Raw genomic sequence first — 115,343 nt, 5'->3', positions numbered from 1 at the left:
AAATTGCAGCTCAAAAAGAACGTGTTGAGCAAGGTACTAACCCGCGCGATATTAAAATAGAACTAGCTAAAGAGTTAATTGCTCGTTTTCATAGTGAAGCTGATGCACAAGGTGCACATGATGATTTTATTCAGCGTTTTCAGAAAAAAGCGTTACCAGATGAAATCCCTGAGCTGACAATCACTATCGCAGAAGATACTATTTTAATTGCTAACTTGCTTAAAGAAGCAAATTTAGTAGTAAGTACATCAGAAGCAATGCGTATGATTAAGCAAGGTGCAGTTAAACTTAACGGTGAAGATAAAATCACTGACACCAAACTTGAAATAGCAAAAGGCACAACAGCTATTTACCAAGTAGGTAAACGTAAGTTTGCAAACATCACTGTAGCTTAAATACCGTTTGAAAACTAAAAAACCAGCCTAGGCTGGTTTTTTTGTGCTCGTATTTTGGGATCTGTAAATAGTCACTAAATCACTTTTAATATTTCGATACTTACAATTACTAACAACCAAAATACACGCGCCTGATTTAATCTATTAATTATTACAGGTACATCCTCGGGTGTAGGTAGTCTATCAGTACCTATACGCATTTTATTAAAGCGAGTACCCAAATAAACTGCAGGCCCGCCCAGCTGCACGCCAAGTGATGCAGAGCATGTGCTTAGTAGCCAACCTGTATTTGTTTGATAAAAATGTCTACCATAATGCTTTATGTAGTGCATGCTTTGTTTGCTCGCTCTACTTGCTGCAATAGTTAAAGCGAGTAAGCGCATTGGAATATACTCAATAATAAACAAGAGAGTTTTAAGCGGTTTTAAAAAGTAGCTATTTGGGGATATGTCACTACGCCAGGCTTGTTGTATTAAAGTAAGTAATCGATAGGCGAGGGCCGCAATAGGGCCAAAGGCTAAAAATATAAATATAACTACGAAATAGTATCGAGCAGTGCGCAGTATTAAGCTTTCAATTAATGCTTTGATAATACCAGGAGATGAAAGCCTATTAACTTCACGGGCAAGCAGTGGTTTTAGTAATTCGCGTGCTGTCGATTTTTGATTTTGTTTAGTTAGCTTTGCAATGCGAAGTGCTTTTTTATCAATACTCTTACTTTCTAAGCATAAGTATAAAATAAGGCCAGCGAGTAATTCAGGGTAAAAAGCAAACTCGAGTAGTAGCACTACAATAATGAGAATGACACTTAAAATGAGCGTGCTTGCGAGTATAGCTGCCAAATATTGATAGCTTTTAGGTTCTTTGCTTTTGTATATGCGCTTGCCAATAGCACTAAAAACAGCATTTAACGCTGTATTAGGATGATACCAGCTAATAAGGGGAATAAAGCGCTCAGCAAGGAGCGCTAGTATGAAGGCAATAAAGTCCAAGTGGTTTTGAACAATATTGCTAAGCATTTACAGAGACACTGCAGTTAGCTTTTCTAAAAGTGCGACAACCATTTTAGATGAGTTGATTGATGCAGTTTCTAGGTATTCTTCAAATGATTGTGGTGACTCTTTACCTGCAATATCAGACATTGAGCGAATTACAACAAATGGTGTGTTAAGCGTAAAACACGTTTGTGCAATTGAAGCGCCTTCCATTTCAACGGCAAGCATTGTAGGAAAATCACTGCGTGCTTTATCGATACGCACAGGGTCACACATAAATGTGTCACCAGTACAAATTAAGCCAACAAGTGTTTTAACATCACTGATTTGTTCGATTGTTTGTTGTGCTGCTTCAACTAATTTAGGGTGAGCTGTAAAGCCTGCTGGCATTTGTGGTACTTGGCCAATTTCGTAGCCAAAAGCAGTAACATCTACATCGTGATGACGTACTTCTGACGAAATTACTACGTCGCCAACACTTAGAGAAGGATCGAATCCACCGGCAGAGCCTGTGTTAATTACGCAATCAGGTTTGAAGTTGTCAATTAGTAAGGTAGTTGCAATTGTTGATGCTACTTTACCAATACCAGATTGAACAAGTGTTACTGTGTTACCAGCCAATTCACCAGTATAAAAAGTGAAACCTGCTTTAGTTAAAATTTGTGGGTTTTGCATCGCTTCACGTAAAATTTTAACTTCTGGCTCCATTGCGCCAATAATACCAACATTCATAATGTTTAATTCCTGAGTTTGAATCACTTGATTATACGTGAAGTTAGCAATAAAAAACAAAAAAGCGAGCTTGTTTATGAGCTCGCTTTAAATACTTTTTAGGAGAGTATTTAATTTGGTTTTTAAATTTCAGCTAAAGCAGTTGTTTGTGCTTTGGCTTGAGAAGGTGAAAGTACCGCTGGCTTATGTGAGCGATTACGAACAGGGCGCTGCGTTTGTGTTGCTGCAGGCTTACCAAGTTTAAACATAATTGCATCGCGTACTTCAGAAGGACGGTAGCCTGATTTAACTTTCATACGAATATGTGGAATGCCCGCAGACTCTAGTGCACCGTTTACAAACCAGTCGCGTTGAGCTTTGTGACCATCTTTATTAGCATTGTTAACTAGGTCAACGGCCGCAACAATAGTTAGTTTTTCTTTATCGATTAATACAAAGTCGAGTTGCTTATTTTTAGCTTTAGCTAAAGCAGCACGTTTAGATTTAATAGAAAGACCTTGCTTACAGTCAATAACGTCAATTAGCTTAACGCGACTAACAATTTTATATTGATCGCCTACAGCACGCTCGAGAAGATTTAAAAAAGCGCCTTCAACCTGCGTAAAAACAGTTTGCTTGCGGGTAAAAGGATACGGGTTTCCGCCATCGTCATTAAATTTTGACGCAACAACAGAAGCCCCGACAACTAATACTAGAATTAATAATAAAGCGAATTCCATACGGTAACTCCATAACAACAAATTGACACTGCTCAAATAAAGCAATTTACGTGCCTAAAAAGTATGAGTTATAAAATAATTACCAACTGTTTATAAAAGCTAAAACTATGTAGCTATTAAGCTTTGTATCCACCTTCAATACCTTTAACCGCAATAGCTACAGCATCGTGTGCATGGAGTGATTCATAATGGTTTATTTGCAGCCAGTAATCGCTGTAATTATCTGTTTCCAACAACGCTTTAATTTTACGCGCTGCATCTTCACAAAACATAAGGTTTTGACCATTTAAACGGGCAAATTCTTGCTCGTCTTCGCGTTTTACTGCCGCTTGTACCGGTGTTTTAAGTTCAGCTTCGAGGGTGTTTATTAGAGTCACTACGTCAAATTCTTGAATATTGCTATCAAGCTTTACTTTTACGTTGGCAATAGAGCGCTGCGAGTGAGGTGTAGCAACTATGCCTTGTGTAGTGCCTAGCCATTCGTGCACATCTTTTTGGCTTAAGGTTTCTTGGTTAAACTTTTCGTTAAACGCGTTTTGTATAAGCTGGCGTGCAAGTGCTGCAGAGCAAGGGCATGTTGAAGAATAGGTAACATCTACGGTTAGCTCGTAGCTAATAATGTTATTTTCAATTGTACTGGTAAGTACAACTGGGTAGCTTTTCCAGCCCGCTTTACCACTTAATAGTGATTTACGGCGTAGCGGTAATTCAAATTTAAATTCAATTTGTGCTTTATCGCTCAGCCCTTCGTGGCTAGTTATAAAAGTATCGAGTGCTTGCGCTATTGTTTGCGGATTGACTTGCTGCTCAGTTGAAAGCAGGTCAAGTGCTAAAAATAGACGTGACATATGAATGCCTTTGGCATCTTCTTTATGCAAATTTACAAATGCACGAGCTTTGGCATTTACTGTAACTGGAGATAAGTCTCGTGACTCAAAAATAAATGGCAGTTCGATTTCGCCCATGCCAACCCAGTCTAATTTACCTGTTTGTAAAGCGGGTGCAGTGTCTGCTATATCTGGCATATTGGTTTGCATGTGCGCTACTCGTATTTTGGAGATAATAAAGCGGGGCATTTTACACTAAATAATTTATTGCTGAAATGATGAGTTTAAGAGATGAGCAAAATCAAACATGAAAAATTCTGTTTTTATCGCACAACATGGGTAGTGGTAGGAGAAAAATGCTAAAATCTGGGAAAATGGTATGTTTATACATGCGCATTGCCTTCTTTATATTTAAGCACACAGCTAAGAGATAAAATTACGTATGACCGATTATTCTTTGAGCCCTTGGGCTCGGGTACTTTCCAGCTCAATAACGCGATTTGGTGAATTTAAAACCGCAGCTATTTGTTACACTTTATTTTTAACTGTATCTCTTATTTTATCGAGCATGTTTTATTATGTTGCGATAGGCGAATTACACCTTGTTGATATTTTGGCTGTGGTATTTTTTACGGCTGTAGTTTCTCCTTTAATTATAAGTGTATTACTTAATTCAATTCGTCAATTAGATGCCTCGTATGCTTATTTAGATAGCGCAACCAAGCAGGAGAAGCTCTTAAACCAAACCCTAAAAGACAACATTAGTCGTTTAAATATTGAAATTGATGAGCGTAAAATGGCATTTCATGCCAAGCATCGCGCTATTGAAGAGCTGCGCCGAGAAATTGCTGAGCGTAAAAAAACACAACAAGAACTTGCCCAACAAAGTATGTTGCAACGCTCAATCGTTGATTCATCTCCCGATCTATTTTATTACCGCGATAACAACGGTGTATTTGCCGGCTGTAATAAAATGTTTGAAGAGGTAATGGGAAAATCAAGTAGTGAGTTAATAGGAAAAACGGTTGAGCAGATATTCCCGAGTCATTTTTTAGCTGAAGTTTTGGCAACCGATAAAGAAGTAGAGCAAAGCCATAAAGCACTAACTATAGATGTAGGCTATGAAGTAAATGGTGAAACACGTTGGTTTGAGCTGCGTAAATTACCTTTTATAAATGATGACGGTGACTACATTGGTTTACTGGGTTTTGGACGTGATATCACTAGCCGTAAAGAAGCAGCACAAGCACTCGAAACTGCCTATAAAGACAAAGGTAAGTTTATTGCTACGCTGAGCCATGAACTACGTACTCCTTTAAATGGCATTGTTGGTTTAACGCGTATGTTATTAGACACAGAGCTTAATAAGCAGCAGCGTAGTTGGGGCAATACTATTTTTTCGAGTGCTGAAACACTCGGCAATATTTTTAACGATATTATAGATTTAGATAAAATAGATAGAGATCAGCTCGATATAGCAACCAATTCTATTAATGTGTCAGACTTTATAAACGATGTAGTTAATTTTGCAGGCTTAATAGCTGAGCAAAAAGAGCTTGAGTTTGATATTAAGCGCAATGGCATACTTGATGTTTACGCGCAGCTCGATCCGACTCGATTACGCCAAGTTGTTTGGAACTTAATTAACAACGCCGTTAAGTTTACTCAGCAAGGCAAAGTAACACTCGAATGCAGCAGAGAAAATCGTGTAGAAGGCCCATGGTTAGTTATTAAGGTACTAGATACCGGTCAAGGTATTCCACCAGAGCAGCTTGCCCATATATTTGATATGTATTACAAAGCGCCGGATTTAAAAGGCACTAACGCAATAGGCTCAGGTATTGGTTTAGCTGTAACCAAGGCACTTGTAAGTGCAATGAAAGGGATAATTACGGTAAATAGTACTGAAGGCGAAGGAAGTTGTTTTACAGTGCAAATACCGCTTAGTTTATGTGTTGCACCAACAGAGCAAAGTTATGTTGGCCGTGGTTTGTATATTCTACTAGTAGAAGATGTGCCTCTTAATGCCGAAATTGCTACAAACCTATTAGAGCAACGCGGCCATGAAGTGTTATGGGCTGAAACCGGTGAAGATGCACTCTCGTTTGTCGAAACCGAAGATGACTTAGATTTAGTACTACTTGATATGCAATTGCCAGATATAAACGGTGATGTGGTTGCTAAACAAATACGCTCAGATAGCCACTTCGATAAATTACCTATTGTTGCTCTAACTGCCAATGTACGCAGTGCTGAAAAAGAGCTTGAAGGTATATCAATACAAGGTGCGTTGGCTAAACCAATTAACACAGTCAAGCTTGATAAAATGCTGGCTGACTTATTTGGCATTAAGCAAAGTGAGTGCACAGAGCCACAGCTAAAAGTAAGTGAAGAGGCGCTAGAGGGCATTGATGCACACTTATTAGATATTGAAACAATAGAAGACTTTGTAAATTCGATGGGCTTGGTTGTATTTAGACGCAGTAGTCAGTTATTCGAAAAGCTAAGTCCACAATATCAGCAAGAATTACTTACCTCATTAAATACCGGCGATAGAGAAGAGTATGAATCAGTAGCGCATAAACTTAAAGGTGCGGCTGGATCGGTAGGTTTAAATAATGTGCAGCTTCATGCCAAAATAATGGAGCATGGTGCGATTGATGAACCTGATGAAATGTTAAAACAGTGGTTAGATGTTTTAGCAGATAAAATAAATGAAGGACAAAAAGCCCTTCATTTATTTTTACAGCAATTAGAGTAAAACTAATTAGCTCTAATTAAGCGTCAATTTTACCAATGAAACGGTAACCTTCACCATGGATGGTGCTGATTAACTCTGACGTTGAGTTATCACTCTCAAAATGCTTACGAATGCGACGAATAGTAACATCAACAGTACGGTCATTTGCACGAAGCTCACGGCCTGTCATGTGCTTGATTAATTGCTCACGACTAAAAATACGACCTGGAGAATCAAGCATTAAACGAAGTGCTCTGTACTCACCTTTTGGTAAACGTTTAGCGTCGCCATTTGGAGAAGTAAGACAACGGCTATTTTCATCAAGTTCCCAACCGTTAAACGTAATAACACCATTTGTTTCTAGTGCTGACTCTTCACCGCCTAAAGCAGTACGAGTAATAAGGTTGCGAGCTCTAATAGTTAATTCACGCGGGTTGAATGGCTTAGTAACGTAGTCATCTGCGCCAATTTCAAGACCTAAAATACGGTCAACATCGTTGTCACGACCCGTTAGGAATATAAGACCTACTTTACGCTTTTGGCGTAATTCACGGGCTAAAATAAGACCGTTTTTACCAGGAAGGTTGATATCCATAACTACAAGATTAACGTCATCGTTATTTGTAAGCTTGTCATGCATATCATCGCCATCAATGGCTTCAATAACTTTGTACCCTTCAGCTTCAAATAAACTAACTAGGTTCAGTCGAGTTACGTCTTCATCTTCTACGATTAGAATGACTGGCGTTTGCATTATTAATTAACCTTTTGGAATATTTTATTTATAAAAAAACCGGTGACGAATTTATAACCGATTACTAGAGATTATAGGATTATACCCATTTGTTAACAAGGAAAAAACAAATTGGATAAAAATAAAACAGTAGGGTGTCCAAAGTCTACTAAAAAGGGCAGTGCAAAAACTACTGTTTAATTGATATATACGTGGATGTAGCTATTTGAATCATAAAGTCGAAGCCATTTTCCTTTAATAATTGATACATCATTCAATCAAACAAGGTACTTAAAATAATCAGACTAATTCAAAGCAAAACTATATCACTTTCTAACCTTTCATCAATGTATGTGATACAGCAAAGATAAAAAAGTTCATAAATCGCTTGGTAATAATTATTTAATGCAATTAAATAATGTTACGCGCTTATCACATGCCTCATTAATGAGGTCATTAAATGCTAATTCAAGGATAAATTTTAAATATATGCACTTTTTAGTGATCTTTATTTAAGGAATAGTAATTATAAAGCGAGCACCGTGTTTTTCTTCAAGATCAAACATAACTCTTCCGCCAAGTGCTTGTGTTACTAGGTTGTAGACCAAGTGCATGCCTAAGCCGCTTGCGCCTTGTCCGCGCTTTGAAGTTACAAACGGGTCAAAAATTCTATTTTTAATGTTTTTATCAACGCCTTGACCATTGTCAGAATAAACTATTGTTAATTTTTTCCCTACCAGTTCTACGTCAAAGCGAATTTCATTATTTTCTTTACCTATAAATCCATGGATCACAGAGTTCATAAGCAACTGCTGAAACACTTGTTGCAGAGGTTCAGACTTACTATGAATAGCCAAGTCGGTCGGACAGTTAATAATAACGACAGGCTTTTTAGGCAGTAGTTCAGATTGAATCGATGTTAAAACATCACTTATTAATTTATGTACATTAATATAGGTATTAACACCGTCGTCTTGAATAACGGCCACTTTTTTAAAGTTAGATATCAGGTCTGCGGCACGATTTAGATTACGATAAATTAAGTCTAAGTTTTCAATACCTTCATCTATAAAGCGTTTTAGATGGCTTGAGGTAAGTTTTTTATCGTCAAAGCTTTGCTGTATATCTGCCAGTTTATCTCGAAGTAATGTAGAGCCTGTAATACCTAGCCCTATTGGTGTATTCACTTCATGGGCAACCCCAGCAACCATTTGCCCAAGCGATGCCATTTTTTCGTTTTCAACAATTTGCGTTTGGTACTGATGCATTCGCTCAAGGGTTGATAAAAGCTCTTGATTTGCTTCTCTGAGAGCGATTGTTCGCTGGTTTACTTTTTCTTCAAGGCTCTGGTTTAGTTGTTTTATTTCTTGTTTATCTTTTTCGTGGCGCTCAAGTTGCTTTTTGGTACGTGTAAGCATGATATTTAAACTATTTGAAAGAGCGGTTATTTCTTTTACATCGGTTATTGGCGCGCGTGCATCATAGTTATGATTTTTAGATACATCCTGCAATAGCATGCTTAACTGCTCTATTGGCTTGGCTATACGTCGTTGAACTTTTATAGCAATAAAGTAAACAACGATTAAAATTAATAGAGTTAATAGCACGTCTATTAATATTTTTCTCTCAATATAAGTCTCTAAACTTTCGAGGCTCCCTCGCATATATACATAACCTACCAACTTTTCGTTATCGTAAATAGGGCGGGTTAGTTCAATATGATCGCTCGTAATTCGTGGCGTTTTTAGCTCATCAACACTGTCTATTCTTAGTGGTACTGGAGGTGTTTTTTTTGCATTAAAGCTAATAAAAAAAACAGGTTTTTGAGATGCTTTTTCTATTGAATAAATATGTATGTTTTTTACAAGGGGGATATTTTCAAATGACTTGAGGCGTTTTTCTTCTGTTTTTCTATCATCTTCAACTACTGATTTACCAGCATCAAAAGCTACAATTTCAGAAAGTATGACGAGTTTATTAATGATTAATTGCTTTTGCTCTTTTACGCTTAAATAAGTAGATATCGAAATAGATAGCGACAAGCAAATAGCTGTAATAAGCATAATTAAATTTATGAGTGCTTTGCGAATGCTACTTTGATGAACTTTTTTAGGCATTATTTCGTTATCGCCTGAATTAATTTTGATTATTTAGAATTTTAGTTTAGCAAAGACGGGAGAAAATGAAGGAAAAAAGCTAAATTAATTCTTATATTTATGCGAAGGTTAGCTTGAGCGCGTTTGCACTCAAGCATTTTTAAAAATAATACTAGCTGCTATATACGGCAAACTTGTTATTTTTAAATACCGTTTGGTAGCTTTCAAATTGCGTTTCTAAAATAGGCGGGTATTTTAAAAAGCTGTTAGCAACAATATTCAGCTTTCCTACTTTAGTTAAATGCTGTTTTGCATTTGCTAAAAATGTTTCTGCTACTGTGTAGTCGGTTGCAATACCTGTATGAAAAGGTGGATTGCTAATAATTAAATCAAACTTACCGGTAATGCTTTTAAGGCCGTCACTTAATATCGCTTCGCCTTTGATGCTGTTAAGCTTTAGGGTCTGCTGTGTTGCGTAAGTTGCCAGTGCACTTACATCACTACACACAAACTCAAGTGCTGGATTATGCAGCCCTAAAAAGGTTGCTATTAAACCTGCACCACAACCAAAGTCGAGAACCCTACCTTGCTTAATTGTCGGTGCGTTTTCGAGTAGAACTTTCGTTCCCATATCTAAACTACCGTGATTAAACACCCCTGGGACACTAATAGCTGTAAACTCGGTGTCGGCAACATTAACAACAAACTTTTTATGGTAGGTCGTAATATCAAAGTCAGGATGCTGGGTAATCTCAGCAAATGAGTAAAGAACGCAGTGCTTAGCTGAATCAATTTTGTTACTAAACTCAGCTTTACCAGCTAATTGCTTTTCAATTGATTTAACACCACTTTTGTTTTCACCTACCACCAATAGTTCGGCATCGTCAGTAATAGCAGATCGAATATTATCAAGCGCCATTAATAACTCAGGTTTTGATTTAGGATAGTAAAGAATAACTAAATCGTAGCCGTTACCAGGTATTGTGTGATTTACACAAATCTCAACGTCTTTGGTGTTTTTAGCAAACTCACCGTTAGCATGGTTGTAGCTAAATGCAGTTACCTTGCTTTGCGGGTTAAGTTTTTTAAGCTCTGTTAAAAAGCCATCTTGAACAAAGTTGACCACCAAGATAGATTTGCCCGTTAGTGCCTCGCTATTACGAAGTAACAGTAAACTTGGGTTGGTTAGTACGCTCATAAATGGCTTTGCCTTACAGTATGTTTAGTTTTATCAAAAATAAAAGTGAGTGCTTAAAGTTACAAATTACTCAGTACGTTCAAACATTAAATCCCACACGCCATGACCTAGGCGATGTCCGCGCTGCTCAAACTTAGTAAGCGGGCGCAAATCTGGACGTGGAACATAATCGTTTGTTTCTGATTGGTTTTTAAAACCAGGAGCTACATTCATTACTTCGAGCATATGCTCTGCATAGTTTTCCCAATCTGTTGCCATATGAAAAACGCCACCCATTTTCAGTTGGGCTCTTAGTTTTTCAACAAACTCAGTTTGTACGATACGGCGTTTATGGTGACGCTTTTTATGCCAAGGATCAGGGAAAAACAACTGTAGTGTTGTTAAGCTTTCATTAGGTATACAGTCTGCAAGTACTTCAACTGCATCGTGTTCAAAAATACGTAAGTTAGTAATGCCTGCTTCATCGGCATCCATTAAACAAGCACCAACGCCTGGGCGGTGTACTTCAATACCAATAAAGTTTAGGTGAGGGGCATTTGTTGCCATTTCGACAAGCGATTTACCCATACCAAAACCAATTTCTACTACTACATCGTTGTTGTTGCCAAAAACTTCGCTTAAATCAAGCATACCGTTTTTATGCTCTAGGCCCATTGTTGGCCAGCATTTTTCGATTGCAGCGGCTTGGCCTTTGGTTAATCGACCTTCGCGTTTTACAAAACTGCGAATGGTGCGGATGTATTTACCTTCTTGCTTAGCTTGCTCAAGGTTAGTGTTGCTTGATTCACTCATATTATTGGCCTGACAAAAACAATGTGTTTAAAAATGGTTGCATATTATCCCTGACCGAGCCCGCAATCACAAGTATTAGCTGGTTTTACACGCCCTATAGCTTGATCTTTTTATTAACTACAATAGACTGAGCCGCCATTGAGCATCAGTAAAAGTACAATATGTTGGATTTAAATAAAGAACAGTCTAATTCGTTTTCTAATCAAGTCGTTGATTGGTATCACCTTCATGGGCGTAAAACACTTCCATGGCAGTTGGGTAAAACACCTTATAAAGTGTGGGTGTCTGAGGTGATGCTCCAGCAAACTCAAGTTATTACTGTTATCCCATATTTTGAAAAATTTATGCAAAGCTTTCCAGATATTATTGCTTTAGCCGATGCTGATGAAGATTTAGTACTGCATCACTGGACCGGTTTAGGGTATTACGCTCGTGCGCGTAACTTACATAAAACAGCTAAAATAGTGCGTGACAAATACCAAGGCGAATTTCCACAAACGCTTGATGAGGTAATGGATTTACCCGGAATAGGGCGCTCTACAGCGGGTGCTGTTTTGTCATTGTCGCTTGGACAGCATCATCCAATTTTAGATGGAAATGTTAAGCGAGTCTTAGCGCGCTACTTTATGATAGAAGGTTGGTACGGTGTTAAAAAAGTCGAAAACCAGCTTTGGCATTTATCAGAGCAATTAACACCTAAAAATAATGTCACCGAATTTAATCAAGCTATGATGGATTTAGGTGCGAGTGTTTGCTCACGCAGTCGTTTTGATTGTGAGGCTTGCCCATTAAATTCAGGTTGTGGTGCTTTTAATGCAGGTAAAGTAAAAGAGTTTCCACATTCTAAACCTAAAAAAGCAGTGCCGAAGAAGAGTTGTCATCAGTTAATTATTCAGTGCGGCGATAAAGTGCTTATGGAAAAACGCCCTAACAGCGGTATTTGGGGAGGACTATTTGGCTTTTTTGAATTTAATGAGTACGAGGAGCTTCAAATATTTTTAGCTCAGCAAGGATTAGAAGCCAACTTAGTAGAGCTTGAAGCGTTTATTCATGTGTTTTCACATTTTGAGCTGAAGATTAATCCGCATGTGCTCAATGTTAAGAACATTCCTGATGTAGTAAATGACAAACAATTAGTGTGGTATCCGCTTGATCAATCAATAGAGGTTGGCCTAGCAGCGCCAACTAAAAAGTTGGTTAAACAAATTACAGCAATAGTATAGAATAGCCCCATATTTAGCGTTAGAGAGAATCAATCATGGCACGTACAGTATTTTGTCAAAAGTTACAAAAAGAAGCCGAAGGGCTTGGCTTTCAGTTATACCCTGGTGAAGTTGGTGAAAAGATTTTTAATAACATCTCTAAAGAAGCGTGGGGTCAGTGGCAGCATAAGCAAACAATGCTTATCAACGAAAAGCATTTAAATATGATGGACCCAGAGCACCGCACATTTTTAGAAGAGCAAATGGTTGGCTTTTTGTTTGAAAACAAAGATGTGGAAATTGAAGGTTATCGACCGCCTGAAAAATAATATTTTGAACATAAAAAAAGGGCTAAATAGCCCTTTTTTTGTGTGCGATTATTTAATCACTTAACTCATCTTCTTGCTCAGAGATTTTAATTTGTTCTTTTAAAAATTGAGCTGCTTTAGAGTATTCAATTTCTAACTTATCTCTTAAGTCTATTAATTCATCGGTAGTGAGTTCACCTTTTTTACATTTATCTTCAAATGCACTTGAAAGTTCAGCCACCGTCTGGGCACCAATTGTTTTAGAGATCGATTTTAATTGATGACACCCTTCAATAATCTCATCTAAATCGTTAACCATAACGCCTGAATTAATTCCCTTAATTAGCCCTTGGCTTTGTTCTAAATACATTTTGAAAAAGCGTAACTGTTTAGCTTCGTCACCATTTACATATTTAGCAACTGCTTCCATATCAATAGGTAGCGCCATGGTTTGATGAATAACTACATTTGGGTTTTGGCTTTGCTTATCGCTCCAGCGTTTTAAAGTGTCCTCTAACGCGTTTAGCTCTATAGGTTTGGTAATGAAGTCGTTTATACCTACGGCTAAGCAACGCTCTTTTTCGCCTTTAAGTGCGTTTGCTGTTACAGCAATAATGTAAGGCTGTGCATCAATTGATTCTAATAGCTCTGCTTCGTTACGGATTTTTTCGACCATATCGTAACCCGACATTTTAGGCATGTGTAAGTCGGTTAAAATAAGTGAGTAATCACCTTTTCTCCACATATCTAAGCCTTCTTCACCGTTGTTTGCTATCTCAACGCCAAAACCTAGTATGTGTAATTGATCGGTCAGCACTTGTTGGTTTAGAAGGTTATCTTCAACAAGTAAAACCAATTTGTTTGATTTACGAGCTTGCTCAACATTTAAATAGTTATTAAGTGTTTTGGTTTTTTTAATTTGTTTAGGTGTATGCAAACCTGCAGCGACTAAAATAGACAGCATAAAGTTAGACTTACATAAAGGAGAGGCATTAATATAAAAAATATTATTATGATTTATAGCCGCTTCATCCAGCTTACTTAGTACAACAACTTGTTGGTTATAATCCTCTAATGAATAAAATAAGCGTCTTAGCAGCGCGTTTGTTTTATCCATATTGTCTATGCCATCAGCCACCCAAATAATATCTTGCGAATGTTGATGCTCTTCAATTTCTTCTTCTGTGTGTGCATAAACTATTTTAGCGCCCATAAACGATAAATAACGGTACATTGTTTTTTCACGTTCTAGGTGATTACTAACTACAACAATTTGCTTACCATTTAATGCACCTTTGTGTGCGTACTTAATTCTACCCGATGTGCTAAACGGCAGTTCAACAGTAAACTCACTGCCAATTCCTGTATGGCTAGTTACATGAATAGTACCTAGCATAAGCTCAGTTAAGCTTTTACAAATAGAAAGACCTAAACCTGTCCCTCCATATTCTCGGGTAATCGAATTTTCGGCTTGAATAAACGGATTAAATATTTCGCGTAGTTGTGCCTGCGACATGCCTTTACCGTTATCAGTTACGCAAAAGCGTAAGGTAAAGTGATCAGTCGTATTATGTACCACCTCTACTGATATTTTTACATGCCCTTGGGTTTTTTCATCAGTGCTCGTAAATTTAATTGCGTTGCTACATAGGTTATAAAGAACCTGACGTACACGTACGCTATCACCGGTAAGATTTATAGGAATATCTGGTGCTATTGCTAGCTCTAAATCAAGCTCACGTTTTTTAGCAACAGATGAGAGCACACGAGCAACTTCTTCAATAGTATCGGTTACCGAAAATGGGATCGGGTCAATATTTAGCTTTCCAGCCTCAATTTTAGAGAAATCTAAAATATCATCCAAAATGCTCAATAACGAAAATGCTGATTCACGAATAATCGTACTTAAACGATGCTGAGCGCCATCAAGTTCGGTCTGGCGCAGTAAATCAATAGTACCTATAACACCATTCATCGGTGTTCTTATTTCGTGACTCATCGTTGCTAAGAATGTTGTTTTAGTTTCGCTTGCTCGCTCTGCTTTTAATGTGGCTTGCTCAAGCGCTAAGGTACGATTTTGCACTTCGGCTTCTAGGCCATTTTGTAATTTATAAAGCTCTTTTTGTGCAGAGTCATTCTCGCTCATTGCAGTTTGTACTTTTTGTAGCAATAAGTTGATGTTTTTTGCTACTACACCTAAGCCAATATCAAGTTGCTCATCAACATTACTATTGTAATTAGCATCTTCAGTGATTGCCTGTAACTCTTGAGTAAGAGTGTCAGTACTTTTACGTAAGCGCGTATTAATGTACATATTAAACATTAAAGTAAGTATAAATAATGCAGCAACACTCGCTATCGCGATGATGTAAGCGATAACTTGAGAATCTTGAGCGCTTAAAGGCGTGGCTGGTATGTTTTGCTTAATAATAAGCTCGCCAATGGGTTGATCGTTTAACAATAGTAGGTGATGCAGAATACCTTCTTCTTTTAAGTGCTTTTCAGTTTTAACAGAAGCGATGGCTGGTTTACTGCTGCTATATACCAACTGAGTATCTGATGTAGCATTGAAGCGATATAGAGTATATTCAAAATCACCGTCTAATAAGGAGGTTAAATCAAGTAACTGTTTTACTTTACCTTGACCATACATAGTTAATGCATCAACCATAGGTAAGTCTAATCTATCGGCAAGCGTTACAATATTAATAGATGATACTGGTTGGGCTGTCTTAACTTCAGTTTGTGTATAAAATGAGTGGGCAACAATAGCGAGCGCTGTTACAGCAATATTAATGATTAAAAAAAGTGGCAGTAAGCCTTTAACTGGCGATGAGAATTTACTCTGCATTGATTGTTTCCAATTGATGTGTTTTTACTACGATAAGTCCCTATCGTACGTATCTAAGCTAATCGTAACATTTACAAAAAATAATTCACTACGGTTTTAGTCTGATTTAGTTATATTTATTTATAGTTATAGCCCGATTTGTGGTAAAAATGAACGTTATTAATAAAAAATGTACTGAGTTGTCTGAAAACCGTTCAAACAGTTATAAAGAAGAAAAAAAAAGTTGACTTGTAAGGGCAAAACTCGTTTAATACGCCGCACGCCCAGATAGCTCAGTCGCTAGAGATGAGTGGGAATTGCATTAAAAATCCTTTAAGATTTTTAATTAGCACTGTTTAAGTGCCTCGATAGCTCAGTTGGTAGAGCAGAGGATTGAAAATCCTCGTGTCCCTGGTTCGATTCCGGGTCGAGGCACCATTTATTAAAGTGGTGGTGTTTAATCAACAGTTTAAACATTATTACGCGTGCCTTAGCACACAGTTTTGTGTGCCGACTTAGCTCAGCTGGTAGAGCAACTGACTTGTAATCAGTAGGTCAACCGTTCGACTCGGTTAGTCGGCACCATTTATTTAAAGTAGTTTGAAAAGAAAGCTGTAATCAGTAGTCTGTTCAAATTACCCGTCGACTCGGTTAGTCGGCACCATTTATAAAGCTAAAAGTTAAATAATTATTTTACTTTTAGTTAGCACAGTTTATGTGCCTCGATAGCTCAGTCGGTAGAGCAGAGGATTGAAAATCCTCGTGTCCGTGGTTCGATTCCGCGTCGAGGCACCATTTACTTTAAGTTCTCAATCTTTAAAATTGAACGTGCCTTAGCACACAGTTTTGTGTGCCGACTTAGCTCANCGTGCCTTAGCACACAGTTTTGTGTGCCGACTTAGCTCAGCTGGTAGAGCAACTGACTTGTAATCAGTAGGTCAACCGTTCGACTCGGTTAGTCGGCACCATTTATTTAAAGTTAATTGTAAAGTATAACAATTAATTAGCACATTTTATGTGCCTCGATAGCTCAGTCGGTAGAGCAGAGGATTGAAAATCCTCGTGTCCGTGGTTCGATTCCGCGTCGAGGCACCATTTATTGAGAAGTCTTGCTTATGCAAGGTTTTTTTATTTTAAGTGCTTTATAAAAGTTCTCAATCTTTAAAATTGAACGTGCCTTAGCACACAGTTTTGTGTGCCGACTTAGCTCAGCTGGTAGAGCAACTGACTTGTAATCAGTAGGTCAACCGTTCGACTCGGTTAGTCGGCACCATTTATTCAAAAGCCTCGCTTATAGCGAGGCTTTTTTGTTTTCAACTTGAGAATTAAAAATACCTATAGTTAAGAGCAAAGCAACTGACTTGTAATCAGTAGTCTGTATAAGTTATCCGTTCGACTCGGTTAGTCGGCACCATTTATTTAAAAGCCTCGCTTATAGCGGGGCTTTTCTGTTTCTATATGTCTAATACCAATCCGCAATAATACTTAATTAATTTGAGTAATTAAATCTGCCGTTAACTGCGTTAAAAATTTCTGATATAAGACAAAAATAACGAAATTTTTGCCTTGTTATCGACACGATTTTCTTACCTCAAAATAGATCACTTAATTAAGCGAATTGGTATAATCTCTTAGACACACTACAAAAAGTTAATTTTTTATTATTAAAAATTGCTGATCATTTGCTCATTTTTACCGTATAACTGGCTATTATGTTAGTTCATCGCTAGCTATGTAATGTTATGTAAAGTAGGTTGAGCAAAAATTGCCAAAGTGCTTGAATTACGTTCATAAATAGCAGTAATTTAGGTTTAATTATGATTTGGCAATGCAAGCCAACCCTATTGGCAATTAGTGTGATGCTGCTTAGCGGCTGTGCGAGTGATTTTAACTCGTCGCAGCGCATGCAAGCGCCTAATAATATGCCACAGCAATGGCAGCAAGAAGCATCAAGCTCGGTATTAAAAGTACAAGAGCAATGGCTTACACAACTACAAAACCCTACGCTTAACAAATTTGTACAACAAGCACTTAAAAACAACCAACAGCTTTTACAAACTAGTTACGATGTAGAAATTCAAAAACAACAGCTTATAGTATCGGGTGCTGCGCTTTGGCCTAGCCTCGATTTATCAACGCGTACTAGCCGTAGTAAAGACAACCGCCCAGTGAGCTACGACAACGCAAGTTCAGTTAGTTTAAACTTAACTTACGAGGTTGATTTATGGGGTAAGCTTTCGGATTCAAAGCGCGAAGCTAATCTTAACTATTTAGCGCAACAGGCCCGGTTTGAGCAAGCTAAACAGCAACTCGTTGCTGATGTAGTAACTGGCTGGTTTGATGTTGTTACATCGCAACAATTACTCGATTTATTTAAACGTCGCGAAGCCAACGCACAGCAAAACCTAGATATTATCGAGTCTGGCTATCTCCAAGGTATAAACGAAGCACTCGATGTATATTTAGCCCGTAATGAGCTCAATACTGAACGCGCTCGCATTGCCACTCAAACGGCAAACCTATCGGCTTCAGCACGTGTACTTGAGCGTTTACTTGGTGAATACCCAAAAGGTGCCATTACTGCTAGTAGCGACTTACCCGTTATTAATACCGATATTCCACTAGGCTTACCTTCTGAACTTATAACACGTAAACCTACGCTGCGAGCAAGTTGGTATGATCTTTTAGCCACCGACGCTTCATTGGCGTATGCGCACAAACAACGCTTTCCAAGTTTAGATTTAACAGCTTCACTAAGTGATAGTACCGACAGAGTAAGCGACTTGTTTTCTCCATCAAGCCTTGCATGGTCGTTATTAGGTAGTATTTCAGCACCACTTTTTGAGGGCGGACGCTTAAAAGCGAATGAAGAAATAGCGCGCCTTAATACTCAAAAGCAAGAGCAACTTTATTTGCAAACGCTTTACGATGCATTTGGTGATGTAGAAAATGCGATTTCACAGCAGCAGTCTCTTAAATCACAATATAGCAGCACCCTTGAGGCGCAAGAAAACGCACTTGCAGCAGAGCAGTTGTCGTTTGAGCAATATCAAAGTGGCTTGGTAACTTACACTACGGTGCTTGACGCACAAGATAGGTCTTTCGATGCACAAAGCTCCTTAATCGACATTAAAAACCAATTAATAGCTAACAGAATTAACTTACACGTTGCCCTTGGTGGTGATTTTGCAAAGCCCTCAAGTGAACTAAAGAGCAATAATGATGAAAACTAAAACAGCAAAAATTATTATTCCAGCGGTGGTTATTATTGCCACTATTTTAATTGTTATGTTTATTAAAGGTAATCCGCCAGAGGCTAAACGCTTTGGCTCACCTCCTAAAGCATCAATAAGTGTGGCTGCGCTTGAGCTTAAACCACAAAATTACCAAGTGATGATTGATAGCTACGGTACGGTAAAACCACGTACACAAAGTTTATTAGTTGCTCAGGCATCTGGGCAAATAATTGAAGTAAGTGATGACTTTAGAGAAGGCGGCTTTTTTGAAAAGGGCGACGTACTTTTAAAGCTAGACGATAGAGATCATCAAGCTGAAGTTAAATCTGCTCAAGCCAATTTATTAACGGCAGAGCAAGGCTTATTAGAAGAAAAAGCGCGTGGACAACAAGCTATTACTGATTGGAAACGCCTTGGCGGCTCAAATCAGGCAAGCAGCTTGGTACTGCGTGAACCACAACTTGCAGCAGCCGAAGCAGAAGTTTTATCGGCGCAAGCAGTACTTGAAAAAGCCATGCTTGATTTAGAGCGCACTAAAGTAACCGCGCCATACGCCGGGCGTATACTCAGCCGTAGTGTTGATTTGGGGCAAGTTGTTACTAACAATACCCAGCTTGCCACTATTTACGCAATCGATAGCGTAGAGATTCGTTTACCGATTAAAAATAAAGATCTTCCGTTCGTAAATTTACCAGAGCAATATCGTGATGGCGCCAAAAATCAAGCAGGTTCAATTGTTAAATTTACCTCTGACTTAGTGGGTGAGCAAACGTGGCAAGGGCAGCTAGCGCGTACCGAAGGTGCTATAGATGAAGGTGCACAACAGCTTTACGTAGTTGCTAAAATTAACGACCCATATAAAGCAACGGCTAATAACCAGTACCCAATAAAAATAGGGCAATACATAAAGGCGCAAATTACCGGTAAAACAGTTCCTAACGCACTTATAATCCCTAACAGTACTATTTATCAAGGGACGTATGTTTATGTTGTTGAAGAGGGTGTACTCAAGCGTAAAGACATTACACTTGCTTGGCAAAATGCGACACAAGCGATGATAAAAACGGGATTAAATCCAAATGATAAACTGGTTATTACTCCACTAGGGCAAGTGAGTTCTGGAACTCAGGTAAGTATTTTAGGCGAACAAAGCACAGAGCAACCTAAAAGCCGAGGAGCTAATGGGCAAGGTAAAGGAAAGCGCCCGACGCCAGAGCAGCTTGAGCAAAAAGCAAAAGAGCAGGGTATTAGTGTTGAAGAGCTAAAAAAACGCCGCGCAGCAAAGCAAGGAGATAAGCCATGATCGCTTGGTTTGCCAAAAACCATGTTGCTGCTAACTTATTGCTAGTAACGCTGTTACTGTCGGGACTTTTTAGCTTATCAAGCAAAATACCGCTTGAGGTATTTCCTTCATTCGAAACTGACATGATAAGCGTAAATGTAAGTTTGCGTGGTTCAACACCAGAGGATGTAGAGCAAGGTGTAACTATACGAATAGAAGAAGCAGTACAAGATTTAGAGGGCATAAAGCAAATATTTAGTCGCTCTTCTGAAGGTTCTGGCTCTGTGACAATAGAAGTGGAAAGCGGTTACGACCCTCGTGAGCTTTTAGCTGATATAAAAAGTCGTGTAGACGCAATTAACACTTTTCCAGCCGATGCTGAAAAGCCGATAGTAGCGCTTGCTGAGCGAATTCGTGAAGTTATCGCGGTTACCGTATCGAGTGACTATGGCGAAAAAGAAACCCGCGAATACGCAGAAACAGTACGCGATCAAATCCTACGTTTACCTAATGTAACGCAGGTAGAGCTAAGTGGCGTTCGTGATTACGAAATAGCCATTGAAGTAAGTCAAGATATTCTTCGTCAGTACGATTTAAGCTTGGCACAAATATCGAGTGCTATTTCAAACTCAAGCTCAGATATTTCTGCTGGTAACTTAAAAACAGAAGGCGGGGACGTACTTATAAGCTCTAAAGGGCAAGCATATCGTAAAGATGAATTTGCCAGCATTGTTGTTAAAAACCAAGCCGATGGCACTATTATTCGCTTAGGTGATATAGCGACTATAAAAGACGATTTTGAAGAAACACCAGTACGTACTCGCTTTAATGGTAAGCAAGCTGCATTTATCGACGTATATCGAATTGGTCCACAAAGTGCGATTACAGTTGCTGACGATGTTAAAAACTACATAAAAGAGCAACAAAGTTCTCTCCCACAAGGGTTTGAATTAAGTTACTGGGATGATGATTCGGAGCTGGTTAAAAGTCGTATTTCGACCCTTACTACCAATGCTTTACAAGGCGGTATTTTAGTACTCGCTTTACTTACTTTGTTTTTACGCCCTGCAATTGCATTTTGGGTATTTATTGGTATTCCGGTTTCGTTTATGGGCGCGTTTATAGCTATGCCTATTTTTGGCGTAACCCTTAATATTATGAGCTTATTTGGCTTTATATTGGTACTGGGGATTGTTGTTGATGACGCCATAGTTACCGGCGAAAACGTTTACACCCACCTAAAAACGGCTAAGTCGGGCGAGCAAGCCGCAATTTTAGGTACTCAAGAAGTAGCAACACCAGTAACATTTGGTGTGTTAACTACCGTTGCTGCCTTTTTACCTTTGGCCTTTATTGAAGGGGCGCGTGGTGCCTTGTTTGCACAAATACCGGTAGTGGTTATTCCGGTATTATTGTTTTCATTGATTGAATCTAAATTTGTACTACCAGCACATTTAAAATATATAAAACTACGCCACGAAAAAGGCGAACCTTCAAAGTTTGATGTTATTCAACAGCGTTTTGCAGATGGATTTGAAAACGCGATTTTAAAATACTATCAACCCACTTTAAATTTAGCACTGCGCCATAAATTGGCTTCGGTAAGCTTGTTTATTGGTGTATTTGTTATAATTTTAACCATGATCACCAGCGGTTGGACTAAGTTTGTATTTTTCCCGCGCATACCAAGCGAAACAGTTCGCGTTAACTTAACACTACCAACAGGTACACCGTTTGAAGTAACTAATAAATACGTAATTGACATGTCGCAAAAGGCGCAGCAATTACAAGAAAAATACCGCGACCCAGATACTGGCGAAAGCGTTATTTTAAATATATTAGCCACAACAGGCGGGCGTGGTGGTGTATCTAATTCAGGCTCTGTACGCTTTGAAATAACACCGGCTGAAAAGCGTGAATCAGACATAGGATCACGAGAACTTGCCAGCGAATGGCGCGATTTAATTGGTGTCATACCAGGCGCCGAAAGTTTAACGTTTAGAGCCGAAATTGGCCGAAGTTCAGACCCCATTGATGTTCAGCTTAGTGGCACTTCGTTGACTATTTTACAAGACGTGGCTGATCACATTAAAACCCGTTTATCAACCTATCCAACGGTATTTGATATTGCCGATAGTATGTCCGACGGTAAAGAAGAGTTACAAATAGAGCTTACGCAACAAGGTTTAGCGCTGGGCTTAAATAGAGTCAATGTAGCTGGGCAAGTACGTAACTCGTTTTTTGGCTCGCAAGCACAACGTATTCAGCGAGGCAGAGACGATGTACGTGTAATGGTACGCTTACCTATAGATGAGCGCCGCTCTGTAGCTGACCTACAAAACATACTTATAAATACGCCTGATGGAGGCTCAGTGCCATTGTCGCATGTGGCAACACTTACTGCTGGGCAAAGTCCATCAACTATTAATCGAATAGACCGTTACCGCACATTAAACGTAACAGCCGATATCGAAAAAAATAATACCAACATGACCATACTGCAGGCTGACCTAACGGAGTATTTAGATGGGTTAATGCAGCAATATCCTGGAGTAGATTACAAACTAGAAGGTGAGGCTAAAGAGCAAAGAGAGTCGTTTGGTTCGTTGGCTTGGGCACTTGTGTTTGTATTTTTCATAATCTATGCGCTATTAGCAATACCGCTTAAATCTTACTTACAACCAATCATAGTAATGAGTGTAATCCCATTTGGCATGATAGGTGCTGTAGTAGGGCATTGGATTATGGGAATGGACTTAACTATTATGAGTTTACTCGGTATGCTTGCGCTAACCGGGGTGGTGGTAAATGATTCGCTTGTACTCGTTGATTTTATTAATAAAAAGCGCAGTGAAGGTGGTAAAGTTCTCGATGCTATAAAAATTGCAGGTGCATCGCGTTTTCGCCCTGTAATGCTAACTAGTTTAACGACCTTTATTGGCTTAATGCCATTACTATTTGAAAAAGCGACTCAGGCACAGTTTTTAATACCAATGGCGGTGAGCTTAGGGTTTGGGATTATTTTTGCTACCTTTATTACTTTATTGTTAGTACCAATAAACTACATGCTAATGGAGCGTTTTCAAGGTTGGTTTAAATAACTTCACTCTTAAATACGTGATTATTAAAGCTGTAGGTAAGTAATTACCTGCGGCTTTTTTTATAAGCTAAAAAGTAATATTAGACAATTGAAGATAAGTGAATAAAAAATTTAGATAAATATAAGAGTAAACAGGAAGGTTAATTTTTTGATAAAGCCTTTTAAAGGCGAGGGTTTGCTAAAAAGGTGTTCCCCAAGATACGGTACTCGGTTTCAGTCCTGAAACCAGAAGGTTTCAGGGCGGGAATCTGCGGTTTACCGTAGGCTTCTCGGTACATGCCGAGCCTGCACAATAGTAGACGAACAGAAACCCTGGTATAAAATTTATCGGCTCAGGGACTTAACTAAGCTCCGGTACCCCAGGGAACAATTTAAGTATATAAGACATAATCCAATCCTTAAACCCCAAACGTAAAAAATTAAACCGTTCGCTTAGTTTTTCCGCACCTTTAACTCATCATTTACTTTATCGCATGGTTTTTGAGCTTGATCATACAATTAATTGGAGTTGCTTTTTATCGAGTGGTAGCATTACCTTAACTTGCAAAGCGAAGATTCGATTATGAACGATTTACCCGATTACGAAAAAGCTCAACTGCTTTTAGAAAAAAACGAAATATTTGTATCACCTGCCGAAGCGCATGGTGTGATTAGTGGTTTACTTGCGTGTGGTTTAACCATTGACGACAAAGAATACTTAGGCCTTTTGAGCGATGTGTTTAACGATGGTGAATCGTTTAGTAACGATTTAAAGCAGTTTTTTGGCACTATTTATAAGCAAGTAGTCGCGAGCTTTAATGATGATGAATTTCAGTTTGATTTATTTTTACCAAGCGACGACGAAACACTCATCGATCAGGCTAATGGCCTCGTATCATGGGTAGCGGGTTTTATGCTTGGTTTTGGTTTAAAGCAAAAAGACTACGGTAAACTATCGAGTGATGTTAAAGAGGTTATTACTGACTTTAGCGAAATCACTCGCCTAGATACTACTTTTGAAGAAACCGAAGAAGACAGCCAAGCGCTGCACGAAGTGATTGAATATGTGCGTGTATCAGCACTACTTTGTTTTGCAGAGCTTGGTAAAGAGCAAAGTACGCAAAGTACTAAAAAAACACTTCATTAACTTTTAAAAAGTAAAACGGGTTGGTTAATAATGGTTGAAGTACAAAAGTCAGAATTTAAAGCACGTCGCGAGCGCTTACTTGCTCAAATGGATGAAAATAGCGTTGCTATTATTCCCGCTGCGAGCGAAGTGACGCGCAGCCGCGATACCGAATATGCATTTAGACAAGATAGTGACTTTTTTTACTTAACTGGCTTTAACGAACCCGACGCCGTACTTGTACTCTGTAATAACAGCGATGCACCCAGTACTTTATTTTGCCTAGATAAAGACAAGCTTGCAGAAATTTGGCATGGCCGCAGAGTTGGCTTTGATAAAGCTAAAAGTGACTACCTGTTTGATGAAGCTTACCCGCTAAGTGAATTAAACGATAAAACACTCGATATGCTAAATGCAAAAAATGCGCTCTATTTTGCACAAGGTGCTTACCCCTCATTTGATACCAAAGTGTTTTCGTTACTAGGTACGCTTCGAAGTGGCTCTCGAAAAGGCCTCAAAGCACCGAGTAATTTAAAAGAAATACGCGGCCTTATTCACGAAATGCGTTTGTTTAAATCGCCAAGCGAGATAGATGTTATGCGAGAAGGCTGTGAAATTAGTGCGCGAGGGCACATGCGCGCTATGCGTTATTCGCATGCGGGAGCTACTGAATTTCAGCTAGAGGCAGAGCTACATCATCATTATGCAATGAACGGTGCGCCTCATCCTGCGTACGGCACAATTGTTGGTAGTGGCGACAACGCCAATATTTTACATTACACGCAAAATAGCGACGTATTAAAAAATGGTGATCTGGTACTTATAGACTCTGGGTGCGAGTTGCAAGGTTACGCCGCCGATATTACTCGTACATTTCCGGTAAATGGTCAATTTAGCGAAGAGCAAGCCGCGCTTTATAATATTGTACTTAAAGCGCAAGAAGTTGCCTTTGATGAAGTAAAACCCGGCGGGTTTATGTCGCATGCTAATAAACTAGCAATGGAAGTAATGACCCAAGGTTTACTTGATTTAGGTATTTTAACCGGCGACTTTGACGAGCTAATGGCAAAAGGTGCGTGTAAAGAATATTACATGCACGGGCTTGGGCATTGGCTTGGTTTAGATGTACATGATGTTGGCGATTACAAAGTAAATAACGCTGAGCGGGCATTTGAGCCGGGTATGGTACTCACTATAGAGCCAGGGCTTTATATAAGCGAAGACTCAAGCGCACCGCAAAAATACAAAGGCATTGGCATTCGTATCGAAGATAACTTGCTAGTTACCGAAACCGGCCATGAAAACTTGACCCTAAGCGTACCTAAAAAAATTAGCGATATAGAAGCACTTATGCAAAGTGCTAAAAACGTATAAAGCTCGGAGAGTATAGTGGCTAAGCAGTTAGATGTAGTTATTATTGGCGGTGGTTTAGCGGGAGCAAGCTGCGCATTAAGTGTGGCTAAAACTAATCCCGCGTTAAATATTGCCGTTGTAGAAGCGAATCAAGTAACCGGCGACTACCACCCAAGCTTTGACGACAGAAGCATTGCACTTGCTCAGCAATCGGTAGAGTATTTACAAAGCCTCAATTTATTTGAGCAAAATGCCCCTTACACCGCAGCAATCAAAAAAGTGAGCGTGTCTGATAGAGGCCACTTTGGCAAAGCGCACATTAATTGCGACGAATTTGCTAAGCCCTCACTTGGTTACGTAGTAGAAGTAAATCCATTTGGCCGAGCGCTCCACCTGCGTTTAACGCAGTCAAATATTATGCTTTTGTGCCCCGATAGCGTAATTGCCATTGAGCAAACTTTGCATAGCAATACACTCACCTTACAAAGCGGCGAGCAATTAAACGCCAAGCTATTGGTTATTGCTGATGGCGCACAATCACCAACACGTAGTTTACTTGGGCTTGGTTTTAATACCCAGCCTTATGAACAAGGCGCTATTATTGCTAATGTAGAAGTGGCTGGTGGGCATAATAATCATGCCTTTGAGCGTTTTACACAAAACGGGCCTATGGCGTTGTTACCCATGAGCAATAACCGTTATTCGTTAGTGTGGTGTATGCGCCAAGATCAGGTTGAACAGCACATGGCACTCAGTGAACAAGGCTTTTTAAGTGCCCTGCAAAGCGCGTTTGGTTATCGCGGTGGTCAATTTACTAAAGTGGGCATGCGCACGAGTTACCCGCTCGTTTACGGGCAAGTTGAGTCTTTAACTGCGCACCGTACAGTGGTTATTGGTAATGCTGCACATGCTATTCATCCTATTGCAGGGCAGGGTTTTAATTTAGCTCTTCGCGACGTACAAGTACTTAGTAATTTAATAGCAAATAGCCAACACGATTTAGGAAGCTATGCGTTTACTCGTGAATATTTAAAAAAACGCAGTGATGATATAAAAACCGTAATGAGTTTAACAGATGCACTTGTTAGGCTTTTTTCGAATTCATCGCGAGTGCTCGCATTGGGGCGCAGTATTGGGTTGTTTTCGATGGATTTATTTCCCGCATTAAAAGCGCCATTAGCTAAACAGTTAATGGGGCAAGTTAAACAAGGTAGGCGTTTATGAAGCAAGCACAGGTTTGTATTGTAGGTGGCGGCTGTGTAGGGCTAACACTAGCACTTGGATTGGCAAAAGCCGATATAAGCGTCGTTGTACTAGATAGCGCACCGACACAAGCGTTACCAACTGACGAATATGGTTTGCGCGTAAGTGCGTTAAGCATTGCAAGTCAAACCTTGCTTGAACAATTAAACGTATGGCCCGAAATTATCACACAGCGAGCGTGCGCTTATACACATATGGATGTACGTGATGCCGACAGCTTTGGCAAAATAGCGTTTAATAACGAGCAACTTGAGCTTGAACATTTAGGCCATATTGTTGAAAACGACATTATCCGCTACGCGCTTATAAAAGAGCTAGAGCAACAAAGCAGTGCAACACTAATGTTTGATACACAGTATCAGCAAATACATCAAAGCGAATCTGATGTATTTATAACACTTAAAAGCGGCGAGCCAATTATTGCAAAACTGCTGGTGGCGGCTGATGGTGCAAATTCAGCTATACGTAAACAATTTAATATGGCGCTTAGCTTTAAAGATTACGATCACCATGCGCTAGTCGCGACAGTTAAAACTAAAGAGCAACATGCAAACACCGCACGCCAAGTCTTTTTACCAACAGGGCCACTCGCGTTTTTACCATTGAGCGATGAGCATACTCATTCAATTGTGTGGTCTACCAGTCCCAATCATTGTGATGAATTATTAGCAATGGACGATACCGCCTTTAATAAAGCCGTAATGGCTGCAATAGATGGTCAATGTGGCCTGTGTGAAGTGCAAAGTAAGCGCACTGCTTTCCCACTTAAAATGCGCTACGCCCAGCAATGGGTTTCAGGCAAAGTGGTACTCATTGGCGACGCTGCACATACAATCCATCCACTTGCAGGGCTTGGTATGAACCTAGGCCTAAAAGATGCGGCTTATTTAATTGAGCTTTTAACAAGCGATAGTAAGGAGTTTGCAAGCACTCGTACACTGCGCGATTACGAGCGCACCCGTAAGCTCGATGCACAAAAGCACATAGCTATGATGCAAGGGCTAAAAGAGTTATTTGAAGGTGCAAACCCAGTTAAAAAACTTATTCGTGGAGTAGGGCTATCATTAGTTGATAATCTTGGGCCAATCAAGCACCTGTTCGCCAAAGAAGCGATAGGCAAATAAGTAGGTTGGGTTGAGCGAAGCGAAACCCAACAGATAAAGTAAAGTGATGAGCTTGATTAAAAAAACCGATGTTTAATTTAAACATCGGTTTTTTTTTATGAAGGTTTTAAATATATTAAAAGCTGCGCTTTTCACGCGAGCAAGCTCGGCGTCTACATGCAAAGTTTAACACTGAGCTTAATTTTACCTGTAGGCGTTTAGCTTGCTGACGCGACGAGCGTAGCTCGTAATTACTATCGTTAGTTAAAAAGCGCTTTGCGTTAAATCAGTTACAAATTCTTTTGTGCTTCATTCACCATATCTTTGAGCGCATCAATTAACAGCGGGTCTTTTTTGTTTTCTTTTGCAAGCTCGAGTGCGTGTTTCATGCTGGTAACGGCTTCTTTAAACTGTTTGTCTGCAGTGTACCCTTGCGATAAACGCATGTGAGAATAAGTTGCATTTGGGTAATGGGTAGTAAAGTGTTTAAGCGTGGTAATAGCTTTAGCTGTATTACCAAACTTTTGCTGGCTATGAGCAAACTCTACGTATACATCTTGTGGAATTTTAAGCTCAAACCCGTACTTATCACTAAGTGCTTGGTAATAACCTGTAATGAGCGATACATCAGCAAACTTTCCGTGCTCGTCAGTAACCTTAAATATTAGGTCGCTAAATAAGTGAATTAGGCTATCGCTAAGCGCTGGTAGTATGGTGCCCATATGAGTAAAAGCGGGGTAATGCTTATATTCCCATTTAAGCTGCGAGGGCGTTTGTTGTTCTAAATTTACCAAAGTATTTAATACGCCTGTATAAAAGCGCGCTCCTTCGCTTGCTACACTAATAAATAACGCCTGATCACCTTTAGGGTTTTTAGTGTATTTTATAATATTATTTTTTAATTCCTCATCACTCCACCAACTATTTGGGCTTATAGCTATATAGTTATTAAATAACTCAGGCTGATTAACTAAAGTATAAAGCGCCAAAGTACCTGCATTAGAGTGGCCAATTAAGGTGTTGTAGCCGTTAGTTGAGTAATTACTGTTTATATAAGGCATGAGTTCATCAGACACAAACTTTAAAAACTTGTCGGTTTGCCCTGCGTCAGGCCATTTGTTTTTAACAAAAGTTTGAAACTCTGTTTTAGGCTCGCCTTCTACTTTGGGTAAATAATCGCGAACACGGTTAGTTGTATCAATACCAACGAGCATTGCGTTAGGTATCTGCTCGTAATCAACAAGGGATTTAATAACACCAGACGCCGTATGAAAGTGCTCAACACCATCAAGTAAATAAATAACATAAAGCGGCTGATCGTCTTTTACAGTGTCAGGTATGAAAATTTTAATGGGTCTGTCTTCGTTAAGTATTTTTGACTGCAGAATGACTTTTTTACCAACGGTTATGTCAGTTGTATTGGTTTTTGCGTGGCTTAAAAATGGTGTACTAAAAGTAAGTATTAATACAAGCGATAGTAAGAGCTTCATAAATATCCTTATTTAATAATGTATTGCTTAATAATTGCACGGCTTTAAGCTTGAGTAAATGTTTATATTTTCGGGGTAAACATAAAGCTTAAGCAATTAAAAGCTATCGCTTTTCACGCGAGTAAGCTCGGCTTCTACAAGAGACATTGCACTCTGTGCTTAACTTTTTCGGTAGGCGAGCAGCTTGCTGACGCGATGAGCGAAGCTCGTAATAATTACCTTTTAACTCTTATCTATAAAAGCTTAAAAAACCTGCTTGCTTAATTATCCGTCTAAGCGTAAAATGCGCGCTCATTTCGGCTTTTAAACTATTAATTCCTTGCCTTAAACCGACCGGCCGAAACGGTAGAAGGCTCTATTAACCGTAAGGAATATCCATGCGTCATTACGAAATCGTATTCATGGTTCACCCAGATCAGAGTGAGCAAGTTGCTGGTATGATCGAACGTTATACTGGTTCTATCACTGAAGCTGGTGGTGTTATCCACCGTCTTGAAGATTGGGGCCGTCGTCAATTGGCTTACCCAATTAACAAGCTTCATAAAGCTCACTATGTTCTTATGAACGTTGAAGCACCAACTGAAGTAATCAGCGAGCTAGAAACTACTTTCCGCTACAACGATGCAGTGCTTCGTAACTTAGTTATCCGCACTAAAACTGCTGAAACTGAAGCGTCTCCTCTTGCAAGAGAAGAGAAGAAAGAAGCACCAGCTGCTTAATTGTTTTGAGTCCTAGCATGGCATGTAATCAGCAGTTACTATAATGGTTAGCCCATATATGAATCAGTTGGTTATATCTGGGGTAGTTTGTAAAACTCCCAAGTTTAGCCAAAGCCCTGCTGGCATCCCGCATTGCATTTTTGTTGTAGAACATAAATCGATGCAAACCGAAGCAGACCTTAACCGTAATAGTTACGTGAGGCTTCAGGTAGTTGCCAGTGGAAAGCAAATGCAACAACAGACTCAACATTTGCACGTTGGGCAGGCATTGCAAGTGAGTGGTTTTTTAAATCGCCACGAAGGTCGTAACGGCCTTAGCCAATTGGTTTTGCATGCTCAGCATATAGAAAGAATTATTTGAGGAATTAATCTCATGGCACGTTATTTCAGACGTCGTAAGTTCTGCCGCTTTAAAGCGGAAGGCGTAAAACAAATCGATTACAAAGATCTAGCTACTCTTAGAAACTATGTTACAGAAAGTGGCAAAATCGTACCTAGCCGTATCACAGGTACTAGCGCTAAATTTCAGCGCCAGCTAGCAACTGCTATTAAGCGTGCTCGCTACTTAGCCCTTCTTCCATACACTGACTTACATAAGTAAGCAGCGGATTAACAGTTTTTAAAAGGTGTAGAAACATGCAAGTTATTCTACTAGATAAGATCGCTAACCTAGGTAGCCTAGGTGAACAGGTTGTAGTTAAATCTGGTTTCGCACGTAACTTCCTTTTCCCTCAAGGTAAGGCAGTTCCTGCGACTAAAGCTAACATTGAAACGTTTGACGCTCGTCGTGCAGAACTTGAAGCGAAAATCGCTGAACAGTTAGTTGCTGCACAAGCACGCGCTGAAAAACTAGAAGCATTAGCAGAAGTTACATTAGTATCTAAAGCTGGTGACGAAGGTAAGTTATTCGGTTCAATCGGTACTCGTGACATCGCTGACGCTATCTCAGCTGTTGGTGTTGAAGTTGCTAAGTCAGAAGTTCGTTTGCCTCTAGGTACTATCCGTGAGACAGGTGAATTTGACGTATCAATTTCAGTTCACTCAGACGTAACGGCTACTATTAAAGTAATCGTAATCGCTGAAGCTTAATTTTTAATTAAGCGACAAAAGCCGTGCTATTAGCACGGCTTTTTTGTGTCTGTAATTTGGCTAATTTTAATTAGTTAAGGGCACTGTTAAATACAACCTCGTATAAGCCCCTTTTTTATTCAATTATTTTTTCATTCCCTTTAAACCTTTTCGAACTGTTATTACGTCTAACTTATCAATACACTAACTCAATAATAATAATTAAAAGGCGACATCACGGATGTTACACGTTAAACCCGAACAAACGCCTTTATGCGAAGCTAAGCTCATTGAGCGTGTTAAATCAGGTGATCAAAGCGCATACACAACGCTTTATGAGTTACATATAAAACGAGTCTACGGTTTATGTTTACGCTTATTAGCGGACCAAGCGCATGCTGAAGATGCAGCCCAAGAAGTGTTTGTACAGGTATGGCGTAAAATAGCGCAATTTGACGGTCGCTCGCAGTTTTCTACTTGGCTTTACAGCGTTACCAGTAATGTTGCGATTAACTACTTACGCAAGCAAAAAAATTGGCTGCAAAAAGTAGTGAGCATTGAACACTGCGGTATGGATGAGCAATCAGCTAATGACTGCAAAGGCTTAAATGGTCTCGATAAATTAATAGTAAGGCTTCCTGAGCGCGCACGTATGGTGTTTGTGTTATTTGCAATCGAAGGTTACAGGCACGAGGAAATAGCCGAGCAATTAGGTATGGCTGTTGGTTCAAGTAAATCGCAATATCATCGTGCTAGGCAGCTACTACAAGAGTGGTATGAAAATGAATAAACCAAATTTTGACGACTATTTAAATGAGTCATTAAACACGCTTGATAAAGACATTACGCCACAAAAAGACCTGTGGGCGGGAATTGAGCGAGCAATGGTTAGTAATAAGCAGGACCTAAAAGGCACTGCTATTTGGCCAAAACTAACAGCAATAGCTGCCTGCACATTAGCTGCTTTAATTGCTGTAAATCTATTTGTTATAGCGCCCGAGCCACAACCCGTAGTGGCTATAAGTGATTACTTTTCGGCGCAAAAAAACAGTTTGTTGGTTGAATATGAAAATAAAGAAGCATTGACCACTAACTGGCAAACGCAGCTACAAGAGCTTGAAAACGCAGAGCAAGCAATAAAGCAAGTTCTTGAAAATGAGCCACAAAACCAAGCGCTACTAACAATGTTAGCGCAAGTATATCAACAACAACTTGATTTAATTAACAAGGTGCACGCGCCACGTTGGCAGCACATTTAGGAGTACGACATGAAAGCGATTTTATTAGGACTGAGCTTATTTCCGTTGGCGGTATTAGCGGGTGAAAAAATAGATAAGCAAATAGACGTACCAAGTGGCGGCACTATTTTTATTGAAAACCAACGCGGTGATATACATATTACAGGCTGGGATAAAAACGAATTTAAAGTATCTGGCGAGCTTGATGACAAAGCCGAGGGTTATGAGCTTAAAATAAATGGCGATAAAACTCAGTTTATTGTAAAAATGCCACGTAAATCAAATTGGAGTAATAATGGCGATGGCTCAAGCCTAACCATATTTATGCCTAAAAGCAGTAGTTTAGAGTTTGCTGGAGTTAATGTATCGGTGACTGCGAAAGAGCTAAAAAATGGCGCTGAAGTTGACGTGGTTAATGGCGAAATTACGGTAGATGATATTACTGGCAACATTAAGCTCACCACCGTAAATGGTGATGTAAATGCAGAAAACCTAAGTGGTAATATTCAATTTGAAACCGTAAATGGCGAAATTAACGATAGAGAATCAAGTGGTGAACTACGTTTTAGCGCTGTTAATGGCGATATTAAATCAACCTCAAGCGCCAATGATGTGCGCCTTGAAAATGTAAATGGCGATATAGATTTTACGCTATCGTCAATTAAAAACTTACGTATTAACACGGTGAATGGCGAAGCCGAAGTACATATTAAAGAGCTTTTAAAAGGCGGTGATATACGTTTTGAATCGGTAAGTGGCGATGGTGATTTTTACTTTCCTGACAGCATATCTGCAAATTTTGAAATTAAAGCGCACGCTAATGGAAAAATCATTAATAAAGTTACTAGCGATAAAGTCAGTAAAGCTAAATACGGCCCAGCCAGTGATTTAGAATTTAGCATTAATGGCGGTAATGCTAATGTTGAAATGGATACAATTAGTGGACGCATAGAGCTTCGTATTAAATAACGCTCATTCACCTTCACGATTACAAAAAGCAGGAAAAGATTTCCTGCTTTTCTATTTGCACAGCCCCTTCAAGTCGATAGAATAGAGCCATTCAATTTTACTACTGTGAAGTTATGGCCAAACCAGATAAGCAAGTCGATACACTTAAAGTTCCTCCCCATTCAATAGAAGCTGAACAATCTGTTTTAGGTGGCTTAATGCTTGATAACCAAGCTTTTGACCGCGTAGCGGAGCTTGTTGTATCACAGGATTTTTATACCCGCACGCACAAGTTAATTTTTGAGGCGATGACGGCACTTGCTGAGATTGGCGATCCGATAGATTTAATCACTATTTCTGAAAGTTTAGAAAAAAATAATAAACTGGCAGGAATTGGTGGCTTTGCATATTTAGCAGAAATAGCTAAAAACACGCCAAGTGCTGCTAACATTGACGCTTACGCAAGTATTGTACGCGAACGTGCTGTTGTACGTGAAATGATTGGCGTAGCGAACGAAATTGCAGAAGCGGGTTTTAACACCGAAGGGCGTACCAGTCACGACTTACTCGATTTTGCCGAAAGCAAAGTGTTTAAAATAGCTGAGCAACGAACAAAAAATAATGAAGGCCCGCAAAGCATTCATAGCATCCTTGAAAAAACCGTTGATAAAATAGAAGAGCTTTATCAATCACCACAAGATGGTGTTACGGGTGTAAGTACAGGTTATGCCGATCTTGATAAAATGACGACGGGCTTACAGCCTTCTGACTTAATTATTGTTGCAGCGCGTCCATCAATGGGTAAAACCACTTTTGCGATGAACCTTGCAGAACATGCTGCAATGACTCAAGACAAACCAGTATTAATTTACTCTCTAGAGATGCCTTCAGAACAAATTATGATGAGGATGTTAGCGTCTCTTGGCCGTATTAACCAAACTAAGGTACGTACTGGTCAATTAGATGATGACGATTGGGCACGACTTTCATCAACAATGGGCTTGTTGATGGAAAAAGGTAAAATGTACGTTGATGATGCATCGGGCTTAACACCTACCGATGTGCGTTCACGTGCAAGGCGTATAGCCCGCGACCACGGTGGCATTAGTATGATCATGGTCGATTACTTGCAGTTAATGCGTGTACCAAGCCTTGCTGATAACCGAACGCTCGAAATTGCTGAAATTTCACGTTCACTTAAAGCACTAGCAAAAGAGCTAAAATGTCCGGTTGTTGCGCTTTCGCAGCTTAACCGTACGCTAGAGCAACGTGCCGATAAACGTCCTATTAACTCAGATTTACGTGAGTCGGGGTCGATAGAGCAGGATGCCGATTTAATCATGTTTATTTACCGTGATGAAGTTTATAACGAAGACAGTACTGACAAAGGTATTGCCGAAATTATCATAGGTAAACAACGTAACGGCCCAATTGGTAAAGTGCGTTTAACATTCCAAGGTCAATTTTCTCGCTTTGATAATTACGCGGGACCAGCGGTAGATGACGATTACTAATGCGCTTAGCCACTGCTGAAATTAATTTAGCTGCACTTGCGCATAATTTAGCGCAAGTTAAATGCTTTGCACCTAACAGCAAAGTAATGGCGGTGCTAAAAGCAAATGCTTACGGGCATGGTTTAGTAACGATTGCGCAGCATTTAAATAATGCTGACGCATTTGCTGTGGCGCGTATAGATGAAGGGCTTGCCCTTCGAGCTGGGGGCTTAACAAAGCCAATAGTTTTACTAGAAGGCTTTTTTAACAAAGCCGACTTACCTATTTTACTCGCTAATAACTTTCAAACTATTATTCATGATGAATACCAATTAGCCGCGCTTGAAAAAGCAAAGCTTGATGCGCCAATAACATGCTGGTTAAAAGTAAATACAGGTATGCATCGACTAGGTATTGCACCAGAGCAGTTTGAAGAGTTTTATAACCGCTTACAAAAAACACCTAACGCCAAAAATACCGTTAATTTAATGACCCACTTTTCGTGTGCTGATGATGTTGATAATGCCAAAACGGTTCAACAAATCACGTTATTTGATAACTTAGTGAATGGCATTGACCAAGCACATTGTTTATCAAATTCTGCTGGTATTATCGCGTGGCCGAGCGGCCATGGTGATTGGGTGCGCCCTGGGCTTATGCTATATGGCGTATCGCCAATGGCAAATAGTATTGGGCAACAACATAAATTAAAACCAGTTATGCGCTTAACTACGCGCGTAATTGCGGTGCGTAATGTACCAGCCAATGAGGCGGTAGGGTATGGCGGACGTTGGAAAAGCGATAAACCAACCAAATTAGCCGTTGTGGCTATGGGTTATGGCGATGGTTATCCTCGGCATGCTAAAGAGGGCACACCAGTAATAATTGGTAAGCAGCGTTATGGTATTGTTGGCAGTGTTGCTATGGATATGATTAGCGTAGATATAGGCGCTAATGAGCACAATATTAAAGTGGGCGACAGAGTCACTATGTGGGGCCCTGAGCTACCAGTTGAAGAAATAGCATTATGCGCTGATACTATCCCTTACGAGCTATTATGTAATATTACACCGCGCGTAAGTTATGAGTATCAGCGTTAATACAGCTATAAAGCGGTATTTACTCTTTTATAAAGTAAACGTCGCTAAAGCCCATACGGGCAAATTCTTGGTCGCGAAAGTTACGAACAGAAGCAGACCCTTTTGAGGTCATTTCTATTTGCTGTACCATGCTTAAGTAATTTGTTAAATCAATACCTTCGGCGGCAGCAATTGCTTGATACATGTCGTGGTATTTATCTTTAGCGAAATTAATCTCGCGCGGTTCGTTTTTATATTTGTAGGTTATTCTACGTGCCATATTAAGCTCATTTCAATTGAGTGTTGCAGCGATTTTACACTGTATTTAATAACGGCTCTAGCATTGAATGACTTGTTGTAATCGGTAATTAAAATAAAGAGTCAAAAATGAAATTATCAGTAGAGATCAGTAAATACCCACTTCACCAAGATTATATCCCGTTTATTCAGGGCTTTATTGACAGATTAAACGAATACGATGATTTAAAAGTGATTACTAACACGTTATCAACGCAAATTTTTGGTGATTACGATTTAGTAATGCAGGTGTTAAATACCGAAATTAAACGTTCATATGAAGAATTTGGTAAAGCTATTTTTGTATGTAAGTTTCTCTCTGGCGACTTATCGCCTGAATAATCTATAATACCAACCTGCATAAATCTTTGATCAATTTAACGAATTAAATTGCACTATAACGTCGTTAAAAATTTTTTATTTAGAACAACTAGATACAAAAATTTTTGCCTAGTTCTAGCGTAATTTTCTTAACGTTAAATAGACCCCGTACATAAGCAGACTGGTATAACAATCGGCACAACTAAACGGTAACTGCATAATATGGACTTTTTAACACAAACCTTAAGTGGTTTTACAGCAATGTCGCATTGGGAATATATTGCGGTAGGGTTGTCGATGGCTTATTTATTATTAGCAATAAAAGAAAGCTTATGGTGTTGGCCAGCGGCATTTTTTAGCACGCTCATTTATACAATAATGTACTGGAATGGCGCATTACTTATGGAGTCGTTACTTAATTTTTATTATATGTACATGGCTGTATTTGGCTGGGTTGTATGGCGTAAAGGCAAAGCTGCAAATTTAAATATTACATCGTGGTCGATAAACCGTCATGCTGTTTTAATTAGTTTAACAACCGTAGCTGCAATAGTTATTGGTTACGTTATGCAAAACTATACTCATGCCGATTTTGCTTATCTTGATAGTTTTACAACGTGTTTTGCCGTAGTAACTACTTACTTAGTGGCTAAAAAAGTCCTCGAAAACTGGCTGTACTGGATTGTAATAGATGCCGCTTCTATGTATTTATATTATGAAAAAGGCTATTACCCAACGCTAGCACTCTTTATATTTTATACCATAATGGCAGCGTGGGGCTTTAAAACTTGGTACGAAGAGTACGAACAAAGCCAAGCTAAGCCTCTAGCACAGCTTTAATCAATGATTGAGCATACTAAGTTAGTAAAAATGTGTAGTGCGCTTATAGAGCCTACAAGCATTGTTTCAAGCGAGCGATTACTTAATGGCTTTAGTAACGATAACTTTTTAATACGTACCGAGCAAAAAGGGTATTTGTTAAAGTGTTATAAAAGCCATTGGCCAAGTGACGGCCTTGAAGCGCAGCGCTTTTTAAGTGACTTTAATATATGTCCTGTGCCTATTTGGCTTGATAAAGAAAATGGTCGTGCGGTATTTAATTATATTGAAGGCAAGAGCGCGCAATCGGATATAACGCTTAGCTTTATTAATAAACTTGCTCAAGTGCACAATTACAAAGTGTCTACCGCGCCAATGGATATAGCTAAAGAGCTTCATTTTTATCAAAGCACCGACGTATATACGCAATATAAACCTCAAATAGAGAAGGCACTCAAAGCCGTTGCAGCTATGTCATTTAATGCAGGCTTTTGTCATAACGACTTAGTAAAAGACAACATTATTGTAAATGCTTCAGGCATGTATTTAATTGACTTTGAATATGCACAAACTAATGATGTGTATTTTGATTTGGCAGCCCTTGCAGTGAGCTTTAATCTTAATGAGAGCAGTGAAAGTGCATTGTTAAATAACTATAAAAATAGTATCGATAAAACAAAAACGTTTAATCCTTCAATGGATAAGCTGAATTACTATAAGCTGTTTTTTTTAGTGTTATGTATTGGCTGGTATGAAGAGCGCAGCATAACTAGTAAATCTGTAATGTTACGCGCGCAGCTAACTAAACTCGTTAATAATACTTTTTTATAGATGTTAAAGACCACCAAAGCGCTCGGCGAGCTCTTTGTATTTTGTTACTTCGGCTGTATCAAATTGTGGTTCACCATTTTCATCTTCTGATTTAGCAATTAATAAACTTTCTCTAGAGAGACGTTTTACACGCTCTACTTTTACACCTAAAAACTCAGCAACTTGCTCAGTAGACATTAAACTCATCATTATTTCCTCGTATTAAATCCATCCGCACAGCGACAATCATAGTTTCAATGTTACTAAACCGTTACTGTTTCCTATTCAATAAGAATAAATAGCGTGTTTTTAAGCCATTGTGAAGTGTTTTATTTAAAAGAGTTTAATTAATAAGCATATAAGCTGATGTTACTGGTATTTATTTAAAGATCTCTTTATCATTGCTGATGCTAAAGCACTGATATCGCGAGTTGGTGTGGCGGCAACAAATGTGCTCTCGTGGTGAAATGGATATCACGTGGCCCTCCGGAGGCTGAGTTGTAGGTTCGATCCCTACCGAGAGCGCCATTTGCTTTTACATCTACTAATATTCCCCTCTATATTATCTAGCTTCTCACTAATTACTTTTGTATTTAAAAATGTATTACTGCATAAATTTTGAAATTTTATTGTAAGAACAGCTTTCTAGTTATTTATACAATGCAAAATTGCATTATTCAAAATGTTATCTAACGTTATGTATGCATATACGACGAAATTATAAATGAGGAAAACCGATTCAATGTTAAATAGTCAGTTAGAAATACTCGCTCAAGGACATGCTTATCTTGAAAGTGTAACTAAAGAGGATTATTCGCAAATCGTTGCTCCTAATTTCATTAGTTCAGCTGGGTCACATATGCGCCACATTATCGATCATTACCAATCTTTAATGACGGGCTTTGGTATAAATAATATTGATTACGATAGTCGCCTACGCGGCAGTAATATTGAAAGTAACCCCTGCGAAGCTATAAAAAAAATTGCCGAGATAGCATCGTGGATTGAACAGCTAAGTACAGATGATTTTAATAAACCGCTGTTACTTTCAAGCGAAGTATCAATTAAAAGTAAAAATGTACAAACTGTAACAACCTCATTAGCACGAGAGCTTATATTTGTAGGAAGCCATGCAGTACATCACTATGCGATGATTTCACAAATTACCTTTGCACAAAAAGCATCATTCGACCAGAACTTTGGGTTAGCACCAAGTACAGCCACTTTTTTGAGAGAAAAAAGCCAACAAAGCCAATTAAAATCACTGCAAAGTTAATATGTGCACTTTAAGTTACTTCCTAACTGATGATGGCTACGAGTTGTTTTTTAATCGTGATGAACAAAAAACGCGAGAAATGGCAATCGCCCCGAGTAAGCACACAGATAACGCAATTTACCCTATCGATCCGCAAGGCGGTGGTACTTGGCTTGGTGTATCGCATTGGGGGCAAACATTAGCTTTATTAAACGATTATCAAAGTGCATTTGATATAACTGCCGTAAAGCACAGCAGAGGCCTCTTAATCCCGCATTTACTAAGCAATAATACCCCTGCATTGTCTCAATTAAAAAATATGGATTTATCGGGTTACGCGCCTTTTAAATTGTGTATTTTTCCGGATAAATTATCGCTAAATAATGGTCACATCGCTTTTGTTCGATGGGACTCAAAACAATTAATCGATTGCCAAGTTGAATCGCTTGCAACGTCATCTGGCGTTGAGCTAGAAACGGTGACACAAAAGCGTAAACAACAATTTAAACAATTTATTGACTTAAGATATCCTGCAAGTGAGCAGTTTTTAGCATTTCATTATAGCAAAGCCGAGCAGGGCCAATATGGTGTAAATATGCAAAGAGAAGATGCAATGACAGTCAGTATTAGCCATATTAAGGTAGGCAATACTATTCGCTTTAATTATTTTGATAAGCAGTCTCAGCTCATTAGCAGCATTAGTTGTTTAAAAGTGGCTGCAGCTTAACTAAATATTTTTATAGCCATAACTATTACATAATTAAAAACAAAAAAGTCGATGTAATTAATTGCATCGACTTTTTTGTTAACTGTATTTTACCTGCTGTATTAATACAGCGATAAAAATTATGAGTGATTTATATAATCATCTTTTTTATCACCAAGGTAGAGCTTAAGTAGCTTTTCAGGCGCACTTGGTAGGTGCACACTTAAAAGTAATCCAGGGGTGTGATTAAAGTTACTGTCAATTCCCATACAATGAAATTGAGCGCCTAGCTTATGATATTGCTTTAATAAAATCGGTATGTCTTTTTTATCTTCTTCTATTCCCATAACCAATGTTGATACATGATCTATGTTTAACGTGTGATCACTAATGAAGTCTTCAAACTCTGGATGAATTTTATTATTAAAAGGCGTATTGGCGCTAACACCTTGTTTATTATTAACCATAGCATGGTCAATAATTGCGACAGAACGAGGGTCGTAAAGCTTACTTAATGAAACCGTGCCATATAAAGTCCTATAACGTGGGTTTTGCGCCATAAACGCACCGATCCCTTTAAATAGCAGTAATAAGCCATGGTAACTGCCTTGATGTTTTTGAACTATAAACGAGCGACCCATTTCCAAGCACGGCTGTTGTTGATTAATAAAAGAGGGTTCAAAATTAAACATTTGCGATAAATAAAGGGCGCTCACGTCGCTATTTTTTTGTAATAAATCAGTTTGTCCAATTCGATAAGCTCCAATAATCTCTTCATTTTTATGATCAAAAATAAATAAATGCATGTAGCTTGCGTCAAACTTATCGGTATCACATGGCTCGCCGCTTCCTTCGTTTAATGTACGAAAGGTTATTTCTCTAAGGCGTGTTATTTCAGCAACACAATTAGGTATTTGATCTTGATAACCGTAATAAACGGAGTAACTTTTAAAGTCTAATAAGTGCTGCTCGCTTGGTAAGCTAGCAAGTTCACTCGTCATTTTTGTTTTATCAACATCCTGCATAATCGCTTTTAGTTGCATTGACTGGGCATCTTCTTGCCAAGGTGTTACAAAGCGTTCATCGTTTGAATAGCAAAGCAGGCGCGCAATATCGTTAATGTCGTCAGTTTTCTCAAATTTATTTAATAACTTGGGTGTAAGTAAATTACCAGCACCTAAATTAATGGACCTTTTTTGAATTTTAAGTAATTCACGTATTAGCATTAATAATCTAAATCGGTAGTAAATACGTCCCAAATTGTAAAACATAGGGCTATTTTGACCACTAATAAACACAGGTAATAAAGGGGCTTGTGTTTTTAAGGCTAGTTGAGCCGCTAAGCGATTCCATTGACCGTCGGTTACACGTTGTTTTTTTGATTGAAAAAACGAAACCCTGCCAGCAGGAAAAACCACAAGTAAACCATCGTTATTTACATGTTTAAAACACTGTTTAATTGCACTGGTATTAATGGCTGCTTTTGGTTTTAGCGGATTGGCAAAAATAAAATAATCTTTAATTTCTGTAAATATTTTTAAACCAACGTTAGCCATTACTTTAGTATCGCTACGATAATGGGTGAGTAATTTGGCAATTATTACGCCCTCAATCATGCCATAAGGATGGTTACATACTACTATGCAAGGGCCTTGCTTAGGTATTTTGTTAATAACACTTTGTGCGCCAAGTACATTAATACCCAATACATTTAAAAGCTTTTCACTAAACTCCTGCTTATCTAAACCCGATAAATTATTAGAGAGGTATATATCACGCAGTTTATTTATACCTAATAAGCTATCGAGTAGTGGAGCGGCTACTTTTAATATATGACCCAAAGGCGAGGCTGTGTTTATTGCAGCCACACTTAGGTTTGATACGGGGTGGTTTAGTTTTGTCATATATTAGTACTCTTAAGAATTTAAAGCAGTTGTTATTAAGTGCTGTGTATATTGAGACCGAGGCAAAACAATATTATGTTCAAGAAAGGTTAATAAAGTTCGCTTTTTTATAATGATTAGATAAATTTTATAGTTAAATCACCTGCTTTTTAGTGATAAGCAATTTAGTGTAGTTGAGATGAAAGTGTTTAATTATTAAAAAGTAAAATAATCAGAATTACAATGCAGCTCAAATAGGGCTGTAAATAATGCTTTTAGTTATATATAACTACTTACAACTCAAAAACTAGACTTTTAGGCTTAATTAATGATATTTAAGGTACATATTCCTTAATAGAAAAATCCCGCCTTTATGCTAATTACTTTGCCCGTATCTGAGCTTACTCCTGGTATGTATGTTGATAGCGTTACTAAGCAACATGAAGGGATCAATAGCATAAAAATTAAGACCAGTGGCTTAGTGCGCGATAGATCTATTATTAAGCGTTTAGTCTCTGAAGGGGTGCTTGAGCTGCTTATAGATTTTGCTAAAGGTGATGCCCCAGTTCCTGCCAAATATAAGCCTCAAAGCAAACCTAAAACATCTAATAGCCAGCAAAAAGCCGAAAAAACACCTATAGCAATCTCAATTGAACAAGAATTTGCTAAAGCGAGTGTCAATTACGATCAGCATGGCCGAAAGCTACAGTCGTTATACGGTGACTTAACATCTGGCCTGAGTGTTAATATAAAAGTGCTTGATGAAATAGCCAGCGAAATAGTCAGCTCAGTTTTTCGTAACGCCAACGCCATGACTATTCTTACTCGTATAAAAGATAAACACAGCTATAACTGGCGGCATATGATCAACTGCGCCATTTTTACCGCTGTATTTGCTAAATACTTAGGGTACAAAATGGCTGTTGTGCAAGAGCTTGCCATGGGCGCGTTACTTCATGATTTAGGCCAAGCTAAATTACCGCAGGGTATATTTTCAAAGCCAACTAAGGTTACTAATAATGAGCTCTTAGCGATTAAAAAGCATGTAGCGCAAGGTTTGGGTTTAGTTAAAGGCGAGAAGGGTATAACACCCCTTATGCTTGATATGATAGTGAATCATCATGAGCGCTTAGATGGCTCTGGTTATCCGCGAGGCCTACAGGCAGAGAAGTTAAGTCGTCCAGCGCGTATAATGGCAATTGTAGATGTGTACGATGCAATGACTGCCGATAGAATGCATCAAGATGGTGATGAACCAATCAACGCATTGCGGTACTTATTAGCCAATAAGCAATTGTTTGATGGTGAGTTAGTACAGCGTTTTATAAAGTGTTTAGGGGTTCATCCGGTAGGAACTATTGTAAAATTAACGAATGAACGTTTAGCCTTAGTGCTTGAAGGGAACGTATTAAATCCTATTAAACCTAAAATTAAGCTATTTTATAATGCTAAGCACAATCATCATGTTACACCGAAAGACATCGATTTAAGTGAGCACACTCAAGAGCTTAAAATACTATCAAGTGTTAAGCCCTTAGATTATCAGATTAATTTGTCTCGCCTGCTAAAAGAGCATTTGTTGAATTAGCCTTACTGCATTGCCTTTTTTTAGTTTGTTTTGCAGAAATAAACGCACCCAAAAAGCAATTTCCCATCAGCGTTAACCATAACAAAGTGCCTAGCTCTACGTGCAATGCAAAACAACACAGCGCTAAAGAAATCAACGCATTTAACATTGCCCCTAGCCAATAATGGTTTACGGGGTTATCGCATTGTCCTGCTTGAGTACATGCACAGTAGTTTGCTTTGTAAAAGCAAAACACACTCGCCCCACAAAATATTAGCCCTGTAATAATAAATAAAATGATCACAGTTTTACTTCCATTGCGATTTTATAATGAGTGTAAGTTGCTACTAATTTCAAGTCAATCTAAATGATAACTAATTACATTTAGAGTGTTTACTCTAATACCACACTTCTCATCCGATGAGTTTTAAATAGTTGTTAAAATGTCGTTAAAAAACATGTTTTTTACTGTCTTTTGACGTATTCATAGAGTTTTTTACAAAAAATTAAGGTAGTGTAATCACGTTTTAAATCCTAATAACAACACACATAGTACCCAGACAGTCAGTTTGGTTAAGGACTCAACAATGAAATTTTCTAAAACTCTTATTGCAGCTTCGCTTGCATTTGTTTCAGCTGATAGCTTTGCAGCTGCGTTTCAATTATCAGAGCAAAATGCATCGGGTTTAGGCCGTGCATACGCTGGTGAAGCTTCTATCGCAGACGACGCGTCTGTAGTTGCACGTAACCCTGCACTAATGACTTTATTTAAAGAAAAGCAACTAAGTGTTGCTGCTATTGGCGTAATCCCAGATGTAAGCTTAGAAGGTGAAGGCGCGCCAACTGGTATTGATCAATCTTCATTAGATGACGATAGCATTGCACCAAGTGCAGTGGTACCAGCAGCTTACTTTACTATGCCTTACAACGATAAAGTATCGCTTGGTTTTGGTGCATTTTCTAACTTTGGTTTATCAACAGACTTTGACGATGACTACTCAGCAGGACAGATTGCTGGTAAAACAGAAATCTTCACCGTTAACTTAAATGCAAGCGTTGCTTATAAAGTTACTGAAAAGTTTAGCTATGGTATTGGCTTAAATGTAATTTACGCTGATGCAACTATTGTGCGTCACCTAGGAACAACTCCGCTGCCTATTCCAGATCAAACTGAAGTTGTAAATCTTGAAGGTGATGATACAGGCTATGCTTTGAACATTGGTTTAATGTATCAATTAGATGAAAACAGTCGTTTTGGTTTTAATTATCGTACAGAAACAGATATTACATTTGAAGGTACTTACTCTAACCAGTTACCTATGACAGACTTTACGCCACAAGGTTTGTCTGGAACTGAGCTTCCAGGATCTGTTGATATTACACTTCCTGCAATAGCTGAATTTTCAGGTTCTCATCAGTTAGATGAAAAACTTGGTCTTCATTACAGTATTTTATGGACAGGTTGGAGTAGCTTTGATTCATTAGAAGCACAAGTTACAGCTCCAACTGGCGATAAGTTTAGCGCATTTAATAAAGATGAAAGCTTCTCTGATTCATACCGTTTCGCTGTTGGTTCAGATTACCAATATAACGAAGATTTATTACTTCGTGCTGGTGTAGCATTTGATCAGTCTCCAGTATCACAAGATCACCTGTCGATCTCTATCCCAGATACAGATCGTTTTTGGTTCTCATTCGGTGGTAACTACACAATTGATCAAAGCTCTAACGTTGATCTTGGTGTAAGTATTATCCGTGGTAAAACTCAGAACTTTGAAGAAGATGGATTTGAGTTTGAGTCACAAGGTAATGCAGTACTTATTGGCGCTCAGTACAACTACAAGTTTTAATGTAGAAGTGTCTTGTGGTTAATCACAGGGCACAAAAAAGCCGCTCACTTTAATTAAAGTGAGCGGCTTTTTTAATGCCTATTAAATAGTGTTAATAGGCATTTTATGAAAGCTTATAAGCTTTCTATTTTAGTTTTTTGCTCAAGTAGCTTAGTTTTAGCATCGCTAAACTCAGCCAGTTTTGCATTTTCTTTAGCAAGTACAGCTTCAGGTGCGTTGTTTACAAACTTTTCGTTAGCGAGTTTGTTTTGCACTTGTGCTAGGCCTTTTTCTGCTTTTTCGAGTTGCTTATTAATACGCGAAAGCTCGGCTTCTACATCAATTAAGCCCGCCATTGGGATCATGATCTCAAGGTTGCCAACATAAGACGTTGCACATGCTGGTGCGTCGTCTTTGTTTTCAAGCATTGTAAACTCTTCAATTTTTGCAAGTGATGCCAAAAATGATTTGTTTTCTTCAATGCGGCGCACGTCGTCGCTCGATGCATTAGCAAGTAATACGCTAAGTGGTTTACTTGGACTAATATCCATTTCACCACGAATATTACGAATAGCTAAAATGAATTGTTTAACCCACTCCAAGTCATCCATCGCTTTAGCATCAACGCTTGCTTCATTATATACAGGGAACGGCTGAACCATAATGCTGGTGTTTGCTGTTTCAAGGCCTGCAAGTGGTGCAACACGCTGCCAAATAGTTTCAGTGATGTATGGCATCATTGGGTGCATTAAACGCAGTAAGCTTTCAAGTACGGTAATAAGTGTATTACGTGTACCACGTTGCTGAGCTTCATTACCTTTAAATAATACCGGCTTAGTTAGCTCTAAGTACCAATCACAGAACTGGTTCCAAGTGAATTCGTAAAGCGTGTTAGCAGCTAAGTCAAAACGGTAGTTATCTAAATGCTCTGTATAGGTTTTAACGGTTGCTTCATATTGACCTAAAATCCAGCGGTCAGCTAATGAAAGCTCCGTTTGAGCACCGTTTGCAAAACCACAGTCTTGCTCTTCTGTATTCATTAATACGTAACGGCTCGCGTTCCATAATTTGTTACAGAAGTTACGGTAACCTTCAAGGCGGTTCATATCCCAGTTAATATCGCGACCGGTAGATGCCATTGCAGCAAGGGTAAAACGAAGGGCGTCGGTACCGTGTGCTTCAATACCGCCTGCAAATACTTTACGCGTATCTTTTTCGATTTTAGCGGCAAGTTTTGGCTGCATCATGTTACCAGTACGTTTTTGTACTAGGTCTTCAAGTTCAATGCCGTCAATCATGTCTAGTGGGTCAAGTACGTTACCTTTTGACTTAGACATTTTATCGCCATTGTCGTCACGTATTAAGCCAGTTACATATACGGTTTTAAACGGAACTTGTGGTTTGCCATTTTCGTCTTTTACAAAGTGCAGCGTCATCATAATCATGCGTGCAACCCAGAAGAAAATAATATCAAAACCAGTTACCAACACGTCAGACGGGTGGAAGGTTTTTAAATCATCGGTATTTTCTGGCCAACCTTGTGTAGAGAAAGTCCAAAGCGCTGATGAGAACCACGTATCAAGTACGTCTTCGTCTTGGCTTAGCGTTACGTTATCTGCAATGTTGTTTTCACTGCGTACTTCAGCTTCGTCGCGACCAACAAATACGTTACCTTCATTGTCGTACCAAGCTGGGATACGGTGACCCCACCAAAGCTGGCGTGAAATACACCAATCTTGTACGTCGTTCATCCACGAGAAGTACATGTTTTCGTATTGCTTAGGTACAAATTGAATATCGCCATTTTTAACAGCGTCTTTTGCAGGCTCAGCAAGTGGTGCAACACGTACATACCATTGGTCGGTAAGTAGTGGCTCAATTACAACACCAGAGCGATCGCCGTAAGGAACCGTTAAACCATGGTCTTCAATTTTTTCAAGTAGGCCAAGTTCTTCAAATTCAGCCACAATTGCTTTACGCGCTGCAAAACGATCAAGGCCGCGCAAGCGCTCAGGAATTGGCGCATCAAACTCAAGCTCTTTACCGTCAAAGGTGTATGTTTCACCTTGGGTAAGAATAGCGGCGTCTTTATCGAAAATGTTGATCATCGGCATTTGATGACGCTTGCCCACTTCGTTATCGTTAAAGTCGTGCGCTGGGGTTATTTTTACACAGCCCGTGCCTTTATCTTTATCGGCATGTTCGTCAGCAACAATTTTAATACGACGATTAACGATGGGTAATAAAATCTCTTTACCGATTAAATCTATGTAGCGTTCGTCATCAGGGTTTACTGCAACACCTGAGTCGCCAAGCATGGTTTCTGGACGGGTTGTAGCTACTACAATGTAGTCTTTTCCATCTTGCGTTGTAACGCCATCAGCTAGTGGGTAACGTAAGTTCCACATGTGGCCTTTTTTGTCTTTGTTTTCAACTTCAAGATCAGAAATAGCTGTGTGTAATTTAGGATCCCAGTTTACTAGGCGTTTACCACGGTAAATTAGGTTTTCTTTGTGAAGGCGTACAAACACTTCTTTAACGGCTTCAGATAGGCCATCGTCCATTGTAAAGCGTTCACGATCCCAATCAACCGATGCGCCAAGGCGACGAAGTTGTTTGGTAATAGTGCCGCCCGATTCTTTTTTCCATTCCCAGATTTTATTAATAAAATCTTCGCGGCCTAAATCGTGGCGTGTTTTGCCTTCTTCGGCATGCAGTTTACGCTCAACTAACATTTGCGTTGCAATACCTGCGTGGTCAGTACCTACTTGCCATAATGTGTTGTTACCTTGCATACGTTTAAAACGCGTTAGGGTATCCATTATTGTATCTTGGAAGGCGTGGCCCATGTGTAAGCTACCAGTGACATTTGGCGGCGGGATCATAATTGAATATGGTACGCCTTTGCCAGATGGCTTAAAGTAGCCTTTTTGTTCCCAGTCTTGATATAGAGACTGTTCAATATCTTGCGGATTGTAGGTTTTATCCATTACACAGAACCTTAAATAAGTACTTAAATTAGTTGGTTAGTTTGCCTGATTGGCTAGCTATTAATATCTTGCGTGGTGAGATTGGCACCGAGTTGGCGTAGCTTTTTAAAACGCTCGCGGGCTGCTTGTTTAGCCGCTGCTTCTACGGGTACAAAATCAAAAACTTGGTTAAACCGACGAATGTAATCCGGTAACTGAGTAGCCAAGTTAATTAAAACTTTACGATTGCCAACAGGTGGCGTAATACCAATTTCTACAGGTGCGCCGCCTTTAGGGCCTTCACCTTGTAAATTATGTGGCACAAAACTATCTGGATCGAATGCCCAAATTATTTCATCAATGGCACAGGCTGCTTCGTTATCGTTAACACAAATAAACACACGCTGCCCATTTCGATACTGATCGGCCGCAATTTGAGCAGCCAAAGCAAAATGATCGTCAGCCTTCGCTTTAGACTCATCTTGTTGCTTTAGAACGAAAAATTTAGCGTTCATGTTCATTGTATCGGGGTTTCCCATGACATTGAATGCATACCAAATTGATATACATAAATTAAGAGGCAGATTTTGCCATATAACGGGGTTTGCTTCAATTAATACACAAATAAATAAGGCGCCAAACGGCGCCTTATAAGTAGCTAAACAGTGTGTTTAATCTTGAGCAGCTTCGCTTACGCCAGCTCTATTTAATAAATACTGAGTAAGCATTGGTACAGGACGACCCGTTGCGCCTTTTTTAGCGCCACTGCGCCACGCTGTACCGGCAACATCTAAATGCGCCCAATGATACTTTTTAGTAAATTTAGACAAGAAACATGCCGCAGTAATAGTACCCGCAGAGCGTCCACCTAAGTTTGTAAAGTCAGCAAATGGGCTTTCTAGCTGATCTTGATAGTCATCCCATAACGGTAACTGCCATGCACGGTCGCCACTTTGCTCAGACGCTTTTAATAAATCGTGTGCAAGTGGGTTATGGTTTGATAGTAAACCAGTCGCATGCGCGCCAAGGGCTACAATACAAGCGCCAGTAAGTGTTGCTACGTCAATAACAGTATCCGGGTTAAAACGTTCAACGTACGTTAGTGCGTCGCACAACACTAAACGACCTTCAGCGTCGGTGTTTAACACTTCAACTGTTTGCCCCGACATTGTTGTTAAAATATCACCCGGGCGATACGCGTTTGAGCCAGGCATGTTTTCACAACCAGCTAAAACACCAATAACGTTAATTGGCAATTGCATTTGTGCAAGTGCACGCATTGCACCAATAACACCTGCAGCGCCGCCCATGTCGTATTTCATTTCGTCCATGCCTTCGCCTGGTTTTAATGAAATACCGCCTGAGTCAAACGTTAAGCCTTTACCAACAAGTACAATAGGGGCTTGGTCGTCAGCGGCACCTTTGTAGTTAATAATCGACATAATTGATTCGTTATCACTACCTCGGCCAACAGCTAGGTAAGAATTCATGCCTAGTTCTGCCATTTGCTTTTCGCCAATAATATCAACAGTGATGTTGTCAAAATTAGTTGCCAACTCTTGTGCTTGCTCGCCTAAATACACTGGGTTACAAATATTTGGTGGCATATTAGCCACGTCTTTACACAGCTTACTACCTGCAGCAATGGCTAAACCATGCTCAATGGCACTTTCGCCAATAGTTAGTTCGCGTCGTGTTGGTACGTTAAACACCATTTTACGAAGTGGACGACGAGGGTCTACTTTTTTACTTTTTAATTGGTTAAACGTATATAAGCAATCTTGCGTTGTTTCTACTGCTTGACGAACTTTCCAGTAAGTGTCGCGACCTTTAACGTGTTGCTCTGTTAAAAAGCAGACTGCTTCCATAGAGCCTGTTTCGTTTAAGGTATTAATAGTTTTAGAAATAATTTGTTTATATTGCTTATCATCAAGCTCGCGCTCTTTACCACAACCAACAAGCAATATGCGCTCGCTTAATACATTGGGTACATGATGCAATAATAAAACTTGGCCTGGCTTACCTTCTAAGTCGCCACGGCGAAGTAAATTAGAGATATAGCCATCACTAATTTTATCGAGTTGTTCACCAATGGGGGATAACCTACGTGGCTCGTAAACGCCAACCACAATACATGCGCTGCGCTGTTTTTCTGGGCTACCACTTTTTACGTTAAATTCCATTGTCACTCCTGATTTTGAGTCATTTAAGTTAGTAAGTTGGGGCTAAAAAAGTATTTTCTAGTCTTATCTACGTAACTTATGTGCGGATAATTTTAATTTTAGCTGATTTTGCTAGACTCTTACTGTGTAATTGAACTTTATATGCTTAAGGGCTACTAATGCAACATTATATCGTGCACTTAGGTAGGATAATTAAATTTGATGGCTTATAATAATAGCCTATTTGCCGGTATTAATTGGGTAAAATAGCTATTTAACTATTCAATTCTCACTATCGTAGTGAAATTCCATGTTTAACAGGGGCGAGCATTGCTAATTTTCCGTTATTTGACCGCTGAGGTTTTAAAATCGCAGGTCGCCGTATTTTTAACTTTAATGACAATATTTTTGTCACAAAAGTTAGTTGGTATTTTAGGTGATGCCTCTGAGGGCAGCATTCCTGCTAAATTAGTGCTATCGATGATTGCACTAAAGCTTCCACAACTAGCCTCGCTAATACTTCCGCTGAGTATATTTTTAGGCATTATTTTGGCTTACAGCCGTATTTACGCCGATAGCGAAATGACCGTCCTTAAAGCCTGTGGCGTAAGTGAATGGTATGTTGTGCGCGTAACGCTTATATCAAGCGTTGGGCTTGCCATATTAGCCGCTGCATTGACTATGTATATAGCGCCGTGGGCAAGCGAGCAAGAGTATCAATTGAAAGAACAAGCCAAAGCCGATGCGGGATTATCTGCACTCAGAGCAGGGCGGTTCCAAGAAACCGGTAACGAAAAAGCCGTGGTGTTTATTCATAATATTGAAAAAGGCGGCAAAGAGCTTAATAAGGTATTTGTTGCACAGTTACCTGATAGTGAAAAAGGCAATCTAGCGCGCTTAGTATATGCACAGCAAGGTGTTGTGGTTGAAGCCGTAAATGGTGAGCAACAGCTAGTACTAACAGACGGTAAACGTTACGAAACAGACGGCACAACGCCTGCACTTAATTTAACAGAATTTGATGGTTACAGCGTACAAATACGAGAACAAGAAATAGAGCATCAACGCCGTAAATTAGAGGCTGTGCCAACTAACCAATTATTGGCTATAAACACTCCTGAATCTATTGCTCAATGGCAATGGCGACTCGCTATTCCGTTATCAATCCCGCTACTTACCTTACTGGCAGTACCACTAAGTGTGGTTAATCCTCGCCAAGGTAAATTTGCAAAACTAGTGCCTGCTATTAGCTTGTACTTAGGTTACTTTATTTTACTAAATGCCGCTAAATTTGCAGTTGAAGATGGCAAAATCCCGCCTTCAATCGGCTTGTGGTGGATTCACCTAAGTGCCTTGTTTATAGGTGGGTTATTAATTATAAAAGGGCGACCACTGGGCGCTTGGCTTAAAGCCGTTGTAACTAAGCGGGAGTTAGGCTCATGATGAAAACGCTTGATTGGTATTTAGGCCGCAGTATTTTACAAACTACTGGCTTTGCATTGTTGGTACTTGTTGGTATTAGCACCTTAATTAAATTTATCGACCAGTTGAAGTCGGTAGGGCGCGGCAGTTACGACTTAATGACTGCAATGCTTTACACGCTTTACACAATACCTGGCGATTTAGTGGTGTTTTTTCCGATGGCCGCGCTAATTGGTGGCTTAACGGGTTTGGGGGCACTTGCCTCAAACAGTGAGCTGGTAGTGATGCAAGCCGCTGGTATGTCGCGCTTACAAATAATTGGTTCAGTGATGAAAACGGCCATATTTATGGCTGTATGCATGATGGCACTTGGCGAATGGGGTGCACCTGAAGCGCAATTACACGCTAAAGAAATGCGAAACCAAGCAATACATGGCGGCGATGTGTTTAATACACAAAAAGGTGTATGGGCTAAAGACGGCAATAATTTTATTAATATTGAAGATGTTGATGAAAACGGCAGGCTCAACGGGGTACACATGTACCACTTTGATAAATCGTTAGAGCTTACCCAAATTACTAAAGCAAGAGATGCACTGAGCCGAAAAGAAGGCTGGCTACTTCGTGACGTAAATAAGGTTATTATTACGAGCGAAAAAACCACAACAGAGCAATTACCAGAAGAGTTTTACCCTTCGCAACTCACAGCTGAAAAGTTAGGGGTTGTTTCGGTAAAACCGGAGTCACTTTCATTTACTGGGCTTTGGTCGTATTTAAGTTACTTAGAGCAAAACGAACAAGACACAAGTACCTACGAGCTTGCTCTATGGCGTAAGTTGATGCAGCCAGTATCTGTTGCGGTAATGCTGCTGGTGGCGCTCTCGTTTATATTTGGCCCGCTGCGTACCGTTACTATGGGCGCACGTATTATTATGGGTGTTGTAACGGGGATTGTGTTTCACTTAACTAATGAAATATTTGGCCCTGTCGTTATGGTTTACCAAATACCAGCCATTATAGGTGCGGTATTGCCCAGTATTATATTTATAGGCTTTGCGACGTATTTGATGAATAAACGGGTATAGAGTGCCTATTCAAAGCATTAAAAAGGGTGACCACTGGTCACCCTTTTTGCTTTTTAATTACCGCTTAACTACCGCTTAACTCACGATTTGAAAAGTTGGTATTAATCAAGCTCACTATAAATACGTCTGTTTTCTTCTTTAGTAAGCGCAATAACTTCTGTTTTAGAGATGTAATCTTGCAGTGCTTTTTTGTTTTTAAAATCTACTAACACCACCAAATTACCTAAACCGAGTAAAGCGCTAACGCTGCGGATAATTGATTGCGGCCAGCTAATTAAATTACCCTCAAGAGTTTGTACTTTTAAACGCCATGCACGCATGCCAATGGTTTGCCCGCTTTTAGTCCAAAAGTAGCCAAAAAATACTAAGGTAACAATAATTAAAAGAGCGGTACGAATACCCGAAAGAAGATTTGAATTTTGAATAAAGGCAGATACATCCTCTGCGCCGTTTAAACTAATTACATCGAGAGAAATAAGCCCTTGTACTGCAAATAAATACAGCACTACAGTTAACATCGCAAACGCAATAATGGCTAACGTATCGTAAACTAACGACGCAAAACGGCGCCAAAAACCAGCACGTGGAAACTCACCCGACATAAATACACTCTCACTATTAATATGCGAGCTAGTTTAGCAAAAAAGCTTACAAATACTAAGACATGTTAATGCTTAGAGAGGGAATTGATTTTATTGCTTTAAGTTATTACCTACAGGGGAAATGAAAAAGACCCTGCTATTGGTAGTAAGGTCTTTTAATTTATAGCGGATTTAACCTAGCTTTATAGCAAGGTATTTTATGTCGTCACCACTTATTTGCGGTAAAAAATAAATATCGCCGTATTTAAAATACTGCTGCGAGTTAATTATTACGGCCTGTGCTGCCTGAGGCAATGAATCGTAAGTTTGGCCCAAGCTATAATCATTCACATTACCCACTTTTATTGCCTGATTAAGACGGGTTGGTGGCTCATCAACCACTGTATAACCGTCATTATTTGCGACGTAATACACGTTTTGATATGTGTAGTAGGTGGTATTGTGATGCTTAAAATGCCTGTAATTTCTTGGTAGCGTATTTATACGCAGGCCTCTAGGTGGCGTAACTACGTGGTAGCCTCTTCTAGCTTTACGGTAGTAAAGGCCGTCGTTAAACGTAAACGAAATACCATTAAATCTAATCGATGCGCTATTGCGTGGTAAATGGTTTATAAATCGATTTTGTCTGTAAGCGACTGAATTATTATGGTTTGTTAAGTAGTTATATTTGCGCTGGTTGTAGCGGTATTGTTCACGCTTTTCCTGCTTGTACTTAGCAAGTTTACGTTTTTCTTGCTTACGGTCTTCTCGTTTTTCTTTTTTATGCTCAATACGCTGCTTTTTTTCATGGCGGCGTTCATCGCGTTTATATTCAACACGTTTGTCGTGGTCACGTTTAAAGCTTTTATCATTCTCTCGCTCGTTTTGTGCTCCAAGCGCAGAGCCTGATACTGCGCCAATGGAGAGCAGTGCAGGTAGTAAAAAAGTAAGTTTCATAGTATTGCCTCGTTTATGTTTTTACATAACTGGGTTCAATACTAGCGGTTCAAACTGAATGTTAACTGACATATAACAGCAAACGGAGCTATGCTTACAGCTTTTTACATTTTACTGACAGTTATTGACATACTTAGTTATTTTTGACGATTTTTGAGGGTGACTCTGTTCTTTGTAAGTATATTTATTACGAGAGATATTTTAATAATTTTGCTATTAAATTATGTATTTGGACTTTTTTGTTGTGCTTAGAAAACGTTATTTCCGTGCATTTTAGATGGGAAAATACCAATAATAGAGTTTAAATGGTGTAAAAAGCTAAGTTTGCGGCGCGTTGTTTATTGCCGCAAACATGACTTTATATTTTAAAGTGCGCATTTATCTTTTAATAAATTTAAGGCTAGGGTGATACGTTATGACATTAACTTTAACAAATGCTGTGTTATTAACGTTTCTTTTAACAACTTTAACTGGAACATACTTGATTACCTTAGTTTGGTTAATTTTTTTCAGTTCTCGTTTTAGCTGAACCTTTTTATATTCTTGCTTTGTATATCTATCATGTGGTGCTGCAAATGCAGAACTAGATAAAGTGCCAATAACTAATAGTGCAGGTAGTATAAATGTAAGTTTCATAATATTGCCTCGTTTGTGGTTAACATGGCTAGTATTGACGTTTGAAACTGAATGCCAACTGCATGCAGGGCAACTGTAGGGAGGCTTTACACCCCTTTACTTATCTTTACTATTCTTGACGCTAACACCAATCCGCAGTAATACTTAATCAATTTGAGAGATTCAATCTAACGCTAACTCTATTAAAAAATGACTGATATATGGCTGCATAAATGCAGAAGGTAGAAAAATGAAAGAGCAATTGTCGAGAACAACTAATAACAAATTCAGCAGTGTTATCAACACCGTTTTCTTACCTCAGAACAGGTAGCTTAATTAAGCTACCTGTTATAAAACCGTATCGGTTCTATACCAATACCAATCCTTATCCCATATATCGTTTAGAGTTTAGGTTGGCTACTTTTGATAAAAAGGATAATCGCTATAACCTACTTCAGTACCGCCATACATAGTGGCTGCATCGGCCTCGTTAAACGTCCAATTATTCGCTATACGCTCTGGTAAATCAGGGTTAGCTATAAATGGGCGACCAAATGCAAATAAGTCACCGTAACCTTCACCTAAAATACGTACCGCTTTTTCTACTGTGTATTTACCAGCATAAATGATGCGACCTGAAAATTCAGCTCGTACTGCTTTATAAAATTCTTGTGGTAAATCAGGAGCATTTTCCCAATCAGCTTCCGCTATTGATAAGTAAGCAATACCTGCTTGCTCAAGCACTTTAACGGCTTGTACATAAGTATGGTGAGGGTTTGATTCAACAAGTCCTAAATACACTCGTGTTTCATCTGTGCTTTCAAATAAAGGAGCAAAGCGAACACCTAAACGATCAGAGCCTACAACGTCACTTACCGCTTCAACTATCTCTTTTAAAAAGCGCAGGCGATTACTAAGCGTTCCACCGTATTGATCGTCACGGTTATTAGTATGTTCAGAAATAAACTGATTAACTAAATACCCGTTAGCACAATGAAGCTCTACGCCATCAAAGCCTGCTTCTAGAGCATTACGTGCAGCTTGCGCATACATGTTTATCAGTTCGCCAACTTCAGTTGTTGTTAGTGCACGAGGCTCACTTGGGCCAGCCAATGCGCCTTCACCAGGTGCGGTTTCAATAAATACTTTTACATTGTCAGCAGTAATATCTGAAGGGCCAACCGGTTTACCTGAATTTGGTTGTAGTGTGGCGTGCGATACGCGCCCTACATGCCAAAGCTGAGCAAAAATAACACCGCCTTTAGCATGTACTGCATGTGTTACTTTTTTCCAGCCTTCAATTTGTGCTTGTGAGTGAATACCTGGGGTCCAAGCGTAGCCTTGTCCACGAGGTTCTATTTGTGTGCCTTCGGTAACCATAAAACCAGCCGATGCCCGCTGCGCATAATACTCAGCCATTAATTCATTAGGAATATTGCCAGGCTGAGTGCTGCGAGAGCGAGTAAGAGGTGGCATCACAATACGGTTTTTAAGTGTAAAAGGGCCAAGCTCAATTGATGAGAATAAAGGGGCGGTATTAACTAATTCTGATTTCATTTTAAATTCTCTTATAAAGCAAACAAAGGCTTAAATAGTGGTTAAGCAACATTGGCAGCATAGAGATTTAAAGATACAATTTGAAACAACACTTTTTTGTGCAGCATACAATTATGAATGGTATTGGTCGGCTTGATATAAAACAGTTAAGAGTACTCAGTAGCTTATTAGAACTGCAAAATCTTTCGCAAGTAGCCAAAAAAATGGGGTTAACGCAACAAGCTATTAGTGAGCAACTACGAAAGCTACGAGACTTATTTGACGATCGCTTGTTTATCCGCCAAGGTAATAACATGGTTGCTACTCCTAAAGCGCAAGGACTCAAGGCGCCTGTTAATCATATTTTAAAGCAATTAGAATCGTTACTAGAGCCCGAGCTGTTTAGTCCGCAAACTTATAAAGGTGTGTTTACCATAAGCGCAACCGACTACGCCACGCAGGCTTTATTGCCGCAATTATTTAATATTACCCGCAGCGAAGCGCCAGGTTTAAAGCTGATTGTGCGCGACTTTGCGTCTGACAACGTTAATCAACTTATAACAGCAGGCGAGCTTGATTTGCTGATAAGCTTTCCAGAATTTATACCCGACAACCTTTCTTATATCACTTTGTTTGAAGAGCAGCATTTGTGTATTACCGGTATAGGTAATACTACTTACACTGAACCTTTGAGCTTGGCGCAATTTGCAAAGCATTCACAGCTAGTGGTATCGCCATCACGCGCTAATTTGCGCGGATCGCACGATCAGTGGTTTGAAAGCCAAGGGCTAAAACGTAATATTGTAATGTCGGTCCCGAGCTTTTCAGCGGTGCCCGATATTTTACATACAACCGATATGCTCGCGTTTTACCCATCAAGATTATTACCAAACAGCAAAGTTAAACAGCTAAAAATAGAAGCTCTGCCTCCTACATTTAAAGTAATAGCCGCATGGCATCCGCGTACCAATAACAGCCCAATCCATAAATGGTTGATAGAGCAGCTGCAAAACCTATAACAGTAAACTTTAATGCAAGTATTAAAGCAAATACTGTTACCATAATTAACGATGGTTATTAAAGATTGTCGTCAGCTAATTGCAGTGTCCTTCAATTGTGTTTTAAGTGCGGTAAAGGAATTATAAAGCTAAATGTTTAAGTTATTTTTTGGTGTTTTTTGCTGTCTACTTTGTTTCGGCACTTTGGCTAACGCAGTAAAAGAAGATGTTGAAAAAATACTAAGTGGTCATTTAACGAGTAATCAAAGTCGTGGGCTTATGGATAAGTTAGAGCGCAACCTACCTTATCCTTCTGTGCTCGATACTGCTCGAGTTAAAACTGTAAAGTGTTGGTTTTATGACCCCCAAAATGACAAGAATCATATAGCATTAAATGATTTACTGTCAGATGCTAATCAAGCAATCAAAAAAGCTGACTCCCCTAAATTAAAACTCGATTTACAAACATGCCAGGCATTTAATTTATACCAACAAGGAAAAGTAAGTGCGGCCACTTCAATGACCAAAAATGTTATTAGTGACACCTCTAAAAATCCAGAACTTTATTACCAACATGCGACAGCTAACTTAATTTTAGGAAGGATTTTTCGTTCGCAAGGCTCGTATCAGCAAGCTTTTTTAGCATTTCAGCAAGCTTATAATTCCTTTGAACAAGGCGGCTTTTCTTACGACAAAGCGCTCATACTTAAAGAGATAGGGCTTATTCATGCCGATCTTCACAATTTTTTGCTGGCTGAAGAACAATTACAAAGAGCGATTAATGAGCTGACAAATTACAATGAGCAAGAGTGGTACATAGCCACAGATATCCTAGCCCAAGCTTATGAAGCCCAAGGTAATTACCAAAAAGCGGTAATGCTGTACAACAGTATACTCCCAGCCGTTATTAAGTATGAAGACGATGAAGGGAGTGCTTACCTACTCTTTAAAATCGCACAAATAAATATTCAATTAAATGAGCTGCAAGAGGCTAAACAATACTTAAATCAAGCTAGGGATTTAACGCTAAATAGTGAGTGGATTAAATTTATTCAATCAATAACAACAGCTGAGTGGTTAATTAAAAAGGGCCGCCTAGATGAAGCAGAACTTCTTTATTTAGATTTTGAACAAAATAGTTCTCAAGTATGGTCAGTTGACTCTTTAACTCGTTTTTTAGAATTTAAGCGTGAATTAGCAGTGCAAAAAAGTAATTATCAGCAAGAAGCCTTAGCTCAAAGAGAGTTATTAAAAATCGCAGATAAAAAAGTGCAAGAAATTGCAGATAATACATTACTTTCTCAACGTTTAGCATTTGATTGGGAACAGCAAAAACGAGAAATAACAAGGCTAAAAGAATCGTCAGAGGTAAAAGAGCAGTTATTAAATTTAGCTAATGAAAAAGCATTTTGGCAAATCGCATCGTTGCTATTTTCTATTGGGTTAATATTGATTTTAGCTTACATAACTTATAAACAAACTCAGCATAAACAGCGATTCAAAACACTTGCATTAAAAGACGAATTAACAGACATCGCTAATCGTAGAGCAATATTTGCATTTAAATACAACGCGATTAAAAAAAGCGAGTTTTTAGGAAGCGCGTGTTCATTAATTGTTATTGATATAGACCACTTTAAACAAGTAAACGATACATACGGACATGATATTGGCGATGAAGTTATTATCTCTACTGTTAAATTTATAGAAAAAAACATTCGTCAAACAGATTGCGCAGGTAGGGTCGGCGGAGAAGAATTTTTAGTTGTTTTACCTAATACAGCACTTAGTTTTGCGCATGAAGTTGCCCAGCGTATACGCGAAAATATTGAGAATGTTACTCATACCTCACTCCATATAAAATCAACAGTAAGTATTGGTGTAGTAGAAGTTAAAGCGGGCGAAGCCCCAAAAGATGCATCTCGACGAGCTGATGAAAAATTATACGCAGCTAAAAATGCAGGCCGTAATAAAGTAATGGTTTAATAACTCAATAATTATTGAGTTATTAAACGGCTAGTGATTTTTATTTATTATTGAAAAATATAGCAAGCTAATTCATCTAATACTCATATGTATTTAGAGTGTATATCCTTCTTCGATACCTTTCAAAAAAAAGCTCTGCCTCCTACATTTAAAGTAATAGCCGTATGGCATCCTCGTACTAATAACAGTCCAATTCATAAATGGTTGATAGAGCAGCTGCAAAACTTATAAAATCCGTAGAAATGCAACGAGATCTAAACGCTCTTGCTTAGTTAATTTTAATGGTTTTAGTAGTTTCGTCGTTTTAGGAAAATGAGGATCGTTTAATTGGGTTTTTCTAGGCTTAGGTCTTGCTCCACCATGGTTGTACATGTTTACTATGCCCAGTAGATCATCAAAAAGCCCATTGTGCATCCAAGGAAATGTTTGTGTTAAACCTAGTAATGAAGGGGTTCTAAATAACCCTATATCACTTGGGTTATTTGTAATATTAAACCGGCCTTTATCTTCAAAACTACGGCCGTAGTAATGAAGGCCAGTGCCATGAAATTGGTTGTCACTTAATAGTGCGCCATTGTGGCAAGTCATACATTTTGCTTTGGTTCTAAATAAATGTAATCCGTTTAATTCACTATCTGATAAGCGTCTAAGCGCTTTTTTTGGATTACTCTGAGCCTCATTAATAAACGATTTAAAACGAGTATTAGGTGCAATGAGTGTTCTCTCAAAAGCTACGAGGGCTTCTGCCATTTGTGCCATAGAGAGCGTATTTGAATTAAAAGCACTTTTATTAAATGCCGTATAGCTTTTATCTTTATTGACCCGCACTAAAGCTTTTTGTGGATCTAAGTCCATTTCAATTGGATTGCTAATGGGCATAAGTGCTTGTTGCTCAGCTGTTTTAGCGCGACCATCCCAAAAAAAACTTTGCCACGGTTATTACCTTAATACTTATACCGGCATTATTGATGATTCAAACCGATGCTAAGCGCGGTATTGATGCTGTGCTAAAATCGCTAGGTGCTAAAAATAAAACGCAGGAAGTAGCCCCTTAATGATAAACGTACTACTGGTTGAAGACGGCATAGATTTGGCAACCACTATTGTTGATTATCTCGAAATTGAGTCAATAGAGTGTGACCATGCAAGCAATGGCGTAATGGGCTTAAATTTAATAGAACGTAATCAATATCAAATGATTATATTAGATGTAAATATGCCCAAAATGGACAGTTTAACCATGTGTAAAACATTGCGTGAGCAAGGCATTGATATACCAGTATTAATGCTGAGAGCGCGCGATAGCCTCGACAATAAGCTTGAGGGGTTTGCAGCCGGTAGTGACGACTATTTAGTAAAACCATTTGCCATGAAAGAGCTAGTAGCGCGGGTTCAAGTATTAGCAAAGCGTAAAAGTGGTGAGGTAAAGCGACTTACATTTGCTAACTTAACACTTAATTTAACCGCGCATACAGCAACAGTGGCAGAGCACAGTTTAAAGTTATCACCCATTACTTTTAAGTTATTAGAAGTGCTTGTACGAGAGCAGCAAAAACCGGTAACCCGACAAGTAATTATGCAAGCAATATGGGGCGACGATCAGCCAGACAGCAATAGCTTAAAAGTGCATATTCATCATTTGCGTAAACAGCTAGAGCAAGCGCATTGCCAAGCCGTACTTGAAACAATACCCAGTGTAGGGTTTGCGCTAAAATTAAAAAATGAGACACAAGCATGAAAATTAGACCCAGCCTGAGGTTGTATTTTTTTGCCACCATGGTGCTTTTAAGTTCATTAATGGCAATTGGCTTTTCGTTTTTAAGTGTTAATTATTTTATTGATGGCTTAGACCGAGGGTTAAACGGAGTTATGTTTGAGCTTTCGCAAACCACTGAGATTGAAGATGGACAGCCAAAAAATATTGTTGGATTTAATGTGGCGGGCCGTTGGGAAGACATGCCAGAAATAATACAGCAAAAATTTGAAGTAGCGCCAAATGAAGCCGGTGTATTACAAAAAGTGAAAGATAACACCTCATTGTTTACTATGCCTGCAGACTTGTTTTTTGTTGTTTACTATCAAAACCCAAATGACGAGGCGCGTTATATATCGCGTATTATGCTTGAAAAAAATCGCCCTAAAAGAATGGGAACTGTAAAACCAATACACCGCATGACATTGATAGCCATTACTGGTTTTGCAGCCATTGCCTTATTTACCTTCTTTTTGTTTATGGTAATGAAAAAAATAGCTAAGCCAGTAGAGTCACTACGTGGTTGGGCTAAGTCGTTAAATCAAAATAATTTACAAAACACGCCGCCCGACTTTACCTATAACGAACTAAATACCTTGGCAACGTTAATACGCAGTAGCTTGCTTTCTGCTCACGACAGCCTTGAGCGAGAACAGCGCTTTTTAAGTTATGCGAGCCACGAGTTACGTACACCAATTTCGGTTATTCGCAGCAACGTTGAGTTACTTAACCGTTTAAGCGAAAAAGCGCCTTTAAGCGATAAACAACACCTTACACTGCAGCGAATAGAGCGCGCCGGTTTAACCATGAGCGATTTAACCGAGACGTTATTGTGGCTTAGCAGAAATGACGACCAGCAAAGTGCACCAGAGCCCGTAAACCTAGCCGAGAAAATAACGACTTTGAGTAACGAACTCGATTATTTACTCAATTCAAAACAAGTTGATGTACTTATAAATACCGATAACCAAAATACGACTATTAATACCGAAGCCACCGCATGCCACATTGTGCTTACTAACTTGATACGTAATGCGTATCAGCATACGCAACAAGGGCAAGTGCGAATTACTCAGCAGGGTAGCCGTGTGATTATAGTAAATAGCAGCGAACAAACTGATACGCCACACACTGCTAATAACACAAACAAGCCTGCCAATATTGGCTACGGTTTAGGATTAGAGTTAAGCGAAAAAATAATAAAACGACACGGTTGGGTATACGAAGTAAAAGACATGCCTGGGCGTTATGAAGTGGTGGTCGATTTTAGTTAATTATTTGGTTAATTAGGTATGAAGTATTGATAACCGCGCTAAAGCTTTTTTATAAAGTGTTAGCGCGGTTTTTTTATGTGAAATTAAATATTTGATTAAATAACATGCGATAGTAGAGTGTGTAACTGGGAATGGGAAATTGCTATATAGTAATCAGGGCAATCCAGTACAAACTAGTTGCGATTATTGAATGTTTTATTTTAGGAAATGTATGCAGAAATTTTTAGTTTTTATATTACTTTGCCCATTCTGGGTATGTAGTGCTGAAAACACATCGCTTATTATTTCTGAAAATGTACTGAGTTCAGATGAAGCAAAAAAATTACACATTCATCGACTAGTTGATGGGACTAGTGAAAATTGGGACGATAGCTGGGTAGTACTAATATATCCCGAAGTTGATCAGCAAGGCCAACCGATATCTGGGTTATGCATAAGTATAAATAGTGGTCCAAAGAAGTTAGCTTCGTTGTGTGCTGCTATAAACAAATCTGAAATTAGCGGATTTAATCGTTCTGATTTTGAAATAGGGGAAAGTGTTTCCGTATCAGCTGATTTTATATACGGTGCGGCTAGTTATACTTTACAAAATGTTTTATTACTTGAAAGCGAAGACTATGAGTCATTCAAAGAGCGATATAACAAACGCGACGATCCAGAGAATGATTAATAGTCATATATTTAGCAAACAATACAAAAAAAGATACCAACATATTTAGTGTTGACTAACATGGAGTGTTTATTTTTATGTTCAAAATTATAATTATTTTAATATCAATTACTTCTTTCAATGCCTTGGCTGCAGAGGAGGTTAAACTTGGAATTTCGGGGAACGTTGGCGCTGATGGTTTTTTTAGCCCGACGGTAACATCATTTGTTATTGAAAAAGTAGAGCCTAATTCACCCGCTGAAAAAGCAGGGGTTGTTGCTGGACAGAAAATCATTTCTATAGAAGGCTGTAAAATTCCAGGCTGTCCTGCCAGTGAAGCAAAAGAATTAATGCGCAAGGAGTCTGGAGAGATTTTACAATTACTTTTAGAGAATGAAGATGGTAGCCAAGTACCTTTAAAAATACCTATGAATGCTTGGTAAGCCTAATCAATTAAATATCCCAGCCTATAAAGCATGGTTATTTCCAAAGCGTGGTTTTGTGTAAATGAGCTAGACGCAGTAAATGTTGGCAACGTTAGCGAGCTTTTGGAGTACTACTTACTCGGTTTATATGTAGGTTACTACTTAAAGTAATTGGGATAGATTAAAAAGGTTTGATCAGTAATAACCTTAATTAATGAATACATTGGTATTGCGTTAAATACGGCAATACCAATGATTATTAGACTAAAGCTTATAAATCGCTGCGCCAACCCATACCAGACTCTTCCATTAAACGCTCGTACACGCCTTCTATGTTAAGCGGTAACCATGCATCAAACTGTTTAAAGTCACTAAATTGGTCTAACTTTACATTTTGTTTAATTTCGTCAAGCGTATTACCGGCTAAAACGCCTGCTGTTACTTGCCTATATAAAAGCTCTAAATAACTTAAGTAACGCGCTACATCAGCCTTGCTGCCAATATCGGCATGTCCGCCTACAAAAGTGTTAAAGTCATATTTGAGTACCGCTTGGGTTGAGTTAATCATGCCTTGAATATCGTAACTCCACAGCTTTTGCCACGGCATTCTGCCAATAACAATCCAATCAACTACAAATAACGTTTTTTGCTTTTCGAATAATATACTAACCGAACCACGACCATCGTTTGGACCATGGTAGTTAAGCTTTACTGTAGAATCACCAAGGGTAAGTAGTAGCTCGTCATCAAAAGTAAGGCTGGGCGCTACCGTTTTCATTTTTGTGTTTTTAATATCTTGCGCAGCGAGTTTATGCGCTACAAACGTGGTGTGCGGGCTTTTAAATACCTCGGCGCCGTAAATATGATCGCTGTGATTATGGCTATAAATTACATATTTTACCGGTACGTTATAGCGAGTTTTAATTTGCTCGTTTAACCAGGTGGCGGCTTTTTTATTAAGTGGGTCGGTAACAATTGCGCCCTCAGAAGTGATTAAAAATACTGAGCGGTGTCTGTCGTCTATAAAGCGGTGTAAGCCATACCCTAAGTCTTCTATTTCATAGGCTTGTGTGGCAAAGCCTATAAATAATAGGGCTGTGGTTAATAGTTTTTGTAGCAAGCGGGGCATACACCATTCCTTTTTAAATTAATTAATAACACGTTTAAAAGAAGAGAGTGTAATTGAGTAAAAACTTTCAAGTTAACTTGTGTTTAATAGTTAAAAATTTAACCTCGAAAGATAAACAGGCCCTAGGGTCTGTTGATCTTTCAAGGTTAAATTTGCAACAGTCTGTTTGGTATTTAGGCAAGGCAGAGCCTATGTAGTGTGGTTATTCCCCATGAATGGGCGATAACGTAGCATTAATGCCAAACAGGCGCTGCCCAAAGGGTTCTTCCTAGGGGCTATTTACTCTTTGTTGCTCGGTTTTTACTTAGCCCACTAGGTTACAAACCTCGCGCCGCGATTAAATAGCCCCTAGTTTGAACAAATTTTAATCCGCAAAGATCAACAGACCCTAGTATGGATATAAGTATTAACCACATTACACTACGTGAAACACCTTATCGCTCATCTAAAGTATTTAATGGATACTACATTATTATATAAAGGAATTTGTCTTTGTATTATTTTTTATATGCAGCATGTGTGTTTGCCGTGAAATAGCGAGTTTAAATAATGTATAAAAATAAATGGCATTCAAGATGGTTGTGCAGGACTTTATTTAGTCTACATTTTATTATTGTCTCAAGTTCTTTTGCTCATGCTGATGAGGCCCTTTCTTATGAGCAAGCAAGACAAAGGCTTTATACCCAATCAGATGCAATTCAAGCTGCTAATTATCAAGTTAGTAGCGAACAAGACCAACGTCGCTCTCTTGATGCTTTAAACATGCCGACGTTAAATATTACTGCTGGTTTTCAGGCTTACAGTTTACAACGCGATCTTAATATTGAGCCTTTACAGCAGGCTGCAGGCCAAGTTTTCTCAGGTGCTGAGCAGTTAATTCCAAGCTCAGTAAATCTTGATTTTAATGGTTCAAATCGCACCGCCGCAATTACCTCAAGTTGGTTGTTATATACAGGGGGCAGTACTCGCGCTGCACAACGATTTGCTGATGCAGGAATTGCCCTAGCTGAGGCTGAGCGAACAGGTACGATTGAACACCAAGAAAAAACACTCGCAAGAGTCTATTTCGGTAAGTTATTAGCAAAAAATATCTTATCAATTAGAGAAGATGTATTGAAAGGTGTAGAAAACCATTTGCATCAGGCTGTTCGTTTTGAAAAAGAAGGAGTGATAGCTAAAGTCGAGCGATTGCATGCGCAAGTTGCTTACGATGAGGCGCGTCGAAATTTAGAGCAAGCTCATGCTGATTTTAAAATTGCAGACGCAACTCTTCGTCGGTTATTGCGGAGCGAGCAATCAATAAAGCCTTTGAATAAGCTGTTTGTTATAAGTAGGCCTTTGGCCCCTTTAAAGGAATACCTCAAAAAGGGACTTAACAATCATAGTCAGTTAGCTCAAATTCGCGCAAAGAAAAAACAAGCAGAACAGGGAAAGCTCACAGAAGAAGCCCGTTGGAAGCCAACAGTCGTTGCCTATGGGAGTTATAACTTACTTCAAGAAGATGCAGAGTTGTCTAATCCATTGCCATTACTTGAACCTGATTGGGTTGTTGGCATTAATATCAGCTATCCATTGTTTGATCATTATGATCGAAAACGTTTAGTTAGCGCAGCACAAAATAAAATTGAGCGGGTCTCATCTTTAGAGCGAGAGATTAAAGTGGGTCTTAATACCTATATTGAAAAAAGTTACCGCAGTGTGCAACGAGCACATGATCAATTTATGTTACTTGAATCCAGTATAGAACTTGCAAAAGAGGCGTTAAAATTAAGGGAGCGTATGTTTCAAGAAGGGCTGGGAACATCACTGGATGTAGTTGATGCACGACTTGCTGTAGCAAGAGCTAAAACCGAGCGTGTATCTGCTGCATACGGGTTTGTTGTATCTTTGGTTGACCTGTTAGAAGCAAGTGGCCAGTTAGCACATTTTAACGATTACGTCGTTCAGGCAGACGTAAAGCTCCCAACAAAAGAAGGGTAACAATGAAAAATAAAGCGATTTTGATTACAGCCATTATGGGTGTAATTGCCTTTATTGGCTTTGCTCTACTAAAAATCACAGAACCTTTACCTTTGGTTTTTCAAGGGCAGGTTGAAGCGAGAGAGATTGATGTTGCAGCAAAAGTTACTGGTCGTATTCATCAAGTTTTAGTACGAGAAGGGGATAACGTTTTAACTGGCGATGCTCTTTTTGAATTAGAAAGCCCTGAAATTGCAGCAAAAATGGCACAAGCAACAGCTAGTCGTGATGCTGCGTTTGCTATGAGTAATAAAGCGGATAATGGCACGCGTGAAGAAGAAGTTAGAATGGCTGAATCTGCCTGGGCTAGAGCTAATTCTGCGGCGGAACTTGCACAAAAAACATTTGAGCGATTTGATTCGTTATATAAAGAAGGTTTGATATCAGAGCAGCAGCATGATGAAGCACAGACAAAGCAAAAAGTAGCACATGATGCGGAAAAAGCAGCTAAAGCACAATATGATATGACACTCAATGGCACCAGAGTGGAAGATAAAGCAGCAGCTAAGGCGGTGGTTGCACAAGCGAAAGGAGCAATTGATGAAGTGTCAGCTTACTCTGCTGAAACGCATCTTACCGCGCCGATTTCTGGCGAAATAGTCCAAGTGCTTGTCGATCCTGGTGAATTGGCTCCTGCAGGATTTCCAGTGATAACAATTGTAGATCTTAGTGATTCATGGGTTGTTTTAAACGTTAGAGAAGATCATTTGGTTAACTTTAAGATAGGCGCAAAGTTAATGGCTAAAGTTCCTGCGCTTGGTGATCAGAAAATAGCATTATCGGTATACTATATTGCACCGCAAGCTGATTTTGCTACTTGGCGCGCTACACGTTATTCGTCTGGGTATGATGTTAAAACGTTTGAAATACGTATGCGACCAAATGAGCAAATAGATGGGCTTCGTCCAGGAATGAGTGTTTTACTTTCTATTGATTAATGGAGTAATACCACGTGCATAACCTATCGCCACATCAAGGTGGTTTCGTTACAACATTGAAACGCGAGCTCCAATACTATAAATCTGATGGTTGTGAGTGCTTTATTTCCATTTTTATTTTACTTGCTAGCATGATTACGGTTGCTTGGATATTTTCCTCTGGAACCCTCACAAACTTACCTATCGCAGTTATAGATCATGATGGCTCTAGTGTTTCTCGTACTTATAGCCGTATGCTTGAAGCAACGCCTGAAATGCATATTGTTGACAAACTGTCTTCAACTGCCGAAGCAAAGAAGCTTTTAGAGCAAGCTTCTATTTATGCTTTTGTTGTTATTCCCCGTGATTTTGCTAAGGATATTAAAACAGGTCAACAAACGACTGTTGTGGCTTGGCATAGTGGACAGTTTTTAACTATGTCAGGTGTGATTTTAAAAAGTTTACGTCAAGTTACAGGAACAATGTCAGCCGGTGTGAAAATAACAGCGTTGAGCAAGAAAGGAGAAAGCACGTTAGCCGCAAATGTTGACTTTTCTCCATTACAATCTGAATTAAGAACATTATTTAATCCATTTCAAAATTATCAATATTTTTTAGTTGCAAGCTTATTACCCGCAATGTTGCAGGTATTTGTGATGATATGGACGGTTTATATTGTTGGTCGAGAATTTCAAAACAGTACATTTACGCAGTGGCTTGATGCAAAGAATAACGTGTATGCAGCTATTGCGGCTAAAGTCTTGCCTTTATTTATTTTGGCTTCATGCATTGGTATTGGCTGTTTATATTGGCTTTTTGGTTATATGAGATGGCCAATAAACGGGAGTGTTAGTTTCCTTATTTTAGGTTGGGAATTGATGATTCTTGCTTATATAGTATTGGGACTCCTTTTTGCGAGCCTTGCATCACGTTTAGCGACTGCTTTATCGTTTGCTGTTTTTTTTACCGCTCCCGCTTTTGCTTATGTTGGTATCACTTTTCCACAACACGCAATGCCTCTACTAGCTAAAATTTGGGCTTATATATTACCAATAAAAACATTGCTTCGTTTGCAGGTTGAACAAGTTGAAATAGGTGCTCCCATTGTTAATTCATTACCTGAATTACTTACTCTTATTGCTTTTATTTTATTACCACTGCCGCTTGCTATTAATCGAATACGCGCGCGTTGCTCTGTTTTTAAAAAGGGGAGGTAGTCATGGGGCAGTTTTGGTTAAGTTACTGGTATTCATTAATCGCCATCGTAAAAGATCGTAATGTACTGTTGCTCGTTATTATTGGGCCGATTGTATATTCAATTTATTACCCTCTACCTTATAGTCCTGAAGTTGTACGCGATATACCGGTAGCAATAGTCGACTTTGATCATAGCAGCTTGAGTCGGCAGCTAGTTCGATTAGCCGACGCAAGCCCCGACATTAACGTAATTGACGTTGTAAATAGCACCGCTGAGCTACAGCAAAAATTCTGGCATGGGGATATTGAAGGTGGTTTAATTATTCCTCGTGATTTTCGTAAAAATGTAATGCGTGGTAATGCGTCTAAAGTAATTATTTTGGGAAATGGCGCTTATTTTATGTTTAATAAAGGTGAGTTATTGGGCTTCTCAGGTGCAGTACAAGCGTTATCCGGAAATCTTGAAAGTAAACATGAATTGATAAGCACTGTTTCAGTCCTGCAAGCAACAGAGCTAAGTGAACCTGTACGTTTGGAGCTGTACACAACATCAAACCCTACCGGTGGTTACTCTACCTATGTTGTCCCTGCTGTTGCTGTAGTTGTATTGCAACAAACCTTGTTATTAGGTATTTGTATGCTGCTAGGAACTTGGAGGGAATCAGGCGCACCTTTTGTTATGACGTTTTTCCGTAATCGATTGGCCTTAGTTTTTGCCGCAGCCACTATTTGCTTTGTTAATACCCTTTATTACGTTGGTGTAGTGTATTGGCATGAAGATTACCCTCACTTAGGTCAATTACGTGACTTATTACCAATTATTATTATTTTTTCCTTAACCGTATCTGCTTGGGCTGTTGCTATAGGGGCTTGTATTCGTTATCGCGTTCAAGCTGTTATTCATTTAATTCCTACATCGATCCCTATTATATTTTTAGCTGGTTTTGCCTGGCCTATTGAGTCAATTCCAGCTCCTTTAGTGGTATTAAGTATGCTAATACCCAGTACTGCGAGTATTCAGGCTTTACTTAATGTTGATCAAATGGGGGCTTCGTTTTCGCAGGTTTTTCCCGAAGTCTTTGGTTTAATACTCTTACTTATAGCTATGCTGATGATTATATTGTTAAGAAAAAATTGGCCGTCAAAAACGCATTCGTTATAAGAGCGCTTTATTTTATAAGACCTCTATTCATAATTTAAATATTACTTTTTCAAGTAATTTGCAAAAGTTTAACTCTTAAATACCGATTAGGCATAGAGGATATAGAGCCATAGTGATTGATTTAATGCTTCAGGTATTCCCAGTTATATTTGGAGCTATATCCCTATTTTGTAATACAAAAACGAAAATGGTTGTTGTTAACCTTTTAACTGCTGCATCTTGGGTTTTTGCATTTGGCATTTATGGGGCATGGGCTGGTGCACTTGTTAGCGCTATATCGGGAGGATCTTCTCTTTATGCTGCACTACATAAAAAAGAGTTAACTACAGTACGTGCTATTAAAATAATTTTATTAATGCTGCTAACTATATTAACCATGGATATTTATACAGGCTCTATAAATTTAATCTCATATTTACCCTTGTTCGCATTTTCTTTTTACCGATATGGCGAGCTAAGAATGAAAGAATATGGGTATCGAGTCTGCGGTATTATTGGTGGTATTTTATATATAACGTACGCATTAATAATAAACTCATGGGGGGTCGCGATTGGTGAAATGCTTTTCGTTGCGGCTAATATATTTTATATAGCAAAGCTAAATAAACGTAGCGCTCTAATTAAAATGAAACAGAAATAAACGTAACTCAACATTTTAAATGAGCATTAAATATATGCTACATCAGTACTTCTACTTGTTAAGTATACAGTTATAAAATTGTATTTTAGAAATTAACTCTAAAACCTATTTATCTTTCGAGATTGAACTTACAGCAGTATGCTTGGTTTTTAGGTAAGGGAACGTCTGGTTGATATGGTTGCTTCTCATAAATGGGCGATAACGCAGCATAAATGCCAAACATACGCTGCCCGTTGGGTTTTTTCTAGGGACAATAAGCTCTTTGTTACTCGGTTTTTACTTAGCCCACTAGGTTACAAACCTCGCGCCGCGATTTAATCGCCTCTAGGTGAATTAATTTAATCCACAAAGAACAACACTCCCCAATAAAATTGTTAATAAAAGCCTGCTAATCATTCGTTTATCTCGTCAAATTAAACCTCAAAATTAACTTTCTCTGCAGATTTAATACTAACTAACCTGAGCTCTGGATAATAAATCTATCTCGAGCAGCTATTTTCAGCGCTAACTACGTTGAATTTACTTGCAATAGGCCAGCTATTGACGGGTAAATTCGCCTTGTTTTCACTGAAAATCTCTGGCTAGAGAAAATAAATTTAAATATCACCATGATTCAATACGTTAGTAAATCTCTGAACCAGAGTTCAGGTTAACTAAGTATTAACCACAATAAGTCGCGGAAACCCCTAATTTCACTTAATTAGGGTGAATAGTAATATCTCATTAGAAAATGATTTTGCTCAAATCGTTGATCGATATTTAGCACGTTAGAGTGCACCTACTCAATATATGGAGATAATTAGTTATGTCTAAAATGCCAGCTATACCCTTCGAAAAGCTACTTAAGATTGTTGCAATCGTAGATGCTCAGAACCCTGAAGTGAAAGAGTTAATCGATGTAATTAAAGCTGATGGCTACGAGGTTGAGGTTACCGATAGCTATGAACGCGATGTATTTGAAGATGCAGGCGTTGGGGCTTACATCGTCTCAATTGACGAAGATAAAGGAGATCTTGCTCGAAAGCTTGGTCATGATCTTCGTGCAACAGGTAATAAAATGCCAGGTTGGGCGCTTGCGGATTCGTACCGTTTAGCTGCCCTTGAAGATTTTGAAGGTCTAAGTGAAGTTACTGGGTTTATTTATTTAGGAAAACAAACCCCTGCTTTTTATGCAAAACAAGTAATTGCCAGTGTTGTTGAATACGGCGTTAGTCTTTTACCGCCTTTTTTTGGTGGTATGTTGGCATATGATTATGAAGCAAATATTGCATTTGATTGTCCAGGGCATCAAGGGGGGCAGTTTTATAAAAAATCGCCTGCAGGTCAGATCTTTTTCAAACACTTTGGCGAAAGTATTTTCCGCAGCGATTTGTGTAATGCTGATGTCGACTTAGGCGACTTACTTATCCACGAAGGCGCGGCTAAAAGAGCACAGCAAGAAGCAGCTAAAATATTTGGTGCAGACAAAACATACTTTGTTCTCAATGGCACCAGCACCTCAAATCAAGTGGTCACTAATGCGGTATTAAAGCGTGGTGACTTGGTTTTATTTGATAGAAACAATCATAAGTCGACTCATCATGGTGCTTTAGTGCAAGCCGGTGCGATTCCAATTTACCTGCCTACTGCGCGTAACGCGTTTGGTATGGTTGGCGCAATGGATTGGGATGCTTTTGATGAAGAGTATATTCGTGCCCAAATTAAAGCTAATCCATTAATACAAGACCCTGAATTATACAAAGCAGAACGCCCATTTAGACTCGCCGTTATTCAACTAGCTACTTATGATGGCACTATCTACAACGCAAAACGGGTCTTAGATAAAATAGGGCATCTTTGCGAATACGTACTGTGGGATGAAGCATGGATTGGTTACAACGCATTTCACCCGTTATTTAAAGATCATAGCCCTATGCGTTTAGAAAACTTAAGTGCAGATATGCCGGGCTTATTTTCAACGCAATCAGTGCATAAACAATTAGCTGGTTTCTCTCAAGCTTCTCAAATCCATAAGCGCGACGAACATATTCGTGGTCAAAAACGCTTTATTAATCACAAGCGATTCAATGAATCATTTTTACAACATGCATCTACATCACCTTTTTACCCTTTATTTGCATCGTTGGATGTCAATGCAAAAATTCATGAAGGTAAAAGTGGTGAAATGTTATGGGATCAATGTATTGAGCTGGGTATTGACGTACGTAAAAAGTTTCGTGAAATAGCTCGCCACTTTGAAAAAACCGGTAAAACAGCGCAAGAAAAATGGTTTTTTGACCCCTTTGTACCTGACGTTGTCACCATAAAAGACTCTGAATTCACCAAAGATGTGACAGATATTGCGTGGGAAGCACTCGATACCGATGTCATTAAACGCGAGCAGCAATGTTGGCAGTTTGATCCCCAAAGTAGTTGGCATGGTTATAAAGGCTACGTTAAAGGTTATGCCATGGTTGATCCCAATAAACTAACGCTACTTACTCCTGGTATCGACCGCAATACGGGTGAATACTTAGATTTTGGTGTCCCTGCCACGGTAATAGCCAACTACCTACGTGAGCAGCATGTGATCCCTGAAAAATGCGATTTGAATAGTATTTTATTTTTAATGACGCCAGCTGAGGACGAAAGCAAGCTCAATACGTTAATTGCTAAATTACTGCGCTTTAAAGAACTATGGGACAAAGATGCACTAATGGCTGAAGTAATGCCTAACCTTTACGCTACTCATCACGAACGCTACGAAAACTACACCATACGCCAAGTATGTAATGAAATGCATGATTTTTATCGTACAGGCAATATCAAAGAGTTACAGAGTTTATGTTTTCGCGCTGAGAGCTTTCCAGAGCAAGCAATGTCTCCACAAGATGCGTCGAGAGAATTGGTCGCAAACAATGTTGATTACGTGTCACTTGATAACATTAAAGGGCGCATAGCGGCGACGCTAGCATTAATTTATCCACCAGGTATTGGTGTGGTTGTACCAGGAGAGCGCTGGGATGACAGAGCACAACCTATGCTTGATTACTTCCGCTTATTTGAAGAGTCGTTTAATCGTTTCCCTGGTTTTAATTATGAGGTTCAAGGTGTTTACCAAGAAGAGATTGAAGGTGAAATTAAGTTTCACACCTATGTTGTATCCAATAATTAGGGCGTGTTGATCTTTGGTGGTTGAGTCTGCAGCAGCATAAATACCAAACATGCGCTGCTATTTGGCTTTTTATAGGGACAGTCAATACATCCTAGTAAGTAACTTAGTACAAATTATGTAACACCAAAACTTATAGCTGAGTGCTGTGTAAATATTATCAGTACTCAGCACTAAAATTAAATGGGAAAAAACTATGTCAGAAGAAAAGAAAATGTCGGTAACCGGCCTGACGATGATCGTGGCAGTCAACATGATGGGGTCGGGTATCATTATGTTGCCAGCGAATATGGCGCAAGTAGGGGCTATTTCATTGCTATCTTGGTTTATCACTGCTTTGGGCTCAATGGCTATTGCTTATGGATTTGCACAGGCGGGGGTTTTTGACCGTACTGCAGGTGGTATGCCTGCATATACAGAGCAATCTCACGGTAGATCGGGATCCTTTATGGTCTCCTACCTTTATTATATTTCGCTAGCAATCGCAAATGTTGCGATTGCTATTGCGGCGCTGGGTTACATAGCGCCGTTTTTTCCTTGGCTCAATTCTACTCCTGTTATAACAGCAATAGGCGTTATCGTTTTAATTTGGCTGACAACAGCAGCTAACTTCCGTGGTCCAAAAGTTACAGGACGAATTGGTTCATTTACTGTATGGGGAGTAATCATTCCGGTTGCTGGTTTATCTGTAATAGGTTGGTTTTGGTTTAATACAGAAACATTTGTACAAGCATGGAATCCAAATGATCTTTCATTAATGGAGGGGCTCAGCTCTAGTATTACTCTTACTCTATGGGCGTTTCTGGGTATGGAGTCGGCAGCGCAAAGTGCGGGGGCTGTTGAAAATCCACGTAAAAATGTACCACTGGCTTGCATGCTTGGTACCGCAGGGGCCGCTGTTATTTATATCCTATCGACAAGCGTGATTATGGGGATTGTACCTAATGTCGAATTAGCTAACTCGACGAGTCCTTTTGCTCTTGTGTATACACAGATGTTTAGCCCTGTTGTTGGCAGTATTGTTATGGCTTTAGCTGCTTTAGCATGTGTTGGTTCGTTATTGGGCTGGCAATTTACTATTTCACAAAGCGGTAAACTCGCGGCCGATGCAGGAATGTTCCCCGCATTCTTGGGTAAAGTGAATAAAGTGGGAGCACCTATTTTAGGCATGGTTATTATTGGTATTGTGCAAACGCTATTCGCTTTTTCTACGATGTCGCCCAACTTAACCGAGCAGTTTAACGTGTTGGTTGACCTATCAGTCGTGACCAATGTGATTCCTTATATCATGGCGCTCACAGGCTTAATGGTAATGATGCGCAAAGACAAGGTTTCTGCCAAGGTTTATATGCGCAATTCTATCATTGTGTGTGTGGCGGTTACTTATAGTATTTATGCTTTATACGCATCGGGCGCTGGCGCAGTTATTGGTGGCCTTATAATCATGATGTTTGGTTATTTAATTTACGGTTTCATGGCACCACGCTTTGAAGTTAATCCACAGGTCGTTAAACCTATGAATTCAATCTCAAAAGGAGAGAACTTATGAAAATTTTAAACCAGCCATTATTGCAAAAGGCGACATTTTTAACATGTGTATTATTTTCACTCGCAGCTGAACCATTTGCCCACGCTCAAACCTTAGATAGAATTCAAAACTCTGGCACCATAAATCTAGGTTTTCGCACTGACGATGTGCCTTTTTCTTATCGTGACGATACTGGTCATGCCGCAGGCTATGCCGTTGCTTTATGCAAGAAAGTAGCCGAAGAAGTAAAGTCAGAGCTGCGTTTGAATGCATTAGCAATTGATGACGTTGCGGTTACTACAGAGGACCGATTCACTGCGTTGCAAAGCGGTAAGATTGATTTGCTGTGCGGAGCAACAACTGAAACGATTGCCAGACGCCGTGATGTTTCCTTTTCTATACCTATTTTTCTAAGTGGTATTGGGGTGCTTACTCGTGTCGATGCACCATCACAGTTACGTGCTCTGCTTGCTGGCAACGAACCTGAATTTAGACCGCGTTGGAGAGCCTCATATAGCCAGATTTTAAAACAACGAACAGCGTCAGTTTTGTCGGGTACAACGACTGAAGCCTGGGTTAATGACCGCATTCATGAATTTGGCATTATTGCAAAAGTGTCGGCGGTAACAAGCTATGACATAGGTATTAGCTCTGTACTTAAAGGTAGCTCTGACATGTTTTTTGGCGACAGAGCTATTTTACTTGAAGCGATCAAGCGTAACGCTCCCAATAGCGAGTTACAGGTTATTCATCGATATTTTTCAAATAAAGTGATTGCGCTAACGCTGGCTCGTGATGACGAAGATTTTAGATTACTCGTAGATAGAACACTGAGTAGACTTTATCGCACGGGTGAAATAGACGCTATTTACACGACCTATTTTGGTGAAATTGACGCGACAGCACGAGGCCTTTTTACACGTGCTGCTCTCCCTGAATAAATAAGGAATTAACAATGTTAAAACATGATTTAAACTTTCCAATTGCTATTATAGATAACGATTATAATTCTCTGCAAATGAGTGGGATCTTGATTCGTCAGCTTGCACAAGAAATAGAAACACAGGGTATAAAAGTCATCGGTGGCTTTAGTATTGAAGATGCCGAACAAACTGTACTTACTTATTCTGAGGTCTCGGCTGTTCTTATTTCTTTAGAGGGCAGTGAAGAAGGTCCGGAGCAATTTGAAAAGTTACGCGCTCTCATAAAGCACATTCACCGTCGTAATGATGAATTACCTGTTTTTCTTTTTGGAGAAAGACAATCAATTGATAGATTACCAACGGATTTACTATCAGAAATTCGTGGCATTATATATTTATATGAGGACACTAAAAAGTTTCTAGGTAAGCAGATTGTTCGTGCAGCGAGTGAATATATAGATCAGTTGTTACCGCCATTTTTTAAAGCATTACTCAAGCACACTGAAGACTCTAATTACTCATGGCACACGCCAGGACACGCTGGTGGTGTTGCCTTTACTAAAGACCCAGTTGGTTTAGCATTTCATCAGTTTTTTGGCGAAAACACACTGCGTTCGGATTTATCTGTATCTGTGCCTGAGTTGGGCTCTTTGATGGATCACAGTGGCCCAGTTAAAGACGCTGAACATGAAGCGGCTGAAAACTTTGGTGCTGATATGACCTATTTTGTCACCAATGGAACTTCTACGGCGAACAAGATTGTTTGGCATGGTATTGCAACGCAAGGCGATGTAGTTTTTGTTGATCGCAATTGTCATAAGTCGTTATTACATGCCTTGATTATGACAGGTGCAACTCCTGTTTATTTTCAACCTAGTCGAAATGCATTTGGTATTATTGGGCCTATTGCGCGCGAACAATTTACACCTAAACACATGGCTGAACGTATGGCTGAACATCCTCTAATTGTTCAAGTGCCAGAAAGAGTGCGTATGGCGGTAGTAACTAACTCTACTTATGATGGGATTTGTTATAACGCTAACGAAATAAAGCGCACGGTTGCTGATGCGGTTGATTATTTACACTTTGACGAAGCATGGTACGCCTACGCGGCATTTCATCCGTTTTATAAAAACCACTTTGGTATGGCTGATGTTGATGATCAAGATATCGGCCCGGCTATTCTTACAACACAGTCAACACATAAATTGTTAGCTGCTTTTTCTCAAGCCTCAATGATCCATGTAAAGCAGGGCGCTCGTTCTAAAGTTGATCCCAACCGTTTTAATGAAGCCTTCATGATGCACACATCAACATCACCGCATTATGGCGTGATTGCATCGTGTGATGTTGCGAGCAAAATGATGTCTGGTAAAAGCGGCCCTTCACTTATTGAAGATATACATAGTGAGGCTATGGCATTTAGACATTCAATGGCGAATGTAGGTCACGAACAAAGTGGTTGGTGGTTTAATGTTTGGCAACCTGATGTTATTAGCGCAAAATCTAACGATACACCACAGGCACCACAGGCAGCAGATTGGGTACTTAGACCCGGTGATAAATGGCATGGCTTTGATGATTTAGCGGATGATTATGTACTCATTGACCCCATAAAAGTCACCTTACTTACGCCTGGGCTTTCTATTGATGGTTATATGGCAGAAGAAGGTATTCCTGCGGCGATTGTTTCTCAATTTTTGTGGGAACGCGGTATTGTGGTAGAAAAAACCAGTCTTTATTCATTCCTTGTTTTATTTTCTTTAGGTATCACGAAAGGGAAATGGAGCACCTTATTGACCGAGTTACTGCAGTTCAAACGTTTATACGACACCAATGCCAACGTAGAATCAGCATTGCCTACACTGGTTAGCAAGTATCCAGATGTTTACACCCATATGACTTTGCGCACGCTGTGTCAGAATTTACATACTTTCTATCGCGACCATAAAACACCAGAAGCTATGAATACAATGTATACAGAGCTTCCCGATATAGTGATGACACCTGCACAGGCTTACCATAAATTGGTTGCTGATGAGGTGGAGTTAGTATCGATTGACGAATTAGAAGGTCGTATAGCCGCAGAAATGATTGTCCCTTATCCACCTGGTATACCTTTGATAATGCCAGGCGAGCGTTATAACGAAAGGTGTAAACCGATTATTGATTATTTAGCTATGGCACGTGAGCAAAGCACTCAAGTACCTGGCTTTGAAGCAGAAATACATGGATTAAGCGTTAATAAAGGTGATAAGGGGGTGACTTATGCGGTATCCGTGCTTAAAAAATGATGTTCGGTTTAAACTTTCATCAACGCTTATTGCACTCCTAGGTCTTACGCTGGCGACATCTATTCAAGCTAAAGACGTTGCTGATGCTGATAGTAAAGAAGATGAGCGTTGGAGCATTTATGGTACGCTTTCAAGCGATGATATTGAGCATGGTTTTAGTCGCACCTTAGGTGATCCTGGCGTGCAAGCCGCGATGATTTATCGTGATCCATCAGGTTGGGGGGGAGGCTTTCGCGCAAAAACGATTGATTTTGTTGCCAATGGCTTAGCTGACCGTGACTTATTTGTCTCGCTTCGTGGCTTTATTGGTTATGAATGGCAGCTTGATGATGAGTGGCAAGCGAGAGTCAGTGGCCATTATCTCAACTTTCCAGGATCTACCGCTGAAAGTTCAAGTTACGAAGAGGTATATGCAGAATTGCTTTACGCTGAACTTTTTCGCTTCAGAGTTGATTATGGACATGACAGGTACACCCTTAAAGAAGACAGTGTAGCCTATGAACTAACAGGGCATTATCCGATTGGGCTTGGTTATACCATAGACGGTATGTTTGGCTTTCATGATGCTGAGAAACTTTTAGGTGATAGTTACAGCTATCACTCGTTGGGAGTAAGTAAGCGCTTTGGCCCCTTTGCTATTTCGCTTATGTACCATGACACGAGTAAACGCGGAGATAAGCTGTTTGATTCACTCGGTGAAATGAATGGACTTGATTTAACTAAAGTGACTGATCCAGGTTTTGTCTTGAGTTTTAGCTCACGTTCAGATGTATTTGAACGCACGGAATGGCAGCGTTGGGATGGTTATAAGGGCTTTAGTTCGAGTGTTGATATTGTCTCTAACTACGTAAGCAAAGGCGTTAGTCAGACTGAAGATAACCCTGCAGTACAATTGTCCGTCGATTATGGCTGGAATAATGGTATTTACACCGGAGTTTGGGTTTCCAATGTTGATTACGTACCGCGTGGACAGGAAGAAGACGGCGCTGATTTTGAAGTTGATTTGTACTTAGGGTACAGCTTTGAGATATCTGAAGGTTTAAATTTAGATGCCAGTTATGTCTATTATGATTACCCTGGTATTGAAGACGCTCTAGAAAATGACTTTGATTACGGTGAATTTATTTTAGGCGCAAGCTATGATCATTTTGGCGCAAAAATTGGTTATTCAAATGATCAAGTTGCCAGTGGCGAAAAAGGTACTTGGTATCAGGGGACTGCTGATTATGAGTTAATCGAGAACGTGTCTTTTAATATGGAAATTGGGCATTATGACCGTTCTAACTTTGGCCATTCTTACAATTGGTGGGGAGCTGGTTTGGCATATGACATGGGGAAATTTAACCTTGGACTTGCTGTAACACAAACCAGTTCGGCGGCTAAACTCGATAATACTGGCGGGCAGGCTGATAACCATATCATAGCGAATGTTTCTTATTCGTTCTAATTTAGTGAGAATAGTTAATGCAAAAACGACCGATGTTCGCCGATAGTAAAATGAACTATTTATCTTGGCTGCGATTGTCGGTCGTTACCGCTTTATGCATTATGCTAGTTACGATATCTTTCAGTGCGTTTGCCATTGAGCCAAGAGCACATGTATTTGCTGAACTTGCAACTGACCCGAAAGGGATATTTTGCTTAATCGTTTTTTTATTATCTTATGTGTTAGTGATCTCGGAGGAAAAAACCCAGTTACGTAAATCTAAACCTGTCATGTTAGGCGCGGGCATTATTTGGTTAGTTATTGCTTATGCCGCACCACAATATGGCGTGAATAAAGAGCAACTTCACAAAGCCATAAATCACGGCTTAGATGAATACTCCAGTCTATTGCTTTTTCTCCTGTGTGCTATGACCTACATTAGCGTGCTTAATAAAACAAACGTATTTGCAAGCATGCGATCTTGGTTAGTCAACCTTGGGCTGAGCTACCGTCAATTATTTTGGGTTACCGGACTGATCACATTTTTTCTTTCGCCCATTGCTGATAATTTAACCACCGCACTGGTGATGGGCAGTGTTGTACTGGCCATTGGTGTTAAAAAACCAACATTTGTTAGCATAACTATGGTCAATATTGTCTGCGCCACCAATGCTGGCGGTGCATTTAGTCCATTTGGCGATATAACAACGTTAATGGTCTGGCAATCAGGTCAGGTTGAGTTTAGTCAATTTTTCACACTCTTTATCCCTGCATTGGTTACCTATTTGATCCCTTGTTTGATAATGAGCTTTTTTGTGCCAAGTGGTGTGCCAATGCCAATGAAAGAGCATACAGTAATGGCCCGAGGCGGTAAGCGAACTATTTTTTTAGGCCTTTTGAGCATTACGATGGCAATAACGTTTGAACAGTTTTTAGGTTTACCTCCTTTTATGGGCATGATGATGGGAATGTCTTTATTAATGTTCTTAACATATCACCTGAGACGAACTCGCGTTGATGGCGAGCCTAAGTATGATATTTTTGAAGATGTTCGTTCTGCAGAATGGGATACCTTATTGTTTTTCTTTGGGGTCATGTTTAGTGTTGGCGCTTTAACATTTATTGGCTATATGAGCTTGGCGTCTGATTACATGTATGGCACGTGGGGAGCTACACAAACGAACTTGGTATTAGGCGCAATTTCAGCAGTTATAGACAATATTCCGGTGATGTTTTCTGTATTAAGTATGCAACCACAAATGGATGTAAATCAATGGTTGTTAATAACCCTTACCTGTGGCGTCGGAGGAAGCTTGCTATCAGTAGGATCTGCTGCCGGCGTTGCATTAATGGGCAGCGCAAAAGGGCAGTATACATTTATGAGTCATTTACGATGGACGCCCGTTATTGCGTTAGGGTATGGAGCTGGTATTTACACTCATTTATTCTTAAACGGCTAGAGTGTTGGCTGGGAGGCTTTGTACTAATTATATGAATGATCGCCGCAGCTTAAAATTTCTATTTTTGAAGTTTAATTAATTAACAATAAATAAGGACGCTATTATGCGGGGTGTTATCTCAATTCAGTCTCATGTGGTTTATGGTTGTGCCGGTAATTCAGCTGCGGTGTTTCCGTTACAACGATTAGGCTTTAATGTTTGGCCGATAAACACAGTGCAATTTTCAAATCACACTCAGTATAAGCAAGGATGGACCGGCACTGTACTTGCTAAAGGCGAAATTACCTCGTTGTTTAACGGCTTAGATAATATTAACGTATTACCTAATATCTCTGCAGTTATTTCTGGCTATTTAGGTGATGCCAATCAAGCATTTGAGATACTAGAGAACATTCAGCGGATAAAAACAGTTAACCCCAATTGTTTGTATGTTTGTGACCCTGTGATGGGAGACGAAAATAAAGGCTGTTTCGTCACTGACGACGTTGCAGAAATGCTCTGTAAGTATTTAATTCCTGCAGCCCAAGTGATCACCCCGAACCAATTTGAGTTATCTCAAATCACAGGAATAGCAATTAATGATTTAGACAGTGCCATAGCGGCTTGTGTTAAAGCACGCGCTATGGGCCCGAGTATTGTCTTAGTTAAACATCTGCATTATAAATCCTTCTCCAACTACAGCATGCTAATGGCAACCGAAGACGGTGTCTATCTGGTAGAGCGTCCTTTAATTGACTTTTCGATACCCGTTATTGGTGTGGGAGATTTAACGACATCGTTGTTCACCGGCAACCTATTGAAAACAAAAAGCCCGATTGAAGCTTTTGAAAGAACAAATCAAAGTGTTTATGACATTGTCAGTAAAACAAAAGCATTAGCCGAAAGAGAGCTGCAAATTATAGCAGCGCAAGATTACATTTCTGATGGAAAAATCGAGCACTTCGCGAGTAAAATTGTTTCTTATTAACACTAGGGTCTGTTGATCTTTCAAGGTTGAATTTGCAGCAGTCTGTTTGGTATTTAGGCAAGGCAGCGCCTATGCAGTGTGGTTATTCCCCATTAATAGGCGATAACGCAGCATAAAGACCAAACATGCGCTGCCCTTTGGGTTCTTTCTTGGGACGATTAACGCTTTGTTGCTCTTTTTTTACTTATTCTTACATGGATGTAAGCCATTAGGGTAACGCAGGAGCTGTTACCGAGCTAGCTAGGTTACAATCTCGCGCCGCGATTTAATCTTCCTTGGATTGAATAAATTTCAATCCACAAAGGTCACACGCCCTAGTCTGCGCTATAAATTACATGTAATGAATAATAAGTAGTGAAATTAATCACTCTCAGGGCGTTATTTAAAAGTTGTTAGTCTTAAAAAATTTCGGCTCGAGTGATTTGGGAATAACTAGCATTGATTTATAGGGGGTTATAGCTTGATATTACCCTGCGAGTGCGGGATCTTTGATAAAAAGTATATCCATCAATATGGCTGGGTTCCACTCTTTCATTGTTAGCTCACTACTTTGCCTGATGTCATCTAATTGTTCGATGCTTTCAAGATCAAACTCTTCAGAGACAACGATATGAACTAATAAATAAAGGTCACGCCCGCGTTTGCTCACACGTAATTCAATATGATCGTAATTAATTTCGGTTAAACACGCGGCGAGTCGCTGTTCAATTTCATTGATTAACATCTCTGGGGGGGCTCGATTAATAATTTCCTTAAAACTGGCGATCATGATTTGACCTGGTATTGGTAAAATAGCCAAGCCTAATATAATCAATAAAATAGGATCTACTAGAGGAGCATATTTATAAAGCGGTGAGTTCTCTAGCAGCCATGCGCCAATAAAACCAAGTAAAATTGAGGCACTTAATAGGCCATCGATAAACCAGGTTTTAGCATCAACGCCAACCAAATCAGAACTCAGATGTTGACTACGTTGTTTCATTATCCATGCGATCATAAAGCAACTAATAGTTGCAAATATACCGTAAAAAATAGCGATACCGTACTCAGCTGAATTTCCTCCTGAAAGTAGACTATTTACAGCACTAAAAACTGCAAATATGCACGTCACAATAGTGATTAATGATTTGAAAAAATTAAGAGTTGGTTCTATTGCTGTATAACCAAAATGAAATTGGTCGTCATTGGGCCGCTCAACAAGAGCCGCTACTCTTAGCGTTACCAGTGCCATGAAAAATGAAATAAGTGAATAAATACCATCAAATAAAATTGAATTAGATCGTGTAAGCAGTGCGCAAGTAAGTGCGATTGAAACAAAAAAACCTGCGGCGTAGAAAGATAGTTTTAATAAACGTTGCTCATCATACGCATTGGGTTTAGTTAACATTTTGAATTACTTCCTAATTGTTTAAAATTAAAAAATGTAACTAAAAAACCTATTTTGAACTATATGGTCTATTCTTATTCTGTTTTTTTAGTTTTGTGTAGTTATATTAAGATTTTAAAAAACTATATGTCATTGTGGATTCCCACAATTCTCAGATAAATATACTTTTTTAGTTGATATCAAATTAATATAAACTCCTTGATTGATTTTAATGAAGAATTATTAAAGTTCCTTTTTAAGATCTAACTGTTGGTTTATTTCTTCAAAGATACTGGCATCATCTATGGTTGAAGGTATTTGTAGCTCTTCGCCATCAACCAGTTGGCGCAGGTTTTTACGCAGTATTTTACCCGAGCGGGTTTTAGGTAACCTATCTACGCTAACTATATTTTTAAGGCACGCAATAGCGCCAATCTGATTACGAACACTTAAAACAAGCGCTTGTTCTACGTCGGTGCTTGAGCCCATAAAATCATTTTTAAGCACGATCATTCCCATAGGAAGCTGCCCTTTTAGAGGATCGTTTACACCAAAAACAGCGCATTCAGCAACAGCAGGGTGCGCGGCTACTATCTCTTCCATTTCGCCGGTAGAAAGCCTATGCCCTGCTACATTTATAACGTCGTCGGTTCTGCCCATAATAAATAGGTAGCCGTCTTCATCAATATAGCCGCCATCGCCAGATAAATAATAACCTTCGTATTCATTTAGGTAGCTTGCTTTAAAACGCGGGGTATCTTGCCAAATTGTTGGTAGGCAACCCGGTGGTAGTGGCAGTTTAATTACCACGGCGCCTTGCTCGTTAGCTGCGCATTCATTGCCATCCATATCTAATATTCGCACGTCAAAACCTGGAGTAGGCACGGTAGAGCTGCCCGGTTTTGTTGTTAAGTACTCAAGCCCTACGGGGTTGCAGGCGATGGCCCAGCCGGTTTCGGTTTGCCACCAGTGATCGAGTATTGGCAGGTTAGTTTTTTCTTTAAGCCACTCATAAGTGGGAGGGTCTAGCCGCTCGCCTGCTAAAAACAAACGTTTTAAGCTAGAGGTATCGTATTGATTAAAACCATCAGCATTTGGATCTTCTTTTTTGATTGCTCTAAAGGCAGTGGGGGCACTAAATAATGCATTTACTTTATATTCTTCAACCACGCGCCAAAATGCACTGGCGTCGGGTGTTTTAACCGGCTTACCTTCATATAATACAGTTGCGCAGCGATACATTAGCGGTGCGTAAACTATATAAGAGTGCCCAACTACCCAGCCAATGTCAGACGCTGCCCAAAATACGTCGCCGGGCTTCATACCATAAACGGTTGCCATGCTGTATTGCATTGCCACTGCGTGACCGCCATTTTCGCGTACTACGCCTTTGGGTGTGCCTGTCGTGCCTGAGGTATATAAAATATAAAGCGGATCATCTCCATTTACAGGCATCGGATCTGCGCTTGCAGCCGTTTGCATTGCCTGAGTCCAATCTATGTCTCGTTTAGGCTTAAGAGTGGCGGTTACTTGTGGACGCTGATAAATAACGCAGTGTTCTACTTTATGCGCAGCAAGCTCTATTGCGTTATCAATGAGTGGTTTGTATTCAATAACGCTGTTTACTTCAACACCGCATGAGGCGCTAAGTATAAGTTTGGGCTTGGCATCATCAATGCGTACAGCTAATTCGTGTGCAGCAAACCCACCAAATACCACCGAATGAATAGCACCAAGGCGAGCGCACGCCAACATACCAATAACAGCTTGTGGGATCATTGGCATATAAATAACAACGCGGTCGCCTTTTATAACACCTAACGATTGTATTACGCCTGCAAATTTAGCAACTTCTTGTTGTAGTTGTGAGTAGCTATAAGTTTGCTTTGTATTAGTGACTGGAGAGTCGTAAATCAGTGCAGTTTGCTCGCCAAATCCGGCAATAACGTGTTGGTCTAGTGCTAAAAAACTGGTGTTTAATTGCCCGTCGCTAAACCAATGATAAAGCCCGTCGTCGTCTTGTGTGTATGCTTTTGTGGGGGTTTTATACCATGGAATATTTTTACTTTGTTCGAACCAAAATTGGGCTGGGTTTTGTTTAAAGCCATTATATTGCTGTTTATATTCGCCTGACATGTAAGGCTCCTAAAGCTAAATTTGTGTGTGAGAGACCTTACAAAATGTAGGCTTTTTTTAGCAAGCAAGCTATTCGACCTTGGTCGGCTAAAATTTAATCAATGCACTGGTTTTAAAAATACAAAATTGACAATACAAAGTGTGTGGTTCAGCATGGCGGGCAGTAAAAACAAGAGAAAACACGATATGAGTAACGTAGTAAGAGTAGGGGTTGCGGTTATCATAAAGCATCAAAACACAATTTTACTAGGTGAGCGTATTGGCGCGCATGGTGCTAATACATGGGCAACACCTGGTGGGCATTTAGAGTTTGGTGAAAGTGTTGAGCAATGTGCAATACGAGAAGTGTTTGAAGAAACAGGTTTAAAGGTAAGTAAAATTACTAAGCTTGATTTTACCAATGATATTTTTACAGCAGAGAACAAGCACTATATTACGCTGTATGTAAAAGCTGATTTTGAAGGTGGAGAGCCTGAGCTTAAAGAGCCTAATAAATGTTTAAAGTGGCGCTGGTGCGATATTAATAATCTACCAACGCCACTGTTTACATCACTAAAAAATTACTTATCTGAGGCTGTACTAGCCTAGTTATTTTGTTGGCGGTGTCGCTGGGCTTAACTCCAGTTTACTAAAGCTTACTTGAGCGTAATCGCCATTTTGTTTATCTGTAGACCAATCGCCAGTACCTAAACAACCTGGGTACCAAATACCTTTCGCGCTTTTAGTACTACATTGGTTATAAGCGCCGGCTTTAAAGTAATGCCAATCTGCAGCGTAGCCATGTGGATGGTCTTTTTCGTCCACTTTGCCATAAGCATCTACGTTATTACCTAAGTTAATAGAGTAGTTAACGTCTTCTTTGCCTTGTGCGCTAAATGTAAGGTGCATAACATTTTTATACACATTTACCATGTAGCTAAATTCTTCACCTAGTGCAATACCTGCACCGCCTGGCTCGTTAGGGTTTTCCCATGTATTACCCCAAACTGGGTAAGTAATATCTGTACGGTCAGGATTGGTTTTAGGTAAGTTACGTTCGTAGTTCCAAAAAACTGAGCCTGTTTTGTGCCCAGGCCATTTTTTGTAATATATTTTAAGTGGCTCATTGCCCCAGCCATAACCAAGCTTGGTATCAATAAGTGCCTGATCTTTACCTGCGTGAATTTGTCCTACAACAACAGAGTAAGCCGCTTTTTTATCAGGATCAGTTGCACGTAGCGCAACGTGATCTACCTTTAACGTTGCTTCCATTTTTCCACCAACAGAACCAAATCGGTCAGATAGCGGGTGAACAGCTAAAGCAAAATTGTTTTTAGAATGTTTAGTTTTAATTTTAGTATTTGATCCACGGATCATTTGTCTAAGTTCACTACGGGTATTAGTAGAGTTAGCACTTGTAAGCGCTTTATTAGGGGAGGTAAATACCATGTAGCCTTTATCATCAAGATAGAAAAAATCAGGGTGTGCGTAAGTCTGAATTTCTTCTACATCTATTTCATCAATTTTACCGTCGTTGTTTAAATCTACTGGTACATTTATTTTCCAGTGAGATAAATCAAACTTTGTTGCAGGTACCGGCGCATCGCTTTGCTGATTAGTGCTTTGGGTACTTGAACAAGCGGTAAAAAGTAAAGGGGTGATAACGGCTAAAGCCGTAAGTTTAAATGTGGATGTATTTTTTATCATTATTGTCTCTGTGTGATGAAGTAAAAATTGTGCGGTACAGGCATCGCTTAATCTCAATCTAGCATACCAATTTAACAATTAAAACTTACCAATTAGTAAAATTAAATATTTTTTAAATGATCTTTTGTTATACCAATTTGGTTTAGGTGTTTTTTAACGGCTCTTATGGAAGTGTTTGCGGTATGTATTTTTTATGTGTTTGGCTATTCATTTAGTGATGTATAACGTAGATTTTGGCGCTAAGGTGTAGTCTATTTTTTGGGGGGAGGAGATTTTTAATTTTGTAGTTTGCTTTGCCGCGTTTAGCAAATAACTAAATAACCACTGCCAATAACTAATGCCGGGCTTTAACTATGGTTAGTGCTGCATGTTAGTCGTGTTTGGTAATAAAAGTTGCCACTTGTTTAAAATGGTATGGTATTCACCATTTTCTTTAATGTTACTTAATGCGTCAGAGAGTGCTTTAGCTGTTTTAGGATTAAGTTGATTACTTGCTGCAAAATTAAGTGAGGAGGGAAGATCGCTTAAATGAATTCGTTTTGTTATTAGGCTAGGATCGAGTCCTAGGCTTTTTAGCTCGTTATTAAGTGTAAGTGTATTAGTTACTACAAAGTCGATCCGGTTTTTATAAAGCATTTGCCAAAGTTGATTATAGTAACTGACCAGTATTAAATTGTTATTTTCGGTAAAGCCTTTTTGTTTTAAGTAGGCTTCGCTCAGGTAGCCACGAATGGTTGCTACTTTATACTCTTTAGCAAAATTTAAGTGAACAACTTCATCTACATGGCTTTTTAAGCTAATTAAATAAGCATCTGCAAAATACACTTCGCCTAACCATGTATATTTATTAATCCGCTCTGGGGTTTTTAACAAAGACAACATTATGGCGTTGGTATTTGTTTTATGCTCCTTAAAAACGCGGGCCATAGGCATTATTTCAAAATTAGCGGTTAAGTTTGTTTGCTTCACAACTGCTTTGGCAATGTCGACTAAAGCGCCGCTTACTTCACCTTGCTGATTTTTAAAGTGATAAGGAGGAAGGTCTTCAGCTATAAAAGTAACCGAATCGGCGTTACACAGGGGGCTATATAAAATAAATACAAAAGCACTTAATAAAACACGAAAAAACATAAAAAATCTTTTAAAGCAATAATACACCTAGTGTAGAGAGTATTAACTAAAACATATATATATTATGTTTATATAACGTAAATAATTTGCATTTACTTGGCTGTACTTGCTGTTTTGTATTTTATAAATTGTAATGGCGCGCATTTATGCCAGCGTAAAAAAGCTCGATTAAAAGAGCTTTGATCTTTAAATCCTAAAATATTAGATAAATCAGCAAGTGGCATGCTGGCTATTAATGTATCTGCACGTTTTTTACGTTCTTTTTCAAGTAGCTGAGCAAAGGTTAAGTCTTGTTGTTTTAAGCGTCGTTGTAGCGTTCGGGGTGTTAAATTAAGCGCATCAGCTATGCCTATTAGGTTGCAGTTTTGCAAGGTAGTTTTAGCTGTAAGTAACTGATTAACTTTATCGTCAATACACTGCTGGCTTTTAAAGTTAGAGAGTTGCTGCTCTGACAATTGCTTAAAAGTAGAATTAATAATGGCGTTATCGGTTTTAAAGGGCAGCGTTAAATAATCGCTCGGAAAGCTAACTTGATTATATTCAGCACTGCTTTTTACAGGGCATTTAAACCATGATTCAAGGGCGCGCCTTTGCGATGGCAACCAATTATAAGTAAAACTAATTCTACTTGGCGAAAGCGTTAAATTTATTAACTGGCGAATTACACTTACCCACGCGGTCATGTTTCGTAAAACAACATGCTCATTACAACTTTGGTGAGCAATCCAACGAATAGTTGCTGTATCAGTATTTAGTTCAAACTTGGCTTTACCAATATCAGCCACCAAGCTGTCGTAGCTTAACAATGCTTTAATGGCACTGCTTAAGTTATCGCTTGATTCAATTAAGTAACCTAAAACGCCGTAGTCAGCAGTGCGAATTTGCTGACCTAGGGTAAAACCAAAAAGAGGATCGTTAAGTGTTTTTTTGCCATAAACTAATAAAGCATTGTAACTATTTAAGCTAATACGCGGCGCTAATTGATGGGTATGCTGATTACTAAATTCGTCAAAGCTAATAGCGTGCAAAGCCGTTTTAGTATTAATGCCTTGCGCTTGTAAGTAATCAAGAATACTTGAAAAGTAATGATCAGCCAATGTGTGCATTTGTCATCTAAAGCTAAAAAATAGTCGTGTATTAGCAAGTTTGCCACGTTAAATTTTTATATGCTAGTTGAATGCCTAATAACCTCTTGCTGTAAAAATGATACTTATAACAATAAAACAAACGCTTAATGCACAGCCAAAGCAAATAATAAGCACACTATTGGATCATCAACAGTTGCATCGATTTTTTAATGCCAAATTTAAGCTGCTACAAGCACAAAACGAAGGGCAAATAGAAGGCGGGAAAGGAGCTGTTAGGCAAGTTAAAATAGGTAAAATAACTTTTTCAGAGCAAATAATCAGTGCCGATCAAAATCAGATCAGTTACCAAATAGTAGGCGATAAACCAGTAGCTAATCATCGAGGCGATATATACCTCACTGCAAATAAAGACATCAATACTTTAGTTACCGAACTTAACTATTGCATAAGCTGCTCAGCTCCGTGGTGGATGCCAAATGCATTACTTAAATATGTTATTACAAAAGATATAACCCAAGCGTTAAACAATTTAAATAATTATTTTTTGGCGGGTAAAGTATGAACTCAGAAATTATTTTGCTCGCTCTTAGCCCGTTATTTTTGATATTTGTTTGCTCTGAGTTTATTAAGTTTAAGCGCTATTACGACATAAAAGATAGCCTAGCAAATACAGTGTTAGCGCTATTACACCAAGGCGCAGATGCTATTGCGTTACTGCTGTTAATGCCTTTATTTAATTGGTTGTATGACTATAGATTGTTTGATATTGAAGTGAGTGTATTAAGTATTGCATTTGCATTTTTACTGCAAGATTTTTTATATTATTGGTTTCATAAAGCATCGCATCATATTCATTGGTTGTGGGCTGCACATGTGGTGCACCATAGCTCAACTAAAATGAATTTCACCACCGCATTTAGGCAAAGCTTAATGTACCCCGTAGCCGGTATGTGGGTGTTTTGGCTACCTATGATTTTAATTGGATTTGAACCGCTAACAGTATTTAGCGTGGTTGCATTAAATTTGGCGTATCAATTTTTTGTACATACTCAAATAGTAGGTAAGTTAGGCTGGTTTGAAAAAGTATTTAATACGCCTTCGCATCACCGAGTTCATCACGCAATAAATACAGGCTACCTTGATAAAAACTTTGCAGGTGTACTTATTATTTGGGATAAGTTATTTGGCACCTTTGTAGAAGAAGATAAATCAAAGCCTTGTAAATACGGCATTATAGGGCAGCTTAATAGCAATAACCCAGTCGTTATTACGTTTCATCAGTGGGAGCACTTATTGAAAAGTGTTTATAAGGCATCGGGAATAAAAGCTAAATGTAGAGTGCTATTTGGCTACCCTACAAGTAGCATTAAACGTAAGTAAGTTATTGTGGTTTTTTACTTCTTGGGGCACCTAATAAAATACAAGTATGGCAAATACATACAGATAAAAATGCACTAATACCTAATGCACCGCCATAGCCGTCAAGTTTTGGTACAAGAAATTCAAATAAGATTGAAAATAAAATAGATGAGCTTGCTACAGTATAAATACCAAATCGATGTGGGGCGCTCATACCTATAAATGTGCCGCCAAAAAATACAATTGCGTATAAATTGGGGTTCAAATTTAAAGCGCTAAAAATTAAATAAGCAATAATAGAAAGAGAAGACGACGCTCTAACCCCGTCAAAGCGACTATGCTTAGCTAAATAAAATGTTAAAAAAGCCCCAAGGAGTACAAGTAATGGATATTCAATACTCATAATACAATTCCTTTGGCTAATACAAAAAGTGCCACGCTTGCAAAAGCTACGCTGCCAAGCTTGCCACCAAAACCTGTAAACATATTCATAGTAAGCACATACAAACTTGAGCCAATAAGCGAAATAATAGCAATTTCCCAGTAACTGGTAATTAAATGAGTTGAACACATGCCTGCAAAGCTACCAGCATAAATTGCAGCATACGGATGGTTTTTATAATGTGCAGGAAAAGGAATAAACGAGCCAATAAGCCCCGTTAGCGCAGCAGAAATCACTAAAGGTAATGCAAAAGTAGTGTGCATAGCAAAGCAAGCTACAAAGCCTAAAAAGAAAGTGATGAATTTTAAAAGTAAGAATTTAATCATAGCGGCGCATTTTAAACTAATCCTTTTGCGCTTTCTAATACTCTCTAACAAATAAATGTTATAAGTAATTACAAACTTTAAAAGCGTGTTTTTTAAACGGCTTTTAGGTATTAAATATGCTTAATAGTGCCGCTGTTAATGTTCTATAAATCACAAGTTATGTATAATGGCGATAATTTAATGTATTAAAGTGTTAACCAAGGGTTATTTATGTCTAACTGTTTACATCTGGCTATTCCGGCTGGCGATTTAAAAGTGGCTAAAGCGTTTTATTGTGACGTACTAGGCTGTAAAACGGGTAACAGTGAAGAAGGTCGCTGGGTAGATATAGATTTTTGGGGTAATGAACTTACCTTGCACCAGAGTGTTGAGCGCTTACCAACAGTTCGCCATGATGTAGATATGGGAGCTGTGGCAGTACCTCACTTTGGGATTCACTTATCTGAAGATGAATTTAACGGGTTAAAAACACGTATTGAAGATGCGGGTATTGAATACCTAGATAAACCATACCGCCGATTTATTGGTGATGAGTTTGAGCAAGAAACGTTTTTTATTGAAGATCCAAATGGCAATGTGCTTGAAATGAAAACCATGGTAAACCCAGAGGTTTTATTTAAAAAAGTATAAATGCTGTTGTTTAAGTTAAGCTAAAAAAACCACTTTAATAAGTGGTTTTTTTATAACTATTAATCAGTGTTTTGATAAATTAGTTAATATTTACAGGTGAAAAAAATTACACTACATGCATGACTTTTATTCACTCTACAATGTAGGTATAGACACGTAGACTTAATTTCAATTCTCATACTTTATTGTTATTTATGCTGCTTAAACTCATAATTGCACCTTTGCTTATTTTACTAATAACATTCGCCCAAAAACGCTTTGGTAGTTTTGTTAGCGGCATAATTCCTGGCTTGCCTATTACCTCTGGGCCTATTTCTTATTTTATAGCATTAGAGCAAGGTAAATTATTTGCAGCTAACTCAGCGGTGGCCTCTCTTTATGGTATGAGCGGTATAGGCTTATTTTGTTTTAGTTACTTGGTTGTATCACGAAGATTTGGAATGCTTAAATCGCTTTTTACAGCGTTGAGTATTTGGTGCGTATTTAGCGTTATTACTTTATTTTTACCAGTGAATATTATTGTGGCGAGTGTGGTTTCACTTTGTATTTTACTCGGTTTAACTATTATCTCTACAAAGCTAAATATATCAGTTGATGCAAAACCATTAAATGCTCGCTGGGAGCTTCCGGTAAAAATGATATTAGTGACGAGCTTTATCGTGCTTGTTACGTTTATATCGCAGCATATAGGGTCTGCATGGAGCGGGTTAATATCTACCTTTCCGGTTATTTTAGCGGTAATGGGCAGTGTTGCCCATTTTAGTGACAAACAAGCCTCAACGTTTAAAATTCTTAATGGCGGTATTATTGGTTCATTAGGTGGGTGTGTATTTTTTGCGGTGATTGCGTTTATGTTAAAACATAACTTTATGATTTGGCAGGTGTACGCAACAGCTGCCATTTTCTCAACGTTATTTACTATTATTTTTAGCCAATTTATTAATCGCCAATTTACCAAGCAAGCTTTGCTAAACACAAAAAAAGCAGTGCTTAAGATTGACTCTCTCGGTTAATTTACATCTCTAAAACCATTACCTAGTTATGTAATTGAATTAACATTTCACTGGGGGTTTTATTAAAGTGGCGTTTAAATTCGCGGCTAAATTGCGATGGGCTGGTATAGCCAACCTTTAATGCAGCTTCGTTGGCTTTGCTTCCACTACTGGTTATAAGCTCTTTAGCCTTAGCTAAGCGTACTTTTTTTAAATACTGCAAAGGTGACTCAAACGTTACTTGCCTAAAAGCACGATGGAACGACGATACGCTCATGTTTACATCTTCAGCCAACCCCTCAACTGTAATTTGATTGGCATAACTACTGTGCATAGTTGAGAGCGTACGGGCGATACGCGCATAATGCCCATCATGCATAGCAAGCCCTATTAAAGTATGTCCTTGTGGGCCACAAAGTACACGATATACCAATTCTTTTACTATATCTTCGCCAAAAACGTCAGCCTCAATGGGGTTATTAAGCACGCTAAGTAAACGGTGGGTTACTTGCTCCATTGCGCCATCTATTTTAGCCGATTGAACGCCACTCATTTGCCCAGTGGTGAATGGCTTATGTGTACCAATTTGGTTTACTAATTTATGTAACATTACCGGGTTTATATCTATAACAATACCCATAACAGGCTGGTTGTTATCGGTAAAAGCTTCGCATTCAAGTGGCACTGGTACACCTAAAACAAGGTAGTCGCCTTCACCATATTTTATTTGATGATCAGGAAAATGAATTATCTTATGTCCTTGCCCAACAATAATAATACCTGAGTTATATATAAGTGGCTGGCGCGGCGAGCTTTTACTTGCACGATGAAAATACACACCTGGAATAATGGTTTCCATGTTGCCTTCAAAGTTAAATAAATTATTGTGCTCTGCAAATTTTTGCATCATGTTGGCTATTGAGGACATTAAAACTTCTACTATCGTACGAATTTTGCGTAAAATATCAATCCTGACAGTTTTAGGCAAGCTTTTGCGAGTTATTGGGCTTTTTTTATGTTTATTTTGCCACTAATATGCACTCATTGAAGTTTAGCTTAGTTAGTAACTAAGCATTATATTTAGTATTTAACCGTCACCTAGGAGCAAAATAATGAAATTTAGCTACGTAAACCCAACACTTATCCAGTTCGGCCAAGAACAAATTGCCTCACTAACTGATTTGATCGCAAAGGATCAAAAAGTACTTGTAGTGTACGGCGGCGGTTCAATTAAAAAGAACGGCGTGTACGACCAAGTTGCAGCAGCACTTGAAGGCTTTGACTGGGTTGAATTTTCGGGTGTAGGCGCTAACCCAACTATAGAAGTACTAGACCAAGCAGTAAAAATTTGTAAAGAACAAGGTATCGACTTTGTACTAGGTGTAGGCGGCGGTTCAGTAATCGACGGCGTTAAATACATTGCAGCATCTGCAGTTTATGATGGAGAAGGTTGGGATATTCCTACTGGTAAGCACACTATTACTAGCGCATTACCAATTGGTGCAATATTAACATTGCCTGCAACGGGTTCAGAGTCTAACCAAAACTCAGTTGTGAGCAAAGAAGCAACAAAGCAAAAACTACCGTTTGCATCACCAGAAGTACTTCCTAAATTTGCGATTATGGACCCTGATGTAATGAAAACATTACCACAGCGCCAACTTGTGAATGGATTAGTAGATGCATGGGTTCATACATGTGAGCAATACCTAACATTCCCTGAAACGGCATTGGTTCAAGAAGGTTACGCAGAGGCACTTTTAAGAACGCTTAAAACATTAGGCGACAACTTTGAAAATCAAGACGATGCATGGCGTGCAAACCTTATGTGGGCAGCTAACCAAGCACTTAATGGTTTAATTGGTTCTGGTGTATCGCAAGATTGGGCAACACACATGATTGGCCACGAGCTTACAGCTGCTTACGGCGTTGATCATGCTCGTTCACTTGCTATTGTTCAGCCTTCTTTATTACGTAACCAGTTTGCAGTTAAAAAAGCAAAACTTGAGCAGATGGGTAAAAACGTATTTGGTCTTGAGCAATCTGACGACTTAGCTGAGAAAACAATTTTAGCAATCGAAGCGTTTTACCACAGCCTTGACGTAGCGACCCAGCTTACTGAACATGGCGATGATAAAGCAGCGGCGATTGACAATATTATTAATAAACTTGAAGCGCACGGCATGCTAGCTCTTGGTGAAAACCAAGCTATTACGCTAAAAGAAAGCCGCGAAATTTTAGAGCAAGCAGTTGCTTAATTTTCAAAGCTAAGCGCTTACTTAAATATACTAAGTTTTAGCGTTAATAAAAAACCGTCAACCTTTAGGTTGGCGGTTTTTTTATGGTTTATTATAAATACTGCGTTGCTAATTAACCAATAAAGTCTGTATTAATGTTTTTTAATGATGATAGTAAACTGTGCTCAACGGTTAGGAAAAATCTAACGATTAAATAAATTAAAACAGGACTAAACTCATGAAATTACTAAACACATTACTTAGCTCAAAAGCAGGCGTAGCAGCATTAATTTTACGAGTACCAGTTGGCCTTATTTTAGCGGCGCATGGTGCACAAAAACTATTTGCTTGGTTTGGCGGTTACGGGCTTGAAGGTACAGGCCAATGGATGGCGAGTATTGGTTTAGAGCCTGGCTATTGGTTAGCAATGATGGCAGGTAGCGCTGAGTTTTTTGGTGGCATTGCATTAGCAATTGGTTTGTTAACTCGCCCAGCTGCTGTAGTTGCCGGCTTTACTATGCTGATTGCTATTTTTAGCGTACATATTAGTAATGGCTTATTTATGGCAAATAATGGCTATGAATACGCATTAACGTTACTTGTAGTAACTGTAGTTTTAGCAATTCAAGGAGCGGGAAGCTTTTCGCTTGATAACGCATTAGCTAAAAAACTAGCTAATAAATAGAGTTTATTAATTGAAGAGTAGCGGCCAATTTGGCCGCTGTTTTTGTAGGTTAACTACTAAATTATTTAGCTGAAAAAGTTAAAGAATAACTGTACTGCTTTTGCTCAAGTAAATACTCTTTATGAGTACTTGGGCTCCATGAATCATCGCCACCTACACCCATATGTTGATGATCAATGTGTACATGTACGCAATCATCAGCAATTAGTTCGTTAGTGTGTTTTGCTTGCGTTAGCGTACTTTGCGAATACTCGCTGGCTGCAAACAAAAACGCGCCAGTTACAGTTAAGTTATTAATACTCAGCAATTGGCAATCGCTACGCAGGCCATTATCAGTTGGGAATATATACGGTGTATGTAACTCATTTAAGCTCAAGCTGTAATAACCTAAACGTGCTGCGGCTTTGCGATCTGGGTAGTTTTCAAAAGGCCCTAAACCTAGCCAGTTTATTTTTGTATCGCTTTGCTTGCTAACTGTTGTACTTAGCCCTATACGCGGCATTGGCGGCAGAGTGTCGTTTAAGTGCACGTCAATATTTAAGCTAATATTGCCGGTATCATTTAGTGTATATAGCCACTGTGTTTGAGCCTGTAGCACGCCATTAAACTCGTAATTAAATACACAAGTAATACGTACATCAACGCTTGATTGCACTGCGTGAATTGAGCTGCATGTGCGCTGCCATTGCCCTATACCTGCACGCAACCAACGAGCCTCCCATGCATTGGGGTCTAGATTGTCTACTTCGCTTACACCAATGTCGTTATCAAGTGGGGCACGATAAAAGTTATCAACCAGTGGGCTACTAATAACCTGAGTATCGTTTTGTAACCACTGCTCTATAAGCCCTGATTGCTTGCTAAAAACAAGTTTAAATTTATCGTTTTCAATACTTAGGTGGGAGTCGGTTTCGCTAACACTTATAGCGCTTTGCTCAGATGATGATGCAAATGACTTACTGCTTAAATTGTTACTATTTATAAGCTTAAACTGCTCTGAATCCATAACGTGATTAGCGTTTGCAAAGTGTGAGTCGTTAACTAATGCTACATCTAAATTAAGATAATATTGCGCACCTTGCTCAAACGCTGTTTTAGTTTTAATAGTTAACGTGTGCGTACTTTGCGGAGCAATATTAAGTACATGCTCGCCTTGCTCAACACAGATGCCATTTTGCATTAACTGCCAAATAAGCTTTTCGTTATCGGTATGTCTAAATACGTAATCGCTAAATACATCAATGGTGTATTGGTTTTGATTTTGCTCACGCAATGTAAATTGTAAATGTTGCTGGCTGTATTTAGCTTCAAACAGGCTAGGGTGCGGCGTACGGTCTGGGAACAATAACCCGTTTATACAAAATTGACGGTCATTTAGTTCATCACCAAAGTCGCCGCCGTAAGCCCAATAATGCTTGCCGTTTTCGTCTGTTTTAGATAAACCTTGGTCTACCCAATCCCAAATAAAGCCACCTTGCAGGCGTGGGTATTCTCTAAATGCTTGCCAGTAATCGTCAAAGCTACCTAGGCTGTTACCCATTGCATGGGCGTATTCACATAAAATAAGCGGGCGAGTTTCACCTGGTAGGCTTAGCCACTTTTTAATAGAGTATTTAGGTACCGCATCGTCTTTAATATCGGTATCTACACGGGCGTACATTGGACAAATAATGTCGGTAGCCGTTGTGTTTGCACCGCCGCCTTCGTATTGCACGGGGCGAGAGGGGTCAAAGCTTTTTGACCAGCCGTACATGGCATCATGATTTGCGCCGTGTCCGCATTCGTTTCCTAGTGACCAAATAATAATTGAGGTGTGGTTTTTATCGCGCTCAACCATTTGCGTATAACGCGACATAAATGCACCAGCCCACTGCGGATCGCTAGCTAAACGCCCCATAGGAAACATGCCATGGGTTTCTATATTTGCTTCATCAACTACGTATAAACCTAGCTCGTCACACAGTTCGTAAAAACGAGGGTGGTTAGGGTAGTGAGCAGTACGCACGGCATTAAAGTTATTTTGCTTCATCAGCTTAATATCTTCAATCATATCGGCGGTAGTAACTGTATGGCCGTTTTCTGGGTGGTGTTCGTGGCGGTTAACACCGCGAATAAGTAGCGGCTTGCCGTTTACACACAGTTGCCCGTTAAGCATTTCTACTTTTCTAAAGCCAATGTCGTAGGCTTCAACATCGACGGTATTGCCATGCTCATCAAGCAGACTCACAACGCAGCGGTATAAGTACGGGGTTTCGGCGGTCCATTTTTTAGGGCTTTGTATATCAATTGTTTGAAATACAACATCGCTCCAGCCACCTTTTTCATCAACACGTTTATTGTTAGTACTTTGAATTTGTGGCTCACATAGCGCCTGTTCGCCATCAAAAACTTGCACTGCTATTTGATAGTTATTTGGCGCATTAATCGCCGTTTTTATATGTAGCGTTGCATCGCGATAGCAAGCGTCTAAATTGGGGGTTATAAACACATCACGTATTTGGTTTTGTGGTTTTGTAAGTAAGTTAACATCGCGGAAAATACCACTTAGCCACCACATGTCTTGATCTTCTAAATAACTGCCATCGCTCCAACGAATAACCATAACGGCAATACGGTTAGTACCTGCCACTAAAAGCTCGCTTAAATCAAACTCGCTCGGTAAACGGCTATCTTGTGAATAACCCACCCATTGCCCGTTACACCACAGGTGAAACGCCGAGTTAACGCCTTCAAAAATAATATGATTACGCTGAGTTAGCTGACTTTCGCTTATATTAAATTCAGTGCGGTAACAGCCTGTAGGGTTGTCGCTTGGTACAAAAGGCGGGTTAACTGCAAATGGGTACTTAACATTACAGTAAATAGGTTTATCAAAGCCGTGTAATTGCCAGTTAGAAGGCACTGTAATACTTTGCCAGTTGCTGTTTAGTGTTTCACTTAGCAACGATTCATCAACCGCTTCGGGTTTATCAAATAATTTAAAGTCCCACTGACCGTTTAAACTTTGTTTTTGCGATTGCGTGTTAGTACGGGCATGGTCAACGCTTTTAAATCCATTGAGTGGGCTGTGCGCTTTTACTTGATTAACTTGTACTGAAATTGGGTTTTCCCAATCTCGGCGATTAATTATGTGCTGTAAAGAGGTCATGTTTATCCTATTGCATAAGCGGGCAATTATAATGCGCTAAATATAGCTAAAAATAATCGCAGGGGTTATGCTTAAAGCTCTCCTTTATTTGTCCAAAACTATCATTGTAATTATGCACTATAACATTAAAGACATACTCGATATTGGTCCGCGTTGTATAGAACGCTTTATTGATTCACAAACGCTCGCACAAATGCCAAACCTTGAAATAGCACTTGCGGGTTGCTCAAACCTATCGGGTCGTTATTGCGTAGCACGCTCAGCACCGCTAGAACATACACTTTTTTATACACTTGCAGGGCAGGGTAAATTAACAACACAAAATGAGCAGTACACACTTAATGCCAATACACTTATTGTGCTACCAGCAAAGCAAAGCTTTGAAGTGAAAATTGATGCTGAACATTGGGATGTTATTTGGTTAAACCTTGCAAATACTAAACGTTGGCAGCATTTAAACTTAGCGCAAGCACTGGTATTAACCGAGCAAAAACTTGAACCGTTACACCTTGCTATGGAGCTTTTATACAGCGAGCCTAATGCTAATTTACGCGAAAGCGTAACGCCTATTTTAAGTCATTACTTAAATGCTACGCTGCAAAATAACTCACAGGGTGCGGCGCATAACCGTTTAATTAGTCTGTTTGAAGAGGTAGACAAGCGCTTGCAGTTTGATTGGACAATAGAGGTAATGTGCGAACATGTGCATTACTCATCGCCGCATTTACACCGTTTATGCCAAGCCCAATTTGGTAAAAGCCCAATACAACAACTTATTTATTTACGCATTGAGCGAGCTAAAAACTTACTGTTAAACACGGCTTGGCCAATTTCGCATGTGGCAAGTTATGTGGGGTACTCTAATATTTTTAATTTTTCCAAACGTTTTAAGAAGTCGGTAGGTGTGTCGCCAAGCGAATTTAGAAAATAACGTTAGCGGCTCTCTACATTTGAATAAATTTAAGGTATTGTGCGATTTCTTAAATTGCATTTTAGAGTTTTAGGTAGGTAATGCGCTCAAACCGTTTTTTAATAGTGATATTATTAGTGCTTGTACATAGCTTTATTAGCTGTGATGGTGCTGCGTATCATTTGCAAGAAGACGTTGATCACGTAACCAGTTCGTTATCGCAAGGCGACTCCACAGCCGATGATAACCAAAGCGATAAGACATCAACTACCGAGATTCATGCCCACCAACATTGCCATTGTGGCTACAACAGCACCTCTAGCCATTCAATAAGTCCAGAGCAAAGTAAAGCAACTTCGCCTGCGTGCTATAACGGGTTAAATTACCCGCCAGATGTACCGCCACCAAATTTTTATAGCTAGCTTTTAATTTTAAATACTTTGTAAAAACTGCCTGCGCTTGTGCGCTATTAGGCTAGTTATTTACATATTTAGGTTGCTTGATCGCGCTTGTTTTTAAAATAGGCGTAGTGATTAAGTTAACTCTGTTTGTTAAAAAACGGACACGCTATATGAATAAAAAACCAATTATGCTGGTGGCGCTAATGTGCTCGCTACCTGCTTTTAGTACTTTGGCGAATGTTAAAACATTAACCCTTAAGCAGGCACTGAGTAATACCGAACAACAAAATCTGGTATTAAAACGCTACCCGTATCATCAAAAAATATTGAGTGCGCTTAAATCACAAGCTGCACTTTCGCCTAATCCTGTTTTAAATGTTGAAGCTGAAAACTTACTGGGCACAAACAAGGCGCGTGGCATTCAAGGCGCTGAAATAACGCTTGGGCTTAGCCAACTAATAGAGCTGGGCGATAAGCGGCAACACCGTATTAATTACGCAACCGCCAATATTAAAGCCCAAGCAATACAGTATCAAAATACCCGTTTAGCCTTATTAGCAACCACTGCTGAGCGATACTACCAAGGACTTAAATTTCAAACATTATTAAGTTTAAATAGTGAACGTAAACAGGTAGTTACTCAAGCGCTTAAAGCGATTGAACAAAGAGCTAATGCGGGTGCTGCGTCGCAAGCTGATGTAACGCGCATGCGTTATGCACTTAGCCAAGTAGAGCTTGATAAAGCCATGCTTAATAGTGAATTTGAGCGAGCAAGTTTATCGCTTAACGAGCTGTGGAGTGAGGAGCAATCCTACGATACTTTTGCTGGCAATATTAATGCAATTACTGCGCTTAAATCAGCGCAAGCACTTTTAGATGCGGTTAACCAAGCCCCTGAATTTGCATTATTACAACAGCAATATTTACAGCAAACAGCTAATTTAACACTGCAAAAAGCAAACGGACAAACCGATATTAATGTAGGGGGAGGCGTGCGCTATAACCAACAAAGCGACTCCAGCTCATTAGTGTTTTCGTTTTCTATGCCACTGCAATTAAGTAATTCAAATAGCGGAAATATTGCAGCTGCAAATAGTCAGCTCATGCTTTTAAATGAGCAGCAAGGGCAATTGCGCATCCAGCTACGCCAGCAAGTACGTACTTTGTACGCTTATTATCAAGGTCGAGCTAATCAGGCAAAGCTATTATCTGATCAAATTATTCCTCAGGCACAAACATTGATTGAGCAAAGCTTAAAAAGTTATCAACGCGGACAAATTTCGGTGTTGCAATTGCTTGATGCTCAACAAGCACTTTTTGATTCTAAACGCACACTTATTACCACTCACGCAGAGCTGTACCAAGTGCTACTTACTCTTGAGCGTTTAACAGGCCAATCTTTAATTGAGACTCATCAATCATGAATAAAAATATAATCGCATTACTAGTATCACTTTCGTTTGCCAGCAGCTTTGTAAGTACACATGCATTTGCCTCTGCTGAGCATGGCGAGTCAGGTCATAAAGAAACAGAGCAACACGAGCAAAAGCAAGGTCAACACGGCGGCTTTTTATTAACTGACCCTAAATTAACCCTTGAGCTTAAATTGCAAGAATTTGCAGGTAATGTTGAGCTGCGCGTATACGGCTATAAACAGAATAAGCCAATTAATATAAACGACTTAAACATAACAATGAGTTTAAAGCGCTTAATTGAAGCGCCGCAAAATATACAGTTTGCAGCTGAGGGCGACTACCTTGTGAGCACGCAATCAATTAACGAACCGCATTCGTTTGCACTTGCCGTTACTGCTAATTATAAAGGCGAGAGCATTAGCTATGAATACGATCAACACGAAGGGCAAACTACGCTAACAGAGCGAGCTATTGAGCGCGCAGGTATTAAAACCGAGATAGCGCAAAGTGGTGAAGTGGATATTACCGATACGCTTTTTGGCGTTATTGCACCAACACAACATGGCACGGTAGAAGTAATGGCGCCGTATACAGGATTGATCAGTGATATTTTTGTAAGCATTGGTCAAAACGTTAAAAAAGGCGAAGTACTTGCCAATGTAACCAACCGGGAAACACTGCAAAACTACCCTATTAAAAGCCCAATTAGTGGCGTTGTAACCGAGCAATACTTAAAGCGTGGCGAGCTTGCAAGCACCAGCGCACTGATGCAGGTAGTTAACCTTGATAAAGTATGGGTTGAGTTATCGGCTTTTCCTGAAAACATTGAAAAACTAGCCATTGGTCAAAGCGCTAAAGTGTACGACTTGCATCATCATTTAAATACGCAAGGGCAAGGCAAAGTGTTTTTTATAGCCCCAATGATGACTGGCGGGCACATAGCGCGTGCCCGTATAGAGCTTAATAACCCAGACGGGCATTGGCGCCCAGGCATGCATATAAATAGCGATGTAAGTGTGGCTAAAATAAATGCCAGCGTGCGTGTAAAGCCACAAGCAATTCAAGAATTTAACGGTCAACCCAGTGTGTTTGTTCGTAAAAATAATGTATTTGAAGTGCGCCCCGTTACCTTAGGTGCAAAAAATAGCGAGTGGGTAGAAGTACTTACAGGCTTAAACGCAGGTAGCGAATACGTAACAGACAATAGCTATGTCATTAAAGCTGATATTTTAAAAAGCGGCGCAAGCCACGCTCACTAGGAGGCACCATGATTAATTGGATAGTTTCTTTTGCGGTTAAACGCCGCATGCTGGTGCTTGCGCTTACATTTTTATTTGCTGGATTTGGTGTATACAACATTCAAAATTTAGCAGTAGACGCAGTACCCGATATAACAAACGTACAAGTGCAAATTAATACCAAAGCGCAGGGTTTTACGCCATTAGAGGTAGAGCAACGCATTACTTATTTGGTAGAAACCGCCATGGCGGGCATACCTAAGCTTGATTACACCCGTTCGCTTTCGCGTTATGGGCTTTCGCAAGTAACGGTTATTTTTAATGAAGGCACCGATATTTATTGGGCGCGTCAGCAAATTGGTGAGCGTATTCAAAGTATTCGCTCCGACTTACCTAATAACGTAGAGCCAAACTTGGGTCCTATTGCCAGTGGTTTAGGCGAAATATTTACTTATAGTGTGCACGCCGCGCCTAATGCGTTAAAAGAAGATGGCACTGCTTACAACGCCGAAGACTTACGCACTTTGCAAGATTGGGTTATTCGTCCGCAGCTTTTAAAAGTAAAAGGCGTTACCGAAATAAACAGCCAAGGTGGTTTTGAGCGCCAATACCAAGTAGCGCCAGTGCCCGAAAAACTCATTGCCTACAAGCTTACTATTAGCGATGTAATTAGTGCACTTGAGGTTAATAACAGTAACCGAGGCGCAGGCTATATTGAGCGCTTTGACGGGCAATATTTAGTACGCTCACCAGGGCAGCTTAAAACGCTAGAAGACATAGCTAATACCGTTATAGCTAAGCGCGACGATGCACCTGTACGCATTAAAGATGTGGCTAACGTGCTTTTAGGTAAAGAGCTTAGAACCGGCGCGGCCACTTATAACGGCGAGGAAACCGTGCTCGGTACCGCCATGATGCTAATTGGCGAAAACAGCCGCGTAGTGGCAAAAGCTATGGCTGATAAGTTAGTTGATGTGCAAAAAAGCTTACCCGCTGGCGTTATTGTTGAAGCGGTTTACGACCGTACAACTCTTGTTGATAAAACCATAGCAACCGTACAAACCAACTTATTTGAAGGTGCCGTTTTAGTGATAGTGATTTTGCTATTACTGCTGGGTAATGTAACGGGCGCGCTTATTACGGCAATGGTTATTCCGTTGAGTATGTTGTTTGCAATTACAGGTATGGTGGGTAATCGCGTATCGGGTAACCTAATGAGCCTAGGCGCAATCGATTTTGGTTTAATTGTTGATGGCGCTGTAATTGTTGTTGAAAACTGCCTGCGCCAACTCGGTGTAGCTCAGCATAAACATGGCAGGCTACTTACCTTAAACGAGCGTTTAAATGTGGTAACCGCAGCCACCAAAGAAGTATTTACACCGGCTGTATTTGGCATTGTTATTATTATGCTGGTTTACTTACCTTTATTTGCACTAAGCGGCGTTGAAGGCAAAATGTTTCAACCAATGGCATTTACTGTAGTTGCGGCGTTAATTGGCGCGCTTATATTTGGCGTTACCTTTGTACCGGCTGCTATTGCAGTGTTTGTTCGCGGTAAGGTTGATGAAACCGAAAACGCAGTCATGCGCGGCGTTAAAAAAGTATATAAGCCATTACTTGGTATATCGCTTAAATTACCGTGGCTGATGGTGGGTATAGCCACGGCATTAGTATTGGTGCTTGGTTTTAAAGTTAAAAACATGGGCGCAGAATTTTTACCGAAACTTGATGAAGGCGATATTGCTATGCACGCGCTGCGAATTACCGGCACTGGTATTGAGCAATCTGTGCAAATGCAAAAAGAACTTGAGCAAGCCATATTAGATCAGCCTGAGGTTGCTAACGTATTTTCAAAAATTGGTACTGCCGATGTAGCAAGCGATCCTATGCCGCCTAATGTTGCCGATACTTTTTTAATACTCAAACCGCAAGATGAGTGGCCTAATCCAGCACTTACTAAAGCAGAATTGGTTCAGCAAATTCGTACCCGTGTTAACGATGTCCCTGGTAATAATTACGAATTTACACAACCAATAGAAATGCGCTTTAACGAGTTAATTGCTGGCGTGCGCGCCGATGTGGCACTGCGTATTTATGGTGACGACTTAAGCGTACTTAAAGAGTTTGGCGAAAAAGCCACAGGGCTAATGCGTAATATTGCAGGCGCTACCGATGTACGTTTGGAGCAAATGGAAGGATTGCCAACACTTTCGGTAACACCAATGCGTGACCACATGGCGTTATTGGGTTTAAGCGTAAACGATATTCAACAGACACTTACCGCCGCTGTTGGTGGTGTGCAAACCGGACTAATTTACGAAGGTGATAAACGTTTTTCGTTATTAGTGCGCCTTGATAAGCGTTGGTCTAGCGATGTATCAGCACTTGCTCGTTTGCCAGTAGCTTTACCTAAAGATAGTAACCCAGAACTTGCATTTGTACCGCTTGGCGAAGTAGCGACAATCAGCATTGAAAAAGGGCCTAATCAAATAAACCGCGAAAGTGGTAAGCGCAACGTCGTGGTAACTGCCAATGTAGAGGGGCGCGATTTAGCAAGCTTTGTAAGTGATGCGCAAGCAAGTATGAATGAATCACTTAACTTACCAAGTGGCTATTGGCTTGAATACGGCGGCACGTTTGAGCAGCTACAATCGGCAAGTAAGCGATTGTCGTTGGTCGTACCGGTCACTTTACTGCTTATATTTGGCTTACTGTACAGTGCCTTTGGATCGCTTCGTGATTCATTGATTATATTTAGTGGTGTGCCACTGGCATTAACGGGTGGTGTGCTTGCGTTATTGCTGCGCGATATGCCGCTTTCAATATCAGCAGGTGTCGGCTTTATTGCCCTAAGCGGTGTAGCGGTATTAAACGGCGTGGTTATGCTGTCGTTTATTAAGCAGTTACGAAGCGATGGTTTAAGCTTGTTTGATGCAATTCACAGCGGTGCATTACAGCGCCTGCGCCCAGTATTGATGACTGCGCTGGTGGCAAGTTTAGGCTTTATACCTATGGCGCTTAATTCGGGAACGGGTTCTGAAATGCAAAAACCTCTCGCCACAGTAGTGGTTGGCGGGATTATTTCATCAACATTACTAACACTGTTAATTTTGCCCGCGCTTTATAAGTTAGTACATTCTAAATTTACTAAAAAAGCAGAAGCTGAATTAGCTTAAATACTAGCTATTGATAATGTAATAAAAAAAGCAGCTGTACTTACAGCTGCTTTTTTATTTGGGTATTATTTAGCAAAAATACTACATTAATTATATTGAAACAGATTATCCCAACGCTCATCTAATATCGTTTTTGCGTGTTCTAAATTTATTGCGCTATACACATCACTAGTACACGTTACCAAACGCATACGTACCAGCTTTTCAAGTGCGTCGCTAATTTCAAAATCAAGATCGCACTGGTATTTGTTTTTAAACCAATGCTCTATTTGTTCATCAAGCGTTTGGGCGGTTAAGCCGCTTTCTGATTTTAGTAAAAAGGTATACGCAAGCAGGGCTTCTTTTATGTCTTCTTCTTCGGCAGCGTCAATAAGCGTGTGAAAAACACCCGCGTTATTATCAAGGTTTTTAAAGTAGAGGTTATCGCTAAGCGCTTTCATAAATTTAATTTTACGGTTTTTAAACTTACTCCATTCTTTAAAAATAAAGCTGCCAAATACTCCCATGCCAATAGCAAAGGTAATAAAATGTTGTTGGGTCATTTCTACAGCTTCACTTCTAAAACCACCCCAAAAAGCAAACAGAGCAAGCAATAATACGATTGATGCGCCAAGTTTGGTTATAAGTACCACTGCACCGCCAACTAAAGCCGATGAGCCAATAATTGCTTTATCAATAGGGCGCATGCGTACTTCGCTATTAGGAAATAGCATTTCGAGATCGGCCTTTGGCACATTTTGAAACAGCTTTACTATGGTTGAGCTTGGCTCAAATCCCATTGGCGTTTTATTTTTAGCTTCAAAATAAGCGCTATCTTTAAAGCGAATAAACACGGCAACACGGTCGTAATTAGTAAAGTGCAGCGGCTTTTTACGAAGGCCCCAAAAGCTGGTAATAGTTTCAGTGAGTTGCGACTCGCCACGGCGATAAAAAACCACTTCTTCAAAGTCGTCAAATTCAACTTCAAGGCGCACCTTAAATAGTGACTCTTCGTTTAATGCATCTTGTAAGTCTTCATTGGTGATCACTTCAAAATTAGCGGCATTAAGCACCTTAGCAAAATCTTTAGCAAACTCATGTTGGCACTGCGCTTTTTGATCCGCCGATACTGGCGCTAACGATCGCGTGTCACTGTTGGGATCAAAAGGGGCGTAGTTGTTTTTAAGTGACTCAAGTGTTGAGTGGTAATCGTAATGAATAAGGCTTGCTAGTAAATCGCAAAATTGTTTAAACGATGTTTTTTGTGTACTGCTTTTAAGCTCTTCGCTACACATATCAACAATATCTTGCTTTCTAAAGGGAATAAAACGCGCACTTTGCATAAATTAATAACTACTGTGATAGGGAATCTAACTGCATGGGCACATAATAAAATATTCTTATGGATATTACTAATTTGTTAATGCAGTAGGGCGTATTGATCGTTGGTGGTTGAATTTGCAGCTGTGTGTTTGGTTTTTAGGCAAGGCAGAGCCTATGTAGTGTGGTTATTCCCCATAAATAAGGCGATAACGCAGCATAAATATCATACATGCGCTGCCCTCTGGGTTCTTTCTAGAGACGATTAACTCTTTGTTGCCTACATGGATGTAGGTAAGGGGCGTGAGCAGGACGCGGAAGCTTTGCTCGATTTTTACTTAGCCCACTAGGTTACAAACCTCGCGCCGCGATTTAATCGCCCCTAGATTGAACAAATTTCAATCCACAAAGATCAATACGCCCTAGGACCTGATAAATTTAGTACACTGTTTTCAGCGTGTATTAACCTAAATGTGTAATTATTGGCTTATTGAATACTCTTGTTCTTACTGATAAGTGAAAAGGATTTACTATGGCCATTCAAAAAAAGCTAAAAGAAAAAACGCGTAATTTTATTGACTCTAAGCATATGCTTAGCGGTATTACAGTGGCGTCGTTTTTAGAGTCAACCATAGTTCCTATTCCACTTGAAGCAGTGCTTGTGCCTCTTATGCAGGCTCGTCGAGAAAAGCTATGGCTTATAGCATTAATGGCGACCTTGGGCTGCATAGTGGGCGCATTGTTTGGTTATGCGTTGGGTTATTATTTATTTGATGCGGTTGGCGATTGGATTATTAATACGTTTTCGAGCCCTGAGCAATTTGAAAGCGTTAAACAGCAAATGCAAGATCAAGGTTTTTGGTTTGTAATAACACTAGGCATAGTGCCTATTCCGTTTCAAATAGCGATGCTTGCAGCTGGCGCGACTAAGTACTCTATTTGGCTGTTTTTGTTGGCCTCGGGTATTGCGCGTTCTATTCGTTACTTTGGTCTGGCTATTATTGTTTATTATGCAGGTAATGAAGCTGAGCGAATCATTAGTAAACACAAAACTAAGGCAATGGTTTTAATAACGTTACTTGTGTTAGGAGTTTGGGGATTAAGCTTGGTGATTTAAGCTCATTATTAAAGGTTATTAACCACCTTATTCTAATAAGCCTTTTTGGTAATGTGCTATAGTTTTTTAATATAGTATCGAAAAGCTTAGGGTTAGTATGATTGAAACTGTAAAACTCACTATCAGGCTTTCTAATTTTTTTAAAATGAGCTGGAAAAATAAAACTGTAAGCATATTTTTATTAGCTTATATTGTTATTTTTTCAGCCTACTCCCTAACTAACTTTCCTCCCTTACAAGTTCAAAATAATGTTTACGGTTTTACAACTGATTTTATTAATTTAATTGTTCTTATTTTTTTATTTTGGATGGTTCAGTGCTCCAAACTTTCAAAGCTTGCATATACATTTTCGACTCTCGGATTAATGCTCTGGTCCATGGGTAATACAGCTGATTTAATCGATGAGATAGTGATACAGCCTTACTGGGTAAGTATTTATTTTGAAGATTTATGCAGAACCAGCGGCATGCTTTTAACTTCCTATGGTTTATTTAAAACGATGCGCTTTGTACAAAGTATTAATAATCGATTAGCGCGTGAGCTAATTATTGATGATTTAACCAAGGTACATAACAGGCGTTATTTTTATCAGCACGCTAAAGATGCTCAGCACTCACCTTACGTTATTTTAATTGTAGATATAGACCACTTTAAAGCAATTAATGATGAATTTGGTCATGATGTTGGTGATGTAGTGCTTAAAGAACTAGCAACTAAATACGACAATGCTTTTACGCACCAAAACAAATTTGCTCGCCTCGGTGGTGAAGAATTTGGTGGATACTTGCCTACAAATAATATGACGCAAGCATGTGATTTTTCGCAGCAATTAATTGATCTTGCGCACACCATAAATGTTCAAAATTCTCGCCACTTAACAGTAAGTATAGGTGTTGCAATGCAAACGCCTAATGAGCCTTTAGATAAAGTAATGAAGCGCGCTGATCAAGCTTTATATTTAGCTAAGAAGAGTGGCCGAGATCGTTTTGAAATTGCCCCGTAAGCGTTTTTAATTATATAAAAACACGTCCTTATTGTTTGCACATTTACTACACTTTTTAACGTTTTCGTAAGGAAATGTCAGTGAGGGTAATGCTTTGTAAATCATGAAATTAAAATAGAATGTTTGGGTCATAATGGGGATATTAATAATAAGGAATAACCTTTATGACCAACTCCCTTTTAAAAGCTGCATTACCCTTAAGTCTAATTACTATTTTGTCGGGCTGCGGCTCTGATGATAGCTCAAGCTCTACAGGTTACATCCAATTGTATAACGGCTCTTACAATAGCCCATACACACGTTTGTTTGTTGAAGAAACAGAGCGCTCAGGCGCTGATTTTGCCGATGTAACTACTCGCCATAACTACAGCACAGGCACTTATGATGTAAGTTTTGAATACCTAGATGCTAACGACAGCTATATAACAATTAGCGACCAAGAAATTTCTATTAAAGGCGACAAAACACAGTTAGTAATAATGAGCGGCAACTTTGATGAGCCTACATTTACAGAGCTTAGCGTACCTATTACAAGCGATACGGGTGAGTTTAACTTAGGGTTTTACAATATTGCAGGGGAGGATACTAACTACGATATTTATTTAGCAACTGATGATGGCGTATTTGAAAGCGCGACACTTTTTTCATCGGCTCAATATTTAAGTGAGTTAGATCTGCAAAGCATTGATGAAGGCTATTACACTATTTACATAACAGAAGCGGGCAGCAGTGATGTTGTGTACGAGTCGTCATCTGTTTATTTATACGATGAAGCAAGCTATGTAGCAATGATCCGTCCAAGTTACGCTACAGAAGAAGGCGGTATTACGCTTGATGTAGTAACCGATAATAACTACGTTACTGAGCTTAAACATCAATCTGCCCTGGGGCAATTACGTTTTATAAATACGGTTGATGACTACTCGCCAGTAAGCTTTTCTGCTACACGCGGTACAACTGTAAACACAACAAATACAGTTGCTAGTGACTCTTATACCGATTATGTTGAACTTTCGCCTAATAGTTACAGCGTAGCGATGTACGACGAAGAAGGTACAAAACTAGCTGATAACTTTTTAATGACGCTAGAGCGTGAGCAAAGTGCGGTGGGTATTTTTTATAACGACGTTGATAACGGTTTACGTATGATGAGCGTTGAAGAAAACCTAACACCAAGTAGTTACAGCCATACGGTATCGGTTGTAAACCTAATTGAAAGCTATGCAGGGCAATCGGTTTCAGATGTAGATGTGTACTTTACACTTAACGGCGAAACAGTAGACGACACCAGTAACGTAGTCGATGGCCTAGATAAGTATGACCAAGAAGAACAGGTTGTAGATAACGAAATTTACACGGTTTATGTTGTTTACGAAGATAATGGCCAGCAAATTGTGCTTATTCAGCAAAGCGATATGGACTTTACACAAGAGGGTAACTACATATTGATTTTAGAGCATGATGAAACAACAAGCTCAGGTTATAAAATGACCCTAGAGCGCACTATTACCGATAGTGTTGAATAAATCTAAACATATTAAGTAGCATAAAGCCTAAGCACTTTAAGTACTTAGGCTTTTTTATTGAACAAAATTTACCTACTCATTAATAATTAGGTACACTCAGGGCATAATAATTAATAAGAGTGTGCCATGGATGATTTAGTTGGGTTAGCCGTCATAGTAATATTGGTTGTAGTTGCCGGTGCTATTTGCGGCTTAATAGCGCTAGTGCAGTTAAATGGATTAAAACAAGAAGTTGCTGTTTTAAGGGCCAAAATAACACATCTACAAACACATAAATCGATATCGCAAAGTGAACCTCAAAGTGAAGCATCTACGGCTCAGGCAGCGCTTTCAAGATCAGAGCCAATTGCTCATAAAACACAGCCAAACTTAACGTCCCAAAGCGTGTCGCCACCTGTAATAAATCAGCCATCAGCGCCTTCTAAAAAAGCCAAACCAGCTGAAGCATCAGCCATAGAATTACTATTTAATAAATTACGCGCAGGGTTTGAAGAGAACTGGATGAGCTGGATAGGCGCAATAGCGCTTGCGTTTGGGGGCATATTTTTAGCTAAATATAGCTTAGAAGCGGGATTACTATCGCCTGTAATGAGGTTGAGTTTAGGTGGCTTATTTGGGCTTGGCCTAATTGCAGCCGCAGCTTATTTACACCATAAACGCATTGTATTTGAAGGCTTTAATAATTACATACCCGCAGCGCTTGCAAGCGGCGGGTTTATTACCTGTTTTGCTTTAACGCTTTTAGCTTACAGTAGCTACGATATGCTTAGCCCTACCGTGGCATTTTTTGCACTGGCAGTTATTGCGATTAGTGCAAGTGCAATGGCGCTTAGGCTCGGCCCGCTATTGGCCGTGCTTGGTATTATTGGCGCTTATAGTGTACCAATATGGGTTAGCACTGGCAGTGGTAACTTGTTTTCATTATTTATGTATGTTGGCTTTGTAAGTTTGTCGGCTGCGTTAGTTGCACATAAAGTACAGCGAGCTTGGTTGTGGTATTTATTATGGGCAGGGCATATTGGTTGGTATTTAGTTGGTTTTACATTACTTAAAATTAATACCGTTTGGTTAATGGGAGCATTTGCTTTACTTAGTATTATTGGGTTAATTGCTATACCGCGCTTAGGTCTAAAACTGAATGTTATTGAACATCGCCCGCACAGTTTAAAACGCTTACTTAAAGTGCTTCCAGATCATGCATTATTACTCGCCTTTATGGCGCCCTTAATATTTACCATGCTAATAAGTCACTTTGATATGCAGTGGCAAACAATCGGCGTGTTGAGTATTGTATTGGTGTTGTTTTTAGTCCTTAAAAATAGCCGTTGGGATATTTGGCAGGGTGTAGCGTTAGTTATTTCAACGCTATTGATGATAGGCGCTGAACGCACGCATCTTTCGCCAAACCTATTTGATGACGCACTCTTTATATTCAAAAATGAGTATGGTTTGGGTTTATTACTCGGATTGTTACTTACCGCTTTTGGGCTTTATTACGGTAAAAAACAGATTAAGCGTTTAGCGTTTCATATTACGGGGGCATTTAGTGTATTTGTAATGATAGCGACTTTATATACGCTTATTCCTAATTCCGCGTTAAGTACTGCATATCCACTTTGGGCCGTTGTATTGTTTGTAGTCGCCGCTATTTTAATAAAGCTCGCGCAACATAATACAACGCTATTTCAGCGTTTTACTTATTGGGTAGGCGCTAATGCCAATATTACGTTAGCAATTACCATGCTACTAAGTGACAGCGGCCTAACCATTGCTCTTGCTGTACAAGTATTACTTATAAGCGTACTTATTAAACGCTATAGCGTGCCTATGCCACATTGGCCTATAAAAGCCTTGGTTGCTGCGTTATTACTGCGCCTTACGCTTTCACCTTGGACGCCAAGTTACGATGCACTCACTGTATTTGGTTTGCATTGGAGCATTGTGGTTTATCCGTTATGTATTGCGTTATTTTTTGCCGCAGCTAAGTGCTTTGACTCATCAAAACTGAAAATATGGCTCGAAGGTGCAGCGCTTCATTGTTTAGCACTTTTTATTACCACCGAAACAAGTTATCAGTTAGTAGGGCATTATCCGCAATTTGATTCACTTAACTTTTACGAACAAATACTCCTTACCTATAACTGGCTGGCATTAGGGTGTGTGTATTTACACAGAGCAAAACTTGCCGGTACTTTAGCTAAGTTATACCAAGTGGCGGGCTTTGCACTTGTAGGGTTAGCAGGGCTTTTTGCTATTAAAACACTGCTTGACGACAACCCATTATTTGAATCACTTTACATAGGTGAGCTGCCAATATTTAACTGGTTATTACTATTGTGGTTAGTACCTGCAGGATTAACGCTTTGGCTGGCCAAGCTTGTAAAACCAATAAACGCTAAAGCTACGCCATTTATATTGGCCGTTGCGGGTGGGTTTATATTATTGGCAATAAACAGCTTTATTCGCCAATACTGGCAAGGGCCTTATATTTACTTATCAAAAGGCACAAGTAATGCAGAGCTTTATAGCTACTCTGTTATTTGGTTAGTAATGGGGGCGGGTACTGTTATTTTTGGTCATTTAAAAAACCAGTTATTAATACAAAAAATCGGCTTAGGCTTACTAGCTGCAGTTATTGTTAAAGTGTTTTTAATTGATATGGCTAACTTGGAGGGCTTACTTAAAGCGCTTTCGTTTATTGGATTAGGACTTTCGTTGGTGGGGTTAAGTTGGTTATTCCAAAAGCTTAGAAGCCGAGTAAATCCAGTTTAACTTTTGAACACTTTATAAAGCAAAGCCCAGTGAAGATTCTGGGCTTTTTGTTTTACGCTATTACTTGATAGCTTTTAACAAGAACACTTTTTACTCGCTTATTATGTACTGTGATTAAGCAGTGCTTTTAGTTTGCCCGGTTTAATTGGCTTACTTAAATAATGAATATTAGCGGCTTTGGTTTCTTGTTTAAGCTCGGTGTCGCGTACTGCGGTAATTAAAATAGCGGGTACTTGGCTTTGCCAAATTTCGCGCAGGGTTTTAATTAGCGTTATGCCATCGCAGTCATTGCCTAATTGGTAGTCCATTAAAATAACATCGGGTGCACCGTTTTCTTTAGCGTGCGCCAGTACATTATTTACATTATCAAATAGCGTGTAATTAGCTTGCCACTTTTTAAGTAAGCTTGCCATTGCAGCTAGGTTTTCAGGGTCGTCGTCTACGGCAACAATATTAATTGCTGCACGGTTTTCTATTGGGCTGTTTGTAGTACTTTTTTGTTGT

Annotated in this window: 96 protein-coding genes, 7 tRNA genes, 1 other RNA gene and 2 pseudogenes (2 of these 106 cut by a window edge); 71 read left to right on the top strand and 35 right to left on the bottom strand. The window is 39.3% G+C overall.

Annotated features, from left to right (window positions below; genetic code table 11):
- Positions 1-395, top strand: the final stretch of a protein-coding gene (gene tyrS / locus GQR45_RS09835) for a tyrosine--tRNA ligase (protein ID WP_007585427.1). Its footprint begins 805 nt before the window's first position; 395 of the gene's 1,200 nt are visible here — the last part of the coding sequence; the start codon falls outside the window, past its left edge; the stop codon is at positions 393-395.
- A gap of 74 nt (positions 396-469) precedes the next feature.
- Here the strand turns inward: tyrS and ampE are convergent, their stop codons facing one another.
- From ampE to folE2, 4 genes are all read right to left on the bottom strand, one after another.
- On the bottom strand, positions 470-1,414 hold the full coding sequence (ampE, locus tag GQR45_RS09830) for a regulatory signaling modulator protein AmpE (protein ID WP_024594516.1): 945 nt from the start codon (positions 1,412-1,414) through the stop codon (positions 470-472).
- Entirely contained in the window at positions 1,415-2,122 is a 708-nt protein-coding gene (gene mtnN, locus GQR45_RS09825) for a 5'-methylthioadenosine/S-adenosylhomocysteine nucleosidase (protein WP_024589694.1), read from the bottom strand.
- Between the two features lie 122 nt (positions 2,123-2,244).
- Positions 2,245-2,841: a DUF2726 domain-containing protein gene (locus tag GQR45_RS09820; RefSeq protein ID WP_007582968.1), complete on the bottom strand. Its 597-nt coding sequence runs from the start codon at positions 2,839-2,841 to the stop codon at positions 2,245-2,247.
- 116 nt (positions 2,842-2,957) lie between these two features.
- Positions 2,958-3,878: a GTP cyclohydrolase FolE2 gene (folE2, locus tag GQR45_RS09815; RefSeq protein WP_024589695.1), complete on the bottom strand. Its 921-nt coding sequence runs from the start codon at positions 3,876-3,878 to the stop codon at positions 2,958-2,960.
- A gap of 232 nt (positions 3,879-4,110) precedes the next feature.
- Between folE2 and arcB the strand changes: the two genes are divergently transcribed.
- On the top strand, positions 4,111-6,429 hold the full coding sequence (gene arcB / locus GQR45_RS09810) for an aerobic respiration two-component sensor histidine kinase ArcB (RefSeq protein ID WP_165725779.1): 2,319 nt from the start codon (positions 4,111-4,113) through the stop codon (positions 6,427-6,429).
- Positions 6,430-6,445: 16 nt separating this feature from the next.
- On the opposite strand, the gene arcA is transcribed toward arcB, so the two are convergent.
- The 4 genes from arcA to trmB form a co-directional block, all read right to left on the bottom strand.
- Positions 6,446-7,162, bottom strand: coding sequence for a two-component system response regulator ArcA (gene arcA / locus GQR45_RS09805; RefSeq protein WP_002962549.1), 717 nt, complete (start codon positions 7,160-7,162; stop codon positions 6,446-6,448).
- A 491-nt stretch (positions 7,163-7,653) separates the two neighbouring features.
- Entirely contained in the window at positions 7,654-9,258 is a 1,605-nt protein-coding gene (locus tag GQR45_RS09800; RefSeq protein WP_007582962.1) for a HAMP domain-containing sensor histidine kinase, read from the bottom strand.
- 151 nt (positions 9,259-9,409) lie between these two features.
- Positions 9,410-10,435, bottom strand: coding sequence for a methyltransferase (locus tag GQR45_RS09795; RefSeq protein ID WP_165722087.1), 1,026 nt, complete (start codon positions 10,433-10,435; stop codon positions 9,410-9,412).
- Positions 10,436-10,501: 66 nt separating this feature from the next.
- On the bottom strand, positions 10,502-11,227 hold the full coding sequence (trmB, locus tag GQR45_RS09790; RefSeq protein ID WP_007582957.1) for a tRNA (guanosine(46)-N7)-methyltransferase TrmB: 726 nt from the start codon (positions 11,225-11,227) through the stop codon (positions 10,502-10,504).
- 161 nt (positions 11,228-11,388) lie between these two features.
- Here trmB and mutY point away from each other — a divergent pair, with 161 nt between their 5' ends.
- Complete coding sequence (gene mutY, locus GQR45_RS09785) at positions 11,389-12,450, top strand: A/G-specific adenine glycosylase (protein ID WP_024594521.1); 1,062 nt, start codon at positions 11,389-11,391, stop codon at positions 12,448-12,450.
- Between the two features lie 35 nt (positions 12,451-12,485).
- Positions 12,486-12,758 (top strand): oxidative damage protection protein, encoded by a 273-nt coding sequence (locus tag GQR45_RS09780; protein ID WP_007582954.1) that lies wholly within the window; start codon positions 12,486-12,488, stop codon positions 12,756-12,758.
- Between the two features lie 52 nt (positions 12,759-12,810).
- Here the strand turns inward: GQR45_RS09780 and GQR45_RS09775 are convergent, their stop codons facing one another.
- Positions 12,811-15,588: an ATP-binding protein gene (locus GQR45_RS09775; RefSeq protein WP_165725778.1), complete on the bottom strand. Its 2,778-nt coding sequence runs from the start codon at positions 15,586-15,588 to the stop codon at positions 12,811-12,813.
- A 341-nt stretch (positions 15,589-15,929) separates the two neighbouring features.
- On the opposite strand from GQR45_RS09775, the gene GQR45_RS09770 reads away from it, so the two are divergent.
- The 9 genes from GQR45_RS09770 (at position 15,930) to GQR45_RS09730 (ending at position 23,186) form a co-directional block, all read left to right on the top strand.
- Positions 15,930-16,005, top strand: a tRNA-Phe gene (locus GQR45_RS09770).
- Positions 16,006-16,076: 71 nt separating this feature from the next.
- Positions 16,077-16,152, top strand: a tRNA-Thr gene (locus tag GQR45_RS09765).
- A 134-nt stretch (positions 16,153-16,286) separates the two neighbouring features.
- A tRNA-Phe gene (locus tag GQR45_RS09760) sits at positions 16,287-16,362 on the top strand.
- A 97-nt stretch (positions 16,363-16,459) separates the two neighbouring features.
- A tRNA-Thr gene (locus tag GQR45_RS09755) sits at positions 16,460-16,535 on the top strand.
- Positions 16,536-16,586: 51 nt separating this feature from the next.
- A tRNA-Phe gene (locus GQR45_RS09750) sits at positions 16,587-16,662 on the top strand.
- A gap of 102 nt (positions 16,663-16,764) precedes the next feature.
- A tRNA-Thr gene (locus GQR45_RS09745) sits at positions 16,765-16,840 on the top strand.
- A gap of 544 nt (positions 16,841-17,384) precedes the next feature.
- Complete coding sequence (locus tag GQR45_RS09740; protein ID WP_165725777.1) at positions 17,385-18,800, top strand: TolC family protein; 1,416 nt, start codon at positions 17,385-17,387, stop codon at positions 18,798-18,800.
- On the top strand, positions 18,790-20,106 hold the full coding sequence (locus tag GQR45_RS09735; protein ID WP_010554901.1) for an efflux RND transporter periplasmic adaptor subunit: 1,317 nt from the start codon (positions 18,790-18,792) through the stop codon (positions 20,104-20,106). Before GQR45_RS09740 ends, GQR45_RS09735 begins: the two co-directional genes overlap by 11 nt.
- Positions 20,103-23,186 (top strand): efflux RND transporter permease subunit, encoded by a 3,084-nt coding sequence (locus GQR45_RS09730; RefSeq protein WP_024589701.1) that lies wholly within the window; start codon positions 20,103-20,105, stop codon positions 23,184-23,186. The genes GQR45_RS09735 and GQR45_RS09730 overlap by 4 nt, the downstream gene beginning before the upstream one ends.
- Positions 23,187-23,371: 185 nt before the next feature.
- On the opposite strand, the gene ssrS is transcribed toward GQR45_RS09730, so the two are convergent.
- Positions 23,372-23,554, bottom strand: a non-coding RNA gene (ssrS, locus tag GQR45_RS09725) — 6S RNA.
- A gap of 193 nt (positions 23,555-23,747) precedes the next feature.
- Here ssrS and GQR45_RS09720 point away from each other — a divergent pair.
- From GQR45_RS09720 to GQR45_RS09705, 4 genes are read left to right on the top strand one after another with little or no spacing between them, the layout of a single operon-like run.
- Positions 23,748-24,311, top strand: coding sequence for a UPF0149 family protein (locus tag GQR45_RS09720; protein ID WP_007587323.1), 564 nt, complete (start codon positions 23,748-23,750; stop codon positions 24,309-24,311).
- A 30-nt stretch (positions 24,312-24,341) separates the two neighbouring features.
- Complete coding sequence (gene pepP / locus GQR45_RS09715) at positions 24,342-25,664, top strand: Xaa-Pro aminopeptidase (protein WP_165725776.1); 1,323 nt, start codon at positions 24,342-24,344, stop codon at positions 25,662-25,664.
- 15 nt (positions 25,665-25,679) lie between these two features.
- The gene (gene ubiH, locus GQR45_RS09710; RefSeq protein ID WP_165725775.1) at positions 25,680-26,867 is read left to right on the top strand and encodes a 2-octaprenyl-6-methoxyphenyl hydroxylase; all 1,188 of its coding nucleotides are present in this window, start codon (positions 25,680-25,682) and stop codon (positions 26,865-26,867) included.
- The gene (locus GQR45_RS09705; protein ID WP_165725774.1) at positions 26,864-28,030 is read left to right on the top strand and encodes an FAD-dependent monooxygenase; all 1,167 of its coding nucleotides are present in this window, start codon (positions 26,864-26,866) and stop codon (positions 28,028-28,030) included. Before ubiH ends, GQR45_RS09705 begins: the two co-directional genes overlap by 4 nt.
- Before the next feature lie 269 nt (positions 28,031-28,299).
- Here GQR45_RS09705 and GQR45_RS09700 read toward each other — a convergent pair whose 3' ends face one another.
- Positions 28,300-29,499 carry an alpha/beta hydrolase-fold protein gene (locus tag GQR45_RS09700; RefSeq protein WP_165725773.1) on the bottom strand — a complete coding sequence of 400 codons (1,200 nt, stop codon included), beginning with the start codon at positions 29,497-29,499 and terminating at the stop codon, positions 28,300-28,302.
- 377 nt (positions 29,500-29,876) lie between these two features.
- Here GQR45_RS09700 and rpsF point away from each other — a divergent pair, with 377 nt between their 5' ends.
- From rpsF to alr, 9 genes are all read left to right on the top strand, one after another.
- Positions 29,877-30,218, top strand: coding sequence for a 30S ribosomal protein S6 (gene rpsF / locus GQR45_RS09695; protein ID WP_007378473.1), 342 nt, complete (start codon positions 29,877-29,879; stop codon positions 30,216-30,218).
- A 43-nt stretch (positions 30,219-30,261) separates the two neighbouring features.
- Positions 30,262-30,579, top strand: coding sequence for a primosomal replication protein N (gene priB / locus GQR45_RS09690; RefSeq protein WP_004588456.1), 318 nt, complete (start codon positions 30,262-30,264; stop codon positions 30,577-30,579).
- Between the two features lie 12 nt (positions 30,580-30,591).
- Positions 30,592-30,819 carry a 30S ribosomal protein S18 gene (gene rpsR, locus GQR45_RS09685; RefSeq protein WP_007378475.1) on the top strand — a complete coding sequence of 76 codons (228 nt, stop codon included), beginning with the start codon at positions 30,592-30,594 and terminating at the stop codon, positions 30,817-30,819.
- A gap of 35 nt (positions 30,820-30,854) precedes the next feature.
- Positions 30,855-31,307 carry a 50S ribosomal protein L9 gene (rplI, locus tag GQR45_RS09680; protein WP_002962755.1) on the top strand — a complete coding sequence of 151 codons (453 nt, stop codon included), beginning with the start codon at positions 30,855-30,857 and terminating at the stop codon, positions 31,305-31,307.
- Positions 31,308-31,527: 220 nt separating this feature from the next.
- Positions 31,528-32,076, top strand: a complete 549-nt coding sequence (locus GQR45_RS09675; RefSeq protein ID WP_165725772.1) for a sigma-70 family RNA polymerase sigma factor — start codon at positions 31,528-31,530, stop codon at positions 32,074-32,076.
- Positions 32,063-32,545 (top strand): hypothetical protein, encoded by a 483-nt coding sequence (locus tag GQR45_RS09670; RefSeq protein WP_024589707.1) that lies wholly within the window; start codon positions 32,063-32,065, stop codon positions 32,543-32,545. The genes GQR45_RS09675 and GQR45_RS09670 overlap by 14 nt, the downstream gene beginning before the upstream one ends.
- 9 nt (positions 32,546-32,554) lie before the next feature.
- Positions 32,555-33,493 carry a DUF4097 family beta strand repeat-containing protein gene (locus tag GQR45_RS09665; RefSeq protein WP_165725771.1) on the top strand — a complete coding sequence of 313 codons (939 nt, stop codon included), beginning with the start codon at positions 32,555-32,557 and terminating at the stop codon, positions 33,491-33,493.
- Positions 33,494-33,606: 113 nt separating this feature from the next.
- Positions 33,607-34,986, top strand: coding sequence for a replicative DNA helicase (dnaB, locus tag GQR45_RS09660; protein ID WP_007587308.1), 1,380 nt, complete (start codon positions 33,607-33,609; stop codon positions 34,984-34,986).
- Positions 34,986-36,065 (top strand): alanine racemase, encoded by a 1,080-nt coding sequence (gene alr / locus GQR45_RS09655; RefSeq protein ID WP_007587306.1) that lies wholly within the window; start codon positions 34,986-34,988, stop codon positions 36,063-36,065. The genes dnaB and alr overlap by 1 nt, the downstream gene beginning before the upstream one ends.
- A gap of 19 nt (positions 36,066-36,084) precedes the next feature.
- Here the strand turns inward: alr and GQR45_RS09650 are convergent, their stop codons facing one another.
- Entirely contained in the window at positions 36,085-36,324 is a 240-nt protein-coding gene (locus GQR45_RS09650) for a DUF2960 domain-containing protein (RefSeq protein WP_007587305.1), read from the bottom strand.
- Between the two features lie 107 nt (positions 36,325-36,431).
- On the opposite strand from GQR45_RS09650, the gene GQR45_RS09645 reads away from it, so the two are divergent.
- The 3 genes from GQR45_RS09645 (at position 36,432) to GQR45_RS09635 (ending at position 38,312) form a co-directional block, all read left to right on the top strand.
- Positions 36,432-36,683 (top strand): hypothetical protein, encoded by a 252-nt coding sequence (locus tag GQR45_RS09645; protein ID WP_007587304.1) that lies wholly within the window; start codon positions 36,432-36,434, stop codon positions 36,681-36,683.
- A 201-nt stretch (positions 36,684-36,884) separates the two neighbouring features.
- Entirely contained in the window at positions 36,885-37,502 is a 618-nt protein-coding gene (gene pnuC, locus GQR45_RS09640) for a nicotinamide riboside transporter PnuC (protein WP_007587303.1), read from the top strand.
- A 3-nt stretch (positions 37,503-37,505) separates the two neighbouring features.
- Complete coding sequence (locus tag GQR45_RS09635) at positions 37,506-38,312, top strand: phosphotransferase (protein ID WP_165725770.1); 807 nt, start codon at positions 37,506-37,508, stop codon at positions 38,310-38,312.
- A 3-nt stretch (positions 38,313-38,315) separates the two neighbouring features.
- Here GQR45_RS09635 and GQR45_RS09630 read toward each other — a convergent pair whose 3' ends face one another.
- Positions 38,316-38,498, bottom strand: coding sequence for a hypothetical protein (locus GQR45_RS09630; protein WP_007587299.1), 183 nt, complete (start codon positions 38,496-38,498; stop codon positions 38,316-38,318).
- 246 nt (positions 38,499-38,744) lie between these two features.
- On the opposite strand from GQR45_RS09630, the gene GQR45_RS09625 reads away from it, so the two are divergent.
- The 3 genes from GQR45_RS09625 to GQR45_RS09615 all read left to right on the top strand — a co-directional run bounded on the left by GQR45_RS09625 (position 38,745) and on the right by GQR45_RS09615 (position 40,273).
- A tRNA-Arg gene (locus GQR45_RS09625) sits at positions 38,745-38,819 on the top strand.
- A 196-nt stretch (positions 38,820-39,015) separates the two neighbouring features.
- On the top strand, positions 39,016-39,567 hold the full coding sequence (locus GQR45_RS09620) for a hypothetical protein (RefSeq protein ID WP_231620110.1): 552 nt from the start codon (positions 39,016-39,018) through the stop codon (positions 39,565-39,567).
- 1 nt (position 39,568) lies between these two features.
- A complete protein-coding gene (locus tag GQR45_RS09615; protein ID WP_010554885.1) occupies positions 39,569-40,273 on the top strand; it encodes an NRDE family protein in 705 nt (234 codons plus the stop codon).
- A gap of 119 nt (positions 40,274-40,392) precedes the next feature.
- Here GQR45_RS09615 and GQR45_RS09610 read toward each other — a convergent pair whose 3' ends face one another.
- Entirely contained in the window at positions 40,393-42,156 is a 1,764-nt protein-coding gene (locus GQR45_RS09610) for a GNAT family N-acyltransferase (protein WP_165725769.1), read from the bottom strand.
- A 352-nt stretch (positions 42,157-42,508) separates the two neighbouring features.
- Between GQR45_RS09610 and GQR45_RS09605 the strand changes: the two genes are divergently transcribed.
- Positions 42,509-43,723, top strand: coding sequence for an HD domain-containing phosphohydrolase (locus GQR45_RS09605; protein ID WP_007587289.1), 1,215 nt, complete (start codon positions 42,509-42,511; stop codon positions 43,721-43,723).
- On the opposite strand, the gene GQR45_RS21360 is transcribed toward GQR45_RS09605, so the two are convergent.
- Positions 43,683-44,006: a hypothetical protein gene (locus GQR45_RS21360; protein ID WP_165725768.1), complete on the bottom strand. Its 324-nt coding sequence runs from the start codon at positions 44,004-44,006 to the stop codon at positions 43,683-43,685. The two genes, GQR45_RS09605 and GQR45_RS21360, sit on opposite strands and share 41 nt — an antisense overlap.
- Positions 44,007-44,289: 283 nt before the next feature.
- On the opposite strand from GQR45_RS21360, the gene GQR45_RS09595 reads away from it, so the two are divergent.
- Positions 44,290-45,552 carry an outer membrane protein transport protein gene (locus GQR45_RS09595; protein ID WP_165725767.1) on the top strand — a complete coding sequence of 421 codons (1,263 nt, stop codon included), beginning with the start codon at positions 44,290-44,292 and terminating at the stop codon, positions 45,550-45,552.
- Positions 45,553-45,665: 113 nt separating this feature from the next.
- Here the strand turns inward: GQR45_RS09595 and GQR45_RS09590 are convergent, their stop codons facing one another.
- The 3 genes from GQR45_RS09590 to pepA form a co-directional block, all read right to left on the bottom strand.
- Complete coding sequence (locus GQR45_RS09590; protein WP_165725766.1) at positions 45,666-48,521, bottom strand: valine--tRNA ligase; 2,856 nt, start codon at positions 48,519-48,521, stop codon at positions 45,666-45,668.
- A 53-nt stretch (positions 48,522-48,574) separates the two neighbouring features.
- Positions 48,575-49,021 (bottom strand): DNA polymerase III subunit chi, encoded by a 447-nt coding sequence (locus tag GQR45_RS09585; RefSeq protein WP_007587285.1) that lies wholly within the window; start codon positions 49,019-49,021, stop codon positions 48,575-48,577.
- A 150-nt stretch (positions 49,022-49,171) separates the two neighbouring features.
- Positions 49,172-50,683: a leucyl aminopeptidase gene (gene pepA, locus GQR45_RS09580; RefSeq protein ID WP_007587283.1), complete on the bottom strand. Its 1,512-nt coding sequence runs from the start codon at positions 50,681-50,683 to the stop codon at positions 49,172-49,174.
- 309 nt (positions 50,684-50,992) lie between these two features.
- Between pepA and lptF the strand changes: the two genes are divergently transcribed.
- Together lptF and lptG are read left to right on the top strand one after the other, a co-directional pair.
- On the top strand, positions 50,993-52,105 hold the full coding sequence (gene lptF / locus GQR45_RS09575; RefSeq protein ID WP_007587281.1) for an LPS export ABC transporter permease LptF: 1,113 nt from the start codon (positions 50,993-50,995) through the stop codon (positions 52,103-52,105).
- Positions 52,102-53,169 carry an LPS export ABC transporter permease LptG gene (lptG, locus tag GQR45_RS09570; protein WP_007587278.1) on the top strand — a complete coding sequence of 356 codons (1,068 nt, stop codon included), beginning with the start codon at positions 52,102-52,104 and terminating at the stop codon, positions 53,167-53,169. The genes lptF and lptG overlap by 4 nt, the downstream gene beginning before the upstream one ends.
- Before the next feature lie 101 nt (positions 53,170-53,270).
- On the opposite strand, the gene GQR45_RS09565 is transcribed toward lptG, so the two are convergent.
- The 4 genes from GQR45_RS09565 to GQR45_RS09550 form a co-directional block, all read right to left on the bottom strand.
- Positions 53,271-53,771: an RDD family protein gene (locus GQR45_RS09565; protein ID WP_007587274.1), complete on the bottom strand. Its 501-nt coding sequence runs from the start codon at positions 53,769-53,771 to the stop codon at positions 53,271-53,273.
- Between the two features lie 171 nt (positions 53,772-53,942).
- A complete protein-coding gene (locus tag GQR45_RS09560) occupies positions 53,943-54,707 on the bottom strand; it encodes a DUF6515 family protein (RefSeq protein ID WP_165725765.1) in 765 nt (254 codons plus the stop codon).
- A gap of 378 nt (positions 54,708-55,085) precedes the next feature.
- Complete coding sequence (locus GQR45_RS09555; protein WP_010554878.1) at positions 55,086-55,343, bottom strand: hypothetical protein; 258 nt, start codon at positions 55,341-55,343, stop codon at positions 55,086-55,088.
- A 396-nt stretch (positions 55,344-55,739) separates the two neighbouring features.
- Positions 55,740-56,879: an alkene reductase gene (locus tag GQR45_RS09550; RefSeq protein ID WP_165725764.1), complete on the bottom strand. Its 1,140-nt coding sequence runs from the start codon at positions 56,877-56,879 to the stop codon at positions 55,740-55,742.
- 80 nt (positions 56,880-56,959) lie between these two features.
- On the opposite strand from GQR45_RS09550, the gene GQR45_RS09545 reads away from it, so the two are divergent.
- From GQR45_RS09545 to GQR45_RS21555, 3 genes and pseudogenes are all read left to right on the top strand, one after another.
- Positions 56,960-57,877 carry a LysR family transcriptional regulator gene (locus tag GQR45_RS09545; RefSeq protein WP_206008614.1) on the top strand — a complete coding sequence of 306 codons (918 nt, stop codon included), beginning with the start codon at positions 56,960-56,962 and terminating at the stop codon, positions 57,875-57,877.
- A 132-nt stretch (positions 57,878-58,009) separates the two neighbouring features.
- A complete protein-coding gene (locus GQR45_RS09540) occupies positions 58,010-59,842 on the top strand; it encodes a tetratricopeptide repeat-containing diguanylate cyclase (RefSeq protein WP_024607930.1) in 1,833 nt (610 codons plus the stop codon).
- Positions 59,843-59,974: 132 nt separating this feature from the next.
- Positions 59,975-60,073: pseudogene (locus GQR45_RS21555) on the top strand (LysR family transcriptional regulator); the annotation flags it as partial.
- Here GQR45_RS21555 and GQR45_RS09530 read toward each other — a convergent pair.
- A pseudogene (locus GQR45_RS09530) lies at positions 60,068-60,760 on the bottom strand (cytochrome c peroxidase); the annotation flags it as partial. The pseudogenes GQR45_RS21555 and GQR45_RS09530 overlap by 6 nt on opposite strands.
- Before the next feature lie 136 nt (positions 60,761-60,896).
- Here GQR45_RS09530 and GQR45_RS09525 point away from each other — a divergent pair.
- The 4 genes from GQR45_RS09525 (at position 60,897) to GQR45_RS09510 (ending at position 63,961) form a co-directional block, all read left to right on the top strand.
- The gene (locus tag GQR45_RS09525; protein ID WP_165725763.1) at positions 60,897-61,580 is read left to right on the top strand and encodes a response regulator transcription factor; all 684 of its coding nucleotides are present in this window, start codon (positions 60,897-60,899) and stop codon (positions 61,578-61,580) included.
- Positions 61,577-62,869 carry a HAMP domain-containing sensor histidine kinase gene (locus tag GQR45_RS09520; protein WP_165725762.1) on the top strand — a complete coding sequence of 431 codons (1,293 nt, stop codon included), beginning with the start codon at positions 61,577-61,579 and terminating at the stop codon, positions 62,867-62,869. The genes GQR45_RS09525 and GQR45_RS09520 overlap by 4 nt, the downstream gene beginning before the upstream one ends.
- A gap of 211 nt (positions 62,870-63,080) precedes the next feature.
- Complete coding sequence (locus GQR45_RS09515; protein WP_165725761.1) at positions 63,081-63,539, top strand: hypothetical protein; 459 nt, start codon at positions 63,081-63,083, stop codon at positions 63,537-63,539.
- Positions 63,540-63,616: 77 nt separating this feature from the next.
- The gene (locus GQR45_RS09510) at positions 63,617-63,961 is read left to right on the top strand and encodes a PDZ domain-containing protein (RefSeq protein WP_165725760.1); all 345 of its coding nucleotides are present in this window, start codon (positions 63,617-63,619) and stop codon (positions 63,959-63,961) included.
- A 253-nt stretch (positions 63,962-64,214) separates the two neighbouring features.
- On the opposite strand, the gene GQR45_RS09505 is transcribed toward GQR45_RS09510, so the two are convergent.
- Positions 64,215-65,072: an MBL fold metallo-hydrolase gene (locus GQR45_RS09505; protein ID WP_165725759.1), complete on the bottom strand. Its 858-nt coding sequence runs from the start codon at positions 65,070-65,072 to the stop codon at positions 64,215-64,217.
- Positions 65,073-65,621: 549 nt separating this feature from the next.
- On the opposite strand from GQR45_RS09505, the gene GQR45_RS09500 reads away from it, so the two are divergent.
- The 12 genes from GQR45_RS09500 to pdxY all read left to right on the top strand — a co-directional run bounded on the left by GQR45_RS09500 (position 65,622) and on the right by pdxY (position 82,756).
- Entirely contained in the window at positions 65,622-67,052 is a 1,431-nt protein-coding gene (locus GQR45_RS09500) for a TolC family protein (protein ID WP_165725758.1), read from the top strand.
- A 2-nt stretch (positions 67,053-67,054) separates the two neighbouring features.
- A complete protein-coding gene (locus GQR45_RS09495; protein ID WP_165725757.1) occupies positions 67,055-68,029 on the top strand; it encodes an efflux RND transporter periplasmic adaptor subunit in 975 nt (324 codons plus the stop codon).
- A 14-nt stretch (positions 68,030-68,043) separates the two neighbouring features.
- Positions 68,044-69,225, top strand: coding sequence for an ABC transporter permease (locus GQR45_RS09490; RefSeq protein WP_165725756.1), 1,182 nt, complete (start codon positions 68,044-68,046; stop codon positions 69,223-69,225).
- Positions 69,226-69,227: 2 nt separating this feature from the next.
- Complete coding sequence (locus tag GQR45_RS09485) at positions 69,228-70,367, top strand: ABC transporter permease (protein WP_165725755.1); 1,140 nt, start codon at positions 69,228-69,230, stop codon at positions 70,365-70,367.
- A gap of 112 nt (positions 70,368-70,479) precedes the next feature.
- Positions 70,480-71,007, top strand: coding sequence for a YgjV family protein (locus GQR45_RS09480; protein WP_165725754.1), 528 nt, complete (start codon positions 70,480-70,482; stop codon positions 71,005-71,007).
- Between the two features lie 805 nt (positions 71,008-71,812).
- Complete coding sequence (gene speC, locus GQR45_RS09475) at positions 71,813-74,161, top strand: ornithine decarboxylase (RefSeq protein ID WP_165725753.1); 2,349 nt, start codon at positions 71,813-71,815, stop codon at positions 74,159-74,161.
- A gap of 193 nt (positions 74,162-74,354) precedes the next feature.
- Positions 74,355-75,707, top strand: a complete 1,353-nt coding sequence (gene potE / locus GQR45_RS09470; protein WP_165725752.1) for a putrescine-ornithine antiporter — start codon at positions 74,355-74,357, stop codon at positions 75,705-75,707.
- Complete coding sequence (locus GQR45_RS09465) at positions 75,704-76,627, top strand: amino acid ABC transporter substrate-binding protein (protein WP_165725751.1); 924 nt, start codon at positions 75,704-75,706, stop codon at positions 76,625-76,627. The genes potE and GQR45_RS09465 overlap by 4 nt, the downstream gene beginning before the upstream one ends.
- Positions 76,628-76,641: 14 nt before the next feature.
- Entirely contained in the window at positions 76,642-78,903 is a 2,262-nt protein-coding gene (locus GQR45_RS09460; protein WP_165725750.1) for an Orn/Lys/Arg decarboxylase N-terminal domain-containing protein, read from the top strand.
- Positions 78,878-80,350, top strand: coding sequence for a TorF family putative porin (locus GQR45_RS09455; RefSeq protein ID WP_165725749.1), 1,473 nt, complete (start codon positions 78,878-78,880; stop codon positions 80,348-80,350). Before GQR45_RS09460 ends, GQR45_RS09455 begins: the two co-directional genes overlap by 26 nt.
- Positions 80,351-80,367: 17 nt before the next feature.
- Positions 80,368-81,789: a sodium:proton antiporter NhaD gene (nhaD, locus tag GQR45_RS09450; RefSeq protein WP_240920198.1), complete on the top strand. Its 1,422-nt coding sequence runs from the start codon at positions 80,368-80,370 to the stop codon at positions 81,787-81,789.
- Between the two features lie 103 nt (positions 81,790-81,892).
- On the top strand, positions 81,893-82,756 hold the full coding sequence (pdxY, locus tag GQR45_RS09445) for a pyridoxal kinase PdxY (protein ID WP_165725748.1): 864 nt from the start codon (positions 81,893-81,895) through the stop codon (positions 82,754-82,756).
- 466 nt (positions 82,757-83,222) lie between these two features.
- Here pdxY and GQR45_RS09440 read toward each other — a convergent pair whose 3' ends face one another.
- Together GQR45_RS09440 and GQR45_RS09435 are read right to left on the bottom strand one after the other, a co-directional pair.
- Complete coding sequence (locus GQR45_RS09440) at positions 83,223-84,143, bottom strand: cation diffusion facilitator family transporter (protein WP_165725747.1); 921 nt, start codon at positions 84,141-84,143, stop codon at positions 83,223-83,225.
- 222 nt (positions 84,144-84,365) lie between these two features.
- Positions 84,366-86,258: a propionyl-CoA synthetase gene (locus GQR45_RS09435; protein WP_165725746.1), complete on the bottom strand. Its 1,893-nt coding sequence runs from the start codon at positions 86,256-86,258 to the stop codon at positions 84,366-84,368.
- A gap of 186 nt (positions 86,259-86,444) precedes the next feature.
- Between GQR45_RS09435 and GQR45_RS09430 the strand changes: the two genes are divergently transcribed.
- Positions 86,445-86,846, top strand: a complete 402-nt coding sequence (locus tag GQR45_RS09430; protein WP_024589726.1) for an NUDIX hydrolase — start codon at positions 86,445-86,447, stop codon at positions 86,844-86,846.
- Here GQR45_RS09430 and GQR45_RS09425 read toward each other — a convergent pair whose 3' ends face one another.
- From GQR45_RS09425 to GQR45_RS09415, 3 genes are all read right to left on the bottom strand, one after another.
- On the bottom strand, positions 86,847-87,944 hold the full coding sequence (locus tag GQR45_RS09425) for a polysaccharide lyase family 7 protein (RefSeq protein WP_165725745.1): 1,098 nt from the start codon (positions 87,942-87,944) through the stop codon (positions 86,847-86,849).
- Positions 87,945-88,301: 357 nt separating this feature from the next.
- On the bottom strand, positions 88,302-89,075 hold the full coding sequence (locus GQR45_RS09420; RefSeq protein WP_165725744.1) for a transporter substrate-binding domain-containing protein: 774 nt from the start codon (positions 89,073-89,075) through the stop codon (positions 88,302-88,304).
- Between the two features lie 92 nt (positions 89,076-89,167).
- Positions 89,168-90,181: an AraC family transcriptional regulator gene (locus tag GQR45_RS09415; RefSeq protein WP_165725743.1), complete on the bottom strand. Its 1,014-nt coding sequence runs from the start codon at positions 90,179-90,181 to the stop codon at positions 89,168-89,170.
- Between the two features lie 97 nt (positions 90,182-90,278).
- Here GQR45_RS09415 and GQR45_RS09410 point away from each other — a divergent pair, with 97 nt between their 5' ends.
- Together GQR45_RS09410 and GQR45_RS09405 are read left to right on the top strand one after the other, a co-directional pair.
- A complete protein-coding gene (locus GQR45_RS09410) occupies positions 90,279-90,725 on the top strand; it encodes an SRPBCC family protein (protein ID WP_165725742.1) in 447 nt (148 codons plus the stop codon).
- Positions 90,722-91,543: a sterol desaturase family protein gene (locus GQR45_RS09405; RefSeq protein ID WP_165725741.1), complete on the top strand. Its 822-nt coding sequence runs from the start codon at positions 90,722-90,724 to the stop codon at positions 91,541-91,543. The genes GQR45_RS09410 and GQR45_RS09405 overlap by 4 nt, the downstream gene beginning before the upstream one ends.
- Position 91,544: 1 nt before the next feature.
- Here the strand turns inward: GQR45_RS09405 and GQR45_RS09400 are convergent, their stop codons facing one another.
- Entirely contained in the window at positions 91,545-91,925 is a 381-nt protein-coding gene (locus GQR45_RS09400) for a hypothetical protein (protein ID WP_165725740.1), read from the bottom strand.
- On the bottom strand, positions 91,922-92,227 hold the full coding sequence (locus GQR45_RS09395; RefSeq protein ID WP_007587218.1) for a hypothetical protein: 306 nt from the start codon (positions 92,225-92,227) through the stop codon (positions 91,922-91,924). The genes GQR45_RS09400 and GQR45_RS09395 overlap by 4 nt, the downstream gene beginning before the upstream one ends.
- 273 nt (positions 92,228-92,500) lie before the next feature.
- Here GQR45_RS09395 and GQR45_RS09390 point away from each other — a divergent pair, with 273 nt between their 5' ends.
- Together GQR45_RS09390 and GQR45_RS09385 are read left to right on the top strand one after the other, a co-directional pair.
- Positions 92,501-92,920, top strand: a complete 420-nt coding sequence (locus GQR45_RS09390) for a VOC family protein (protein WP_010554617.1) — start codon at positions 92,501-92,503, stop codon at positions 92,918-92,920.
- A gap of 194 nt (positions 92,921-93,114) precedes the next feature.
- Positions 93,115-93,933, top strand: a complete 819-nt coding sequence (locus GQR45_RS09385) for a hypothetical protein (protein ID WP_165725739.1) — start codon at positions 93,115-93,117, stop codon at positions 93,931-93,933.
- A gap of 22 nt (positions 93,934-93,955) precedes the next feature.
- Here GQR45_RS09385 and GQR45_RS09380 read toward each other — a convergent pair whose 3' ends face one another.
- On the bottom strand, positions 93,956-94,840 hold the full coding sequence (locus tag GQR45_RS09380) for an AraC family transcriptional regulator (RefSeq protein WP_165725738.1): 885 nt from the start codon (positions 94,838-94,840) through the stop codon (positions 93,956-93,958).
- A 184-nt stretch (positions 94,841-95,024) separates the two neighbouring features.
- Here GQR45_RS09380 and GQR45_RS09375 point away from each other — a divergent pair, with 184 nt between their 5' ends.
- Together GQR45_RS09375 and GQR45_RS09370 are read left to right on the top strand one after the other, a co-directional pair.
- Entirely contained in the window at positions 95,025-96,170 is a 1,146-nt protein-coding gene (locus tag GQR45_RS09375) for an iron-containing alcohol dehydrogenase (RefSeq protein ID WP_165725737.1), read from the top strand.
- Positions 96,171-96,387: 217 nt separating this feature from the next.
- A complete protein-coding gene (locus GQR45_RS09370; protein WP_165725736.1) occupies positions 96,388-96,834 on the top strand; it encodes a DoxX family protein in 447 nt (148 codons plus the stop codon).
- Positions 96,835-96,895: 61 nt separating this feature from the next.
- Here the strand turns inward: GQR45_RS09370 and GQR45_RS09365 are convergent, their stop codons facing one another.
- Positions 96,896-99,982 (bottom strand): beta-galactosidase, encoded by a 3,087-nt coding sequence (locus GQR45_RS09365; protein ID WP_165725735.1) that lies wholly within the window; start codon positions 99,980-99,982, stop codon positions 96,896-96,898.
- Positions 99,983-100,094: 112 nt separating this feature from the next.
- Between GQR45_RS09365 and GQR45_RS09360 the strand changes: the two genes are divergently transcribed.
- The 5 genes from GQR45_RS09360 to GQR45_RS09340 all read left to right on the top strand — a co-directional run bounded on the left by GQR45_RS09360 (position 100,095) and on the right by GQR45_RS09340 (position 107,122).
- A complete protein-coding gene (locus GQR45_RS09360; protein WP_165725734.1) occupies positions 100,095-100,913 on the top strand; it encodes a helix-turn-helix domain-containing protein in 819 nt (272 codons plus the stop codon).
- Between the two features lie 80 nt (positions 100,914-100,993).
- Positions 100,994-101,314 carry a hypothetical protein gene (locus tag GQR45_RS09355; protein ID WP_008135125.1) on the top strand — a complete coding sequence of 107 codons (321 nt, stop codon included), beginning with the start codon at positions 100,994-100,996 and terminating at the stop codon, positions 101,312-101,314.
- A gap of 149 nt (positions 101,315-101,463) precedes the next feature.
- On the top strand, positions 101,464-102,717 hold the full coding sequence (locus GQR45_RS09350) for a TolC family protein (protein WP_165725733.1): 1,254 nt from the start codon (positions 101,464-101,466) through the stop codon (positions 102,715-102,717).
- The gene (locus tag GQR45_RS09345; protein WP_165725732.1) at positions 102,714-103,967 is read left to right on the top strand and encodes an efflux RND transporter periplasmic adaptor subunit; all 1,254 of its coding nucleotides are present in this window, start codon (positions 102,714-102,716) and stop codon (positions 103,965-103,967) included. The genes GQR45_RS09350 and GQR45_RS09345 overlap by 4 nt, the downstream gene beginning before the upstream one ends.
- An 8-nt stretch (positions 103,968-103,975) precedes the next feature.
- Complete coding sequence (locus GQR45_RS09340) at positions 103,976-107,122, top strand: CusA/CzcA family heavy metal efflux RND transporter (protein WP_165725731.1); 3,147 nt, start codon at positions 103,976-103,978, stop codon at positions 107,120-107,122.
- A gap of 86 nt (positions 107,123-107,208) precedes the next feature.
- Here the strand turns inward: GQR45_RS09340 and GQR45_RS09335 are convergent, their stop codons facing one another.
- Positions 107,209-108,444 carry a TMEM143 family protein gene (locus GQR45_RS09335; protein WP_165725730.1) on the bottom strand — a complete coding sequence of 412 codons (1,236 nt, stop codon included), beginning with the start codon at positions 108,442-108,444 and terminating at the stop codon, positions 107,209-107,211.
- A gap of 509 nt (positions 108,445-108,953) precedes the next feature.
- Here GQR45_RS09335 and GQR45_RS09330 point away from each other — a divergent pair.
- The 4 genes from GQR45_RS09330 (at position 108,954) to GQR45_RS09315 (ending at position 114,839) form a co-directional block, all read left to right on the top strand.
- Positions 108,954-109,538, top strand: a complete 585-nt coding sequence (locus tag GQR45_RS09330; RefSeq protein ID WP_165725729.1) for a VTT domain-containing protein — start codon at positions 108,954-108,956, stop codon at positions 109,536-109,538.
- A 97-nt stretch (positions 109,539-109,635) separates the two neighbouring features.
- Positions 109,636-110,541: a GGDEF domain-containing protein gene (locus GQR45_RS09325; protein ID WP_206008613.1), complete on the top strand. Its 906-nt coding sequence runs from the start codon at positions 109,636-109,638 to the stop codon at positions 110,539-110,541.
- Between the two features lie 164 nt (positions 110,542-110,705).
- A complete protein-coding gene (locus tag GQR45_RS09320) occupies positions 110,706-112,067 on the top strand; it encodes a hypothetical protein (protein ID WP_165725728.1) in 1,362 nt (453 codons plus the stop codon).
- 126 nt (positions 112,068-112,193) lie between these two features.
- Positions 112,194-114,839: a DUF2339 domain-containing protein gene (locus GQR45_RS09315; protein ID WP_165725727.1), complete on the top strand. Its 2,646-nt coding sequence runs from the start codon at positions 112,194-112,196 to the stop codon at positions 114,837-114,839.
- A 101-nt stretch (positions 114,840-114,940) separates the two neighbouring features.
- Here GQR45_RS09315 and GQR45_RS09310 read toward each other — a convergent pair whose 3' ends face one another.
- On the bottom strand, positions 114,941-115,343 hold the 3' portion of the coding sequence (locus tag GQR45_RS09310) for a PAS-domain containing protein (RefSeq protein ID WP_010554600.1). The gene runs 3,038 nt beyond the window's last position; 403 of the gene's 3,441 nt are visible here — the last part of the coding sequence; its start codon lies beyond the right edge, outside the window; it ends in the stop codon at positions 114,941-114,943.

This window comes from Pseudoalteromonas sp. SA25 (assembly GCF_011378705.1).
GTDB classification, from domain to species: domain Bacteria; phylum Pseudomonadota; class Gammaproteobacteria; order Enterobacterales; family Alteromonadaceae; genus Pseudoalteromonas; species Pseudoalteromonas arctica.
Note: the sequence above shows the minus strand (reverse complement) of the source record. Positions and strands in the feature narration are given on the sequence as shown.

Excerpts from the sequence above, each read along its gene's own strand:
- speC (WP_165725753.1), top strand. The coding sequence starts at position 71,813 with ATGTCTAAAATGCCAGCTATACCCTTCGAAAAGCTACTTAAGATTGTT.
- GQR45_RS09645 (WP_007587304.1), top strand. The coding sequence starts at position 36,432 with ATGAAATTATCAGTAGAGATCAGTAAATACCCACTTCACCAAGATTAT.
- alr (WP_007587306.1), top strand. The coding sequence starts at position 34,986 with ATGCGCTTAGCCACTGCTGAAATTAATTTAGCTGCACTTGCGCATAAT.
- pdxY (WP_165725748.1), top strand. The coding sequence starts at position 81,893 with ATGCGGGGTGTTATCTCAATTCAGTCTCATGTGGTTTATGGTTGTGCC.
- GQR45_RS09485 (WP_165725755.1), top strand. The coding sequence starts at position 69,228 with ATGGGGCAGTTTTGGTTAAGTTACTGGTATTCATTAATCGCCATCGTA.
- GQR45_RS09800 (WP_007582962.1), bottom strand. The coding sequence starts at position 9,258 with ATGCCTAAAAAAGTTCATCAAAGTAGCATTCGCAAAGCACTCATAAAT.
- GQR45_RS09370 (WP_165725736.1), top strand. The coding sequence starts at position 96,388 with ATGAAATTACTAAACACATTACTTAGCTCAAAAGCAGGCGTAGCAGCA.
- GQR45_RS09500 (WP_165725758.1), top strand. The coding sequence starts at position 65,622 with ATGTATAAAAATAAATGGCATTCAAGATGGTTGTGCAGGACTTTATTT.
- GQR45_RS09430 (WP_024589726.1), top strand. The coding sequence starts at position 86,445 with ATGAGTAACGTAGTAAGAGTAGGGGTTGCGGTTATCATAAAGCATCAA.
- GQR45_RS09620 (WP_231620110.1), top strand. The coding sequence starts at position 39,016 with ATGAGGAAAACCGATTCAATGTTAAATAGTCAGTTAGAAATACTCGCT.
- lptG (WP_007587278.1), top strand. The coding sequence starts at position 52,102 with ATGATGAAAACGCTTGATTGGTATTTAGGCCGCAGTATTTTACAAACT.
- mtnN (WP_024589694.1), bottom strand. The coding sequence starts at position 2,122 with ATGAATGTTGGTATTATTGGCGCAATGGAGCCAGAAGTTAAAATTTTA.
- GQR45_RS09335 (WP_165725730.1), bottom strand. The coding sequence starts at position 108,444 with ATGCAAAGTGCGCGTTTTATTCCCTTTAGAAAGCAAGATATTGTTGAT.
- rplI (WP_002962755.1), top strand. The coding sequence starts at position 30,855 with ATGCAAGTTATTCTACTAGATAAGATCGCTAACCTAGGTAGCCTAGGT.
- priB (WP_004588456.1), top strand. The coding sequence starts at position 30,262 with ATGGTTAGCCCATATATGAATCAGTTGGTTATATCTGGGGTAGTTTGT.
- GQR45_RS09380 (WP_165725738.1), bottom strand. The coding sequence starts at position 94,840 with ATGTCCTCAATAGCCAACATGATGCAAAAATTTGCAGAGCACAATAAT.
- GQR45_RS09730 (WP_024589701.1), top strand. The coding sequence starts at position 20,103 with ATGATCGCTTGGTTTGCCAAAAACCATGTTGCTGCTAACTTATTGCTA.
- GQR45_RS09630 (WP_007587299.1), bottom strand. The coding sequence starts at position 38,498 with ATGAGTTTAATGTCTACTGAGCAAGTTGCTGAGTTTTTAGGTGTAAAA.
- GQR45_RS09505 (WP_165725759.1), bottom strand. The coding sequence starts at position 65,072 with ATGCCCCGCTTGCTACAAAAACTATTAACCACAGCCCTATTATTTATA.
- GQR45_RS09345 (WP_165725732.1), top strand. The coding sequence starts at position 102,714 with ATGAATAAAAATATAATCGCATTACTAGTATCACTTTCGTTTGCCAGC.
- GQR45_RS09775 (WP_165725778.1), bottom strand. The coding sequence starts at position 15,588 with ATGCAGAGTAAATTCTCATCGCCAGTTAAAGGCTTACTGCCACTTTTT.
- GQR45_RS09405 (WP_165725741.1), top strand. The coding sequence starts at position 90,722 with ATGAACTCAGAAATTATTTTGCTCGCTCTTAGCCCGTTATTTTTGATA.
- GQR45_RS09665 (WP_165725771.1), top strand. The coding sequence starts at position 32,555 with ATGAAAGCGATTTTATTAGGACTGAGCTTATTTCCGTTGGCGGTATTA.
- GQR45_RS09595 (WP_165725767.1), top strand. The coding sequence starts at position 44,290 with ATGAAATTTTCTAAAACTCTTATTGCAGCTTCGCTTGCATTTGTTTCA.
- GQR45_RS09550 (WP_165725764.1), bottom strand. The coding sequence starts at position 56,879 with ATGAAATCAGAATTAGTTAATACCGCCCCTTTATTCTCATCAATTGAG.
- trmB (WP_007582957.1), bottom strand. The coding sequence starts at position 11,227 with ATGAGTGAATCAAGCAACACTAACCTTGAGCAAGCTAAGCAAGAAGGT.
- GQR45_RS09705 (WP_165725774.1), top strand. The coding sequence starts at position 26,864 with ATGAAGCAAGCACAGGTTTGTATTGTAGGTGGCGGCTGTGTAGGGCTA.
- GQR45_RS09520 (WP_165725762.1), top strand. The coding sequence starts at position 61,577 with ATGAAAATTAGACCCAGCCTGAGGTTGTATTTTTTTGCCACCATGGTG.
- arcB (WP_165725779.1), top strand. The coding sequence starts at position 4,111 with ATGACCGATTATTCTTTGAGCCCTTGGGCTCGGGTACTTTCCAGCTCA.
- GQR45_RS09390 (WP_010554617.1), top strand. The coding sequence starts at position 92,501 with ATGTCTAACTGTTTACATCTGGCTATTCCGGCTGGCGATTTAAAAGTG.
- GQR45_RS09360 (WP_165725734.1), top strand. The coding sequence starts at position 100,095 with ATGCACTATAACATTAAAGACATACTCGATATTGGTCCGCGTTGTATA.
- GQR45_RS09560 (WP_165725765.1), bottom strand. The coding sequence starts at position 54,707 with ATGAAACTTACTTTTTTACTACCTGCACTGCTCTCCATTGGCGCAGTA.
- GQR45_RS09795 (WP_165722087.1), bottom strand. The coding sequence starts at position 10,435 with ATGAGCGTACTAACCAACCCAAGTTTACTGTTACTTCGTAATAGCGAG.
- GQR45_RS09495 (WP_165725757.1), top strand. The coding sequence starts at position 67,055 with ATGAAAAATAAAGCGATTTTGATTACAGCCATTATGGGTGTAATTGCC.
- GQR45_RS09420 (WP_165725744.1), bottom strand. The coding sequence starts at position 89,075 with ATGTTTTTTCGTGTTTTATTAAGTGCTTTTGTATTTATTTTATATAGC.
- GQR45_RS09740 (WP_165725777.1), top strand. The coding sequence starts at position 17,385 with ATGATTTGGCAATGCAAGCCAACCCTATTGGCAATTAGTGTGATGCTG.
- GQR45_RS09330 (WP_165725729.1), top strand. The coding sequence starts at position 108,954 with ATGGCCATTCAAAAAAAGCTAAAAGAAAAAACGCGTAATTTTATTGAC.
- GQR45_RS09605 (WP_007587289.1), top strand. The coding sequence starts at position 42,509 with ATGCTAATTACTTTGCCCGTATCTGAGCTTACTCCTGGTATGTATGTT.
- GQR45_RS09720 (WP_007587323.1), top strand. The coding sequence starts at position 23,748 with ATGAACGATTTACCCGATTACGAAAAAGCTCAACTGCTTTTAGAAAAA.
- pepA (WP_007587283.1), bottom strand. The coding sequence starts at position 50,683 with ATGGAATTTAACGTAAAAAGTGGTAGCCCAGAAAAACAGCGCAGCGCA.
- GQR45_RS09610 (WP_165725769.1), bottom strand. The coding sequence starts at position 42,156 with ATGACAAAACTAAACCACCCCGTATCAAACCTAAGTGTGGCTGCAATA.
- GQR45_RS09780 (WP_007582954.1), top strand. The coding sequence starts at position 12,486 with ATGGCACGTACAGTATTTTGTCAAAAGTTACAAAAAGAAGCCGAAGGG.
- pnuC (WP_007587303.1), top strand. The coding sequence starts at position 36,885 with ATGGACTTTTTAACACAAACCTTAAGTGGTTTTACAGCAATGTCGCAT.
- mutY (WP_024594521.1), top strand. The coding sequence starts at position 11,389 with ATGTTGGATTTAAATAAAGAACAGTCTAATTCGTTTTCTAATCAAGTC.
- GQR45_RS09350 (WP_165725733.1), top strand. The coding sequence starts at position 101,464 with ATGAATAAAAAACCAATTATGCTGGTGGCGCTAATGTGCTCGCTACCT.
- GQR45_RS09455 (WP_165725749.1), top strand. The coding sequence starts at position 78,878 with ATGCGGTATCCGTGCTTAAAAAATGATGTTCGGTTTAAACTTTCATCA.
- rpsR (WP_007378475.1), top strand. The coding sequence starts at position 30,592 with ATGGCACGTTATTTCAGACGTCGTAAGTTCTGCCGCTTTAAAGCGGAA.
- GQR45_RS09590 (WP_165725766.1), bottom strand. The coding sequence starts at position 48,521 with ATGGATAAAACCTACAATCCGCAAGATATTGAACAGTCTCTATATCAA.
- GQR45_RS09635 (WP_165725770.1), top strand. The coding sequence starts at position 37,506 with ATGATTGAGCATACTAAGTTAGTAAAAATGTGTAGTGCGCTTATAGAG.
- GQR45_RS09365 (WP_165725735.1), bottom strand. The coding sequence starts at position 99,982 with ATGACCTCTTTACAGCACATAATTAATCGCCGAGATTGGGAAAACCCA.
- GQR45_RS09340 (WP_165725731.1), top strand. The coding sequence starts at position 103,976 with ATGATTAATTGGATAGTTTCTTTTGCGGTTAAACGCCGCATGCTGGTG.
- GQR45_RS09650 (WP_007587305.1), bottom strand. The coding sequence starts at position 36,324 with ATGGCACGTAGAATAACCTACAAATATAAAAACGAACCGCGCGAGATT.
- GQR45_RS09540 (WP_024607930.1), top strand. The coding sequence starts at position 58,010 with ATGTTTAAGTTATTTTTTGGTGTTTTTTGCTGTCTACTTTGTTTCGGC.
- GQR45_RS09355 (WP_008135125.1), top strand. The coding sequence starts at position 100,994 with ATGCGCTCAAACCGTTTTTTAATAGTGATATTATTAGTGCTTGTACAT.
- GQR45_RS09525 (WP_165725763.1), top strand. The coding sequence starts at position 60,897 with ATGATAAACGTACTACTGGTTGAAGACGGCATAGATTTGGCAACCACT.
- folE2 (WP_024589695.1), bottom strand. The coding sequence starts at position 3,878 with ATGCAAACCAATATGCCAGATATAGCAGACACTGCACCCGCTTTACAA.
- GQR45_RS09615 (WP_010554885.1), top strand. The coding sequence starts at position 39,569 with ATGTGCACTTTAAGTTACTTCCTAACTGATGATGGCTACGAGTTGTTT.
- GQR45_RS09555 (WP_010554878.1), bottom strand. The coding sequence starts at position 55,343 with ATGAAACTTACATTTATACTACCTGCACTATTAGTTATTGGCACTTTA.
- GQR45_RS09820 (WP_007582968.1), bottom strand. The coding sequence starts at position 2,841 with ATGGAATTCGCTTTATTATTAATTCTAGTATTAGTTGTCGGGGCTTCT.
- GQR45_RS09515 (WP_165725761.1), top strand. The coding sequence starts at position 63,081 with ATGCAGAAATTTTTAGTTTTTATATTACTTTGCCCATTCTGGGTATGT.
- GQR45_RS09325 (WP_206008613.1), top strand. The coding sequence starts at position 109,636 with ATGATTGAAACTGTAAAACTCACTATCAGGCTTTCTAATTTTTTTAAA.
- GQR45_RS09435 (WP_165725746.1), bottom strand. The coding sequence starts at position 86,258 with ATGTCAGGCGAATATAAACAGCAATATAATGGCTTTAAACAAAACCCA.
- pepP (WP_165725776.1), top strand. The coding sequence starts at position 24,342 with ATGGTTGAAGTACAAAAGTCAGAATTTAAAGCACGTCGCGAGCGCTTA.
- rpsF (WP_007378473.1), top strand. The coding sequence starts at position 29,877 with ATGCGTCATTACGAAATCGTATTCATGGTTCACCCAGATCAGAGTGAG.
- potE (WP_165725752.1), top strand. The coding sequence starts at position 74,355 with ATGTCAGAAGAAAAGAAAATGTCGGTAACCGGCCTGACGATGATCGTG.
- arcA (WP_002962549.1), bottom strand. The coding sequence starts at position 7,162 with ATGCAAACGCCAGTCATTCTAATCGTAGAAGATGAAGACGTAACTCGA.
- GQR45_RS09315 (WP_165725727.1), top strand. The coding sequence starts at position 112,194 with ATGGATGATTTAGTTGGGTTAGCCGTCATAGTAATATTGGTTGTAGTT.
- GQR45_RS09510 (WP_165725760.1), top strand. The coding sequence starts at position 63,617 with ATGTTCAAAATTATAATTATTTTAATATCAATTACTTCTTTCAATGCC.
- GQR45_RS09565 (WP_007587274.1), bottom strand. The coding sequence starts at position 53,771 with ATGTCGGGTGAGTTTCCACGTGCTGGTTTTTGGCGCCGTTTTGCGTCG.
- nhaD (WP_240920198.1), top strand. The coding sequence starts at position 80,368 with ATGCAAAAACGACCGATGTTCGCCGATAGTAAAATGAACTATTTATCT.
- ampE (WP_024594516.1), bottom strand. The coding sequence starts at position 1,414 with ATGCTTAGCAATATTGTTCAAAACCACTTGGACTTTATTGCCTTCATA.
- GQR45_RS09425 (WP_165725745.1), bottom strand. The coding sequence starts at position 87,944 with ATGATAAAAAATACATCCACATTTAAACTTACGGCTTTAGCCGTTATC.
- GQR45_RS09440 (WP_165725747.1), bottom strand. The coding sequence starts at position 84,143 with ATGTTAACTAAACCCAATGCGTATGATGAGCAACGTTTATTAAAACTA.
- GQR45_RS09320 (WP_165725728.1), top strand. The coding sequence starts at position 110,706 with ATGACCAACTCCCTTTTAAAAGCTGCATTACCCTTAAGTCTAATTACT.
- dnaB (WP_007587308.1), top strand. The coding sequence starts at position 33,607 with ATGGCCAAACCAGATAAGCAAGTCGATACACTTAAAGTTCCTCCCCAT.
- GQR45_RS09415 (WP_165725743.1), bottom strand. The coding sequence starts at position 90,181 with ATGCACACATTGGCTGATCATTACTTTTCAAGTATTCTTGATTACTTA.
- GQR45_RS09465 (WP_165725751.1), top strand. The coding sequence starts at position 75,704 with ATGAAAATTTTAAACCAGCCATTATTGCAAAAGGCGACATTTTTAACA.
- GQR45_RS09395 (WP_007587218.1), bottom strand. The coding sequence starts at position 92,227 with ATGCACACTACTTTTGCATTACCTTTAGTGATTTCTGCTGCGCTAACG.
- GQR45_RS09670 (WP_024589707.1), top strand. The coding sequence starts at position 32,063 with ATGAAAATGAATAAACCAAATTTTGACGACTATTTAAATGAGTCATTA.
- GQR45_RS09400 (WP_165725740.1), bottom strand. The coding sequence starts at position 91,925 with ATGAGTATTGAATATCCATTACTTGTACTCCTTGGGGCTTTTTTAACA.
- GQR45_RS09410 (WP_165725742.1), top strand. The coding sequence starts at position 90,279 with ATGATACTTATAACAATAAAACAAACGCTTAATGCACAGCCAAAGCAA.
- GQR45_RS09460 (WP_165725750.1), top strand. The coding sequence starts at position 76,642 with ATGTTAAAACATGATTTAAACTTTCCAATTGCTATTATAGATAACGAT.
- GQR45_RS09675 (WP_165725772.1), top strand. The coding sequence starts at position 31,528 with ATGTTACACGTTAAACCCGAACAAACGCCTTTATGCGAAGCTAAGCTC.
- GQR45_RS09385 (WP_165725739.1), top strand. The coding sequence starts at position 93,115 with ATGCTGCTTAAACTCATAATTGCACCTTTGCTTATTTTACTAATAACA.
- GQR45_RS09735 (WP_010554901.1), top strand. The coding sequence starts at position 18,790 with ATGAAAACTAAAACAGCAAAAATTATTATTCCAGCGGTGGTTATTATT.
- GQR45_RS09700 (WP_165725773.1), bottom strand. The coding sequence starts at position 29,499 with ATGAAGCTCTTACTATCGCTTGTATTAATACTTACTTTTAGTACACCA.
- GQR45_RS09585 (WP_007587285.1), bottom strand. The coding sequence starts at position 49,021 with ATGAACATGAACGCTAAATTTTTCGTTCTAAAGCAACAAGATGAGTCT.
- GQR45_RS09375 (WP_165725737.1), top strand. The coding sequence starts at position 95,025 with ATGAAATTTAGCTACGTAAACCCAACACTTATCCAGTTCGGCCAAGAA.